Below are 113,816 nucleotides of genomic sequence, written 5' to 3'. Positions count from 1 at the left end.
GTACCGACCGCCACCCAGTTGGGATACGCTCTCGGTCTCTTCCTTCTTCTGCCTCTTGGCGATCTGGTCCACCGACGCAAGCTCATCATTGGACAGTTTCTGATCCTTGCCATCGCCCTGTCCCTAGCCGCTGTTTCCTCGTCCGCGTGGATATTGGTCGCTAGTTCCCTTCTGGTTGGAGCAAGCTCGACGGTAGCGCAACAGATCGTTCCCTTCGCGGCTTCATTGGCACCTGCTGACAAGCGCGGGGCGACCATCGGAACCGTGATGGCGGGCGTCCTGTCGGGCATTTTGTTCAGCCGAACCCTATCTGGTTTTGTCGGCGAACATGCCGGCTGGCGCGAGATGTTCTGGATTGGCGTGCCGATGGCCTTGGTGGCCGCCGCGATGATGTTCGCGACGCTTCCAGATCATGCTCCCACGTCTCGTTTGCATTACCGCAACGCGATCAAATCGCTGGGGCACCTCTGGACACATGAGCCATCTCTTCGGACAGCGACCCTCGTACAAGCCGCCCTCTTCGCTTCGTTCACCGCGTTCTGGACCATACTTGCGCTATATCTTCAGGGCCCGAGCTTCGGCCTTGGTGCCGATATTGCCGGGCTTTTCGGTATCGTGGGAGCGGTCGGCGTTTTCGCTGCTCCGGTAGCGGGTCACATTGCCGACAAGCGTGGACCGCATTTCGTTGTTTGGCTTGGCGCGGCCTTGACTGTCGTGTCCTGGATTATCTTTGGAGCATGGGCTTCGATCGTGGCTCTCATCGTGGGCGTCATCGTCCTCGACTTCGGCATTCAGGGCGCATTGGTCTCCAATCAACACATTATATATGCACTCAATCCGGATGCACGAAGCCGCCTGAACACGATCTTCATGACTGGAATGTTTCTTGGCGGCGCGACGGGATCGGCACTTGCTTCAGTTGCCTGGCAAAATGGCTCTTGGCTCGGTGTGAGCCTCGTGGGCGGTGTCTTGCCGCTACTCGCTTTGGCCGTAAAAGCGCTTGGTCGCTCACCTCAATTGTAAGATCAAAATCAACGTTGTGCGAGCATCAACGCGGGAGGATGGTGCTCATCGCCCTCCATATTATTTCAAAGGATGCAATGGAATCGAAACGATTGCTGCAATTGTTGTCACTCCGGATTGGTGGCAATTTCCCTTCGTCAGACGAACACAGCGTCGGCTGAGGGCAAAAGACAAAGATCGCAGGGCGCGAATATGACTGACAAATTTCTTCCCATGACGCGCCGCGGCGCGCTGCTTTCCGGAGCGGCTGCCGCCGCCACCATGGCACTCTCCACATCATTCAGCTTTGCAGGCAACGCTGCTGCTTCCACCGCCAACTCAATCGAAGGGGACAATGCAATGAGCACCATCACCACCAAGGACGGCGTCGAAATCTTCTACAAGGACTGGGGCCCGAAGGATGCGCAGCCGATCGTATTCCACCACGGCTGGCCGCTGTCGTCGGACGATTGGGATGCCCAGATGCTGTTCTTCCTCGCCAACGGCTACCGCGTCGTTGCCCATGACCGCCGGGGCCACGGCCGTTCGGCGCAGGTTTCCGACGGTCACGATATGGATCATTACGCCGCAGACGCCTTTGCGGTCGTCGAAGCCCTCGACCTGAAGAACGCCGTTCATATCGGCCACTCCACCGGTGGCGGCGAAGTCGCCCGCTATGTCGCAAAGCATGGCGAACCATCCGGCCGCGTCGCCAAGGCCATCCTCGTCTCCGCCGTTCCGCCGCTGATGCTGAAGACTGAAATCAATCCTGAAGGCCTGCCGATGGAAGTGTTCGACGGCTTCCGCTCGGCGCTCGCCGCTAACCGCGCGCAGTTCTTCCGCGACGTCCCGGCCGGTCCCTTCTATGGCTTCAACCGTGACGGTGCGAAAGTCCAGGAAGGCGTGATCCAGAATTGGTGGCGTCAGGGGATGATGGGTGGCGCGAAGGCTCATTACGACGGCATCAAGGCTTTCTCCGAGACCGATCAGACCGAGGACTTGAAGGCGATCACAGTTCCGACTCTCGTCCTGCATGGCGAGGACGACCAGATCGTACCGATCGCTGACTCGGCGCTGAAGGCGGTCAAGCTTCTGAAGAACGGCACGCTCAAGACCTATCCGGGCTTCTCGCACGGCATGCTGACCGTGAATGCCGACGTCTTGAACGCTGACCTTCTCGCCTTCGTTCTGTCATGATGTAGAAGTTGCGGCCGCGGCAAAACTTGCCGCGGCCGCACCCACTTAATCCTATAAAACGCGTCAGATTCCATACTGCGAGGGGCCTCGCACGCGGGGTCATGAACCCATACCTCAGTCTAGCATCACCATCTGACCTGCCGCCTGCTCCTCGAAGAATTTCGAGAAAGACGCAATGCGGGGCGGCAATGCCTGATAGGGCGGGTAATAAAGCGTCAGCCACAGATCGGGCGGCGCCCATCCACGCAGGACGTGAACCAAGCGGCCTGTTTTCAAATGTTCCGAGACATGAAATCCAGGCAGCATCGCCACTCCGGCACCATCAGCTGCCATGTCAGCCAGAACCTCACCGTTGTTGGCACTGAACGCCCGGCCCGCCGAGATCGTTATGCTCGATCCGCCGTCCGACAAAACCCAGTTTTCCCGCCGGCTTTCGCCGCTATAGGCGAGGCAATCGTCGGGCGTCAGTTCGCTGGGATGCTGTATATCGACAAACCGGCTTCCGGGTGCGGCAACGAGAATGCGCGGCACGACCCGGATCTTGCGCCAGATGGTGAACTTATCCGATGGCTGCGAGGAAATGCGGATCGCAAGGTCGTAGTCGTCGTCGACGATGTTCACCAGACCGTCAGATAGCGAGATTTCAAAGCTCATTTTTGGATAGAGCTCCCTGAAGCCCGACAGGATCGGCGGGAGCACGGCCTTGCCGAACCAGGTCGGCGCGCTGATGCGCAACCGTCCCTGATCAGCCTTGTGCGCATTCATGACATCCCGCCGTGCATCTTCAAGCGTCTTCACGGCCGGCTGGATCTGCGCGGCGAAAATCGCTCCGTCAGTTGTCAGCGAAACCTGCCTTGTCGTGCGCACGAAGAGCTGCACGCCAAGTTCGGCCTCCAGCGCAGCGATGGCACGGGTCACGGCTGCCGGCGTCATGTCAAGTTCGCGGGCGACCTGAGCGAAGTTACGTTTTTCGGCGGCGAGTAGGAAGGTTCGGAGGGCTTTGTAGTCGTTCATCTCGATTATTTCAAAAATAGCAATTCAATCGGAAGAAATATTGCAATTCCGCGAATCCATCAACCCGGTTACATCTTTCTCCATCGAAACGGACAAAGCCAACGAAGAAAGGCACCGGCCATGATCAAGGATATCAAGGGACTGCATCACGTTACCTCGATGGCGTCGGATGCGCGCGAAAACAACAAGTTTTTCACCGACGCCCTCGGACTGCGCCGCGTGAAGAAGACCGTCAACTTCGACGATCCCAGTGTCTATCACCTCTATTATGGTGACGAGAACGGGACGCCCGGCACGGTCATGACCTACTTTCCGTTCCAGAATATGATGATTGGCCGCCCAGGTGTGGGCGAGGTGGGCGAGACCCAGTTCTCCATCCCCAAGGGCTCGCTCGGCTTCTGGAAGGATCGCCTAGTTGCCAAGGGCGTCGGTGGATTGGAAACAGACGCAGCGTTCGGCGCCAACCGCCTCCGTTTCATCGGACCTGATGGCGACGGGCTCGCCCTGGTCGAAACGGCCGATGACACCCGTGCCCCCTGGATCGCGGAGGGCATCTCAGACCAGACGGCCATTCGCGGCTTTGCCGGCGCCCGCTTCAACCTGCATGATACGGCGGCCACGGAGGAACTGCTTGGTTTCATGGGCTACCAGCGTGCCGAGACCGAAGGCGACGTGACCCGCTTTATCATCCCCGGCGGCAACGGTGCCGATACGATCGATCTAGCAGCGCTTCCGAAAACACCGTTTGCCCGCCAAGGTGCCGGCTCGGTCCACCATATTGCCTTTGCCGTCGACAACCGCGAGAAGCAGCTCGAAGTGCGCAAGGCGCTGATGGATACCGGCTACCAGGTCACGCCGGTCATCGACCGAGATTACTTCTGGGCGATCTATTTCCGGACCCCGGGTGGGATCCTGTTCGAAATTGCGACCAACGAGCCCGGCTTCGATCGTGATGAAGACACCGCACATCTCGGCGAAGCGCTCAAGCTTCCGAACCAATATGAAGCCTTCCGTGACCAGATCGAAGAAAACCTGGTTCCGCTTGCCGCATAGGATCCGATCTGAACCGGTCCCCTGATCAACACACATCTTCACTTTCGAGACGGCTGCCTGAGCCAGGCAGTCGACCGCCGAAGGCTTATCAATTTCAAACGCCACACCGCACCAGACATCAAAGGGAGAACTAAAATGTCCAAGCTCGAAGTCCTGACCCCCGTCAACAGCCAGCTCATTTTCATCGACCAGCAGCCGCAGATGGCATTCGGTGTCCAGTCGATCGATCGGCAAGTGCTGAAGAACAACGTCGTGGGCCTCGCCAAGGCCGCCAAGGTCTTCGATATTCCGACGACGATCACCACCGTCGAGACCGAATCCTTCTCCGGCCACACCTATCCCGAACTGCTCGCCGTCTTCCCGGAAAACGACATCCTCGAGCGCACTTCGATGAACTCCTGGGACGATCTGAACGTCCGCGATGCGCTGGCGAAGAATGCTGCGAACGGCCGCAAGAAGATTGTCGTGTCAGGTCTGTGGACCGAAGTCTGCAACACGACCTTCGCACTCTCGGCTCTCCGCGATGTTCCGGACTACGAGATCTACATGGTTGCCGATGCTTCCGGCGGCACTTCGGCCGACGCACACAAATACGCAATGGACCGCATGGTTCAAGCCGGCGTCATTCCGGTGACCTGGCAGCAGGTCCTCCTTGAGTGGCAGCGCGACTGGGCGCGGAAGGAAACCTATGACGCCGTCACCACGCTGTTGAAGGAGCATTCCGGCGCCTACGGCATGGGCATCGATTATGTCTACACCATGGTCCACAAGGCCGCTGAACGCGTCACGCACGGCAAGCGGATTGGCCCGAACCCGGCAAAGTAACCCAGCAAGAACAGCCGCTCCGCCAGGACAAGCCCGTCGGAGCGGCAATCTCATCTCAGCGAGGACGAATTCCATGAAACTCTATCTCATGTCCATCGGTGCCGGCTTGCTGGTCGGCATTGTCTATAGCCTCCTCAATGTGCGTTCGCCGGCCCCGCCGGTTGTCGCCCTGGTTGGCCTTCTTGGCATCCTCGTTGGCGAGCAGCTTGTGCCTTTTGCCAGAACGCTGTGGAGCAAGGAGCCCGCCGCCGTTTCCTGGATCAACCAGATCAAGCCGCACATGTTCGGTCATATGCCGAAGGGTGGGAACCAAAATGACCTCGCTGCGGCTCGTCAGGTCCAGGTCAAGTCTGATCGCTGACCGCCAAGAGGAGAGTAGCATTGCGGTTCGCGGCGACACCTAGCCATTGCCCAATATCCAGGGACCGCTCACCAAACGGCGCGATGGCCGAGATAGGTCGCTACGACTTTGCCGTCCTCGATGTCGAGCGCGGCCCCACTGTAGTTTGCTGCCGGCTCCGCAACGCAGCGAGCCTGTCAGGCAGAGGGGAACCTGAAGACGAGGGCCTATCGCGACGTCGCTGGCATCTGGACGGCTACGGCCCCTCGGGTCGCTGATCTCAGGTGAATTGAATTGCGGGTATGTCGTTCGCAACCACAGGCATTCCGACTTTGGCCTCTCCATGAAAAGCTTTCCACCAGTTCAATTAGAAGCCGCCGCGAGGGATCACCTTTTATCGCGCGGTGACGGAGGAGAGGGCAAATTGCGGTGACGGAGACGGAGTTTCAGGAACTACCCTTTTCGCGCAGCAAGGTTGAATTGTCCGCCCGTTCGAGCTTAGCGAGGTGTTCCGCGCAGATTGTTTTGACCGGATCGTAGAGAACGGAAGTTCGAGCGGTCAGCCATGCCATTGCCTCCTCGCTGATCTCGTAGTGTCCCGAGTAGCGGGCTTTCACATACGCCTCATTCAGCGTGTTGAACCATGACTGCGATGTTGATCCCGAGGTCAGGCGTCCGTCAGGCGCACATCCTGACCCTCAGCCAAAGGGACCCATTGCCCCGACCGCGATCATTTTGGAGCGGTCAACATGACCAGGACAATTGCGGTGAGAAACGGGCTGATAGACAGCAGCGCAATGATGTACGTCCCGGCAAACAATACATCGATCGCCAGGTGGCTCGCGCCCATCGAGCGCTACTTGAGAGAGGTTCGGTCGGTCTCGCCGGAGTTCTGAAACTCCAACACGGCGTTCCGAGGAGGGGCCCACCCCTTCACAAGGGCCCCTGTAACGACGCTTGCCATGCAGATGCTAACCAATCGAATTAACTCGCCGATCTCTTGGCGAGATGGTTCACCAACCGTGCTGCTTCCTCAGCAACCCCAGGTATAACTCCCGACTTCCGAGTCGAGGCAAAATCGAGGCCGGAAAAATACAGTCCGGGAACGAGTCCGATCCCCTCCTCGTGAATAGGCTGGCCGTCGTCGTCGATGGTGTCCGGGACTTTGATCCACCGGAAATCGCCTCTGAAGCCTGTGCACCAGATTACCGACGCTATGCCGCTCGTCGCCAATTCGATTGAGCGGATCGGTGGATCGGCGAGGCGTGGGGCGATCACCTCGGCAGGATCATCCTCGGCAGGCGGCGCGTTCAGCCCGGCGCGCCCGATGTAAGCGTCAATAAGGCGCTTGACGTTGGCTGAGCTCTCGTCGGCAAAACGCATGTGCTCATCCAGGTTGTCGCCGAATACCAGGCTGCCATTCGTCATACCCAAGAAGCGACCGAGCAACACGACCCCCTGGGCGCTCAGCGATTGCAGGCTGATGGTGTGGGTGGCACCAAGCAAGCCTCGCGGCGGCAGCTTCCCCGATGGCAGGATGATTTCCCTGCGCGGTACGTCGAAATAGCCGGACAGGGTCATCCAATTGAAGATGTCGCCGCCGCGATAATAGCGGACCAGACGGCCGACTCGGCTCGTCGCCAGAAAGACCGAGCGTCCCGCGAGTGCCAAGTCCTCGGCAATCTGGCCGCCCGATTGACCGCTGCCGACTACAAGAACAGCACCTTGTTCCAACTCGGCTGCATTGCGATAGGCCGAGGAATCGAGTTGGCGGACCGTTGCCGGCAGTTCCGCCGACTCAGGCGACCGTTTCGGACAGTTCAGGCTACCGCTCGCGACGACGACGTTGCGGGCCTGAAAGACACCACGCGGTGTCGTCACAAGAAAGAGTTCGTCATCTCGGGACAGTTCCTCTGCTGGAGTCCCGGTTATCACCGGCAATTGGTGCCGCTCAACATACTTCTCGAGATAAGCGACAAATTGATGCTGTGTGCTGGCACCCCAGGGATCAGGCACGTCATGGGAATCACCGGGCAGCAGCGAGCGAATGTTAGGCGAGTTCAGACGGAAGGAATCCCAGCGCTGGGTCCGCCAGGTTTCTCCGATGCAGCCTCGCTCAAGCACCTGATGATCGCGACCTTGCTGCTTGAGTAAATAACTGATCCCAAGCCCGGCCGAGCCCGCTCCGACGACAACCACGTCAAGTATCCCCGCCATGGCACATCCTCCCAACAAGACGGCATCGTAGGAATCGAAGCGCGACGGCCCCGGATCAACGTTCAGGCGGACCTGCTGGCGGTGCCGCCATCTGCCTGGTCCTGGATGACGGTAACATGGATTCGATCAACTCTAAGGAGAAAGGCGTTGTTCGTTTGTGTGCCCGCAGGCCAGCAGCATCCCCAAGTCTCAACGACTGAATGCGGGAAAGCGCGCCGTTATCCCATGCTCGTTCCTGGGAGCAGACCCGAGGCTACGCCCTCAGCAAGGAAAGAAGTTTCACTGCCTGGCAGAGCTGTCGGATGAGATGATCGATGAGGCCCTCGAAATCGCTGTCGATGCGCCCTCGAACAACACGCTTCGCTCGATTTGGAACTTCGGTGGCAGGACGCTATATGCCAGGGGAATCCCTGCTAAACGGTCCAACGCCTTAACGTGCAACCGCTTCGGATGCGACGGCTGGTAGTGCCGTCATTTCAAGGCCCGCCGCGGTGGCGATCATGCTCACTGTGCGTCGCCGAATTGTGCGTGACCAATCTAGCGCTCTGCAGCTCAACGCTCGTCTAACGCCAAGTTTTTTGAGATATTGAGTATGGCAGGTCACCCGATCTGCCCAGTTGAGGGAGGATGTCATGCCACTGTTCATAACCACAGGGTGCTATACAACCACGTCAGCGAAGGGAATGATTGACAGTCCATCGGACCGAGAAAAGGCGGCCCGTGGCATCATGGAAGCAGCGGGCGGGAAACTGCATTCTTTCTACGTTACGACGGGTGAAACCGACTGGATGGCAATCACGGAATTCGACGATGGCGCTGACGTGGTCCCCGCACTTCTCGTTGTCAGCGCATCGGGAGCTGTATCGAATGTAAAAACCGTGCGAGCCTACACGGGCGCGGAATTCCAGGCTGCGCAAGAGAAGGCGGGCAAAATCGCATCTTCCTATGGGCCCCCAGCAAAATAAGCAGGCCGCTGGTTGAAACGTTTTTGGCAGCGGAACCTCCGCTGCCAGAAACGAGGTGCATTTTCCCCAATGTAGACGCACGTTCCTCCCCGCCACAGTACATTGCCGCGCTTTGGTGTTTTGTACTTGGCGACAACGTTCACGTGCTCGCTCGCGATGGTGACTGGCACGCCCTAGCCATATTCGCATGTTCCGCCCGGACAGGGAGCGGATTATCGAAGCCATGCACCCTTATCGCCATCAGTCGCCCCCTGGATGTCATCTTCGGATGCGGAGAGCTGATACGCACGATCCTTCTGAGCTGCGCGTAAGCGACCGCCCACTGACCAGCAGTGATATAGCGCAGGGCGGTGATGAGAGGCGACGACGCGCGGGACAGGAGGTATGTCTCCGGGCTCGTCCGAAATCTGTGCCTACCTGTTTTTGAACTGATGTCGCTATCCCCGATCTGTCGCACACACGGCTTGGCGCTGGATCCTTCGATTGTCTGCTGCAGCGTCTCATGAAGCGAAAGCGGTCGATCGCCGAGCGAGTTCTTTGGCCAGCCGAGACCACCGAGAGCGAGACAAAGATGCTTTATTACGCGGTGGTGGCGGCCTCAGACGTCGAGCTTGAGACAGTCTTTCGTGAACTCATGCACTGAGCGGACAAACATCTAGCAACCGGCCTGGCCACAACAGCTAAGATCGCAGCTCTCGGCGTGACGCGGACCCGGCAGTCTACGGCGCAACCTTTCAATTCGCACGGCAAAAACGGCCAGCGCCCAGCGTTGACCGTTGACGCTGCACTCAGTCACATGTACCGATTGACACACTGTTTACCGATCGGTACAGTGAAAGAAATCTGGAGATCATGACCATGACTGAACAACGCCCACCACTGCCCCCTTTCACCCGCGAATCGGCAGCGGCCAAAGTCCGAGCTGCAGAGGACGGATGGAACAGTTGCGATCCGCACCGCGTGTCCCTCGCCTACAGCGTCGACAGCTATTGGCGTAACCGCGCGGAATTTGTCCAAGGACGCGAACGTATCGTCGAGTTCCTGGCGAGGAAGTGGACAAAAGAACTCGAATACCGGCTGATCAAGGAGCTGTGGGCTCATGACGGCGACCGCATCGGGGTGCGCTTCGCCTACGAGTACCGCGACGACTCCGGGAACTGGTACCGGGCATACGGCAACGAAAACTGGGAGTTCGACGAAAACGGGCTGATGCACCACCGTTATGCCTGCATCAATGATCTGCCGATCGAAGAATCTGAACGCAAATTCTTCTGGGATCGGTCTGGGCCCAGGCCAGCGGACCACCCGGGACTTTCCGAATTGGGACTGTAGCACATGCCAAAGATCGTCGCCGAGCGCTCGGACGTAATCCCATCCCTCGCCGAGATCTTTCGGGAGTATGGCTTCGACGGTGCAAGCCTATCGACCATCACCGAAAAGACCGGCCTCGGAAAGGGAAGCCTTTATCACTTCTTTCCCGGCGGGAAGGAAGAGATGGCCGCAGCCGTGCTCGGCGAGATCGACGAATGGTTCGCGACGCAGGTCTTCGAGCCGCTAAGGAGCGCGGACGATCCGCGTTCCGCAATCACCAGCATGTGTAGCTCGGTTGCCGGCTACTTTCGCTCCGGCCGCCGTGTATGCCTCATTGGCGCGTTTGCACTGGACAACGTCCGGAACCGCTTCAGCGATCGGGTCAGGGATTACTTTGCCGAGTGGCGTGGTGCGCTCGCCTCTGCTCTTGAGAGGGCCGGATGCCCTGAACGTGACGCCCTTGCGCTTGCCGAGGAGACAGTAGTTGCCGTCCAGGGGGCCTTGGTGCTCGCCAGGGCGCTCGACGAACCGGAAGTCTTCGAACGAACCCTAGAGCGAATCCAGTCCCGGCTTATTGCGGCGACCGGTGGAGACGAGCAAAGATGAGGGATCGCAAAACAAACTCCGTCGTGCTCGCACCATGGCGGCTCAAGCGCGCCGTAGAGTTCATCGAAATGAACCTAGCGACCCCGCTTCAACTCGTAGACATCGCGCGCGCCGCGGGCCTCAGCCCCATGCATTTCGCTGCCGGCTTCCGGTTCGCGACAGGCCGGAGCCCGCATGCCTATCTGCGCGACCGTCGAATAGAGCGCGCGAAAACGAAATTGTTGAGCGACGACCTGAGCATCGACGAAATTGCGATTGATGTCGGCTTTCGTTCACAGACCCATTTTATCACAGTGTTCCGACGTCAAACGGGGCATCCACCCGCACGCTGGCGGCGTTGCAGCGCTTGCATCGGCGAGCCGTCCGAAGTTGTATGGCGGATGTCTCAGTAAGTGGCACACATACGAACTGCGCTCCGGTTATCGCTGCTCCAGTCTCGACATCAGCTCTCGCGCTGCGACAAGATCTGCTGTGACGGCTCATTCCATGAACCTCGAGCAGGCGTCAGCGAGCGCTTTGCTCCATCAAATGCCGGGACTAAACATCTCGCTTCCTTGCAGAGCTTCCAGGCTCTGCTCGACCTCAACGCGCAGCGCGCTAACGAACGATAGGTGCTCGCATGATGAGCCAGAAACGAATCTTCGGCCTCTCCACGGTCGCAACACTCCTGCTCGGCGCGGGCGTGGCGCTCTATGCCGAGCCGGGCGTTGCGGTCTCCAATCCAACGCAGGCCGGATCGACGACGGGCCGGATCAGCGATCCGGCCCCGCAACGGTTCGAGGTTGCTCAGGCCCAGACCGGCGGCGGCTCGACGCTGCCGGGCGGTGCATCCTCGCTCAACGAGACCCGCGCTTCCCCAAAGAACAATATCGTTTCGACGACATGTGGCGTAGAACTTAGCCTACAGCGTCTCTGTTCGGCCGGCGGGACAAGGTACGAGCAGCGAAGTCGATAGCGAACCAAGGTCCTGCACGGGATAAGAAATTTTGAGAATGCTTACGCGCCTTTTCCAAAGGTTTCTCATCTTCTGTCTGGGGGCAGTTAGCGTTTGGCTGATCGTCTTTGTCGTTTTTGACACTGCGGACCACAGACTTCCCTGGATCCTGGCGGTAGGTCTTACCTATGGGCTTGCTGCCTACGTCATTTTGCCAAACGTGGTCCGAATGGGCTTAAAGATTCTCCACCGGAGACTCATCCCTAGATACACTATCACTGGCGACGGCTTGCCCGGCGATCCAGTGAATCTCGTGCTGATAGGCACTCTTCAACAACTTTGCGATGCGTTTGCAACAGCGGGCTGGTCAACAGCCGACAGTTTGGGGGTTGCAAGCTCGTGGCGAATGGTACGAGCGTTTCTGCTCAACACTCCGTACCCGACGGCTCCTTTCAGCACGCTCTATCTCTTCGGACGAAAGCAGGACAGAGGTTTCCAGCAGCCCATCGACAACAGTCCGCGCAAGCGCCACCATATCCGCTTCTGGGCGCTGAGCACCGCCCATACGGGCGACGATATCACAGCAGCAAGCTTCTGGCTGAATACGGATAGGCCATCGACTGATCAGCGCGTCTTGTGGGTTGGGGCGGGCACCAGAGATACTGGATTATCGCTGACCAAACTGACGCTCCAAGTGACACACGCTACCGATTCAGATACGAATGTTGAACGAGATCACATAGTCACCCAGTTGAAGTCAAAGCGGGTGATCGGGGATGTCGTCTTGCATCAATCCGGCTCACGTCTACAGACCGGAAAGGTCAACCATTACATTACCGATGGTGAGATCGCCTTCGCCAGCTTGATGGATAATTGACAAGGAGGATCCTTACCTGCTCTACCCTCCTTGGATCCGAGGATCGATGCGCTGAGATCAGCAAAGTCCGGCAGAACTCGAAACAAGACTGCGCAGGGGTCCCATGAGAATTGTGCAACCAGCTACATTCTGGATTGCGGTTTCCGCAGTCGCCTTGGTTGCGCTAGTGCTTTTGCGCGAAATCCTGCTGCCATTTGTTGTTGGCGCATTGCTCGCCTATCTTCTCGTTCCCGCAGTCGACAGGTTAGAGCGGTTCGGGATCAATCGAAGTTTTGCAGCACTAGCCGTCATCTTGCCGCTGATCGTGGGTATTATCGCGGTCATGCTGGTTATGTTCCCGGTTATCATTGGTGAGCTGAGATTTTTTATTGATGAATTTCCCCGCTACATCACGCGTCTGCAATCCCTTATGACCGAAGCAAGCGGCCGCTGGATGCATGACATCATGGGTGAGAATCTTCACATCGAGCAATCTTCCGTCGACGTCGTGAGGGCGATGGGCAGCAAATGGCTCGACGGTTTCCTCAGTTCGCTGTGGTCGAGCGGACGAGCATTGATTTCCCTTCTTTCGCTCCTCGTTGTCACTCCAATCATCGCCATCTATCTCGCCATTGACTGGCACCGAATGATTGCGACAATTGATGGCTGGCTTGCTCCGGAGTACCGCGATGATGGTCGGGCGCTCGGGCGCGAAATCCACGATACTGTTGCCGGGTTCGTGCGCGGTCAGGTTGCCATCTGTCTCATTCTTGCCGTTCTTTATACGGCAGCGTTGAAGCTGACCGGACTCAACCATGCCATTTTGATTGGTATAGCTGCAGGCCTCATCAGTTTCGTTCCCTACCTTGGGGCAGCCACCGGTATCTTGATATCGGTATGCGTTGCGGTGGACCAGTTCTGGCCCAATTGGGCACCTGTCGCTGTTGTGGGGGGCATCTTCATTGTCGGTGAAATGCTTGCCGACTATGTTCTGTCCCCGCGCCTCATCGGCCGGCGCGTCAACCTCAATCCAGTCTGGATGATGTTTGCGCTATTCGCCTTCGGGTGGTTATTCGGCTTCATCGGTGTCTTGCTGGCGATACCTATTGCAGCTTCGCTGGGTGTGGTCCTGCGCTTCGCGAGACGGAAATCACTAGCAAGCGCAGGTCACAACGTTTTGAACAGTCCAGGTACTGAATAGTGAACCCATCACGCCGGCGACGCTTTTAGGCCAGCCTTAACAAGAGCGAGCAGCGCCACGCCCTCACCCATCAGGTCGGGTCACCATGAAATCATTCAGAGAGTCTGTCCCAAGCCGAGGACGATCCAAAAGCAGTTGCCGATTTCAGTGCAGGGATCGCAGCATATCAAGCCAAAGATCTTCCACTCGCCTTCAAAGAGTGTCGCCTGACACGCACTGCGATCTCGGGATCAGCTGCGGGGCCAACATAGGTTAGCACGATCGCGAACGCGTTCACCCACCTGCGCACGGGCCGATCCGCCCGACAACAGGCTTGCGCTGCTCACCGCCATCTTGCCGATGGCATCAATCTCGGCCTGACCCGCATGGCAGATGTTACTCCAGGCCCGACGATGCGGCAGCTTGTGCGTGGGCTCATGAACGGCACATCCGGGTCAATGCTCAAAGAAACCTGCCCCTCACGGCGATCTGGGGAAGTTAATGGTCTTGATGGCAATCTCCGGCTGCATTATTGCGCTAGTCGAAACTGTCTTCAGCCGGGCACTCAAAACATCAATCGACGATGTGCCCCTTGAAGATAGGCAGAGCGCCAAGACCGACTTAGAGGAACTTCACTCTCGCTGGTCGCTACGCCTGTTGGACTGGTCGACGGGCGCCGTAGCATGATTGCCAGTTCATCTGCCTTCATTCCGGTTAGTGGCCTAGCGCGCATCTAGGCGACGTCGCGGTTGCAGCGGTTTCAACGAAACATTTCGGGACGGTCTCGAAAGGCAATCGTTTCGCAGTGATTGCAATGGACCGTCGTGATTTCGGTCGCAAAGTCGCCGTCACACAGGGAGACGGTGAAAGGATGGATGATTTGGAACAGGTAAAATCGGTCACAGGAAAAGGTCGGCGCAAGGCGCTGTGGTTGAGCGCCGCGTTTGTGGCGGTGCTGGCTGCCGGGGCGACGGGTTACAAGATCACACTGGAGCGCGGCGTCGAGAAGCATATCACAGCGCGCGGGGGAACAGTCGGCTCCGTCCATGTGGATTATCTCGGCCGATTTCATCTGCGTGACGTGATGCTGCCGCTAAAGGACGGCCTTAGCGCAAAGATCGCCGGCATCGACGGTCGCCCAAAATTTCTCTTCCTGAATGCGGAGCTCGAGATCGCCAACCTGAGCGCCGAGCTTGCGGGCTACAAAATCGCTGTGCCGCGCGCGAGTGTCGAGCAGCCAAATTTCGACCGTCAGACGGTCGCCGAGATCTTCGCAAACAAGAGCAGCCTGTCATTGCCGGAGCGTATCCAGCGCTTCCAGGCCAATCGCATCTTCGTGCCGGAGGTCGCGATGACCAAAATCGTCGAGGGGAATGAAGACAGGATCGTCTACAGAAACATCGCGCTCGAGGATATCAAGGATGGCCGCGTAGCACGCTACAGCTCGTCCAATGCCAGCCTGGACATGCATGTGGCTGAGGCGACTGAAGACGGGAAGACGAAAAACGCGCGCATCAACGGCTCATTTGGGGCGATGACCGGTAAGGACCTTGACGTGGGCTATGCCGCACGTTTGTACACGCAAGCGGCCGGGCCACAGGACAAGCAGGCCAAGGCGCTTTACGGCCCCTTGTCGATCAAGGATGTCACTCAGACAATAGGCGAGGGCAGCTTCCAATATGATGAGTTGCGCAGCAATGGTCTTAGCATTCGTATGCCGGCTGAGCCGCTTTTGGACACGCTGGACATGCTGCGTTCGGTCAAAAACCCCGACGAATTGCCTGCTGCCGAACGAAACGCCTTTTACATGAAAGTTCTCTCCCTGCCCGATATGATTGGCCCGGGCGATATCCAATTGCTGGGGCTCAAGGTCAAAGTCCCGGGCAAAGACAGTGGCAAGCAGATCGACCTCGATGTCGAACGCACGTCACTTCACCTGAACGGTCGCGAAGTGAACGCGAGCCTCAACGGGATCTCGATGGAAGAAGGCGATGATCATTTCCGGCTCGCTGAAGCCAGCGTCAGCGGTTTTTCCTGGCACCCGACAATGGAGGGATTGAAACAACTCCTTGTTTTGAACGATGATCAGGCTCAAGAATTTGCCTATTCCGCATTGCTGCCCGAGTTCGGGACATTCCGGCTTGCCGGTCTGGATGTCGATCTGCCGAGCGGATCGGCCGACGTTGACGAGATCGCAGCGGTCGATGACGAGGCTGCGGCGCCGAGCGAGACGACGTCTGAGGATGAAGCAACCGCTGCACCGGCAATCGACGCGCCCGATCCCAGCGATAGCAGCCGAAACAGCGATGTCGCCGTTGAGGGCGCGGACGCCGGGCCCGAAGTCTCAGCGGCGCCGGTTGACGCGGACAAGGACGGTTCGGCCATCGACGATGGCGCGGACGCTGCGGCAGATGTGGCTGCCGCTGAAATTGCAGATGCTGCTTCCGATCAAGCGAGTGATCCTGACGCTGTGGATGGTGCCGGTGACGATGCCCTTCCTCAGACTGCGCTCAACGATGATGCAGGCGAAGTCCAAGCCTCTGAAACAATGTCGACCGACATCGCATCGCTCGTGCCGCAGCGCGTGAAATTTTCGCTGAAATCCTATGAAGCGGCGCTCAGTAAACCGTACAATGGCATCCCTACCGATATTCGTATTGTATACGAGGACTTGAGTGTCCCGATGCCAGCAGACGCCAAGGACGAGGCGTTTGAGCATTTGCGAAAGCTCGGCTACGACAAACTCACCTTGTCGGCTGGGGTTGAGGGACATTGGGACGAAGCGGGCAAAAGCTTCGTCATCAAGGATATCTCCCTTGGGGGAGAGGGGATGGGCAGTGTTTCGCTGTCTGGTGTCTTGGCCGGCGTCTCAAACGATTTGTTTTCTGCTGACACGATACGCATGCAAACCGCAGCACTCGGCGTTACTGCACGGGAATTGAAGCTCCGGATCGAGGACAAAGGGCTCTTCGACAAGGCGCTGACTTTGTATGCCCGGCAAAACGACATGACGGCGGAGCAGGCGCGCGGCATGCTGGTGCTGGTCGGATCCACCATGCTGCAGCAGTTCGTGGCCGATCAGCCGAAGCTTCAAAGTGTCGCCGGGGCAGCCTCAACTTTCCTGGGAAGAGCGGGGACATTCACCCTGTCTGTCAAATCGAAGGACGCCGCAGGCATTGGTGCGATTGAACTGATGACAGCCTCCGACGATCCGGCAGGTTTCCTGGAGCGGCTCGATATCGAGGCAAAGGCCGAATAGATCCTCGTCAACGCAGCGCCGGCAGTCGTTTGACGTCGGCGTTGCATCTTGTTGCGTATGGGATCTAAACCCATGCCTATGTATCTCGTTTTCCCGGCAGCACTGCTTTCGGCGGGGCGCATCGGATTACCGCGTTGGGCTAACATGTTGTTGGCTGACATCGCGCCTGCAACGGACCGACGCTTGACCCCTCGCTCTTGCGGCTCAAGAGGCGTTGCGTCCTCAGACACTAGGAGAGATCCGGCACGCCTCCCTCTAAAGATCGCGGTCAGAGAGCTTGTCGCGAAGGGCAGACGGGTGCGGCAGGATTGAACGACTGAATTTTTTTTGGTAGGGACTGTCGTGGCTCTTCTCGATTCCCACTCGCTCGGTGCGAAGCGCCTTTCACGCCACCACAATCGGAACTTTGGTCGGCGACGCCTTGACCCGGTTGTAGAGGTCGATGACGTCCTGGTTGATCATGCGCACGCAACCGGAAGATGCCTGAGTGCCGATGGTCCACCATTCGGGTGAGCCGTGCACGCGATAGCCAGTGTCGTGGCTGTCCTTGTAGATATAGTGTGCGCGGGCGCCGAGCGGGTTGTCGAGGCCACCCGGCTGACCGCCCGTCCATTTCACCAGCTCCGGCTTGCGCGCGATCATCTCTTTGGGCGGCGTCCAGGTCGGCCATTCCTTGGTGTACTGGATCTCGGCGCGGCCGCTCCATTCGAAGCCGGCCTTGCCGATGCCGACGCCGTAACGGATCGCTTCGCCGCCTTCCTGCACCCAATAGAGATGCCGCTCGTTGAGCCGCACCACAATCGTGCCCGGCGCCTCGCCGGTCGGATCGATAACGATCTGACGGCGGAATTCCGGCCTGATCTTCTGGAATGGAACTGCCGGGATCACGAGGCCATTGTCGATCAGCGAGGCATACATCGTGCCGTTATCGGTGATGTTGCTGTCGACGCTGAGCGGTGGGATCGAACCGGTCGGCATGCGGTCAACGCCCCCGGGCGGCATACCACCCGACGGCTCGATTGATCCCAGCTCCGGGAATTCGAGCGTCTGCGAGCAGCCGGAGGCGCCAAGCAGTGTCAGGACACCGAGGCCCGAAAGCACGGCGCGGCGGGAGACGAAGTAGCCGGACTCCGGTTTGGTGGCGCCGGAGGACAGCGCCTGATCTTGCGGCTTACGCATGCACTCATTACCCCAAACGAACGGTCGGCATCATGCCCACCGGATGGGCCGCATTTTCACAATTCGTGGTTAAGAAAGCGTGAAACCATTGCCGGCCGTGCCCCACCCTTCGGCGCGTTCGACATGCCGCTCGTGCACCGGTGGTGACGATGTCGGCGACATTTGTCAGTGTGCCCGCATATCTCGTTCTGTTGATGTCTCCGTTGTGGTGGATCGGCGACCCGGCATTGCTTGCAGCCTCAGCGCGGGATTCCTGTTCGGTTATCTCTGCTCTGCCACGGTTCATCATCTCGTGCATTATCGACCGGGACGCCAAGGATCGCTGTGTTCGCGCTCAAGCGACGCCATGCGCTGCACCACCACGTGACGCCGGAAGGCAACTTCGGCGTGACCTCCGGCCCCTGGGATCGGGTGTTTGCAACCGACATCCAGCCGCGCCGCAATCCACGGCGCGCCCAACCCAACGGGCGTCACCTCGCAGAGAGATAGACGCGTTCGTGCCATAGATTTATCGCTCGCAAGGACGATGAAGACGCCGTCCCGCCACTGAGCGACTACATGACGCCGAAGCGTTCGAATGCCTCGACCGTGGACATGCCGGCCTCGATGGCAAGGCGAACCTTGTTTTCAGTTTCTGCCTTTTCGAACGCCAGCGCGATCGCTTCCCGTTCCGCCTCGCGCGGAATGACCAGAACGCCGTCGCGGTCGCCGAACAGCATGTCGCCGGGCCGAATGCGGATGCCGCCGATCTCGATCGGAACCGCATAGTCGACGACCTTGCCGCGCGGTCCCTGATCCTGAGCATAGGATCCGTAGCAGAAGGTCGGGAAATCGAGGGCCAGGATGCCGCTGCTGTCTCGGCAGTATCCGTCGCAGATCGCACCTGCGGCTTTCAGCTGGATCGCGCGTGTCGACATCAACTCGCCCCAGACGGCGTAGCGCGGCGAGGCGCCTGAACATACGTAGATTTCGTTGGGTTTCAGGCTGTCGAGCGCATGGAACATCAGGCCGAAGGGCTTGGAGCTGATCTCGGCGTGGCCGCCGGCTCCCGCGGTCGCAAAGAAATCCGCCTCAAGCACCGGCATGGCGCGCCCGACTGTCACCATGTCGTCGCGCAGGGCCCGGATCTTCGGCGGCAGGAACTGATGCTGTAGCCCCATCGTGTCCAGAATATCGCCGACAACGGCGGTGAAGAGCCGGCTTCGCATCGCCGTGAACAAGTCGGCATCGTCTTCAAAAATCTTCATAGTGTCACCTGTTTGTTCCTTGCGGCCTTGACCGCTGAAATGCCGTGCATCACGCCGCGGATCTCGGCGAGCCCCTTCAGTCGGCCGATGAGCGAGTAGCCGGGATTGATCCGTTCCTTGCCAATGTCGTCGGCAAGGAGATGCCCATGGTCTGGACGAACGGGGATCTGCCAGTCGTCGCGCCCCTCGGCACGCCGGCGCTCTTGCTCCTCGAGAAGGGCGAGAATGACGGCCGGAATATCGCTCGAGCCACCAAGATGGTCGGCTTCATGAAACGACCCGTCAGCTTCGCGCTGAACGTTGCGCAGATGGGCGAAATGGATGCGGGAGCCGAACTCACGCACCATGGCCGGCAGGTCGTTTTCGGCGCGGGTGCCGTAGGATCCGGTGCAGAAGGTCAGGCCATTGGCGGGACTGTCGGCGGCTGCCAGGATGCGGCGCACGTCATCCGCAGTGGATACGATCCTCGGCAAGCCGTAGAGCGGGCAGGCCGGATCATCAGGATGAATGCAGAGCTTCACCCCGACCTCCTCGGCGACCGGCACGATCTCACGCAGGAAGCGTGCGAGGTTTTCATGCAGGTCCTCGGCGCTGATGCCATCGTACTCCGCGAGCGCTCCAAGAAAGCCGGCGCGATCAAACTTACGCTCCGATGCCGGCAGGCCGGCAATCAGATTGCGTTCGATACGGTCGATCTTTGCTGGATCCATCGCGGTAAGCCGCGCCTCCGCCGTTTCGATCTGGGCGGGCGAATAGCTCTGCTCGACACGTGGCCGTTTCAGCACAAAGAGATCGTAGGCGGCGAAATCGATAGCATCGAAGCGCAGCGCATATCCGCCGGTCGGCAGCGGATGCATGAGTTCGGTGCGGGTCCAGTCGACCACCGGCATGAAATTGTAGCAGACCGTGCCAATGCCGCAGCGCGCCAGCGCGCGCATCGTGTCCTTGTACCAGCCGATGTAGCGTGCGCTGTCTGACGATGCCAGCTTGATCGAATTGTGCACCGGAATGCTCTCGACCACGCTCCAGCGCAGGCCTGCCGCCTCGATCAACGCCTTGTGCTTCAGGATCTGATCGTCGGACCAGGGCGAGCCGTCATAGACGTCATGAAGCGCTGAGACGATGCCCGTCGCCCCTGCCTGCCGGATGTGGCTGAGCGGCACCGGGTCATCCGGGCCATACCAGCGAAAGCACTCTTCCATCGGCCTCATCTCTTAAACTCCTGCGATCTCGGGATGATCTCTATTGTTGGACCAGATGACGCATTAAGGATCGGCGTCGGCGCAAATTCAAGCGAAAATACGTTGAGATTGTTGTTTTTCCGGCACGGCGGCAAAAATTCCGATGCAGCTCTTGACTTGTCACTCAATCTGGACCAACAAATAGAACCGCACACAGGAGGAGAACGTGGCGCACAATTCGGCAAAACCGGCGCAATCGACAGGTGTCGAGCCAGCTGAGGTCGGCAAGACGTCTGCGGTCGATAGGCTCGTCGAGCAGATCAGGGATCTGATCGCCGAACGCGGCCTCGGGATTGGCGATGCGCTGCCGACCGAGCGCGATCTTGGTGAGCAGTTTCAGGCCGGACGGAATACGGTTCGCGAGGCGCTTCAGGTCCTGCGAGCCTATGGTCTGGTCGAGACGCGGCCGAAGGTCGGTGCCGTCATCAGCGGTGGTCATGGCGAGGCGATCCGCAGGCTTTTTGCCTTTCACAACGGCATATCGCCCGATTCCTTCCGCGATCTGCAGGGTTTCCGCCGCATCATCGAGACCGGCGTCGGCGACCACATCATTCTTCATGCAAGCGAAGCCGACCTCGACAGGCTGGAGGCGGCCAATGCTCGCATCCGGACGGCTGAGAGCGTCGAGGAGGCGGCCCGCTACGATTACGAATTCCACGAGGCTATCGTCGAACTCTCAGGCAACAGGACGACCCTTGCTGCCTACCGGATGATGCGCACCGTCATCGAGGAAGTCATGCGCCTCGGCAAGGCGGAGCGGCCGGTCCAGTCGGCGACCTACGAGGCCCATGCCGAAATCATCGGCGCGCTGAGGGCGCGCGACCGAATTGCCTATGCCTATCTCATGAGCCGCCATCTCGAATTCGGCCTCAAATTCGTCGGCGCGCCGACCAGTGGACAGTCCGCCGCGACCAAGACTTGAGGCTGCGGCGGCATCGTCTTCCGCATTCAGTCAGAACCGGCCCCTTTGCCCGCGGGGCCGGCAACACGATCAAGGGCCTAGGGGAGGAGACCCAGTATGATCAAAACAAAACGCCACGTCCTGACGCTCGCAACACTTCTGGTAAGTGTCAGCTTCGCGCCGAGCGCGGTTCTTGCCGACGGCAAGGCCATCGCCGGCATCGTCTTCCAGCAGGACCAGTACTTCCGCGGCATCCAGATCGGGATGGAGAAGGCGGCGGAAGCCGCCGGCGACGAACTGCTCGCCGGAAACAGCGACAGCAAGCTCGAAAAGGAAGCGCAGCTGATCGACACCTATATCGCCCGCGGCGTCAACTCGATCGTGGTCGCGCCGCTGTCGGCCGACGCTTCGGTTCCCGCGCTCAAGAAGGCACGCGATGCCGGCATCACCGTGGTCACCTACGGCACGTCTGCCAATGGTGACGTTGCCCAGGCGACGGTGACCAGTTCAGACCGCGATATCGGCATCGGCACAGGCGAGGCGGCTGCTCCGTTTCTGAAAACCCTCGGGAATGGCGAGAAGGTCAAGATCGGGACACTCGCTTTCAAGGCGCTGTTGCCTGAGCAGTCGAACGCTCGCGTCGACGGCTTCCTTCACGTGGTGTCCTCCCAGGTCGAGATCGTCGCGCAACAGGATGCCTGGCTGGCCGAGAAGGCGCTGGCCGTTGCCAGCGACATGCTGACCGCCAACCCGGATATCAAGGTGATCTATGCCGCCAACGAAGGCGGCACGATCGGCGCGGTCCAGGCGGTGAAGAAGGCCGGGCTTGAGGGCAAAGTGTTCGTTTTCGGCACCGATGGTTCCGAGCAGCTCGCCAACATGCTTCTCGACAAGGACAACGTGCTCCAGGCAACGACGGCGCAGCAGCCTCTAGAGGTCGGCAAGCAGGCGATCGAGGCAGCGCAGAAACTGCTCGAAGGCAAGACGTTCGAGACCAAGGTCAATGTTCCCGTCCTTCCCTTGACGCGCGCAAATGCCGACGGGGTCGCCGCCTACAAGGAAGGCCTGAAGGCTCTGAAGTAAGGTTGCGTGGCAGGGCCACTCGGCCCTGCCACCATTTTCTGCGCCAACCGGGAACCACCGATGACCTACTCTCAGCCCCGGACAGATACCGCCCAAGGGCGGCTCGAGTTCCGATCCGTCACAAAGCGTTACGGCCCGACGGTTGCCCTGTCGGAGTTTACCCATGATTTTACCCCAGGGCGGGTTCATGCCCTGATGGGAAAGAATGGCTCGGGTAAATCGACGCTGATCAAGCTTCTTGCCGGCGTGACCGAACCCACGTCGGGTACGATCAGCGTCAACGGAAGAGACCAGAGCTTTACTTCGCCGCACGACGCGTTTGATGCTGGCATCGTCACGGTGCATCAGGAACTGTCGCTCGTTCCCGAACTGTCCGTCGGCGAGAACATTTTTCTCGGTCGCCTGCCGCACACCAGGCGCGCGGGCTTGCGTGTCGTCGATTGGAAGGGTTTGCACAAGCGCGCGACCGAGCTTCTGTCCGACATGGGGCTCTCGATCGATTCCCGCCAGCCGGTCTCGGGCCTCAGCGTCGGGCAACAGCAGGTCGTCGAGATCGTCAAGGCGATGTCCTTCAACCCATCGATCCTGCTGCTCGACGAACCCACATCGGCGCTCGCCTCGAAAGAGGTCAAGCAGCTTTTCGCGCTGATCGAGCGATTGCGGGCACGCGGCGTGACGATGATCTACATCACGCACCGCATGAGCGAGCTTTTCGAGATCGCCGACACCTGCACCGTCATTCGCGACGGCCACTATATCGGTGCCGTCGAGATGTCCGTGACCTCGCCCGCCGAGATCGTCGGCATGATGTTTGGCGACGCCGCCCGCACGAAACGGCCGCCGCGCCAGGTGATCGACAGGCTCAAGCCGCTGCTCGAAGTGCGCGGCCTGACCCGTGCAGGACACTTCAACGACGTCTCCTTCGACCTTTATCGCGGCGAGATACTCGGGATCGCCGGCCTGCTGGGCTCGGGCCGGACCGAGCTGATGCGCGCAATCTTTGGCGCCGACCGCATCGATGCCGGCACGGTGCACCTTGCCGGGCAATCGATGACGGGCGCCACGCCGCGCCAGATGCGCGCCGCCGGTCTTGGCTATACGCCGGAGAACCGCAAGGAGGTCGGTCTCGTGCAATCGCTGCCGACGGCCGACAATCTCTGCATGGCAAGTCTCGGCCCCATTGCGCGAAACGGACTGATCTCCCGTCGCCGCGAACAGCCACATGTCGATCGGCAGATCGCCGATTTGCATATCAAGTGCGGCGATCCGGAATTGCCGGTGTCTTCCCTGTCGGGCGGCAACCAGCAGAAGGTGGTGATCGGCAAGTGGCTGAACAGGGCTCCCTCGGTGATGTTCTTCGATGAGCCGAGCCGCGGCGTCGACGTCCAGGCCAAGCGACAGATCTTCGACATCATCTGGCACAAAGCCTCGGACGGCCTGGCAAGCATCTTCGTTTCGACCGAACTCGAGGAGGTCCTCGAAGTGGCAGACCGCATTCTCGTGATGCACCACGGTAATGTGGTGGCGGAGGTGGATCCCACTAGGACCGATCTTACCCAACTCTACGGCCTATGCATGGAAGGGGCCTCCCAATGACACTTGTCAGCCAACAAACAGCTGAAGGCGGCGGACAGAACGTCTCGCTGCGTCTCCTCAAGACCTATCCGATGGAGATTATCCTCGCGGGTCTGGTCCTGTTCCTCATCCTGATGGCGCCGGGCTTTGCCTCGACCGCCAATATCCTCAACGTGCTGCGAACCGTGGCGATGCTGGGGATCATCGCCTTCGGCATGACGGCCGTGATCATTTCGGGCGAGATCGATCTTTCTGTTGGCGCCGGGGTCGCACTGGCGGGATGCATCGTTGCCTGGTTCGCCGACGCCTACACGGACGCAATCGGCGGCTGGAACGCCGTTATCCTCGGCTTTGCCGTAGCGCTTACCGTCGGCTTTTCGCTTGGTTACCTCACCGGCCGCTTCCGGCAGTGGTTCAACGTCCCGACTTTCATTACCACGCTCGCGCTCTTTGCCGCGCTTCGCGGTGTTGCGAACCTGATTACCGGCGGCTTTCCGTTGTCGACCTTTCCGGCCGGCTTCGATTTCCTCGGTGGCGGCTACCTCTTCGGCATTCCCTTCCCGGTCTATATTTTCGTGCTCACCTTCGCGGCCATGCACTTCCTGATGAAATACACCAGCTTCGGCCGCGAGGTTTATGCCGTCGGTGGCAACATGGAGGCGGCTCGGCTCTCGGGTATCGACATCTGGAAGGTCAAGGCGCTGACGCTCGGCCTCACCGGCGCACTGACGGCGATTTCGGGCACGCTGATCGCCTCGCAGATCGGAGCCGGTACCGGCACGACCGCCACCGGCATGGAGCTTGACGTAATTGCGGCCGTCATCATCGGCGGCACCTCGCTGTTCGGCGGCAAGGGCCGCATCTGGGGAACGTTGATCGGTGTGTTGTTCCTTGGCTGCATCTCCAACGGCATGACCCTGATGAACGTCAGCGAGTACTGGCAGTACGTCGTGCGTGGCGGGATCATCCTTGGCGCCGTGCTTCTCAATCAAGTCCTGGAACGTGTGCGTTAGGGAATTCGGAGCCGATCATGACTGAATTTGCAGGAAAAGTAGCGCTGGTTACCGGAACCTCCGGTATCGGGCTGGCATCGGCCATAAGGCTTGCCACGGCCGGCGCCAAGGTCTTGGCTTGCGGCAACGATGCCGCGGCCAACCAGACGTTCGACCGGATCGCACAGGAGCGTGGCCTGGCAATGGCCTCACGATTGGTCGATGTGTCGGTCGAGGCAGATGTGGCGGCTGCCGTCGCGGCGGTTGTGTCGCGCCATGGTGGTCTTGATATCGTCGTCAACGCCGCCGCCGTTCATCCCTTCGGCACCGTGCTCGACACCAGCTTCGAGACTTGGAACCGGTGCTTGTCCGTCAATGTCGGTTCGATCTACCTGACGGGGCGCTTCGCCATCCCCGAGATGACCAAGCGCGGCGGTGGGGCGATCGTCAACATTTCCTCGGTCCAGGGCCATAGCTGTCAGCAGAATGTCGCCGCCTATGTCGCCACCAAGGGCGCCATCCATGCGCTGACCCGCGCGATGGCGCTCGATCATGCCGACCTCAAGGTGCGGGTGAATTCAGTCAGCCCCGGTTCCGTCCGCACTCCGCTCCTGTCGCTGGCCGCGCGCACCTATGGCGGCGAGGGCGTCAGCGAGGAGGAAGCCTTCGCCCGCTTCGGCGCCGCTCATCCGATCGGCCGCATCGGCGAGCCGGAGGAAGTCGCGGACCTCGTCGCCTATCTCGCATCCGATCGTGCCGGTTTTATCACCGGATCGGACTTCCGCATCGACGGCGGGCTCACCGCCGGCATCGGCGTGAAATAATCGCACAGGGAAAGAACAAGATGAAAATCGGCCTTGGCCTCTATCGTGAACAGCTCACGCCCGACAACTACCGCTTCGCGCTCCAGTCCGGCGCGACCCACATCGTCGCGCATCTGACCAACTATTTCGCCGGCAAGGATCCGAAGATCGACAGCGGCGACAACGGCGGATGGGGCGATTGCTCCACCGACCGCCTTTGGACCTATGAGGAGCTGTCGGCTCTGGTTCAGGACGTGCGGGCAGGCGGGCTCGAACTTGCCGCCATCGAGAATTTTTCGCCACGCTTCTGGCACGACATCCTGCTCGACGGACCGGAGCGCGATGCGCAGATCGACGCGCTGAAGCAACTGATCCGCGATGCCGGGCGCGCGGGCGTTCCCTGCATCGGCTACAATTTCTCGCTCGCCGGCGTTTACGGCTGGACCCGTGGCCCCTATGCCCGCGGCGGTGCTGAATCCGTCGGCTTCGGCGTTGAAGATGTGCCGGGCGCCGTGCCCGACCCGGACGCGCCCATCCCCGACGGCATGGTCTGGAACATGCGGTATCGCCGCGGTGTGCCCGGCGCCAAACCGGTATCGGTCAGCAACGCCGAGATCTGGGATCGCCTCTCGCGTTTTCTGAAGGATGTGGTTCCGGTCGCCGAGGAAGCCGGTGTCATGCTCGGTGCTCATCCCGACGATCCGCCGGCCGAGGCGCTGCGTGGCACGGCGCGCCTCGTCAACCGGCCGGAAAAGTACGATCGGTTGATGTCGATCGTCGATTCCCCGTCGAACGGGCTGGAGTTGTGCCTGGGCTCGCTTCAGGAAATGCCCGGCGGCGATATCTACGAACATGTCCGCCGGTTCGCGCGCTCGGGCCGCATCGGCTACATCCACTTCCGCAATGTGAAGGGCAAGATGCCGCGCTACGTCGAAACCTTCGTCGACGAAGGCGATATCGACATGGCCGAAATCGTGCGCATCCTGCGCGATGAAAACTATCAGGGCGTGATGATCCCCGACCATACGCCGGCAATGACCTGTGCTGCCTCTTGGCATGCGGGCAAGGCCTTTGCGCTTGGGTACATGCGCGCGTTGGTGCAGAACGCCCATGCCCTCGGACCGTCGCGGTCGCTTGTCCACGATCTCGCGGCTGAATAGGAGGCGCGGATGGTGAGGTCGGTTACCTGTGTTGCCCCGGTCGGCGACAAATGCGGCGAGGGTGCCGTCTGGTCGGCATCCGAGCAGGCGCTCTACTGGAGCGACGTCAATCGATTTCTCGTCCATCGGTATGATGAGGCGAGCGGTTCGGTCCGCTTTTGGATATTCGACGAGCCGGTGGTGGCGGTCTCCCTCACCGACGAGCCAGGGCGGTTGCTTCTGGCGCTAGCCTCAAAACTCGTCTGGTGGTGGCCGGAAACCGACCGGCGCGAGGATCACGGCTTCCGCTTGCCCGGATATCCGCGCGTGCGCCTGAACGACGGTCGTCCCGACCCGGCGGGAAACTTCTGGGTCGGGTCGATGAAGAACAATGTTCTGCCCGACGGCGAGCTTGGCGAGACGGCAGAAGGCGAGGGCATCCTCTACCGCATCGCGCCTGATGGAACGGTGAGCGAGTGGCGGCATGGGCTCGGCATCTCCAACACGCTTTGCTGGAGTCCCGATGGCAGCACCTTCTATTTCGGTGATACGCTCGCCAACGAGATCTACGCCTTCGATTACGCAATAGCGGACTGTTCGATCTCGAACGAACGGACATTCCTTGCTGACTTCTCCCGCGGTTCACCTGACGGCTCGGCGATCGATAGCGATGGCTATCTCTGGAACTGCCGTTTCGGCGGCGGCTGCATCGCGCGCATATCGCCTGAGGGTTCCGTGGCGGAGATCATCGAAATGCCGGTCACCAATATCACGACCTGCACCTTCGGCGGTGCCGACCTGAAGACGCTCTATGTCACGACGGCCAGTATCCTCTCAAAGCCCGGGGAACGGCTCGCCGGCAGCCTTTATGCCCTGACGGTCGACACCCCCGGACTGGCGGAGAACCGTTTTGGCGGGGCGGCATCGAGATGACTGAGACGACAAGGCGCGGCCTGGCCTGGGCGCATGGATGCCTGGCGGTGCAATCCCTGGGCGGCATGCTGGGGCCGGTCACTTTCCTTTTGCCTGATGGACGACAGGTAAGCCCGCTGCATGTCGCACCCTGGGGTTCGGATCCCGACAGAACGACGCTGCCGCCGATCCTGCAGGAATTGCGCGGCGAATGGCCCTGCGTGCCCTTCGGCAGCGACGGCTCGCGCCCGCTGCCGAAAGGCTGGTCGGACGCTGGCGAGACCTTCGCTGGAGCGGATGTGCCGCACGGCCACGGCTCGAACGCACATTGGAGTTGGGGCGACTGCGACGAGCGGCAGATCGTCCTGACGTGCAGCTATCCGGACGGCCATCCCGTGCGCCAATTGCGCCGGCGCATCGTGCCGGACCCGCGGGCCGCCGCCGTCGACATCACGCTCGAGATCGAGGTGCGGCGACCCTGCAGGCTGCCGATCGGCCTGCACCCCACCTTCCGCCTGTCACCCCGGCCCGGATCGGTCAGGCTCGAGCCCGGAGCCTATGGCGAGGTTCGCAGTTTTCCCGGCGACGTGGAGCCGGTGGCGACGCTGTTTGCGCCGGGCGGACGATGGTCGAAGCTTGAGAGCGTCGACGCCCGCGATGGCGCCACCATCGATGCGGCGTCCGTTCCGCTTGACCAGAATGCCGAGGAACTGCTGCAGCTGGTCGGCATCGATGGCGCGATCGCCTTGCACTACCGTGACGAGGGGTTTCGTGCCCGCCTTGAATGGCAGAAAGAGCATTTCCCAAGCCTGTTGCTCTGGTACAGCAATCGCGGCCGCAAGGCCTATCCATGGGATGGGGAACATCTCGCCCTTGGCGTTGAGCCGGTTTGCTCGGCCTTCGATTTCGGCCCGGCGGTCTCGTCAGCCGACAACCCCTTGGCATCGCCAGCCGCGCCCACGTCACTGCCCTTCTATCCCGATCAGCCGTTCGTCACGCGCTACCGGATCTCGGTCGAGGCCGCACCCATGGGGTGAAGCCATCATGGGGTGAAGCCATATCTCGCGGGCGATCTGGTGTATCGGGCTGAACCACTCCGGGCATGCCTGCCCAGCGGGCTTATTTTTTCCGGCAGGTGCAAGGGTCGTAGCCGTTGGCAAACAGCCGTCCGGCCCGCATGCCGATCATGGTCGGAATGTCGCGGACCTGCGAAATGCCCAGAGACCCGGCAATCGCAATCGCTGCCTCGGCACAGATCGCCGCGTCCTCGGCAGCGTTGTGATGTGCGAAGGTCAAGCCGAGATGACCGGCCAGGATGTTTAACTTGTGCGATCCGAGATGCGGCCAGACCTTTTGCGCCATCTTCACCGAGCAGAGATAGGACAGTTCCGGATAATCCTGCCGGTATAGATCGAGACAGGAGCGCCAGACGCTGAAGTCGAAGGCCGCATTGTGGGCGATCATGGTGGCGCCGCGAAAGTCGTCGGCGAATTCGTCCATGACTTCGGGAAACTCGCCTGCGTCCTCCACATGCTCCGGGCGGATGCCGTGGATTGCGATGTTGAAGGAGGAGAAGCGCATGGTCTTCGGACGGATGAGCCGCTCCTCGATCCGCACGACCCGGCCATCCTCGACCCAGGCCAGACCGACCGAACAGGCGCTGCCGCGCTGCTCGTTGGCGGTTTCGAAATCAATGGCGATGGTCTTCAACGTGGTGTCCCGACTGGTCTTGCGCGGCAAGGGTAAAGCCCTACAGCATCCTTCGCGCGCCCTTTGCACGCAGGAAGTATGCTGTAGCGGTGTGCGGGCGATTCGGCAAAGAGTGCAAAGGGTTCCGGTCAGTCGACCTGGCGCTCGCGACAGCTGTGATCCTGCGCGAATACCACTTGCGTTTCCCGTCAGCGTAGGAGAATCTCCGGATCAGGACAAAACAGGCTTAGGTCGCTGCCGGATACCCCAGGCTGCAACGGCAGCCCCCAAGTGGAGAAAACCATGCCCACCAGATTTCTTACGGCGATTGCAGTCACGGCGCTTCTGGCGATCTCAGGATGCGCGACCAGTGGCTCCGGCAACACGACCTACGCGCAATCACAAGGGGTCGACCCCGATATCGATCCTACCGGCACCGGCGATGAAACCATGGACGCCGACTAGCCGGCTACTACCGCATGTTTCGTTAAATCGTATTCGCTTTGGAGCAATTCAAAGTCCTACAGCGACCTTTGCACGTTTAAAAAGACGCGCGGCGCTGCAGAATGTCTCCAGTTTAGACTGAGTGGCAGAAACGCTCTACCTCCTTGTTCTTAGACGTTCCTGTCTAAGAACCGCTTCGCACTTTTTCCTGGAAGTGCTGTAACACCCTACCTTGTCCGCTTCCCTTCGCCCGTTTCTCGTGGAGGGGGCGGGCGAGTATCGATGCCGCAATGCTTGTCCAGGCCTGAAGAGAGCGCTCCGCTGCAGGGCATGCCGTTGGGGCCGGCCGTTCCGCGCCGGGAAATAGCAAATTCTAAACATCCCCGAACAGGTGCAGAACGGCTCGGGTGAGGAACATGTCCTACGGTCGCTGCCTAAGCCAATTGGGAGAGGAACATTTTGCTCGTCTCGATTTCCCCACATTGAAGGCTTGATGTAAGGCGATGGACAAAACCGGTATCGCCTTCCTCATCCTTATCTGCGTGCTCGTCGCAATCGCGCTGAGCATTCTCGCCATCAGGCCGGACGCCGACGTCGCTCCGCCCCCGAGCCCGACAATCGTTCCCAGCAATTAGCGAAACGAAGGCGACGCCCCTTGCCGCCAGTTTCGCCTTGTTTACGATGCTAAAGCTCAAGGCTAGTTGCCCGCTTGCCGGTCGCGGAATGCCGCTTCGCCCGCCTCCGACACTTCGACCCATTTCTTGTCGGGCGCGGCATCTGCGACGTAACTGTCGTTCCAGTTCCACCACTTGTAGGTTGGCGTCTGCGGGTAGCCTGGAGGTGAATCCTCCCAGACCTCCTGCCGGCCCAACGGTGTGATGTCGAGGTAGTTCCAGGTGCTTCCCATCTGTTCGTCACCGCGATTGTTGATGAAGTAGGTGCGGAAGACACGCTCGCCGTCGCGGTAGAACACGTTCGTACCGTGCCATTCGGCCACGCCGAAGTCGGCATCAAAATCGTCGGTGATGGTGAACCACGGTATGTCCCAGCCCATGCGGGCCTTGAGCCGCGCTATGTCAGCCTGCGGCGCGCGCGAAACGAAGACGAGCGTGGTGTCGCGGGCGTTGAGGTGGGCGACGTGGGCCACCTGGTCGGCGACCATGGAGCAGCCTCTGCAGCCATGATCGGGCCAGCCGAACACACCTGGTTCGAAGAAGGCGCGGTAGACGATTAACTGGCGCCGACCGGCAAACAGGTCGGTCAGGCTGGCTCTGCCCTCAGAACCGTCGAAGGTATAAGCCTTTTCAACGGCCATCCATGGCATTCGCCGACGCTCGGCGGCCAGTGCGTCGCGAGCGCGGGTCTGGGCTTTCTCCTTCACCAGCAGTTGCTGGCGCGCTTCTTCCCAGGCTTGCGGAGATACGACCGGTGGTGTCTGCATGGCCGGGTGTCCGCCTTTTTCTGCTGATGTCGTCATGGCGTTTGTAACCTCCTCGTTGGCACGGGCGACTTCGCCCGAGATTGCTCTGAAGATAGTTTCGCACCGGAGTGAAAATAACGGGAGTAACAAGTGTGGCGGCATTCTGGACCTTGCCCGGCGCCAAGCACGCTCCTACTCGTCGGCAAACGCAGCAACCGTGCGCGTTGCAGGCGCGAGGACGCAAACGAGACGACCCTATCGCGAGGCGTAGAACGCCAGACCAATGGCGACGGCGAAGGTGAGGACCGCAAACAGCATGTTCAACGTGGATTGGTACTTGCTGAAACTGTGGGCGGCGCGGCAGCCCGTAAGCGCGCCGAGGGCTCCGCCGCCGATGAAGGAGAGAGCCAGTGGCCAGTCGACCAGACCGGAGAAGGTGTAGCTTGCCCCGGTTGTAAGGCCGAAAGCGGTAATGGCAACCAGCGACGTGGCGATTGCGTTGATCGTCGGCATGCCGGTTGAAACCATCAGGCCCGGAACGATCAGGAACCCGCCGCCGATCCCGAAGAAGCCTGAGATGATGCCGGTTCCGGCGCCAAAGGAGAGCACCTTCGGTGCGTTTCTTGGTGTGCAGCTCGACGCCGGATCGCCAACCATGTGGCGCCGCCGCAACATGGTCACGCTGACGACGGCCATCAGTGCAGCGAACAACAGCAAGAGCCGTCGGCCATCCAGCGCCTTGCCGAGTGCTGCGCCGATCCAGGCGCCGACGATGCCGGTGACGCAGTACATTGCCGCGCAGCGCCATTTCACCGTCCCGTGCCGCGCATGCATCGCCAGTCCCGAAAGCGCATTGGCTGCGACGGCGACGGCGCTCGTCCCGATCGCCACATGCACGTTGCTCACCCCGACGACTTGGACGAGCAGGGGCACGGCGAGAATGGAGCCGCCGCCGCCGAACAGTCCGAGGCTGAAGCCGACGAGACCGCCACTCAAGGCTGCCAGAATGTATTGGACGAGGTCCAGTGTCATCATTCGGCGCCGGGCTGCGGGGCGAACCGCGTCGCCCGAGATGCACCGAAACCGGAAGATGGCCGGGACACGGAACGTGCCCGCGAACGGAGCGGCATCAGGACCATGCGGCACCTTGCAGGGCGTCGATGGGGAATCTCAAATAGCGCCGGCCATTTTCCTCCGGGTCGGGAAGCCGGCCGCCGTTGATGTTGACCTGTAGGGCATGGAGGATGAGCTTGGGCATCGGCAGCGTTCGGTCCCGTCCCTCGCGGAACGCGACGAACTCGGTTTCGCAGGCATAGCGTGTCAGATGGATGTTGTCCGCCTTCTGCAGTGCAACAGTGCTTTCCCAGCGCGGTTCGCGTCCACCAGGCTGATAGTCATGGCCGACGAAGATACGGGTATCGTCCGGCAGGGCCATGATGTCGCGGATGCTCGCCCACAGCGCGTTGGCGCTGCCGCCGGGGAAATCGGTGCGCGCGGTTCCGCTGTCCGGCATGAACACCGTGTCGTGCACGAAGGCAGCGTCCCCGATGAGGTAAGTGATCGATGCCAGCGTGTGTCCCGGCGAAAACATCACCCCGGCCTCGAGACTGCCGATCCGAAACGTATCGCCACGATCAAACAGCCGGTCCCATTGCGATCCGTCCGTTTTCAGGCCTGGCCAATTGTAGATGTCGGCCCACAATTTCTGGACCTTGACGATGTGCGTACCGATGGCCGTGGGCGCGCCGGTTTTTGCCTTCAGATAGGCGGCGGCGGAAAAATGGTCGGCATGCGGATGGGTATCGAGGATCCACTGGAGGTCCAGGTCCTGGGCTCGCACGAAGTCGAGCAGCCGGTCGGCATTGCCTGTCGCTATCGCGCCCGATTTCTCGTCGAAGTCGAGCACCGGATCGATGATCGCACAGGCCCGCGTTTTCGGGTCACTGACCACATACTGCACGGACCAGGTTCGCGGGTCGAAGAAAGCCGCAATGTCAGGCCTCGCCATGCCTCAGGCCTCCGCTGCAAGCGCTGCACGCGGGAAGAAGATGGCGCGCGCCGGGTCGAAATCGTAGTGTTGCTCGTAGCTGGCTGCGTCGGCGGCAAGCTTGGCGACGGCGTCGAGGATGAACGCCACCTCTTCGTCGGCGAGCAGGACGCTGAAGTTCAACCGGACAAAACCCGGCTTCAGCATTTCCTGTCCGGCAAGGATGGCGTCGCGCAGGCGTTGCGATTCCTCGTCATCGATGCCGAGCAGCCGGTGCACATAGGGACCGGCACAGGCGCAGCCACCGCGCGCCTGAATGCCGAAGCGATCGCTGAGCATGCGGGTGACGAGCTGCTGGTGGACATGGCCGCCCTTGCCGTCCTTGACGCGGAAGGAAAAGATCGGCAGCCGCTGTGGCCCGAGAGGACCGAGCAATTCCAGCCGCTCGATGCCTTGCCATGCGGCGATAGCGCGACGGGTCAGCTCGGCGTTTCTGGTCTGCATTGCCTCGGCACCGATCGCTTCCTTGACGAGGAAAGCGAGTGCGGCGCGGATATCGCCGACGACGTTCGGCGTGCCGGCCTCCTCGCGCGCCTCGAGGCTATTGCTGTAGTCGTGACCGGTGGGCGAAACGAATTTGACGGTGCCGCCGCCGGGCCAGGATGGCTTGGCGGTGATAGCCGCGTCACGCCGCAGGACCAGAATGCCTGACGTACCGGGGCCACCGATGAACTTGTGCGGCGAGATGACCACCGCGTCAATCGCAGCAGCGCCCTCGGGCGACATGTCGATCGGCAGGTAGGGTCCAGCACCGGCATAGTCCCACACCATCTTTGCGCCTGCCGCCTTCGCGATCCGGGTGACGGCCGCAACATCGGTGACGATGCCCGTGACATTGGAAGCGGCGGAAAAGGCGCAAACGACGAGATCGGCCGGTTGCTTCAGCGCTTCGTCGAGTGCAGCGAGATCCGGCCCACCAGCCGGACACTCGGCGATCTCGACCACCTCGGCACCGCTTTCGCGCCAGGGCAGGATATTGGAGTGGTGTTCATAGGGCCCGATTAGGATGCGCACGCGCCGACCGGTGGCGACCGCCTCGGTAACACCCAGCAGGCTCACCAGCCGATTGATGCCGGCGGTGGCGCCGGAGCCGGCGAAAATGACGGCGTGTTCAGGTCCGGCGCCGCAGCAGGCGGCGATCACAGCACGCGCGTCGCGGCGCAACCTGGTCATCGAGCCGCCGCAGTAGGACGCCTCGGTGTGGCTGTTGGCATAATAGGGCAGGACCTGTTCGAGGATGAAATGCTCGATCTGCATCAATGCCCGGCCCGATGCGACATAGTCGGCATAGACGAGGTTCTTGACGCCGAAGGGACCGTCGATCTTTGCAGTCTTGCCGACAAGCCCAGCCCGCAGGTCAGCGATTGCGTTGTCGCCGGCAAGGCTTTCTCGAAATGCTTCGAGCGGGCCGGTAAGATAGGGCTGGCGTGGGCACGGCGTCGTCATCGTTTCCTCCCGGAGTCGGACAGACGATAAGTCTAATCGATCGGTTGCATGCAAACCTCATCATTCTTATGCTTCTGCCAGTCAAAATCGGGTCATGTGATCGCTGAAATGGAAAAGATTGACGAAATTGATATGCGGATCCTGTCCTGCCTGCAAAAGGACGGCACGATTTCGCAGCGTGATCTGGCCGACCGAGTCGGACTGTCGCAGAACGCCTGCTGGCGGCGCCTGCAACGGTTGAACGCCAGCGGGCTTGTGCTTGGTACCCATGCCGCAATCGACGTCGCAGCGCTCGGCTTCGACCTTACCGTGTTCGTGATGATCCGCACCCGCCATCATTCCAAGGAATGGGCCGACAACTTCCGCAAGCATGTCGAGCGTCTGCCGGAGGTGACGGACCTCTACCGGATCGGCGGCGACTGGGACTATCTGATCAAGGTGGTGACGCGTGGCATGGCTGGCTATGACGCCTTCTACCAGAAGCTCATCACCGATTTCGACCTGATGACGGTCACCGGCTTCTTTTCGATGGAAACCATCATCAGCAACCGCATGCCCGACCTGCGCGGCCTGATGCGGTAGCGTGCAGTTGATGTTCCAGGGATGCCGTTGCGCTGCGCGCCCTACCAGCCGACAACGCGCGGTCACCTGTTATCGGCCGGTACCGCCGCGGCAAGGAAGGTGTCGAGTGCCGGATTCTGGTCCGAACTGCGCCACGCAAGGCCGGTTTCCACCTCCGGTACGCTGCCGGCCAGCGGCAGATAGGTTGCCCCGCGCCGCTGAAGATTGGTCATCGATTGCGGCACCAGCGCCACCCCCAGCCCGGATGCGACCAGACCGACGATCGTCTGCATCTGGATGGCTTCCTGATAGGCGGTGAACGCCAGCCCATGTTCGGCGAAATATCCCGAGACGATATCGTGAAAAGCCGGTGCCGCCCGCCGTGGAAAAACGATGAATGGCGCCTTGAAGAAGTCGGCTGGTTCCAGGATTTTTCCAGCAAACCCCTTTCGTCCTTCGTTGATCCAGGCCGTCGGCACCGCGGCAACCAGCGGTTCCCGCAGCAAAGCCTGGTAGGAAAGGGCAGGATGAAGCGACGCTTGGCTGGGGGCAATGATCAGCCCGACATCGATTTCTTCGTCGAGCAACGCCTCGATTTGGATATCGCTGGTGGCTTCGCGCATCGTCAGTTCCACATGCGGATAGGCCGCGCGATAGCGGCTGACCATGTCGGGCAGAACGCTATAGTCGGCTGTGCTGACGAAGGACAAACGCAGGTGGCCGATCTCGCCGCGTGACAGCCTTCTTGCGGTGTCGGCAAGGCCGTTCGCCCCGTCAAGCACCTGGCGGACATGGGCGAGCCATTGCCTGCCGACAGATGTCAGTTCCACGTTCCGCTTGGTGCGCTTGAACAGCTGTACCTTCAGCTCCCCCTCCAGTGCCTGTATCGATTGGCTGAGCGGCGGCTGGGTCATGTTGAGGCGAGCGGCCGCATGGCCGAAATGCAGCTCTTCGGCGACGGCGACGAATTGGCGAAGTTGCCTCAAATCCATGATGCATTCCGATTGATATGTTCAACGACTTATTTGTGCGAAAAAAGTATATTTCACAGGCCTGCTGAACGCCAGTAAACTCGACCTTGAATGAACCGAGGGAGCAAATCATGGCCTGCAACGAGCGCTCGAAACACATAACGCAAGGTGTCGCGCGATCCCCCAACCGGGCGATGTATTATGCGCTCGGCTACGAGAAAGCCGATTTCGACAAACCGATGATCGGTATTGCCAACGGTCATTCGACGATCACGCCCTGCAATGCCGGGCTGCAGCCGTTGGCCGACGCCGCTGTCGCTGCCATCAAGGCTGCCGGTGCAAATCCGCAGATCTTCGGCACGCCGACGATTTCCGACGGCATGTCGATGGGCACCGAAGGCATGAAATATTCGCTTGTGTCCCGCGAGGTCATCGCCGACTGCGTCGAAACCTCGGTACAGGGACAGTGGATGGACGGCGTGCTCGTGCTCGGCGGCTGCGACAAGAACATGCCGGGCGGCATGATCGGTATCCTCCGCGCCAATGTGCCGGCGATCTATGTCTATGGCGGCACGATCAAGCCTGGCCACTGGAAGGGGCAAAGCCTTTCGATCGTCTCCGCCTTCGAAGCCGTCGGCGCCTTCATGGCGGGCAAGATGAGCGAGGAGGATTTCGACGGCATCGAGCGCAATGCCTGCCCGTCGACCGGCTCCTGCGGTGGCATGTACACCGCCAACACCATGAGCTCGTCCTTCGAGGCGCTTGGTATGTCGCTTCTTTACTCGTCCAACATGGCCAATCCAGACCAGGAGAAGATGGAGAGCTCAGCTCAATCCGCCAAGGTCCTGGTCGAGGCGGTCAAGAAGGGCATCAAGCCGCGGGACATCGTCACGCGCAAGTCGATCGAAAATGCCGTGGCCCTGATCATGGCGACGGGCGGATCGACCAATGCGGTGCTGCATTACCTCGCCATCGGGCATGCGGCGGAAGTCGAGTGGACACTGGACGACTTCGAGCGCGTTCGCCGCAAGGTCCCCGTCCTCTGTGACCTCAAGCCGTCGGGCAGATACATGGCCGTCGATCTGCACAAGGCGGGCGGCGTGCCGCAGGTGCTGAAGATCCTTCTGAATGCAGGTCTTCTGCATGGCGACTGTTTGACGATCACAGGCAGGACGATCGGGGAAGAGCTTGCAGCCGTTCCGGACGAGCCGCGGTCGGATCAGGATGTCATCCGGCCCTATGAAAGACCGATCTACCGCGAGGGCCACCTCGCGGTGTTGAAGGGGAATCTGGCCGAAGGCGGTGCCGTCGCCAAGATCAGTGGTTTGAAAAGCCGAGTCATGAGCGGGCCCGCGCGCGTGTTCGAGGACGAACAATCGGCGATGGATGCCATCCTGTCGGACCGGATCAGGCCAGGCGATATCCTCGTTTTACGTTACCTCGGCCCAAAGGGCGGCCCGGGAATGCCCGAGATGCTCGCGCCAACTTCGGCGATCATCGGCAGGGGCCTCGGCGACAGCGTCGGCCTTATCACCGACGGCCGCTTCTCGGGCGGCACCTGGGGCATGGTCGTCGGCCACGTCACGCCGGAAGCTTTTGAAGGCGGCACGATCGCGCTGGTAGAAGAGGGCGACCGCATCGTCATCGACGCCCATCAGCAGCTGCTGCAACTCGAAGTGGATCCGGAAGAGCTGGCAAGAAGGCGCACCCAGTGGCGGCAGCCGGAACCGCGCTACAAACGCGGTGTGCTGGCAAAGTTTGCAGCGCTGGCGCGCCCGGCCAACGAAGGGGCGGTCACCGGCTGAATGTCATCCTGGCTTCGGTCCGTCGCTCAGATGTGCCGGGTCTGCGAAAACGCCATGCTGTTGTTTCCAAAGTCTGAAACGGCGTCGGTCTTTCGGGCCGATGCTCTCATGAAAAGACCCATGCTGCCTTACTGCGACTTTTTAGCGCCTGCCCAGCCAAAGCCCCGCAGGCGCTGCCGGCCCTATTCGTTAAAGGGCGGCTAACGATAGGAGAATGCGACTTTACGTATATTTGAAATGGGGCTTGGCCCGCTCTTGCCCAATTGCTAGTTGTGTGCTGGGGAAGCCCGCTGGTGATTCATGCGGGAGGGGTAAGATCTTGTCGCGTTTCGTTTCTGTTCTGTGGGCGTTGTTCGCCCTGTTTGTCGTTGCGTTGTGTGTGCCGCAAGTGGCGATGGCCGCTCCGTCAGATGGTTGTACGGCGATCAATTCGACCTGGGGTACGGGTAAAATGCTCGCGGCCGGAGCTGAGCTATGGGATCAGTCCCTCCTTCTGAATGCTGGCGAAACGATTACGTATCACGCGACGACTTCCGGCAGTTTGAATGCGGGCAATGATCGTTATAGCGGAGCGGGTTTTGCGCTCTACACGAAGGTCCCCCGACAAACTACGGTATCATCGTTGAAGAGTACGCAACATCGGTTAGTGAACTCAACCTGACCGGCACGCACACAGTGCCCGCCAGCGGCGAGTATGTCGTCTATGCCTGGAGCAACGTCAGCGGCGCGACGATACAGGCGACGGTGAGTTGCGTAGCACCGCCGTCGACGGATGCCACCTTGGCCAGCTTGTCGCTGACCGGAACCTCCCTGTCTCCGACGTTTGCGCCGGGCACGACATCCTATACGGCCTCTGTTCCCAATACGACGGCGTCGCTGACGGTGACACCCACGGTCAATGACGCGGGGGCGACCATCACGGTCAACGGAGTGGCCGTTGTTTCGGGGACGGCCTCTGGCCTGATCCCCCTTGCCGTCGGTTCGAACACGCTGACCACGGTGGTGACGGCCGAAGACGGCACGGCATCGAAGACCTACACGGTGAACGTGACCCGTGCGGCTTCGTCGAATGCCGACCTCGACAGCATGATCTTGAGTGATGGCACGCTATCGCCATCGTTTGCCGCAGCAACGACATCCTATACGGCGTCGGTGCCGAACGCGACGACGTCGCTGACGGTGACGTCAATGATCGGCCATTCGGCGGCGACATTGACGATCAATGGCGATCCGGTCGCCTCGAATGCGGCTTCCGGTGCGATTGCGCTCAATGTCGGCTCGAACACGGTGACGGCGGTGGTCACGGCCGAAGATGGCACGACCGTGAAAACCTATACCGTTACGGTGACACGCGCGCCTTCGGCAAATGCCGACTTGTCCGGCCTGGACTTGAGCGCCGGCACGCTGTCGCCGGCCTTTGCCTCCGGCACGGTTTCCTACACGGCTACAGTTCCCAATGCGGCGGCATCACTGACCGTGACGCCCACGGTCAGTGACACGACGGCGTCGGTCACAGTCAATGGGGTCGCCGTCGCGACGGGTACAGCTTCGGGCACGATCGCGCTTGCGGTCGGCACCAACGTCCTGACGACGGTGGTGACGGCCCAGGACGGTACGACGAAAACATATACGGTAACGGCGACGCGGGCCGCCTCTGCAAATGCCGACCTGTCGAGCCTGAGCCTGAGCGCCGGCACGCTATCTCCCGCCTTTGCGTTCGGTACGACCACCTACACGGCCTCGGTCCCCAATGCGACGACGTCGCTGACGGTGACGCCAGGGGTAAGCGATACGACAGCGACGATTACGGTCAATGGGGTGGCCGTCTCTTCGGGTGCAGCCTCGGGCACGATCGCGCTTGCGGTCGGAGCCAATGTCGTGACGACGGTCGTCACCGCTCAGGATGGCACGACGGTGAACACCTACACGGTGACGGTAACGCGTGCTGCGTCGTCGAATTCCGACCTGTCCGGCCTGGGCTTGAGTGCAGGCGCACTGTCTCCGGCGTTCGCATCCGGCACAACCAGCTACACGGCTTTCATTCCGAATACGACGACGTCGCTGACCGTGACGCCTGATGTCAGCGATACGACCGCAACGGTCACCGTCAATGGCGTGGCGGTGGCTTCGGGCGCTGCCTCCGGCTCGATCGCGCTTGCGGTCGGTCCGAATGTGCTGACCACGGTCGTGACAGCCGAGGACGGTACGACGAACACCTACACGGTCACAGTGACGCGCGCGCCGTCGACGAATGCAGACCTGTCCGGCCTGTCGCTCAGCAGCGGCACGCTGTCTCCGGCGTTTGCGACGGGCACGACGGCCTACACGGCCTCGGTCCCCAATGCCACGGCCTCATTGACGCTGACGCCGACCGCAAGCGATGCGACGGCGTCCATCACTGTCAACGGGGTAACAGTCGTGTCGGGTGCTGCCTCGGGCTCCGTCACGCTTGCGGTCGGCACCAACGTCGTCACGACGGTGGTGACGGCCCAGGATGGCACGACGCAGACGTCTTACACGCTGACGGTCACTCGTGCGGCCTCGACGAACGCCGAGTTGTCCGGGCTCGGCCTAAGCAGCGGCACGCTGTCACCGACATTCGCATCGGGCACGATGTCGTACACGGCTTCGGTTTCCAACGCGACGGCGTCGCTGACGGTGACACCGCTGGTCAGTGACGCAACGGCGACGGTGACGGTCAACGGCGTGGCCGTCGCGTCGGGCACCGCGTCCGGAGCGATAGCGCTTGCGGTCGGCTCCAACACGGTGACGACCGTGGTCACGGCCGGGGATGGTACGACGCAGACGAGCTACACTGTTATCGTGACCCGTGCGCTTGCCGCTTCGACCGACGCCAATCTGTCGGGCCTGTCGTTGAGCATCGGCACGCTGTCTCCGGCCTTTTCGTCCGGCGCGACGTCCTATACGGCGTCGGTTCCAAATGCGACGGCGTCGTTGACGCTGACGCCGGTGGCAAGCGATGCGGCGGCGACAGTCACCGTCAACGGAGCGCCGGTCGCATCCGGCGCAGCTTCTGCCTCGATCCCGCTCTCAGTCGGCTCGAATACGCTGGCCACGGTCGTGACGGCGGAGGATGGCACCGTGAAGACCTATACGGTGACCGTCACCCGCGCCGCGCCAGCGGCCAACTTCACGTTCACGCCGGCGGCGGGCGCTCTTCCACCGGCGATGGCCGGCGAGAAATACGCGCAGCCGATATCGGCCGCGGGAGGTACCGGCGCTCTGCTCTACGCGGTGAGCGGCGGCACCCTTCCCAAGGGCATGGTCCTCAACGTTTCCACGGGCGAGTTGACCGGACCGCTGAGCAACGATGCCGAGGTCACGGATTACAGCTTTACGGTTTCCGTCACCGATGCCGCCGGCAGCACGGCGAGCGCCGCCTATACGCTGAAGGTCACGGCTCGCGAGGTCAGCGTCGCCGACCAGATCGTCAACGTTCCCGCGGGCTCATCGCCGCCAAATGTGTATTTGAATGGCGGGGCGACCGGTGGACCGTTCAGCGACGCGCAGGTCCTTACCGTGAGCCCCGCCAACGCCGGCAAAGCGGAGATTATCGAGGGGGAGCTGGCCCAGGTCGGTGCATTCGCTCCGGTTGGCTATTACCTGAAGTTTACACCGGATCCTGCTTTCGCCGGCCAGGCAAAGATCGGATACCAGCTGACGGCCGCCGCCGGAGCGTCGAATGTCGGTGTGATCACCTACAACTTGAGCTTCGACGCAGATGCCGTCATCGGCGAGATCGATTCACTGGTGCGAGGCTTTGTCCAGACCCGGCAAAATCTCCTGGCGTCAAGCATCCAGGTGCCGGGCCTGCTGGAGCGGCGCCGACTGCAGGCCGGAACCGACCCGGTGACGATGCGTCTGTCGCCCTCGACGGATGGGGTCGGCATGAGCTTTGCCACCAGCTTGGCTCAGCTCGAAGCGGCGAGAAACGCTGCAGACGGTATCGAAGGCGGCGAAGTTTCGCCGTTCAACGCATGGCTTGACGCCACGATGATGCTCCACAATCGGGAGCAGAACGATGATCGGTGGGGCGGCTTTGGCCTTCTTTCGGTCGGCGTTGATTATCTGCTCAACGAAAAGGCGCTGGTCGGGTTCTCGTTCCATCTCGATCATATGACCGATCCGACGGATGACGACGCCGAGATCCGTGGCACAGGCTGGCTTGCCGGACCGTATACGTCGCTCGAACTGGTGACGGGCATCTTCTTCAATACCAGTCTTCTCTATGGCGGTTCCAGCAACGATATCGATACCGCCTTCTTCGACGGCTCCTTCGATAGCAGCCGATGGATGTGGGACAGCTCCATCACCGGCCAATGGGACCTCAATGAGGAGACGGTCGTGATGCCGAAGCTGCGCGCCGTTTACCTCAATGAGAATGTCGAAGACTACGGCGTTCAGAATGTGGCTGGCGGCGATGTCGCTCTGGAAGGATTCACCCTCGAGCAGTTCCGGGTGAGCCTCGGGGCCGAGATCGAGCGGCAGTTTAAACTGGAGAACGACATGACGCTCAAACCACGGCTCGGTGCCGCGGCCGGGTACTCCGGTCTCGATGGCAATGGCATGTTCGGTTCGGTGTTGGCTGGTTTGTCTCTGCAGGCGAACGAGAGCTGGGTTGTCGACGCAAACCTGCGCGTAACCGTGGAAGGCGATGGTGAGACCTATGCTGGTGCGCGCTTGGGGGTCGGCGGACGATTCTAGAGTGTCGCATCGTGCGTTTCCGCGGCTCCGCCTGAAGCGGAAACGCACGATGCGAATCCCTGGCAAAAAGATCAGATTGCACGACTTTCCGCAGCCGCTGTCGCAGAGATAGCGGCTGTTCGATCGAAAATGAGCACCGCCTTATTTCGATGACGAGCCGTCTTCGGCGGGCAGCCTCCTCGACGTTTCCTTGCGTCGCTCAATTGCGGATTGCTGATCGTTCGTCCGCCTGCTCTCGACGCGTGCAGCAGGGTCGAATGCGGCCTATAGCCCCAAATCGAACGGAAGCGTCAGATGAGGCCTGCGGGATGGCTGATGGATTTTGTGAAGGACAACGCAGCTGGCGTAAACGGCTGCGAGATTTCCGAACTCAGTAGCGTTGTGCTGCCGGCCTCTGCTCTTCTGACGGCGGCCGACGACTACGCGCCATTTGCCGATCCGCATCGCTCGACAGACGGGTCGCGTGTGGTTACATCGCTTGCCATGGAACTCCGCTTCAACCGTACCGCCTTCTTATTTTCCATCCTTCTGTTCGTCGTCCTCGTCGTGCTGGCAACGCGTGGGGCCGGATGGGGTTGGGTCCGCAGTTTTTCCGGCGATGTCCTTGCCGTGATGTGGGTGTACTGCACGCTGGCATCGGCGGTGAAAGCTCGACCCCAGCTGCTCGCCGGTATCGCCTTCCTGCTAGGCGTGGCGATCGAGCTTGCGCAGTATCTGGCGGCCAGTTTCGATATCCGCATTTCCAATCCCGTCTTGAGGATCGTGCTTGGAGCCACGCCGGACTGGTGGGATGTGCTCGCCTATGCGCTGGGTGCGGTCCTCGTGTTGGCCATCGCAATGCTCGGCCGCTTCCGGCACCGCCGTCACGTCGGTGCATACGCGCTTTGATCAGACGGAAGCGGGCGCTTTCGAAACCAGTCCCATTGCGCCCGAGACCAGACGCGCGACATGTGCCGTATCCGGCGCCTCGCCGAAAAGGATGCGGTACATGATCGGTGAGACGACGCGGTCCATGACGGCGTCGACCTCAGGAAATGCTTCGCCACGGTCCGCAGCGCGTGCTGCGATCACCTCAATCTGCTGCTTGGTGAAGTTGCAGCACTGATAGGCGCCGCTGCCGTCCTGCGCTGCCAGCACGTCACGTATCATCTCACGCCCGGGTTTCGAGGACATTTCCTCGGCGTATTGTTCGGCCCAGGCCAGAAGATCCTTGCCACCATTTCCGGTATCGACCGGCTGCATGTCGGGTTTCAGCCGTTCGACAGCGACATCTGCCAGGAGTTCCTGGATGTCGCCCCAACGGCGATAGATGGTCGAGGGCGTGACGCCCGCTTCGACGGCGATCATCGGAATGGTGATCTCTGCGCGCTCCATTCGTGTCATCAGAGCCTGAACGGCCCCGTGCACCGACGCCTGTACCCTGGCGCTTCGCCCGCCTGGACGGGGACCTTCCCTGCCTGCCATTCCAACCCTTCCTTCCGCGTGCTGCGCATGGATCAGAAACTTTCACTGCACCATAAACGCAAATTATTTGCTTTTATCGGCGTTCGTCCCTACATCACCTAAACGCAACGATTTAGCGTTAAGGGCTATATAGATGTTCTCCTCTGCCAAATCCAGTGAGAGTGGCGGTCCGGCCGCCAACCCCATCGCCTTCCACGCGGTCACGCTTGCCACGTTCTTCGGCGCGTCGGCGGCACCAACGCCGCTTTACCGCATCTACCAGGAGAGCTTTGCCGCCTCGCCCGTGATGATGACCGGCATCTTCGCGGTCTACGCCTTCGCGCTTCTGTCCGCCCTGCTGATCGCCGGTTCGATATCCGACCATCTCGGCAGGAAGCCGGTGATTTTCGTTGCGCTGCTTCTCGAAATCGTGGGGATGGCGCTCTTCGTCGTTGCCGACGGACCGCCCTGGCTGATCGCGGCGCGTATCGTCCAGGGGTTTGCGACCGGCATTGCGGGCGCCTCTATCGGTGCGTCGCTGGTCGACGTCGATCGCGGCAGGGGCCAGCTCGTCAATTCGCTCGCGCCGCTGATCGGCATGGCCGTTGGCGCATTGGGCACCAGCGCGCTCATTCAATACGGGCCGTTTCCGCTTCACCTCGTTTATGGCCTGCTCCTGATCGGCTTTGCAGTGCTGGCGCTCGCGATATGGCTGACGCCGGAGACCGGCGGCAGACGCAGCGGCGCGCTGTCTTCGCTGAAGCCGACGATCGCCATTCCGCCTCAGATCAAGCGACCGCTGGCACTGGTGACGCCGATCAACATCGCCAACTGGGCGCTTGGGGGCTTCTATCTCTCGCTGATGCCCTCGCTCGTCGCGTCCGTCACCGGCAGCCGGGCACCGCTGACCGGTGGAGCCGTTGTCGCCACGTTGATGGCAGCCGGTGCCGTCAGCGTCTTCCTGCGCCGCTCGCGCAGTCCCCGGGCAAACGTGGCCTTCGGCGTCTCGGCCACGACCGCCGGTATGCTGATCGTGGTTGCCGGCACGCACCTCGCAAATGTGCCGGTCATGACCCTTGGCACCTTGCTAACCGGAGTCGGTTTCGGCACCAGCTTCCTCGGCATCATGGGCTCGATCATGCCGCTCGCCAAGGCGGATGAGCGCGCCGGGCTGCTTTCTGCCTTCTACATCCAGAGCTATCTCGCCTTCAGTCTGCCGGCGATGGCTGCAGGGTTTCTTGCAAAGACACTGGGCTATCAAACGACCACCGACATCTACGCCGCCGTCATCATCGTCACCGCGGTTGGAGGGCTGATGGCAAGCCGCGAGCGCCGGGCAGGGGTGTCGGCGGTTTCGTGATTGATCGTCGACGCCTTAGTTCGAGCGAGGAAAGTGTTTCACGATGGAATAGAGCTTCGTGACGCCCGTTATTCCTTCGGACCGGAGATACCGGTTCGCTTTTCAAGAAGGAGTTACGGGCATGAAGAACCACTGGAAATTGGGCGCCGCCCTCATCGCCGGCGTAACCGCCCTTGCCGGCACTGAGGCGCAGGCAAAGCAGAGCACCGCGCCGGTGCAATCCGTCGGCAGGCAGGCGGGCGGCCACAACGACGGCACGATCATTGGCAACAGCTCCTCCAACTCGTCGAGCAACTCCAGCTCGAATTCATCATCGAACAGCTCGTCCAATTCCAGTTCGAACGGCTCAGACCGCACGTATCGCTCCGGCAAGCTGTGGCATACGCGCTGACAGATGATCAAAAAAATTGAGCGGGGACCGGTGGACCGGTCCCCGCTTTTTGACGTTGGCAGCAGGTCAGCGCGTGGCCCGTGCCATCTTTCGATACCAGCCAGCCTCGACGTTTCGCCCGTCGTCGCGGATTTCGAGACGCACCGTGGCGGCCAATGGCAGGATCCAGCCTGATGTCATCGCGTCCAGGAATGGCATGCAGCGCTTGATGGTCAGGCCGTTGTCTCTGGCGGAAAGGTGCTGCGGGTCAGCTGCGGGCAGCCTGCGATACCATTCCGGCAGACTGGTTTTGGCGGCCACGGGCGGGGCGATGACCCCCAGGTCTTCCGGCTGGCAGAGGAATTGGATGCGTGGCGGTTCTTTCTTCCAAAAGTGCAACATGCCCGTTCTCCGTTCGGATGGGCGGAAGAACGGTCGGCGTCAGGGATTATTCCCCGTTCATTCAAAAGAACGCAAAGGCAGGCTGGACGGTAGCGTCAGATGCGGAGCCGAACCGCCGCAAGGGCGGATCAGTTCTGGTCGAGCGCCCGGGTGAGGCTGAGCGCTACCAGCGTGCAGATTGCACCGGAGATCAGATAGCCGCCGATGAAGACGATGCCGAAGCTGGTCGCAAGTCCAAGCGCCACCAGCGGTGCGAACGCCGCGCCGACGAGCCAAGCCAGGTCGGAGGTGAGTGCCGCTCCGGTGTAGCGGTAGTACTGGGTGAAGCGCGAGGAAACAGCGCCGGAGGCCTGGCCAAAGGTGAGGCCGAGGACGCCAAAGCCGATTAGGATATAGGCGTCCTGCCCGGCCCCGCCGGCGTCAAGAAGGAAGGGTGCGGAGAAACTGAAGATAGCGATCAGTGTCGCGCCGATCATCAGCTCGTTGCGGCGGCCGACGCGGTCGGCGATCAGGCCCGACACGATAATGCCGATCACGCCGACGGCTGCGCCTGCGACCTGGACCAGCAGGAACCGGGCAGCCGACTGTCCGCCGTTCAGGATGACCCAGCTCAGCGGGAAGATCGTCACCAGATGGAACATCGCAAAGCTTGCCAAAGGCACGAAGGCGCCGAGCACCACGTCCAGCGCGTGTTTGCTCAGCATTTCGAACACTGGCCGGGCTTGCAGCTCCTGTGCCTCCATCGCCGCGCCGAATTCCTTGCTGGCGACGATGCGCAGCCGGGCAAACAGCGCCACGACGTTGATCGCAAAAGCGACGAAGAACGGGTAGCGCCAGCCCCAGGAAAGGAAATCCTCCTCGGAAAGATTGGCGACGAAATAGCAGAAGATGATGCTGGCGAGGGCAAAGCCGATGGGCGCGCCGAGCTGGGGGATCATCGCATACCAGCCGCGGTGGTCCGGCGGTGCGTTGAGGTTGAGCAGGGATGCAAGCCCGTCCCATGCGCCGCCGAGCGCAAAACCCTGTCCAAGTCGGAAAAGCGCCAGCAGCGCCACCGCCCAGTAGCCGATGGTCTCGTAGCCGGGCAGAAAGGCAATCGAGGCCGTTGAGCCCCCGAGGATGACAAGGGCGATGGTCAGCTTGGTGCCGCGTCCGTAGTTGCGGTCGATCCACATGAAGACGAGTGAGCCGACCGGACGCGCGATAAAGGCCAGCGGAAAGATCGCAAACGACATCAGCGTGGCAGCGACCGGACTGGGAGCGAACGGGAAGATGAGCTTCGGGAAGACCAGGATCGAGCCGAGGCCGTAGACGAAGAAGTCGAAGAACTCCGACATCCGGCCGATGACCACGCCAATGGCGATGCTGCCTGGTGACAGTGGCTTGTCGTCATGGATGCGACGGGCGTCCCGCTCAAGGCCTGAAGACGTAGGATTGACGACCGAGCTCATGAATTCCTCCCGGCGATTTGTGCCGCCTCGTCGAAATGTTGATCAATCAACGCCCGAGATCAAGGAAGCGGCGAAAAAAAACGTGAACTCGTCGGCATCTTCCCAATGGTCAGCCGGCGAGGATGCACTAGATTGGGCATTTGCGGACGTCGCTGTCCATTCTGCTGCGATGCGACAGAATGTTGCAGTGCGACGAACGACCTCATTCCGCCGAGCCTGATACGCGATTAGTGCCGACTAGACAAAACGCAAATGGAGCCCGAAATGCCCACTCCATTGAAGCTCGCCGGACGATCGGCCGTTCTTCTATCGACCCTGGCCCTTGCCGGGTGCGACCTGGTCGTGATGTCGCCCTCCGGCGATATCGCGGCACAGCAGAGAGATCTGATCGTCGTTTCGACGATCCTCATGCTGATCATCATCGTGCCGGTGCTTTTCCTGACGCTGTTCTTCGCCTGGCGCTACCGCCAGTCCAACACGGCTGCCAAATACGATCCGGAATGGCATCACTCCACCGGGCTGGAAGTCGTCATCTGGTCTGCGCCGCTGGCGATCATCATTGCGCTCGGGGCCGTCACCTGGATCAGCACCCACAAGCTCGACCCCTACAGGCCGCTCGACCGGCTTGACGCCAATCGGCCTGTCCCCGCCGAGACGAAGCCTCTGACCGTCGAGGTCGTGGCGCTCGATTGGAAATGGCTGTTCTTCTATCCGGACTACGGCATCGCCACCGTCAACGAGATGGCAGCACCGGTGGACGTGCCAATCAATTTCAAGATCACCGCATCCTCGGTGATGAACTCCTTCTACGTCCCCGCCCTTGCCGGCATGATCTATGCAATGCCGGGCATGCAGACCAAGCTGCACGCCGTTATCAACAAGCCGGGCGAGTATGAAGGCCTGTCGTCCAACTATAGCGGCGACGGCTTCTCGCACATGCGCTTCAAGTTCCATGGGTTGGACCAGGCGGGCTTCGATCAGTGGGTCGCAAGGGTCAAGCAGAACGGCACCATGCTCAATCGCGACGCCTACCTGAAACTCGAAAAGCCGAGCACGAAGGAACCGGTCCGCTACTTTGCCGGCGTCGAGGACGGGCTTTACGACGCGGTGCTGAACATGTGCGTGCGCACAGGCCAGATGTGCATGAACCAGATGATGCACATCGACATGATGGGTGGCGCCGGCGTGGAAAGCCACGAAAACCGCGCCAAGCTCGAGCACGACAACCGCCATGCCGGGGAAACGGGCCATGCGGGCGAAGCAGCACCGGGCGCCACCTTCCCGGCGACGGGCAATCCTTCGAAGAGCGAAGAGCCGGCCGAAGGCATCGACAAAGAGCCGCAGACGATGAACCACGACATGCACAACATGCACGGGGATCAAGCGGCGCCTGCCGGGAACCAAGCCGGTCCGGCGCCCGCACAGTTGAACAACGCCGGCACCACGAAGCCCTGACGCCCGCATTTCAAGAGAATTTGGATAGCCCTATGTTCGGTAACACCAACCTCACACAATTCATCTTCGGGCGGCTCACCTGGGAAGCGATCCCCTATCACGAGCCGATCCTGGTCGCGACGTTCATCGCCGTGGCGATCGGCGGCATCGCCGTCCTGGCGCTGATCACGAAATACAGGCTCTGGGGCTACCTCTGGACCGAGTGGTTCACCAGTGTCGATCACAAGAAGATCGGCATCATGTATGTGATCCTAGCGCTCATCATGCTGCTGCGCGGCTTTGCCGACGCGATCATGATGCGCCTGCAGCAGGCGATCGCCTTCAACGGCAACGAGGGCTATCTCAATCCGCACCACTACGACCAGATCTTCACCGCACATGGCGTGATCATGATCTTCTTCATGGCCATGCCCTTCGTCACCGGCCTGATGAACTATGTCGTGCCGCTGCAGATCGGCGCGCGCGACGTCTCCTTTCCGTTCCTCAACAATTTCTCGTTCTGGATGACGACGGCCGGTGCCGTGATCATCATGATGTCGCTGTTCGTCGGCGAATTCGCGCGCACCGGATGGCTTGCCTATCCGCCGCTGTCGGGCGCCGATTATAGTCCCGGCGTCGGCGTCGACTATTACATCTGGGGCCTGCAGGTCGCGGGTGTCGGAACGACCTTGTCCGGCATCAACCTGATAGCGACCATCGTCAAATTGCGCGCACCGGGCATGACGCTGATGAAGATGCCGGTCTTCACCTGGACGTCGCTCTGCACCAATATCCTGATCGTCGCCACTTTCCCGATCCTGACGGCGACGCTGGCGCTGTTGTCGCTCGACCGCTACGCCGGCACCAACTTCTTCACCAATGACCTTGGTGGCAACCCGATGATGTATGTGAACCTCATCTGGATCTGGGGTCATCCGGAGGTCTACATTCTCATTCTGCCGGCCTTCGGCATCTTCTCGGAAGTCGTTGCCACCTTCTGTGGCAAGCGGCTCTTCGGTTACGCCTCCATGGTCTATGCGACCTGCGTGATCATGATCCTGTCCTATCTCGTCTGGCTGCACCACTTCTTCACCATGGGGTCCGGGGCATCGGTCAACGCCTTCTTCGGCATCACCACGATGATCATCTCGATCCCGACGGGGGCGAAGATGTTCAACTGGCTCTTCACCATGTATCGCGGCCGCATCCGCTACGAAGTCCCGATGCTGTGGACCGTCGGCTTCATGGTCACCTTCGTCATCGGCGGCATGACCGGCGTCATGCTGGCCATCCCGCCTGCAGACTTCGTGCTGCACAACTCGCTGTTCCTGATCGCCCACTTCCACAACGTCATCATCGGCGGCGTCGTGTTCGGCCTGATGGCGGGTCTCGTCTACTGGTGGCCGAAGGCCTTCGGCTACAAGCTCGATCCGTTCTGGGGCAAGATGAGCTTCTGGTTCTGGCAGATCGGCTTCTTCTTCGCCTTCATGCCGCTCTACGTGCTCGGCCTGATGGGCGTTACCCGCCGCGTGTCGCAGTTCGAGGACCCGTCGCTGCAGATCTGGTTCGTCATCGCCGCCTTCGGCGCCGTGCTGATCGCGCTCGGCATCGCCTCCTTCGTCGTCCAGCTCGTCGTCAGCTACCTCAGGCGCGATCAGCTGCGCGACACGACGGGCGATCCGTGGAACGCCCGGACGATCGAGTGGTCGACCTCCTCGCCGCCGCCGGATTACAACTTCGCCTTCACACCCGTCGTGCACGATCACGACAGCTGGTACGATATGAAGAACCGTGGCTACGAGCGTCCGCTCGGCGGCTTCAAGCCGATCCATATGCCACGGAATACCGGAACCGGCGTCATCCTCGCGGGTCTCAGCGTCGTCCTCGCCTTCGCGCTGATCTGGTACATCTGGTGGCTGGCGATCGTTGCGTTCGTTACCATGCTGGTCGTGTCGATCGGCCACACGTTCAACTACAAGCGGGATTTCTACATCCCTGCCGAGACCGTCACCGCAACCGAGGACGCCCGGTCCGAACTTCTGGCGGAGCGCACCTGAGATGGCGAACAAGACCCAAGTCGAAGCAACCGAAGCGCCGCAGTTCTACCTGGAGGAAGAGCACCATCCCGAAGGCAGCACCATGCTGGGCTTCTGGATCTACCTGATGAGCGACTGCCTCATCTTCGCCGTCCTCTTCGCCACCCATGGCGTGCTCGGGCGCAACTATGCGGCCGGTCCGTCGCCGGCCGATCTGTTCGATCTGCCGCTTGTTGCCATCAACACGGCAATGCTGCTGTTCTCCTCGATCACCTATGGTTTTGCCATGCTCCAGATGGAGCGCAACGCCAAGATGGAGACGATCTTCTGGCTTGGCGTGACCGCCGTGTTCGGCCTGGCGTTCCTCGGGCTGGAACTCTACGAGTTCTATCACCTGATCCTTGAGGGGGCAGGCCCGACACGCAGCGCGTTCCTGTCGTCGTTCTTCACGCTCGTCGGCACCCACGGCCTGCACGTCACCTTCGGCATCATCTGGATCGTGACGATGATGGTGCAGGTCAAGATGCATGGCCTGATCCCCGAGAACCGTCGCCGCCTGATGTGCCTGTCGATGTTCTGGCACTTCCTCGACGTCATCTGGATTGGCGTCTTCTCCTTCGTCTATCTGATCGGAGCCATCGGATGAGCTCACAGCCAAACAGCCTCACCCATGAAGATGCCGGCCAGGCCCATCACGGCCACAGCCACGGCCACCAAGCCGGCCACGGCTCGTTCAGAAGCTACATGATCGGCTTCGCGCTTTCCGTCGTCCTGACCGCCATTCCCTTCTGGTTGGTCATAGGCGGCGTGTTCGATAGCAAGCTGACGACGGCCGTCTTCGTCATGGGCCTCGGGGCCATCCAGATCGTCGTGCACATGATCTTTTTCCTGCACATGAACCCGCGTTCGGAAGGCGGCTGGACGATGATGGCGCTGATCTTCACGCTCATTATCGTCGGCATCGCGCTCGCCGGCTCGCTGTGGGTCATGCACCATCTGAACGTCAACATGATGCCGATGACGCACGAAATGATGAAGAACATGCCATGACGGTCCGTTGACGGCATGGCGATGAATGGGGGAGCGGCGAAGATCGAAGTGGGGGCAGAGCCTGTCCGCGCTCGCACCATTCTCACCGTCGCCCTGTCGGTGCTGATGGTGGCTTTCTTCGCCCTCGGCTCCTGGCAGGTGCAGAGGCTCTTCTGGAAGCTCGAGCTGATTGCCCGCGTCGATGCCCGGGTTCACGCCGAACCTGTTCCGGCTCCGCCCCCGGCCGAATGGCCCGGTATCAGCGCGGAAAAGGACGAATACCGTCGCGTAACCACGACCGGCGTCTTCGAGCACGAGAAGGAAGTGCTGGTCCAGGCGGTCACCGAGCGTGGCGCCGGCTTCTGGGTGATGACGCCGATTGTCCAGGACGACCGGTCGACCATCCTGATCAACCGTGGCTTTGTTCCGCTCGATCGGCGCGATGCTGCCGCCCGCTCCCAGAGCCGGACTTCCGGTGTTGTCGAGGTTATCGGCCTCTTGCGAATGCCGGAACCGGGTGGCGGCTTCCTGCGTTCCAACGACCCGACAGCCGATCGCTGGTATTCGCGTGACGTCGTTGCGATCGCCAGGGCCCAGGACCTGGCGAATATCGCACCTTATTTCATCGATGCCGACGCCACGCCCCATCCGGGTGGTCTCCCTGTCGGCGGGCTGACGGTGGTCAGCTTCCGCAACAGCCATCTCGTCTATGCGGTAACCTGGTATGTGCTGGCACTGCTGTGTGCGGCGAGCATCGTTGTCGTTTATCGCTCGCGGGCGGGCTGAAGGCTTGGCGATTGTGCGTCGGCGCGGATAGGTTTCACGAATGACGGACATCTCTCGGGTGCGATAGCCGCAGATGCATCCTCGCCCGAACAGCCGCGCCACCGATTAACGATAAGCACAAAGGCCTCCCATGCAGTCAGTCAGCATCGAACAGGGCATCGAGGCCGCCGGCGTCGGGCTGTTCCAGCGTCGCCTCTTCGTCATCTTCGGCCTTGTCTGGGCGGCAGATGCTATGCAGGTGCTGGCAATCGGTTTCAGCGCGCCGTCAATTGCTGCGACGTTCGGCGTCACCATCCCGCAGGCTCTGCAGTCGGGCACGTTCTTCTTTCTCGGCATGCTCGTCGGTGCCTTTGTTTTCGGGCGGCTCGCCGATCGCATCGGCAGGCGACCCGTGCTGTTCATCGCGATCATCATCGACGCAATTTTCGGCATCGCGTCGGCCTTTGCACCCGACCTTACCTGGCTATTCGTGGCCCGTTTCCTCACCGGGCTTGGGGTTGGCGGCACGCTGCCGGTCGATTACGCATGATGGCTGAATTTCTGCCGGCCAACCGACGGGGGCGCTGGCTGGTGCTGTTGGAGGGGTTCTGGGCCATTGGGACCGTTGCATTGGCGATCCTGGCGCTTGTGGCTGGCAGTCATGGCAGCGAGGCTTGGCGGATCATCTTTTTCATCACCGGCATTCCGGCGTTGATCGGTGTCGTCCTGCGCTTCTACGTCCCGGAATCGCCCTTTTACCTGAACCGGCAGGGACATTCGACCGAGGCCCGCAGCGTGTTGCAGCGCATCGCTGATGTGAACGGACGGGATGTCGCCATCCCGCCGATCGTCCCTCAGGCTGCCGAGCGCAAATCGATCACAGCACTTCTATCGCCTGCGCTTCGCCGCCGGACGATCTTTCTGATGTCGGCGTGGCTGCTCATTTCCATATCCTACTACGGCATCTTCGTTTACTTGCCGGTCAAGCTTGCCGGCGAGGGCTTCGGTTTCATACGCGGCGAAGTCTTTCTCGTCGTTCTGGCACTGGCCCAGTTGCCCGGTTACGCGTTGGCTGCCTATGGCGTGGAACGCTGGGGGCGGAAGGCAACATTGATCGGCTTTCTCCTCCTCAGCGCGGCTGGCTCCCTGGCCTATGCTCTTGGGCAGAGCATAGGGCTTGTCGTTGCGGCCACGCTGTTGATGAATTTTGCCCTGTTGGGCACGTGGGGTGCGATCTATGCGTTGACGCCGGAAATCTATCCGACGAGCCTGCGCGCAAGCGGCATGGGCACGGCCGGCGCAATCGCCCGTGTCGGCGGGTTGCTTGCGCCGTCGATGGTTGCCCCGATCATGGCGACCAGTTTCACGACCGCGCTCGGCGTCATTTCGGGCCTGCTACTGCTTGCGGCGCTGAGCGTGTCGCTGATCGATGCCGAACCCCGCAACAAGGGTCTCGCGTGAGAGGTGAGATGCAGCCTGTTCCAGTGCTCGCCTTTGATGATCTCGACTACTTGAACTCAATCACGACGACGGTCGCGGCCCGCGCGATATTCTGCAAGCCATCCAACAGGGATACGCCACTGCCGGTCTTGATGTGGCTGAGCGCTGCTGCATTTTTGAACGTCAGTTTGCATCGCCCGGGATAGCCCGGCCCGCCGCCCTCGACCGCGTCCCAGAACGCGTCGAGGTTGCAGCCAAAGTCTTGACCAGCCGCAGGATTCGTCACGGCAAGGTAGCGGCGCCAGAGATCCGCATCGGTTGCAATCCCCTGACAATCGATGACAAAGTGCTTCATTCATTCTGCTTTCGAGAAACCGCCGTCGGCACCAATAGGGCACCGGCGTACCCGGTTCAATCGGCCGTGGTGCACCCGATGGCAGATCATTCGCGATGAAGCGTACAACGGTCCTGCTTGCCGAAGTTGTGTCGAGGCAAGCCGTTCGAAAAGCCCGCCTGCGAGAAGCGGCAGGCGCCTGTTAACCAATTGTTAACCATCCGTCGCCTAGATCACGGCAACGAAAAATTAACGAAGATGATCAAAGTGCTAACAGACGCTCGTTCGATCCGTATCAAGGGCCGCTCGTTCCTGAGCCTCGCGCTGTCGCCCGAGCTTCCACTCGATTCGTGGCTGACGCGGCTCGACGATCTGGCCGCTCGCTCGGCGGGTTTTTTTCTCGGCCGACCCGTAGTGCTTGATATCGTCGACCTCGAAATCGACCGGCCGCAGCTGAAGGGCCTGCTCGAAGAACTCGCCAGCAGGAACGTCCGCGTCCTGGGCATCGAGGGCGGACGTCCCTCGCTGTTCGAGCCGGGCATGCCACCCTCAATGAGAGGCGGGCGGCCGGCGCCGGAATTCGAGGCGGCGGCGGGCGAGTTGATCGCCGGTGAGCCGAAGGCACCTGAGGCTGTCTCCGTCATCGGCCAGGAAACGCCGGCGGCCAGAGCGAGCGCGTCGATCATCGTCAGGGAGCCGGTTCGTTCCGGACAATCGGTGATCTTTCCGGAAGGCGATGTCACCGTGATCGGGTCGGTCGCATCCGGCGCCGAAATTATCGCCGGCGGTTCGATCCATATTTACGGAGCGCTCCGGGGGCGGGCGCTGGCGGGTTCCGTAGGCAACACCTCGGCGCGGATCTTCTGCCGCCGGCTGGAGGCAGAACTGCTGGCCATCGACGGTGTCTACAAGACCGCCGACGACATGGCGTCCGAGCTTCGCGGACAATCGGTGCAGCTTTGGCTCGAAGACGACTCGATCATGGCAGAGAGACTTAACTGAGCCGGTGCCGGCCAGGAAACAGGAGCGGAAGATGGCGAAAGTAGTTGTTGTTACATCGGGCAAAGGCGGCGTCGGCAAGACGACGTCGACCGCTGCTCTCGGCGCAGCGCTCGCGCAGCGCAACGAGAAGACCGTCGTCGTGGATTTCGATGTCGGCCTGCGCAATCTCGACCTCGTCATGGGTGCCGAGCGCCGTGTCGTCTATGACATGGTCAACGTCATTCAGGGTGACGCCAAGCTACCGCAGGCGCTGATCCGCGACAAGCGCCTGGAGACGCTCTTCCTGCTGCCGGCATCGCAGACCCGTGACAAGGACAGCCTGACGCCGGAAGGCGTGGAGCGTGTCATTAACGACTTGAAGAAGCATTTTGACTGGATCATCTGCGACAGCCCTGCCGGGATCGAGCGCGGTGCAACGCTTGCCATGCGCCATGCCGACATGGCCGTGATCGTGACCAATCCGGAAGTTTCCTCGGTTCGCGACTCCGACCGGATCATCGGTCTGCTCGACGCCAAGACAGAGAAGGCCGAGCGGGGAGAACGGGTCGAGAAGCACCTGCTCCTGACCCGCTACGATGCGCTGCGCGCCGAACGTGGCGACATGCTGAAGGTCGACGATGTCCTGGAGATCCTGTCGATTCCGCTGCTCGGCATCGTTCCCGAGAGCATGGACGTGCTCAGGGCATCCAACATCGGCGCCCCGGTGACGCTCGCCGACAGCAAGTCTGCTCCGGCGCTTGCCTATCTCGACGCTGCTCGCCGGCTTGCAGGCGAAACCGTGCCGATGACCATCCCGGGTGAAAAACGCGGTCTGTTTGGCAAGATCTTCGGACGGAGGGCAGCATGAGCATTTTCAGTTTCTTCAAAAAGCAGAGCTCGGCCCCGACGGCGCGCGAGCGCCTGCAGGTCTTGCTGGCGCATGAGCGCGCCTCCGTCGGCCAATCGGATCTCGTTGCGCTGCTGCGGGAAGAGATCCTCGCGGTCATCTCCAAGCACGTTCAGATCGACGACGACAAGGTCACCGTCAAGATGGACCGCGGCGAACACGTGACGACGCTGGAAGTCGACATCGAGATCCCGCTCGCCGCCGGTGCACGGGCGGCCTGAAAGCGGGTCCGCAGTATATGACGTCAGGCAGCAGGGGATGTCGATGGTTCAGATCATCCGTTCCTGTGCTGCCTGACGTATCCCGTCATGCTGTGCTACTGCATCGTCTTGCAGCACCCTTGGCGTCCCATTTGACGCACGGCGCTGTTGAGGTCCGCCATGTCCCATGAGCAAGTGGAATGCATTGTCGCGGGAGCCGGCGTCATCGGGCTGGCCGTCGCTCGCGTGCTTGCTCAAGCCGGCCGTGAGGTGATCCTCGTCGAAGCGGCCGATCGCATCGGCAGCGTAACGTCGTCGCGCAACAGCGAAGTGATCCACGCCGGGATCTACTATCCGGCGGGCAGCCTGATGGCGCGCTTGTGCGTCGAAGGCCGGGCCCTGCTCTATGCCTATTGTCGCGAGCGCGGCATCCCCCATCGGCAATGCGGAAAGCTGATCGTGGCGACCTCGGCCTTGGAGCTCGAGCAACTGCCTGATATCGCGGCGCGCGCGGCGCGAAATGGTGTGCCTGATCTCCGCCAAATCTCGGCCGCGGATGCGCGTGTCCTCGAACCGGCGCTCGCCACCGCTGGCGCGCTGCTGTCGCCGGTAACCGGCATCATCGACAGCCACGCCTACATGATGTCGCTGCTGGGCGATGCCGAGAACGCCGGCGCGGTCTTGGCGCTCAACAGCCCCATCGAGCGAGGCAAGATGACCGATGGCGGTATCGTCATCGACGTCGGCGGCGCCGAACCCATGAGCCTTGCCTGCCGCCTGTTCGTCAACGCCGCAGGCCTCGGCGCACCGATGCTTGCGCGCCAGCTTGAGGGCATGCCTCTCGGGCTCGTGCCGAAAGAGTACTATGCCAAGGGCGACTATTTCTCCCATGTCGGCAGGGCGCCGTTCTCGCGACTGATCTATCCCGTGCCGGTCAAGGGTGGTCTCGGCATCCATCTAACCATCGATATGGCCGGCCAGGCCCGTTTCGGGCCTGATATCGAGTGGGTCGATACATTGAACTATGACGTCGATCCGGCGAAGGCCGCATCGTTCTACGCCGGTGTCCGCCGCTATTTTCCTGACCTGAAGGACGGCGCGCTCGTGCCGGCCTATTCCGGTATCCGGCCAAAGATCGTGCCGCCGGAGGTGGCAAGCCAGGATTTCGTCGTGCAAGGACCAAGCGTGCACGGCGTGCCCGGACTGATCAACCTGTTCGGCATCGAGTCGCCCGGCCTCACCGCATCCCTAGCGCTGGCGAAGCTTGTGGCAGAAATCTAGGCCTGTGGGCAACTCAACCGTCGTTCGGGCCGCAGGAAAGCTCGCCTAATCCGTAAACGACGGATGCCAGCTTTTCCGTTCCCCGGCGCAATTCGTCCGGTGTCAGCGAGGCATAGCCGAGCACCATGCCGGCCCGGTCCGGTTTGCGTTCGAGATAGAGCGGCGACACGGGGTAGATGCCAATCCCGGCAGCCCCCGCGGTTTCGATCAGCCGCGTCTCATGCTGTGCGCTGATCTCACGGAACCAGACGACGACATGCAGCCCGGCCGATGTGCCGACGATCTCTAACTGTTCGCCAAAGGATGATGTCAGTGCCGAGATCAGGGCGGCGCGACGCTCTGCATTGGACCGCCGCATCCTGCGGACATGCCGTTCGTATGAGCCTGCTTCCAGTAGGATTGCGAGCGCCTCCTGCTCAAGGCTCGGGCTATGCCGGTCGGCGATCTGCTTGCATCGCGTGAAGACCTCGATCAACGGCCGGGGAACCACGAGATAGCCCAGCCTGAGGGCCGGCGAGAGCGTCTTCGAGACTGTGCCGACATAAATGACCCGGTCACGATCCGCTTGAAACAGCGGCGGTATCGGCTTCACGTCATAGCGGTACTCGCCGTCGTAGTCGTCCTCGATGATATAGGCTCCGACCGCATAGGCCCATTGCAGCAACGCGTCCCGCCGGCTCTGCGGCAGGACGCCACCGAGCGGAAACTGGTGGCTCGGCGTCACGTAGGCGAGCGCTGATTTTCCACGGGACGGCAGGTGCTCAACGACAAGGCCGGCATGGTCGCAGGGAGCGGCAACGATTTCAGCGCCGGCGGCGACCATGACGTTGCGCGCCATGGCATAACACGGTTCCTCAACAATGACGCTGTCGCCGCGATCGACGAGAACGCGGGCGCAGAGATCCAGCGCCTGTTGCGAGCCGGAAACGACGACGATCTGATCGGCGTCGCAGCGGATGCCGCGCACACGCCAGAGATAGCCCTGAAGTTGTTGTTTCAGGGCGGCGGAGCCGGCCGGATGCTCGTAGGAAAGGCTAGCACGGCGGCGCAGCAGCACCGCATTCATCGCCCGCCGCCACAGCAGCGTCGGAAAGTCGGCGGCGGCAATATCGCCATAGCGAAAATCGAACTCCAGTGCCGGCCGCCTCTCAGCATGGTGGATCGGAAGCTTCATCAGCCGAGCAGCATAGTCCGACATCGGCCATTCCAGGCGATGCTCAGCCTGTCGCCTGTGTCGCGTTCCTGGCCCGGCCATATCCGAGACGATCGACGCCGAGCCCTGGTGGCTGATCACGTAGCCCTCGGAGACGAGCTGGTCGAAAGCGGCCGTGACCGTCGTGCGCGACACGCCCAGTTCCTCGGCGAGCGCACGGCTCGATGGCAGTCTGTCACCGGGCGCATAGACGCCAGCACCGATCTGGTCGCGCAGATCAAGATAAATGCGGCGGGCTGCGCCCGTGCGTCTTGATCTCCCGTCGCTCAACTGGCCCAATGAAAATCTCCGAAACTGGACGTTTATTTTGTGCCAGTTAACGCCGATGCTGCGCGAAGTTCAAGGAGAGTTCCATGTACACGCCGCCAGCTTTTGTGGTCGACGACACCAGCGAAATACACGCGATGATGCGGGCATGCCGCATCGCTAATTTTATCACCGCGACGGCGCAGGGTCCCTTGGCGACACCGCTGCCGATGTTGCTCGACGCAGAGGAGGGAGAGATGGGTACGCTGTATGCCCACCTCGCCCGCCCCAATCCGCAGTGGCAAACGCCGGTAATCGGCGATGGCCTCGCTGTCTTCATGGGTCCCGACGCCTACATCACCCCGGCCTGGTATGCAGCGAAGGCCGAGCATGGAAAGGTGGTTCCGACATGGAACTACACTGCTGTTCAAGCCAAGGGCCCGGTCGAGTTCTTCGATGATCCGGCCCGGCTGCTCGATGTCGTCAAGCGGCTCACTGATCTCCACGAGGCGGCGGCCGCAAAACCGTGGGCCGTCAGCGATGCGCCTGCGGCTTATATCGCAGCGCAATTGCGCGGCATCGTCGGTATTCGAATGCCGATCACGCATCTGGCAGGCAAACGCAAGCTGAGCCAGAACCGCCCCGAGCCGGACAGGATGGGCGTCAGGAACGGCCTTTCGGAAAGTCATCGCGATTTCGACCGCGCAATTGCGGACATGATCCCCGTTCCATCATCATCGTGAGACAAAACATGTTCAGAAGTGATTTCGATCCACAGCCGGCATTGAGCGGCGAAGCCATTCGGCTCCGGCCGCTGCGGCCGAAAGACCTTGAGGGCCTTTACTCCGCAGCAAGCCATCCCGACGTCTGGGCAGGGCATCCAGCAACGGATCGCTACAAGCGGGAGAAGTTCGAGCCCTACTTCGCGTTGTTGCTTGCAAGCGAAACGACGCTCGTGGCGATCGATCGGCAAAACGACAAGATCATCGGATGCTCCCGCTACTACGTCGCACCTGACATGCCGGACAGCATTTCGATCGGTTTTACTTTCCTCAACAACGCCTATTGGGGCGGCGGCACCAACTTCGACCTGAAGCGGCTGATGCTCGGCCATGCCTTCGGTACCTATCCGGAAGTCTGGTTCCATATCGCGCCGAGAAACATTCGTTCGCAAAAGGCGACTGCCAAGCTCGGTGCGGCACATGTCTATGACGCGATATTGGACCTCTCGGGCACGCCGTCGCCGTGGATGTGCTTCCGGCTGCGGCAGGACGATTGGAACCGTGTCGTCGCCGGCAGGGCCGAGGTCGCTTGAGCAGCGGCTGACGCAAGAAGAACGGGCTCTCCATATCGCAGAGCTCCGTTTTCATTGTAAGTCAATGCTTACGGTTATTCTTCCTTGAAACCCAATGACGCGCCGGGAAGGTAAAGCGAAATCGGCCGGATTTCGTACGTGGCCGTCGGGTTAGCACGACGCAGATCACGGGCTGCCGCAACGGCTGCCTCAAGCGTTGGAAAATCCACGACGTAGAGACCGAGCAATTGTTCCTTGGTTTCGGCAAAGGGGCCGTCGATGACAATGCCCTCGCCTTTGCCTCGCAGCGTCACTGCATGCTGGGTGGGGCCAAGCCGTGCCGCCGGCCCCAAGGATTTTTCCCGCACGAGGCGGTCATTGACCTGGAGCAGGTCGGTCATCAGGGCCGCGTCCTCCTCCTCGGTCCAGGATTCGACCACTCCCTCTTCGTGATAGGCGAGGATGGCGTAATACATCAAAACATCTCCCTTGCGCGTTTTCGGTTTTCGCTCAGCCAAGCAACCACCGGGACGTATTTGGGTGAGCGCCGCCGCGAATATATGGCCGGATCGGCGCGCAGACTATGGGCATGCACGTTTCAATTGAAGGAACGGTTCGAGGCGAAAGCGCTCACGCTTCAACAAACTGTCGCACAGGAGGGGTATCGGAGACCGCGAAGCAATCTTGACGTCCGCGCCCACCCATGACGGCGCCGACGTTTGATGGGTATGACATGCGCACGTCTCGAATACTGGCCGGATTGATCGAACGACACGACGAGCTGGAGCTCAAGCTCGATTTTCTCGAGTGCACCAGCACCGCTCTCAGCGATGATGGCACTCTTGCCGAGTTGCGACACACGCTCAAGGAAATCAGGCGAGATATTGCCCGCAACAGAACCCGTTGTCGGTGACGTTCATCAGCGCGGACCTTGATGTTGGCGCAGGCGCCTCGCTGTCTCATCGCCAAACGGCGAGAGCACGCAGCACGCGTTGTCGGCGCTGCGTACTTTCGACGGATATTGTGCAGGCGGGATACTGTCTTCACCGAGAGCGCATCTGGTTTCGACGAGGTAGCAGATACGCTCTATCTCTTTGTTTTTGCGCATTTCCAGGAAAACCGCCTCGCACTTTTCCTGGCTTTAGTCCGTGTGTCTGACAATGGCCGGGATGATGATACCCCAATCGTCCCTGTGAAGTTCATGCCCGCCGCCGGCGATCGGAAGATATTCGGAGCCGGCCACGGCATCGGCAATGGCCATCCCATGCTCGACCGAGAAGATCGGGTCGGTGGTGCCATGGATTACCAGCAGCGGCGCTTCGAGCGATTTGAGCTTGCCTTTGACAGTGTCGCCGCCCTGAAGCATGAAGTGGTTCGTGGCGGAGAGTAGGCCACCCGAGCGATCATAATCCCGCTCGATGAAGGCACGGATCCGGTTCGCGTCATGGGGGTGGGCCGTGCTCGCGACCATGCGGGCGTCTTTCGTCATGAAATCGATCACTTGTGTCCGATCCGACCAGTCAACGCTTTCGGCCGCAGCGACGTGTTCCATATAGTCAGCGCTTATCGGTGGAAGCTCAAGCTCGAGTCCCATTGGCGTGGTGCTGACAAGCGTCAACGACGACAACCGTTCCGGAGCGGACAACGCCAGGATCTGGGCGATCATGCCGCCGAGCGACATGCCGACGACGTGAGCCGATGCAATGCCACAGGCGTCGAGCACGGCAACTGCATCACCGGCCATGTCCTCCATCGAATAGGGAGGATTGCCGGGGGCATATTTGGTTGAAAGCCCCGTATCGCGGTTGTCGTAGCGGATGACATAGCGCCCGCTTGCCGCCAGCTTGCGGCAGAATTCGTCGGGCCACCACATCATCGAGGCCATCGCACCCATGATCAAAAGCACCGGCGGGGCCAAGGGATCGCCAAAGGTCCCCGTGGCGATGGTGACGCCGTTGCCGCCTACGACATTCTTGGATGTTTCCTCGGCCATGGCCCTGCTCCTCGCTGTTGCACCAGTGGCGGCCAGGGCTGCTGCCACGAGCAGGAACTGGCGTCGGCGATGTAGGTATCTACAGCGCCGCGCGGCATATTAGACGCGCAAAGGTCGCTGTAGCACTTTGAATTGCTGCATGCTTTCATCCTTAAATCGAATGGGATTTAAGGAAACAGGCAGTAGCGTCCTTTTCATCGTCGGCTCCCTCGCGACATCTAACGTCGGCATGGGCAGACACTACGGCTGCCGACCTTCTCGCTCGAGAGAGGAACTGGCCAAAATAGGGGCATTCGTGCCAGAGCGCTGTAAGTCGCGCAGCTTTTGTTAGGTCGCGTCTAGACCGGCGGGTCCACGAGGCTCTGATGGCGGAAGGCACGGGCGTCGCAGACGCCGCGTAACGGGGCGCTTGGCCGACAACCGGCTGGCGGCCACGTCGATCACTGCGTTGTTGAAACGGTCGGGCAGTTATCGTCGTGAAACGACCGGGTGGGGAACCCGCCTTTTGATCGAGCAGGCTAGTCGACCAGGGCGCAGCCCAGCCGCTCAAGTTCCCGGTCCACCCAGGACCTGTCCATCGTTCCAGAAAGCGTCGCCGCCATCTGCTTGGCCTCGGCAACCTGTTTGGCCCGGGTTGCCTTGAGGACCGCTTCGGCATCCGCCTTCGGCACGCAGACGATACCATCGATGTCGCCGAGCATCAGGTCGCCCGGATTGATGACCATTCCGGCGATGGAAACCTGGAAGCCGATCTCGCCCGGGCCCGTACGATAAGGGCCGCGATGGGTGACGCCAAGCGCATAGAGCGGCAAGGGCTGGGCGCGGATGGCTTCGGCGTCGCGGATGGCGCCGTTGAGGGCGAAGCCGGCGACGCCGCGCTTGACCGCATGCGCCAGCATCAGTTCACCCATCAGCGCATTGGTCGTGTCGCCGCCGGCATCGACGACGATGATGTCGCCGGGCGCCGCCATGTCGATCGCCTTGTGCAGCATCAGGTTGTCGCCCGGGCAGGTCTTGACCGTCAGCGCCGGGCCGGCGAGCACGCCGCCGCTATGCATCGGGCGTAGCCGATCACCGCCGGCGACAAGCCGCGACATGCTGTCGGACACATTGGCGACGGGCAGGACGCGGAAGGCCTCGACATAGGAAGCGTCAATACGCTCCATGCTGTTCTTTACTCTGAAACCGATGGGCATGTGGTCTTCCTTCTGGAACTCTCGAGCGTTCCGGTTAAGCGGGGTCGTAGAAACGCTCTATCTCGTTGTTTTCATGCATTTCCCGGCGGAAATCCGCCTCGCGTTTCCCGGGAAAGCTTCAGGCGGTCGCCTTGCGCAGGCCGAGGCTCTGCGGAGTCGCAAGGCTGAAGGCATCAGGCGCTTGGCCGTTGAGGACGCTGATGATGTGGCGCGCGGCAATTTCGGCCATCGCTTTCGATGAGCCGTGGGTGACGCCACCGATGTGGGGCGTCGCCAGCACCAGCGGCGAGGCCCAGAGCGGGTTGTCGGCAGCCGGCGGTTCGGCTGCGAAGCTGTCGAGCGCGGCACCCGCTATACGCCTGTCGCGCAGGGCGACGGCGAGCGCCGCCTCGTCGACGATGCCGCCGCGGGCGGTGTTGACGATGAAGGACGTCGGCTTCATTAGCGCCAGGCGACGGGCATCGATCAGGTGGCGAGTCTCCGCCGTCAAAGGGCAATGCAGGCTGACGATGTCGGCGCGGGCGACAAGCTCGTCGACGTCGTCGATGGCGGTTATGTTCTCCTGAGCGAGTGTCGCTGCGGCATGCGGATCGTAGACGATGACGTCCATGCCGAGTGCGTGCGCCATGGCCGCTGTCTCGCGGCCGATCGAGCCAAAGCCGATGAGGCCCATGAGCGTACCGGCGATATCGCGTCCCATGAAGGTCGGTTTCGGCCACTGGCCGCTTTTCACCGCCGCGGTCAGCGGTGCGATCTCCTTGATCAGCACCAGCGACAGCGCGATCGTGTGTTCGGCGACTGCGCGCGCGTTCGAACCCATCGAGCGCAGCACCGGGATGCCGCGATCGGCGGCCGCCTGGATGTCGACATTGTCGACGCCGACGCCGTGTTTGACGATGACCTTCAGCTTCGGCGACGCGGCAATGACAGCCTCGTTGATCTGGCCCTGCCGTACCATGATCGCGTCGACGCTGAGATCGGCGGCGCGTCGGGCGACGACATCCGAGGCGTCGTAGGGTGGAGAAAAGAAGACATCGCAGTCATGGGCGTTGAGCAGCGCGACGGCGCTCTCGGCAATCCTGTTGTGGGTTACAAGGACGCGCCATTTGCGGTTTGTATGGTTCTCGGCAGCTGGAAAGTCGGACACTCTGTTCTCCAGGATAGATGCGGGGTCGCCGGGCGGTTGGATCAGCCCGTGGTGCGCGCCAGCAATCCGCGGGCGCGCGTGACGATCGGCAGGTCGACGAATTTGCCCTCGAAGGTGAAGGCACCGATCCCGGCCAGTGCGGCGGCATCGGCGGCGGCAATCAGCCGTCGGGCGCGGTCGAGCTCTTCCGCGGAAGGCGAGAAGCCGTCATTCAGCAGCGAGATCACGCTCGGGTGAATGCAGGTGGCGCCGTCGAAACCGAAGTCCTTGGCTTCCCTTATGGCTGCAGCCAATCCCTCCTTGTCGGCATAGTCGGCCGTGCTGCGCAGCAGCCCGAAGGAGAGGACGCCAGCGGCCTTCGCGGCGTAGTGGATCATCAGCTTCGGTATGCGCAAAACCTCAGGCGTCGGCTGGGCGCCCATGGATGTCGCAAGGTCCTCGCCACCAGCCGACAAGGCGAAGACCCGCGGGCCTGTGGCGATCGACGTGGCGTTGAGCAATCCCGCGGGATCTTCGATCAGCGGCGCAAACCGCATCGGCGGCCGGTTCGCGGCCGATTCCAGCGGCTCCAGGTGCCGATCGAGTTGATGCAGGACTTCAGGCGAAGACACCTTGGGAATGTAGAGCGCCAGTGCGCCGGCCTCGCAGGCCGCACTGGCGTCGGCCAGCATCGTCGTTTCGTCATGGGTGTTGATCCGCACGATCACCGCAGCGCCGCGCTGGCCAACCATCGGCACGGTTCGAGCAAGAGCGACCCTTGCCGCGTCCTTCTCGTTGGCGGCGACCGCGTCCTCGAGGTCGATGATAATGGCATCGGCGCCGCGTTCGTGGGCCTTTTCTAGAAAGCGGGGCGAACTGCCGGGAACATAAAGTAGCGAGCGCAGCATCATTCGGTTCTTCCCCCCATGATCAGGTCGATTTCGTCGGTCGACAGGCCGACTTCGTTGAGGACGTCGCGGGTGTTTTCGCCAAGCGCCGGTGCCGGGTTGCGCCAAACGCCGGGGGTCGCCGACATCCGCGGCAGGATGTTGTGCATGGGCAGCGACCCGTGCTCACGATCCTCCACTTCGGTAAAAACCTCGCGCTCGATGAAATGCGCGTCGCTAAAGGCATCGGCGATGTTGTAGACCGGCCCGACCGTTGCACCGGCCCGGCGCATGACGTCGAGTGCGTCGTCGCGCTCCCTCGTCGCAAACCAGGCACTGACGGCCTCGTCGACCAGCGGCCGGTTGCGGACCCGGTCGGTATTGGTGGCAAAGCGCGGATCGGTGATCATTTCGGGACGGCCGATGATCTCGAAGATACGTTTGGCAACCGCCTGGGTGGAGCCGGACAGCGCGACGTATTTGCCGTCGGCGCATCGATAGACGTTGCGTGGCGATGTCGTGTTGGAGCCACTGCCGACCCGTTCCTTGATCTTGCCGGTCGTCTTGTAGATCGCGGCCTCCGGTCCGAGCACCGAGAACATCGGCTCCAGCAGCGACAGGTCGATGACCTGCCCGCGCGCCGTGCCGCGCTGGCGCGCCAGCAGCGCCATGCTGACAGCCGAAGATCCGTAGATGCCGGCGATCATGTCGGCGAGTGCCAACGGCGGCAGTACCGGTTCCCGATCGGGAAAGCCGGTGCGGGCGGCAAATCCGCTCATCGCTTCCACCAGCGTGCCGAACCCCGGCAGGGTGGCGTAAGGACCGGTCTGACCGAAGCCGGAAATGCGCACGACGATCAGGTCGGGATTGCGGGCAAGCAGCGTCTCCGGCGCCATGCCCATCTCCTCGAGCGTGCCCGGGCGGAAGTTCTCGATGAACACATCCGCCGTGTCGAGCAGCTTGAGCATGGCACCCATCGCAGCCGGTTCGCGAAGGTTGAGCATGACCGAGCGCTTGTTGCGGCCATAGGTCTTCCAATAGAGCGAGCTTCCGCCGTCGCGCCAGTCGCGCAAGGGGTCGCCGACCGGCGGCTCCACCTTGATGACGTCGGCACCGAAATCGCCGAGCTGCAGCGACAGCATGTTGCCCGCGACCAGCCGCGACAGATCGACGACGCGAATGCCGTCAAGCGGGCCTTTGGCGGCGGCGTCGAAGCTTTTGGGTTCCTTGGTCATGAGGTGCTCCGCGTTTAAGGGCTCAGGCCTGCGGCCGGGATTGCGCGGCAAACAGCGTCGAGGCTTCCGGCGGCACATAGACGAAGACATGCTTGTCGGCGACCTCGCGCGCAGTCTGGACGCGGAAGGTGCTGCCGGCGCCTGTCAGCTCGTACTGATAGACGGAGCCGAGATAGGAGCCGCCCTGAACGGTTGCCTGTACGACGTTTTCACCGGCGCTGCCGACGATCTGCAGCCGCTCCGGACGCACGGCAATCACGACTTTTTCGTCAGCACCGTTCCGGCCGGTGTTCGCCTTGATCATCGTTCCGTCTTCGAGGCGAACATTGGCGATGCCGGCGGCGCGATCGACCACGGTACCTGTCAGGAAGTTCGAGGAGCCGATGAAGTCGGCGACGAAGGCATCGGCCGGCGTCTCGTAGATTTCCTTCGGGGTGCCAAGTTGGCGGATACGCCCCGTGTCCATCACCGCGATGCGGTCGGAAACCGCAAGCGCTTCCGCCTGATCGTGGGTCACGTAGACGGTCGTGACGCCGAGACGTTCCTGAAGCTCGCGCAACCAGACACGGGCGCGCTCGCGCAGCTTCGCATCGAGGTTGGACAGCGGTTCGTCAAGCAAAAGCAGGCCCGGTCGATAGACGAGTGCGCGCGCGAGCGCCACGCGCTGCTGCTGGCCGCCGGAAAGCTCGAAGGGGTAACGCTCGGCGAATTTGGCCATCTCGACCAGTTCAAGCGCTTCCTTTATGCGCTTGTCCTGCTCGGCGCGGCCGATCTTGCGCAGTTTCAGCGGGAAGGCGAGGTTTTCCGCCACCGACATATGCGGCCAAAGCGCGTAGCTTTGAAAGACGAGCCCGATGTTGCGCTGTTCCGGCGGCACCACCGTTTTGGTCTTGCCGTCGAAGAGCACGCGGTCGCCCATGCGGATTGCGCCCGATGTCGCGTGGTTCAGTCCGGAAATTGCAAAAAGCGTCGTCGACTTGCCGCAGCCGGAGGGGCCGAGCAGCGTCAGGAACTCGCCCTTCGGAATGGTCAGCGAGACTTCGCTGACGGCCTTGTAGGAGCCGTAGTTGATGGAGAGGTTGTCGAGGATGAGATCAGCCATAGATCTTGGCTCCCAGCAGACGGCGCGCCATGAAGACGAACAAGGCCGTGATGATGACTTGGATGGTGGCAAGGGCGGAGACGGGTCCGTTGTCGCCCTGGGCATAGAGCTGCAGCATGGTCGAGCCGATGATTTCGGAGCCCGGCTGATAGAGGAAGACCGCCGTCACATACTCCTTGAAGAAGTGGATGAAGAGCAGCGCGAAGCTGGAAAACAGCGCCGGCTTCAACAGCGGCAGGACGATGCGCGTCACCGTCGTCCACCAGTCGGCGCCGGAAATGCGCGAGGCGCGGTCAAGCTCCTCACCGATCTGCGACAGCGCCGGTGCGATCGCACCGAAGCCGATCGGAATGTAGCGCACGACAAAGGCGGCGATCAGGATCCAGATCGTGCCGCGGATCATGTCGAGGCCCGGGACCCAGACCACGGCATAGAAGAAGCCGAGGCCGGCGATGATGCCGGGCAGCGAGCGCGGGAACAGCGCGACATATTCCAGCGCGCGGCGGAAGCGGAATTCGGAACGCTTGGCGACAAGCGCGATGAGCACGACGCAGGCGGTGCCGATGATGCCGCCGAGGAAGGAGATGACGACGGAATTGAGGATCGCCCTGACATATCCCGGCTGATTGAAGATCAGCTCGAAGTTGGCAAGGGTCAGTAGCTTCCAGAACGGGACCAGCGGCGTCAGGAAGCTGACGCTGGCGCGCATGAGGATACCCGCAAAGACGGCGACGATGGTGAAGAGCACATAGGCCGCGACGGCGGCGAATGCGACCCAGCGCCAGTGTCCGAGGTCGACGAGCGAGGGGCGGGAGGCCTTGCCGCGCACGGTGACGAAGCGACCGCTGTCCTTCATCAACCGGCCCTGCAGCCAGACGAGCAGACCGACGATCACAAGCAGCATGACCGCGCCGGCGCCGACGATGCCGTAGTCGGATTGCACCGCGGCGTTGATGCCCTGGTCATAGAGGAAGGTCGTGACGGTATGAATGCCGCTCGGGCCGCCGAAAACCAACGGGATTGCCAGCATCTCGATGCCGATGACGAAGTTCAGAACAGCGGAATAGACCATGGCCGGCCGCATCATCGGTACGGTGATGCTGATTAGCGCTCGCATCGGGCTGGCGCCGGCCGAGCGGGCAGCATCTTCCAGCTGGGCATCGGCCTTGGTGACGGCGCCGATGCACATGAGATAGGCGAGCGGCGCCTGGCTCAAGCCCGCAACGATGCTCATGCCGGTCAGGCTGTAGAGGTTCCACGGGCTGAGTCCGGTGCTCGCCTTGAAGGCGAGGGTGATATAGCCCGACGGTCCGTACATGGTGAACCAGCCGAAGGCCATGACGAGGTTGCTGACGAAAAGCGGCCAGATCAGGATCTCGCCGATCCATTTGCGTCCGGGCAGATCGGTGCGGCCGACGATGACGGCCATAACCGAGCCGAACAGCTGGGCAACGACCATCGTGACGACGGCGAAGAACAGCGTGTTGAGCACGATCTTGCCCATGCCCGCCTCGGTGAACAGGCGAACGAAGTTGCCGGCGGTGACGACGGCGTCGGGCTTGTAGAGCGGCCGGTCGAGAAAGGCCTGGAGAATAATGGGCGCAATCGGCCCGATCACCAGGATCGTGGTCAAGATGCTTACGGCCCAGAAGGTGATGGTCGACCGGTCACGCGTGGCGCTCGGTGCCGACCCTGCTGTGAGCTCGGTCATGGCAATAGTCCTCGAAAGCCGTCCGCGAACGCGAAAGACGGTCGTCAGGCTTCGTAGAGTTGAAAATGAGGGCAGAGGAACCGCCGGCCGACCGTATCGCGGCCGACGGTTGCTGAGTCGAGGCCCGTTAGTTGCCGGCCATCGCGGCGGTCCACTTGGTGGCAAAGCCCGCAGCGTCATCGATGATCGCCTTGTCGAAGCCGACGGCGATCAGGTTTTCCATGCCTACCTTGGCAGCGATCGCCTGATAGGTGTAGCGAACCTCGGCTTCTTCGACGTCCTCGCGATAAGGCGTCAGTCCGCCCTTGCCGACCTGCGTCTGGCCCTTCTGGCTGAGCAGATAGTCGACGAACAGTTTTGCCGAGTTCGGGTTGGCCGCCTCGCTCGGGATGCCGAGGCCGCGAAGCATGACCGGCGTTCCGTCATCGGGGAAGGCAAAGCCGAGGATCTCGCCGCCGGGCTGCTCCAGGCGGGGGAAGATGGTGATGCCGGAGACGGCGATGCCGACGAGATATTCGCCGGTGGCGATCTTCTCGTTCATCGGGCCGCCTGAGACTTCACCGCGGATCATCGGGCCGATTTCGCGCAAGCCCTTCCAGCCGTCGTCGCCCTTGACCTGCAGCGTCTTCCACCAGGCAGCAAGCCCAAAGGAGTTGCGGGCGGCGTCATAGGTGGTGATCTTGCCGTCGAACGTCGCCTTGTCGGCGGCTGCCGCCTTGACGAGCGAGGCGAAACCGGTCGGGCGCTGGCCCTCCGGCAGCAGCGCGGCATTGTAGGTGATGACGAGCGGGTCCGCCGACATCACGTAGATGCCGGGATAGGGATTGGCGAAGCCCGGCAGGCGTTCGGTTTCCGGGCTGGCATAATCGAGCATGCGGCTCTCGCTGCCATAACGTGCCCAGCGGTCGTTTGCGCCGGAGACCAGGATGTCGGCGGTGCGCGCACCGCTGCCAGCTTCCGCTTCCCAACGGGTGTGCACGGTGCCGGAGCCGAGGTCGAGCGTCTCGATCTTGATCCAGGGATAGAGTTCGTTGAAGCCCTTGATGACAGGCTGCCAGTTGTTGTCGGCCATGTTGGAGTAGACGACGAGGCCAGCTTCCTTGCGTGAGGCTTCGACGATCTGGCCGTAATCGGCCGGATAGTACTCAGGCAGCTTCGGCTCCTGGGCAAAGGCGCTGGTCGAGACCATCGCCGATGCGGCCAGCAGCCAACCGGCGAGCTCTCTCTTCAAATAGGACATCAATTCCTCCCGTGGGTTTTCCCATTTTTGAAAATGCGTCGCGAGAGCTCCTCACTTGCGCGACGCGCGGCTTCGACCGTCGCCTCGGTGACGCGATCGAGATTGTTGGCGATCCGCTCGCGCGGACCGGAAATGTTGACGACGGCGACGATGCGGCCGTCGGGATCGCGAATGGGCGCCGCGACGCCGGCGGCACCCTCGACCCGGCCGTAGAGATTGGCGACATAGCCTTCCCGACGCCCGGCGCTGACGCGCTCGGCGATGGCATCGGGGTCGTCTTCGGCTGGCACGGAGTGACCGAGATAGGTTTCGAGCTCCTGGTCCGTCAGGCCGGACAACAGCATCAGTCCGCTTGCGACGTAGTGGGCGACACGCTGTGTGGCGATATCGCGGTCATAGCGGATCTCGCGCATGGGCAGGATCTTGTTGAGATAGCGGACCTGCCGCTCGTCCGTCAGCACGGCGATGAAGCCGGTCTCCTCGATCGCCGCCACCGTTTCGCGAAGGATCGGCTCGGCCACCCGCAGGATCGTGCCCCAGCCGCTGTTTGCTTCCGACGGCTCACCCGGCAGCCGGATCAACAGGTAGCGTCCGTCGGTCTGGCGGGCGACGTACCGGGCTTCAACAAGAGTGCGCAGCAGAAGCAGCGTGCTGCTCTTAGGCAGGGAAAGGGCCTGGACGACCTCGGCGAGCGAGACTGCTTCGCTGCGCGACGCCAGCCACTCGATCAGGTCCAAAATTCTTTCCGCGCCCCGGCCGCTCATCGTGATTTTTTCCTTGTTCAATATATTGAACATGTGCTATATAATGAACTTACCGAGCGTGGCCGCCCTTGTCAAGGTGCGGCCAGTGCTGCCGTTTCCTGTGCGCCTTGTCGTTCGCCAACGAGTGTCAGCAGGCAAAGGATAAGTTCAGGCTCCTCGACGCGATTGGGGAGTTGGGAGGTTCCGGTTCATCCGATCGAACCCGAAACGTCATTTCAGACCGCAACAAATCTTGAATCGTCTGATCAAACGCTCGCCTCCATTGGCGGGCACGCTCCCATCGTGTCCGGTCTCAGATCGCGCCTCGTCAAGGTGCATGAACGACCTGGGCAGTGTTCGACTGAGGAGTGAACTATGCGTAAGCCAAAGCTTAATTCCACGGCCCATCCCGTAATCGAGCCCGGCTACAAGCCGGTGGCGCTGCCGGCGGTGCGTGCCGCCCATCTGATGCTGAAGAGCAAGCGCGATGCCGACGTGCGCCACGCACAGCGCAAGACCGCCATGCGCATCGTCAACCAGTTCGATCGTGACACCGACTGACGAACAGGCGCCCGCTTCGCACGGACGTTTCCCGAAGGGGGGGTGCGCATCGTCGCAGGAGCGGTAAGTTATCCGGCGATATCTGAGCGTGGGGGCCGACGGCCGTCGAGCGACGGCAGTCGCTCAGTTCGCGGATACGGGCGAAACCACCTGCCAGTTTCCAAACAGCGTCAAGCCAGCGGCCTTGGCAAGAGCCACGGAGGCTCATTGTCGAGCTGGCATCTGCGGGGGAATGGACACTTGGAAAGCGCTTTGCGCCGCGTAGGGCGGGCCGTCTTGCAGCGTCTTTGCTGCGACGGTGATCAAACCTGCCGGACGCACCGTCGCGCCCGGCAGGGCCTTGGGAGGCTATCCTCGTAGCTGAACCGTCGTACGCTTAGCGTGCAACCGCTTCGACGATCCGGCGGCTGGCCGAAACGATGTCCGTGTCCTGAAGCAGCGCGCCGCCGATCAGATACATCACGTCTTGGCCGTAGGCTTCGCGCATCTCCGGCACACGGCTAAGATTCATGCCGCCACCTGGCGCCGGCACGATCGCCTTCGGGCCACCCATGTCGACGGCGCAGGCCTTGGCGATCGACTGGCACTCCTCGCGGGTGAAGCCGAACCGCCCGCCGAAATTCGGGTAGATGGCGGCATCGGCACCCATCAGGCGCTGCAAGGCGCCGTAGAAGCAGCGATGCGAAAAGCCTGTATCCGGCGAGACGACATTGGCACCGGAAAACGCCGGATGCGAAACGATCGGCAGGGTGAAGCCCGGGTCGGACGCCAGCGTGTGGATGACGTCATAGCCGGCGAGGGCCGGTGATATCATCACCGCGCCGGCGCCGGCTTCTTCCGCCATCATCGCCCGCTCGAACAGCTCTTTTGACGAGGCTGTGATGTTCGGCACGAAACTGGCTCGCCCGCCGCCCTTCGCATTGGCTTCACCGACAGCTTCGACACAGGCCGCCAGCCGTTCGGCAAACGGCGACGTCCTCTGATCCACCAGCCCATGGTCGTCCTTGACGAAATGCATGCCGCCGAGCGCGAAGTCGTGTGCGCGGCCCGCCAGTTCGGACGTGGACAATCCAACCGGCTTGATGGCGGACATCAACAGCGGTTGCGCGCCGATGCCGGCTCGTTGCCGGAGCCCGGCAATGCCGTGTCGTGGACCCGGGCAGAGAGCGAGGATAGCCGGGGAAAGGCCGATGTCCTCGACTTTCAACCCCGGTTTGATCGAGCTGTTGCCGAAAACGATATTGAGGAATTGCAGGAAGTCGCCGCCGATATCGTCTTCACTGTAGGAGATATCAGCGAGATAGCCGGGACGGCCGTCCGGGTCCTGCGCGAGGGCTTCGAGCTTGCCGAGGATTTCGTCCTCGACATAACCTTTGGGCACGACATCGCGCGGGATCTCGACCGTCTGTTCGAGGGCGATGTCGAGCGCCCGTGCGCGCGCCTCGGCTTCGTCGGCCGCCCTGACGTAATAGCTGACGGTAAACCGGGGCGCCATCAGAGCGCCTCCGCCTTCTGTGCCGAATGCACGTGATCGAGACGAACCTCGGTCAGTTCGTCCTCGCCTATTTCGAGCGATCTGCCGGTAAGCTCCTCGATTGCCGACACCAGCGCGCCGGCATCAAGGCCGTACTTCTTCATCAGGTAAGGCTTCGAGGCGCCATGGGCAAAAGTGTCCTTCAGGCCGAGGCGCTTCAGACGGACGCCAAGCCCCTCTTCGGCGAGGATCTCGGCCACCAACGATCCGAGCCCGCCGACGGTGGTGTGGTTCTCGAGCGTGACGATGCCCTTCTTGCCGCGCGCAGCCTTGATCAGCCCGTTGCGGTCGAACGGCTTGAGGGTCGAGGCGTGCAGGTGATGCAGCCCGATCCCGCGGGCTTCGATCGGCCGTGTCGCCCGCAGGACCTCCTCGGTGCAGACGCCCGAGCTGACGACGAGGATGTCGTCGCCTTCAGACAGGGTGCGCAGTTTGTTGAAGGCGAACGGCGTCGAGAACAGCCGGGGGACTTCGCCGCGAAGGACGCGGACATAAACAGGACCGTCGATCGCATCGGCGACCTCGAGCACGGTCTCGACCTCGGTCGCGTCGCCGGTCTCGAAGATCGTCATGTTCGGCACGGCGCGCAGGACGGCGATGTCTTCGATCGCCTGGTGGGTGATACCGCCCGGCGTGGTGATGCCCGGCAGGAAGCCCATCAGCCGGACCTTGCGATTGGAATAGGCGATCGAATTGATCAACTGATCGTACGGGCGGCGGTAGAGAAAGACCGAGAAGGTGTGGATGAACGGCCGATAGCCCTGCATGGCCAGCCCCCCGGCGAAGGAGAGCATGTTCTGCTCGGCCATCCCCAGCGACAGAAACTGCTCCGGATGCCGATCGCGAAAACCATCGACCTCGCAGGAAGAGGTGAGGTCAGCCGAAAGGCACATAACCTCAGGACGGGCTGTGGCGAAAGCCTCGAAAGCCCTCGCGTAAGGGCGGTTGACGATTTCGACCATGGTCAGGCCCCTTCCATTTCGTTCGGGCTCACGCCCAGTTCGACAGCCAATGCCGCCTGCATCTCAAGCCTCTCCTCGGCGCTCTTGAAGCGCACGTAATGAAGGCGCGGGAAGCGCTTCTGCAAGAAGTTCATTCCCTGGAACGGCGACGTATTGGCGAGGATGATGAGCGGTTTGCCGGGTTCTGCGCTGTTGGCAGCAATGCGCATGGCCTGCAGATCGTGACCGTCGATCGAGCGGCAGGTCGCCCCGAAGGCTTCGACCCGACGGGCGAGGTCGCCCAGATCGAGAACCGAGGACATGGCGCCGTCGCATTGCTGGCGGTTGACGTCGACGATGACGCGGATGTTGTCGATCCCGTGATGCGCCATGGCGGCAAGGCATTCCCAGGTTTGTCCCTCCTGGAACTCCCCGTCGGACATGTAGACCCAGACCTTGCCCGGTTCGTTACGTTTCTTTCGGGCAAAGGCGACGCCTGCGGCCATGGAAAGACCTTGCGCCAGCGAGCCGGTCGTAACCTCCATGCCCGGGCTGTGCTCGGCGCCGATCATCTCGACGGAGCCGCCGTCCTTGTTGAAATGGTCGAGAGCACTGTCGTCCATCCGGCCGACTTCGATGAGCGCGCTATAGATCACCAGCGCATAATGCGCCGGCGAGATGAAGAAGCGGTCGTATTCGGGTGCCGCAGGGCCGTGGTAGCCCGCGCCGGTAAAGGCTTCGGGATTATCGGCAGAGGGCACGCCGCGAAACGGCAGCGGCACCTTTGGCAAGGTCGGCTCGCCGAGCGTCAGGATCTCGTTGTAGAGCAAGGCAAGGCTTTCGGCCGCCGAACATGCCTGGCTCAGATAGCCGCCATTATTCTTCATCGTATGGAAGAAGACGCGGCGGCGGATGCCGAGCGCGATCTCTTCGGTCGTCTTCTGGTTCGTGAGGCTCATCGGTCAGCTCCTTTCCGGAAACAGCGCTTTGAGGCCTTCGGGCGAGGGCACGGCGACGCCGCGCTCGGTGATGAGGCCGGTGATGAGGCGTGCCGGCGTCACGTCGAAGGCCGGGTTTGCCGAAGGGCTGCCTTCCGGCGAAACGCGAACCGAGATGATCGAGCCGTCGGGACCGCGGCCCTGGACAAAGCTCACCTCGTCGCCGGTGCGCTCCTCGATCGGAATCTCCTTCACGCCGTCCTTGACCGTCCAGTCGATGGTCGGCGAGGGCAGCGCGACATAGAAGGGGACGTCGTTGTCGCTGGCGGCAAGCGCCTTCAGATAGGTGCCGATCTTGTTGCAGACATCGCCATTGGCGGTGGTGCGGTCGGTGCCGACGATCACCATGTCGACTTCGCCGTGCTGCATCAGGTGCCCACCGGCGTTGTCGACGATCAGCGTGTGCGGCACGCCATGGCCGTTGAGTTCCCAGGCGGTGAGCTGCGCACCCTGGTTGCGCGGCCGGGTCTCGTCGACATAGACGTGGACGGGGATGCCCGCCTCCGTCGCCATGTAGATCGGCGCTGTCGCCGTTCCGTAGTCGACCGTTGCGAGCCAGCCGGCATTGCAGTGGGTGAGGATGTTGACCGGCTCGCCGGGCTTCTTGGTCGCCGCAATCTCGCGGATGATTTTCAGGCCGTTGGCGCCGATCGCCCGATTGAGTTCGACATCCTCCTCGGCGATCTCGCCAGCGCGGCGATAAGCGGCTTCGGCGCGCTCTTCGGCCGGCAGAGGGCGCAGGAACTGCCGCATGGCGTCGAGCGCCCAGCGCAGGTTGATCGCCGTCGGCCGGGTCTCGTTGAGCTCCTCCCAGACTGAATCGAGATGGCGGTCGGACGGGTCGTCGGCCACTGCGATGGCGATGCCGTAGGCGGCGGTGACGCCGATCAGCGGCGCACCGCGCACCCACATGTCGCGGATGGCAACGGCGACGTCGGCGACGGTTTTCAACGTGACGATCCGGAACTCGTGCGGCAGCCAGCGCTGGTCGATGATGTCGACCGAACGGCCGTCGGCGTTGAGCCAGATCGTATGGTAGTGCTTTTCTCCGACTTTCACGAAAGTGTCTCCTGCTGAAGCCGTTCCGCAGTGGCGCGAATATCCCAGAGGCTCGCAATGCGATCCCGGTTGACGGCAAGATGGCGCCCGAGCTTCAGCGCCTTGCTTTCGCATTTGGCGCGGCGGCTGAGGTCGGCGATGGTTTCGAAATCGGCATTGTGGGCAAGGCCGAGGATGCGCCTGAGGATCTCGACCCCGGCAAAGCCGAGCATCTCGCGGTAGATCTCATCAAGAACGATGGTCAGCGCCTGTTCGGCGCCGAACGGGTCGGCGCGGTCTTCGAAAAGGCTCGCCTGATAGAGGATACCCTTGCGCTCGCTGCGCCAGAGCGCGGTAAACTCGTCGCAGAAGGTTTGCCAGATCGTCTCTGCCGTATCCAGCAGGTAGGCGCGCATCTGATCGCGTTCGCCGGCAGCGCTCTCGTGGCCACCTTGAGAGAAGTAGCTCATCCAGAAATTCGCCAAGAGCATGCCGACATCGAAGCTGATCGGTCCGTAGAAGGCGAATTCCGGATCGATGACGCGCGTCTCGTCGTCGGTGACCATGACCGAACCCGTATGTAGATCGCCGTGGCAGAGGGTTTCGGCCTTGGCGGAGAAGATGTGTTTCAGGCGCTGCGCCTCGACCTTCAGGTCGCGGTCGCGACGCAATTCCTCGACCAGGCTGTCGAGGTGCGGGGTGGTGTGGCGGTTCATTTCCGCCTCGAAGTAGGGATCGGAAAAGACCAGGTTTTCGGTGATGTCGCAGAGTTCGACATTGTCCGCGAAAAGGGCGAGATCGGCCTTCTTGTCGCGCGTCGGCATCGAAAGGTCCGAGCCGCGGAAAAGCGTGCGGGCCGCGAAAAGGCCGAGATCGCGACCGATCTTCGGCAGCTTACGCCCCTCGATCAGCGCACGCCGCAGGATCACGTGCGGCGCCAGATATTCCATAATGATCATCGCCTGCTCGGCGTCGAAGAACAGGATTTCCGGCACCATGCCCGGGTCGCGCGCCGCCTGGCGGGTAAGGGCGTGGTATTCGAAGAACGAGCGCTTCAACGGCAAGGGCCAGCGCTCACCGACGAGCCTGACATAGGGGAGCGCCTGCTTGACGATAGCTGCACCCATCTCGCCCGTGACGATGAAGACGAGATTGAGGTTGCCGTCGCCGACCTCCTTGACCTGCCAGCGGCGATGATCGCCGCCGATCCTGTCACATAGCGCAGCATTGCCGCTCAGCCTTAATGGCAGCGTTTCGGCGCTGAGCGCCTCGAAAACGTGCTTGTCCATATGGTCCTCCCTATGGGCATGGCCGGCCTCGGCCGCTCCTCGCCATGCTGTCATGGACCATAGCTAAATCGGCATTCTGTCAAATGTCAATCGCCTTGACATTTGATGGATAGCCATCCTAACCTGACTTCATTGGGAGGAGAGCATGAGCGAACAAGCAGTGTTTCGCGTCGAGGGCGTGCGCAAATCCTTCGGGCCGATACCGGTTCTGAAGGGCGTCGATCTCGAATTGCGCAAGGGTGCCGTGACGGTGCTGATGGGCGCCAACGGCGCTGGAAAGTCGACACTGGTGCGCATCCTCTGCGGCGTCTACGTCGGAGACGCCGGAGCCATGCAGCTGGATGATCTCCCTTTTTCGCCGACAACACCGGCGGAGGCGATCCGTGCTGGTGTGGTGACGGTTCACCAGAACATCAATGATGGCGTCGTTGCCGACCTCGACGTCGCGACCAACCTCACGCTCGACCGGCTGAACGGCCGCGGTGCGCGCCTCTTCTTCAACCCGCGCCGGGTAAGGCGCGAGGCAGCCGTCGTTGCCGCCCGCATGGGCCTCGCCATAGATCTTTCCGCTGATATCAACGATCTGACGCTCGCCGACCGGCAGATGGTGGCGATCGCCCGCGCCATGGCGCACGAGCCGCAGGTGCTGATCCTCGACGAGCCGACGTCGTCGCTCTCGAGTGCCGAGGCCGATCGGCTGTTCGAGCTTCTCGACCGGCTGAAAGCCCGTGGGGTCGCGATCCTTTATATCTCGCACCGGATGTCCGACATCCGCAGGCTCGCCGACAGCATCGTCACCCTGCGCGACGGGCGCATAACCGGCCGCTTCGAAGGCGCGGATCTGGACTATGAGGGTGCCGTCAATGCGATGCTCGGACAGAAAGTCTCGGCAGGCGACGTGACCGTGCGCGAAGGGCTCGGTTGCGTCTTTTCTGCCCAGGGACTGAAACTTACCGACACGTCGCGTCCGTTCGATCTCAAACTGGGCGATGGAGAAATCGTCGCGGTCACGGGCCTCGTAGGCGTCGGCAAGACGGCGCTGGCCGAGACGCTCTTCGGAGCCCGCCCGCCCGCCGCCGGCCAGATGACGCTCGACGGCGCTTCCTATCGCCCGCAATCGACCGGCCAGGCGATTGCCAAGGGCGTGTTTCTGGTGGCGAAGGATCGATCCGACAGCGGCATCGTTCCCGATTTCAACATCTACGAGAATATCAGCCTGCCGTTCCTCAAGCGGCTGTCGCGCTTCGGCATAGCGAACCGCCGGTCCGAACGGGCGAAATCGCGGGCGCAGATCGCCGCCCTCGGCGTCGTCTGCCGCAGCGAGCGCGACGAAATGCAGACGCTTTCCGGCGGCAATCAGCAGAAGGTGATGGTCGGGCGGTGGCTTTCCGAGCCGTCGCGTCTCCTGATCCTCGACGAGCCTTTCCAGGGCGTCGACATCGCCGCACGCCGCGATATCGGCGCCAAACTGCGCGCCTCGGCGGCGGGTCGCGCCACTATCGTCTTCCTGACCGAACTCGACGAAGCTTTCGAGGTCGCCGACCGCATTCTGGTGATGTCGGAACACACTGTGGTCGGCGAGCATCGCAACGCTTCGGTCGACGTCGAGCGCCTCCTGCAGGAGATCGCCGGTCAACATCATCAGCAGGGACAGCCCCATGAGCAGTGAACAGATGAAACCCGCGGTGCCCGCCGCTTCCGCGTTGCCGGTGCTGCCGCCCACGGCCACGGTTGGCCTGCGCGATATCGCCATCAAATACGGTTTCCTTGTCCTTCTGGGCGGACTGGTCGTCTACTTCTCGCTGGTGACGAACGGGTTTTCCTCGCCGCAGAGCGCCGTCTTCATCCTGCAATCCGTGTCGATCACCGGCATCCTGGCGCTCGGCGTCACGGCCACGCTCGTTGTTGGCGGTTTCGACCTGTCGATCGGCTCGGTCGCGACCACGTCAATGATGGCGTCATCCTATGTGATGGTGGTGATGGGCGGAGATGCGCTGACGGCGACGCTCGTCTGCCTGGCGATCGGCGTTCTCGTCGGGCTGATCAACGGTATCATCATCGTCTACATGCGCGTGCCGGACCTGCTCGCGACGCTCGGCATGATGTTCCTGCTGCTCGGCCTGCAGCGCATACCGACCGAGGGCCGTTCGATCGCCGCCGGCATGACGCTTCCCGATGGCTCGGTGGCAACAGGCACTTTCAGCCCTGCCTTCCTGGCGCTTGGCCGCCATCGCTTCGATCTCATCCTGCCGAACCTCGTGCCGGTTGCCGTCGTGGTGCTGATCGTGCTGGCGGTACTGATCTGGTTCTTCCTCGAATACACCCGCTTTGGGCGCATGATGTATGCGGTCGGCTCCAACGAGCGCGCCGCCGGCCTGGCTGGCGCTCCGGTCAACGCCTATAAGATCTCGGCCTATGTCATTTCAGGCGTCTTCGCGTCGATCGGCGGCATTCTGCTCGCCGCGCGTCTCGGCCGCGGCGACATCGCCTCGGGCAACAATCTGCTGCTCGATGCGGTTGCCGCAGCGCTGATCGGTTTTGCCGTGCTCGGCGCGGCCAAGCCCAATGCGTTCGGCACAGCGATCGGCGCGCTCTTCGTCGGCATCCTGCTCCAGGGCCTGACGATGATGAATGCACCCTACTACACGCAGGATTTCATCAAGGGCGCGGTTCTCGTCATCGCGCTGATCTTCACCTTTGCGCTCTCGAAAAGAGGCAAACGCTGACGGGAAAGCCCCGCCCGCGGACAACAAACGTTCACCAGTGGAGGAGACTGAAATGAACTTTACACGCAGAGCAATGGGCAAGCTGGCGCTTGGTCTTGCCGGAACCGTGGCATTTGCCACCGCATCCTTTGCCGCCGACATGCCGAAGCCGTTCGACAAGCCGGGCGACGTCAAGATCGCGCTCGTGCGCTATCTGTCGACTGGCGACTTCTTCCAGTCCTACCTTGCCGGCGTGGAGGCGCAGGCAAAGGCTCTCGGCGTACAGCTTCAGGTTCTCGACAGCCGCCAGGACGCAGCGCTTCAGGCCGACATGGTCGACCAGGCGATCGCGCTCGGCGTGCAGGGGATCATCATCCAGCACGGCCTGACGGAATCGATGAAGGAAGCTGCCCAGCGCGCCGTCGATGCCGGCATCAAGGTCGTGGCCTTCGACGTGAACGTCGAAAACGAGAAAATTCCGCAGGTCGAACAGTCCGACCGCGATCTTGCCCGCCTTGCTCTGGAGCAGGCGATCAAGGACAATGGCGAGAGCTTCAAGGCGGGCTACGTCTATGTCGCCGGCATCGCTCCGCTCGACCGTCGCGACGAGACCTGGAAGGAATTCAAGGGCAAGTATTCCGGGATCAACGAGGTCTCGCAGTTCGGCACGATGGACAACCCGATCGCCAACTCGGTTGCCAACCAGGCGCGCTCGGTCATCTCCGCCAATCCCGATATCACCGTGATGTTTGCGCCCTATGACGAGTTCGCCAAGGGCGTCAAGATTGCGGTCGACGAAGCCGGTCTTTCGTCCAACGTGAAGATCTATTCCGCCGATATCTCGACCTCCGATATCGCGGCAATGCGCGAGCCGGATTCCGCCTGGGCTGCGACTGCCGCCACCAACCCGGCCGTGGTCGGGCAAGTCTCGGTTCGCACACTCGCCATGCTGCTTGCCGGCGAGGATCCGGGCCGCAGCGTCATCGTGCCCCCGACGTTGATCACCCAGAAGGACCTGAACGATCAGGACATCAAGAACATGGAAGAACTCGGCACCAAGCTGCCGCAGTTCGCCCACGCGGATGTCGCCATGCCGGCTTGGATGCCGAAGCCCTGATCACGCGGTTTGTTGATGAAAGTGGGGCGGTCGAAAGACCGCCCCGTTTGCGTACTGCCAGCCCTACGCATCACAACGCGCTTTAAGTCGTCGTTGCGTCTACCTTGCCGAGACCGTCCCGGCTCCAGCGCTCCATGACGCGGCGCGCCATTGATGTCGTGACCACCAGATGCGAGGCAAAGCCGCCCTTCAGGGCCGCCATCAGTGGTTCGAACTTGCTCTCTTCCTGGACGACCAGCATGCGCTTTTTGATGGCGCGGATCGACGAGAGGTCCGCCGAGATGCAGCGCCGATTGTGGGCGCAGTTCACCCATTGGCCGTCACCATCGATCAGCTGTCCGGCGATGACACCGACAGCGCCTTCCTCGCCCATGCGGTGCATCTCGCTGGCGCTGAGCGCGCCGCACTTGACGAGGTGGCTGTCGTCCTCGATGCCGCCGACGGAATAGAGCGCCAGATGACAGTCGGCGATCGTCGACAGCTGCTCGCGGATCACCGGCTCGCCGCGAAGCTCCTCGGCCAGCCGCTCGGACGACAGCACGAGCGGCGCGTAGAAATTGATGCCTTCGGCATTGAGCCGGCGGGCGATCTCCGTCGTGCACTGGTCCGGCCGATAGGAATAGGGCGCGCCGAGATTGCCGCAGAGCTGGACCACAGTGACGCCACGCAGGTCGGCGAAGGGCATCACGTCGGCGATATGATAGACCGTTCGCCCCCAGGCGACGCCGACGCGATCGCCCTTGTTGATCAGTTCGAGAAAGACGGATGCAGCCAGCACCGGCATCTCAGCCGTCGGGTCCATGGCCTGCCGGTCCTCCGGCACGATCCAGGCCGCCGTGACCCCGGTTGCATCCTCGAGCTCGCGCGCCAGCACGTCGTCGGTGAAAAGCTCGGTCGAAGTGGTGATGTTGACGATCCCGGTCTCGCGTGCTCGCCTGAGATAGGTCGCGACAGAGGCGCGGGAGATCCCCAGTTTCTGCGCAACTTCGTCCTGCCGCAACCCATGGCTATAGTAGAGCCACGCGGCTTTGTGCATGATCTGATCGGTGTTGCGGATAGGCATGGGGATCCTTCAGTTGTCGATTTCTGACATTATTCATCGGTCGTGACATAAGTCAAATTGCCATTCAGGCAAAGTTGGAGGCGGGCGTTGCCTCAGGCGTTGGAGCCGGGAAAGTGTCGCGCTTGCGCCTCTTTCATCAGCCAGTCGACGAAATGCGCAATTGCCGGCCGTTCGATCGCCGCAGGCAACGTCACGATATAATAGGCGAATTCGCTCGGCCATCGTCGATCGAGAGCGATGGCTAGGCGGCCGTCGGCGATTTCTTCCCGCGCATAGATACCGCGGACAAGTGCAACGCCCTGACCAATGACAGCAGTTCGGTCCAGAAGGAACGGAAGACCGTCTGCCGTTGCTATACTGGAAACGAACGTTTCACCGGCCGGGGTCGCTTGAGAGCGGGGCTGATCCTTAGGGGTAAAGGTGGCGTGCCGGCGGGCAGGTTTTGCCGGCTGAAGGCGAAGGCCCGCCTTCAGTTCTACAGCGCCACGCGTCTTAATAGACGCGCAAAGGTCGCCGTAGCACTTTGAATTGCTGCATGTTTTTATCCTTAGATCGAATAGGACTTAAGGAAACATGCAGTGGGCTCCGGTTGGGCCACACGGCCATCGCGTAGCACGGGCGGCGATGTCGTTGTGACGCATCCGTGCGTCACACGCCCGATCAGGTCTGGCAGCAGCGGGCATCGACCGGCAGTGTCGTCGCCCCGCCATCGGCGTGATGCAGCGTGAAATGATCGAAGTTGGCGATCGATGCGCAGGAGTGGTTGGGGAAGACCCGCACGCGGCTTCCGAGGGTCAAGGGGCGTCCCGAGAAGGGAACGAAGCCATGTTCTTCAGACAGCCGCTCGAGCGTCCAGACACCTGTTTCGCCATCGCCTTCGGCGCTGACGACGGTGCCGAAGCCGGCGCCGCCCATGCCGTGTGCGCCGCGATCGGAGCTCATCGACTTGGAGCCGGCGTCGATGATGAAGTGCGTGTCATTGGAGGCAACGACGCGCGCAACCACCGAGAGCGCCAGGTCGTCGGCCGTGCAGATGCCGAGCCTGAGCGCGGTTCCGTCGAGGAACACGTAATTGCCGGGCCGGACGCAGTCTACCTCCTGGGACAGAGGCGCGCCGACACAGGTCGGCGTTGCGCCGACGGAAATGCAGTCGACCGCGATGCCGCGGTCCCGAAGCCGGCCGGCGAGACCGGCAAGGTCTGCGGCCTCATCGCGGGCGACCTTGGCCAGGCCCTGCGGGCCAGTGGCCGCGTAGGAATGGCCGGCGTGCGAAAGCAGGCCGGCAAAGTGCAGGCCGTCGGAAGCGGCGATCTGGGCGCACAATTCGAGCGCAGCCGGATCGCTCGGCTTGAGGCCGACGCGGCCGAGGCCGACATCGACCTTGAGGAAGACGCCGATTTCGACACCGTGGCGCGTCGCGGCCGCCGACAACGCTTCGACGCCCGTCGCGCTTGCCGCAATCGTGCGCAGCTGCGTGCCGCGCGCCTTGACCACGGGCAGCAGACGGTCGAGCGACTGCGGCTTGACGATGGGATAGGCAAGGATGATCGACGGTATCCCGGCTTCCGCAAAGACCAGCGCCTCGCTTGGCTTGGACGCGGTGATGCCGCGGGCGCCCAGTGCCAGCTGCCGTCGCGCGACATAAAGGCTCTTGTGCGTTTTCACGTGCGGAAACATCGAGACGCCGGCTTGATCGGCACGCTGCTGCATGACCGCAATGTTGCGGGCAAGGCGCAATTCGTCGACTTCGATATAGGGCGTCGATCGCTCTGCGGCCGCAGGGCGCAGGAAGCCGTTGGCTTTCGGTTGCGCCGGGGCGCTGTCGATGTCTGCGGTCACGTTGCCGGCAGCGTTCGCAGCCGCCAGCGTCACTTCGGAAGTGTTCATCTCGGAATGCTCTGATCTGAAGAGGGGATTGGTTGTCGTCGTCAGCCCGTTGCGACCTGTCGCACGAAATGGCTCGATGAGACCTGTTGCATCGGCAGTTCGCGCGGCACGAAGTCCGGCGGGCGCACGGCGCTTGGGATCTCGTCGGACATCGGCTGGCGGCCTTCCGGGCGGCGTGTCGGGTCGGCGATCGGAACCGTCGACAGGAGCTTGCGGGTATAGGGATGCTGCGGATTGCCGAAGACCGAGCGGCGGTCGCCGATCTCGACGATTTCGCCGAGATACATCACCGCGACGCGGTGGGCAATGCGCTCGACCACCGCCATATCGTGGCTGATGAACAGGAGGGCGATCTGCATTTCGCGCTGCAGGTCCATAAGCAGGTTGATGACCTGCGCCTGGATCGTCACGTCGAGCGAGGCGACGGCCTCGTCGGCGACGATCAGGCGCGGGTTGAGCGCAAGCGCGCGGGCGATGCAGATGCGCTGGCGCTGACCACCGGAGAACGCATGCGGATAGCGCTCGAGGTGCTCAGGCGAAAGTTCGACCTTGGCCAGAAGCTCGGCGGCGCGGGCGCGCATGACCGCAGTCGAGCCCAGCTTGTGAACGCGCATCGGGTCCATCAGCGACTGCTCGATCGTCATGCGCGGGTTGAGCGACGAGAACGGATCCTGGAAGACCATCTGGGCGTCGCGTCGAAACCGCGCGAGCATAGCGCGCGGCGCGCCGATCAATTCAGTTCCATCGAACCGGATCGAGCCCGAACGCGGTCGGTCGAGCTGCATGATCGAACGGGCAACCGTCGACTTGCCACAGCCGGATTCACCGACCAGCGCCAGGGTCTCTCCCGGAAAGATGTCGAAGGAGACGTTCTCCACCGCGTGCACCCGACCCGAGACATGGCCGAACAATCCGGCCTTCAAATCGAAGCGCGTCACCAGGTTGCGCACCTCGACGAGCGGCTTTCGGGCTTCCTTCATCGGCGCGGACGCGTTCATTCTGTCACCTCGGCAAGCAGGCGCTCGGGTTCGAACACAAGCAACGGAAATTTCTCCGGCGCGTCCTTGTCGGCCATGCTGCCGAGGCGGGGCACGGCGGAAATCAGCGCGCGTGTGTAGGCATGTTTCGGCTTGGCGAAGATGTCGTAGACCGAGCCTTCCTCGACGATCTCGCCCTTGAGCATGACGCAGACCCGGTCGGCGACTTCGGCAACCACGCCCATGTCGTGGGTGATGAACAGCACCGACATGCCGATCTCGCGCTGCAAGGCGCGAACCAGATCGAGGATCTGCGCCTGGATGGTCACGTCGAGCGCGGTTGTCGGCTCGTCGAGGATCATCAGCGAGGGGCGGCAGGCAAGGGCTATGGCGATCATGACGCGCTGGCGCATACCGCCGGAAAGCTGGTGGGGATACTGGTCGAGCCGGCGCTCGGCATCGGGCACACGGACCAGCTTCAGGGTATTGAGCGCGATCTGGCGCGCCTCTTCCGGCGTCTTGTCCTGATGATGGATCACCGCCTCGGCGATCTGATCGCCAACAGTGAAGACCGGGTTCAGGCTCGACATCGGATCCTGGAAGACGATCGAGATTTCCGCGCCGCGCAGCGCCTCGACCCGCTTTTCCGAGAGCTTGGCGAGGTCGGCGACCTTGCCGTCCTTCAAACGCATCAGCACCCGTCCGCCGGTGATGGCTGCGCCGTCATATTCGGTCAGCCGCATGATTGTCATCGCCGTGACCGATTTGCCCGATCCGGATTCTCCGACCAGCGCGACGGTCTCGCCGCGCGCGATGCTGAAGGAGACGCCACGCACCGCGCGCAGCTGCGCCCGGGTGCCGGCAGCGAAGGAAACTTCGAGGTCTTCCACGGAAAGGATGACATCCTCGGGCAGCTCAGGCTTTGCGGATTTGGACAGGATCATCAGCACATGCACCCGATTTCGAAGGGACGTTGCGCTCTCAGGTCTCGCAACGAGGTCGCATCCTGTCAATACGGAAGGGAGGTGCGATCAGCCCTGTCCGCCGGGTCGCTGGAGCAGACATCGGCCTCGCTCCCGATCCGCTGCCGCCGCAAAATCCAGTGAAATCAATGTGTCACGATTGTGGCAGGCAAAACTATGCGCTTTGCGCATTGTATCGCCTGTCTTCGCATATCGCGCCGGTCGTGCGATTTCGGACGGATTGACACCTCAGGCTGCGTCGGTCGTCGCCTCAAAGCCGCTTTTATATTGAGGCAGTGCGGCACATTGCTTGAGATGCTGCCATAGCGCATCGCTGTCATGGCTGCCGGGGCCGGCGCGCCTGAAGATCCGGATCTCCATTTCAAGCGACATCTGCTGGCCGCCGATCTGGGCCAGGCGTCCCTGCCGCATGGCCTCGGCGACGCAAATCTGCGGCAGCCAGGCGACGCCCCGCCCGGCAACGGCCATGTGCTTCAAGCCATCGGCAAGGCCGGACTGGTAGACGGTGCTGAGGTTGAGCGGGCGGCGCCAGCGCGATTGGATCAGCGTTGCCAGCTTGCCGATATAACCGTCGCTCCAGGAATAGGCGAGATAGGGGATCTCGGTGGTTTCGGGCACGTCGATGTCGAACAGCGGCCGGCCGTTGTCGTCGGTTCCCGATACGAGAATGAGCCGGTCCTTGCCGATCTGCAGGGATTCGAACGGGCCGCCCTCCAGCACCGGAGGGCCGTCGGGATGGACATAGGTGATGGCGAAATCGCACTGACCGGAGCACAGGTGATCGATGCTTTCTAGGAAGTCGGCCGCATGCATGCTGGTGCGAAGCGGCATGCGCGAGATCAGCGGCGAGCCGATCCACTTTGGAAAGAAATACATCGCCAGCGTATGCAGCGAGGTGAAGGTGAGCATGGCCGAGCTTTCGCCGGCGACATTGCGGCAGTCGGTGCGCAGGCGGTACGCTTCGCGGACGAGCCGTTGGCAGCCGGGCAGGAACATCGTGCCGGCCCGGGTCAGCTGCACGGGGTAAGTGCTGCGGTCGATCAGGTCGGCGCCAATCCAGTTCTCCAGCGATTTGATGCGTCGGCTGAAGGCCGGTTGGGAAATATTGCGCGCGGTCGCCGCCGTCGAGAAATTCCGCGTCGCGGCGATTTCCAGAAAATCTTCAAGCCATTGCAGTTCCATGCCGGCCCTCATGCGTGTTTTGCATAGTCTATCCTAACTACACATTGGACAGACCTGCAAGCGCTCTTCTAGCCTCCCTTATAACGAGAAGAAAACTTCCGCCTCCACCAAATGGGAACAACGATGAAACGCACCTTAGCCCTAGCCCTCAGCCTGGGGCTCGGCATCGCGGCTGCGCCCGCTATGGCCGAGACCAAGAACCCCGGCACTTTCGTCTTCATGTGGACCGACGACATCCAGTCGTTCGATCCGGCCTATATCGCCAACACGCCAAGCTCCTACGGCGCGCTCAACATCTACAGCCGGCTGTTGAACTTCAACGGCTCGAAGATCTCCGAGTTCGTGCCGTCGCTTTCGACCGAGGTGCCGTCGCTTGAAAACGGCCTCATCAAGCAGGGCGACGACGGCTCGGTGAGCTATACCTTCCCGATCCGCAAGGGCGTTTTCGCCCACAAGGTCGGCGTCAAGGGCGCCGACGGCAAAGTCATTTGGGAGTATTACGACAAGCTGACCGACGCCCAGAAGGCGACGATCGAGCCGGGCTACGGCCAGATCACGCCCGAGGACGTGCGCTATTCGCTGCTGCGCGCCATTCTTCAGGGTCAGTCGTGGATGTCGAACGCGATCACCGAGGTGATCACCGCCGGCAAATATACCGACATCGCCAAATGGGTAGAGACCGAAGGCGAGGTCAAGTCCATCAACGACGCCAGCCCCGAGATCCTGCGCAAGGTCTATGACCAGCTCGCCTCGCAGATTATCGTCGATGGCGACAATCTCACGCTGAAGCTGCCGAAGTCGTTTCCGGCCACCCTTGGCGTGATCGCGCTGCCGTTCGGTACCTCGGTTCTCGACAAGGAATGGGTTGCCTCGGTCGGCGGCTGGGATGGCTCGGGCGATACCTGGAAGGCCCACTATCGTCCGGAACTCGGCGCCAATCCGCTGTTTGCCGAGGAGAACGGCACCGGGCCATTCATGCTCGAGGAATGGGACCGCACCGACCGGCGCATCACTCTAAAGCGCTTCGACAATTATTTCATGGGGCCGGCCAAGCTCGAGCGGGTGGTCATGCGCACCGTTCCGGAATGGACGACGCGACGCCTGCAGCTTCTGTCCGGCGACGCCGATTTCGTCACCGCGCCGGTCGAGTTCATCGACGAACTCAGCAAGACCGAGGGCGTCAAGGTCATCGACGGCCTGCAGAAGGTGTTTTCGCGCGGTGTCTTCTTCGCCTGGCCGCTCGACGACAACGACAATCCGGCGATCGGCAGCGGCAAGCTCGACGGTGCCGGCATTCCGCCGGACTTCTTCGCCGACATCGATGTGCGCAAGGGCTTCAACTACGCCCAGAACTACGATGCGCTCCTGAACCAGGTGCTGCTCGGAAAGACCGTGCAGTCGCGCGGGCCGACCGTGCGCGGCATCATGGGCTATCGCCCGGATTCGCCTGTTTACAGCTACGATCCCGCCAAGGCCGAGGAACACTTCAAGAAGGCGTTCGGCGGCAAGCTTTGGGAGACCGGCTTTGCGTTTACGGCCTATGTCACCGAGGGCAATCCGCAGCTGACGGCAGCACTCTCTGCCCTGCAGCAGGGCCTGTCGCGCATCAACCCGAAGTTCAAGATGCAGATCCAGGCGCTGCCATGGGCATCCGTTTCGGACAAGCTCAACAACCGCGAAAAGCCGGCCGCACCCTTGACGGTGATGGGCTGGGGGCCCGACTATTCCGACCCGGGCGGTCCGCTCGGTGCCGCCAGCTACTATCTCTCGCCCACGGGTCTCGTCGGCGGCATGGTTGGCCAGGGTTATCGCGACCTGATGGCGGAGAAGTTCAAGCCGTTGCTCGATGAGGCCTGGGCCTCGGTCGATCCCGCCGTGCGCGAGCCGATCTACGCCAAGCTGCAGGAAATGTCGTACGAATACGCCACCACCCAGTTCCTGTGGGAGGACTTCGGCTACGTCGTCACCCGCAGCAACATCGATGGTTATGTCGACAACATGATCCTCTACGGTGCCTGGGACTTCTATCCGGTCACCAAGGCCAACGATTGATTGGCTACTGCGCCGCGCGTCTTATTAGACGCGCAAAGGTCGCTGTAGCACTTTGAATTGCTGCATGTCGGGCGGCATCCCCGCCCGACATGCCTTTGTTTCATTTTCCCTGAAATCGGAACGTGTGAACCGTGCTGAACTATGCACTCAGACGACTGATGATGTTGCCCATCGTTCTCTTCGCTCTGTCGTTGATGATCTTTGCGCTGCAGATGTCGCTTTCGCCGACGCAGAGACTGGCGGCCTATGCGCCGTCGCCTGATTATCTCAAGGGTGGTCAGGAAAGCATCCGCAGGATGATCGAGCAGTATGGGCTCAACGATCCCTTCTACATCCAGTACGGCCGCTGGATCGGCGGCATCCTGACCGGCAATCTCGGCTGGTCGGAGACGGCCCGCCAGCCGGTTTCGACCGCGCTGATGTCACTGTTTCCGGCGACCCTGGAACTGGTGGTGCTGGCCTTCGTTCCATGCCTGCTGCTCGCGATCTTCCTTGGCTCGCGCGCGGGCATCTATCTCAATCGTTGGCCGGATCACCTCATCCGCATCTTCACCATTCTCGGCTGGTCTTTCCCGGTCTACGTTTTCGGCCTCTTGATGCTGTTGATCTTCTACTCGGCGCTCGACTGGTTTCCGCCCGGCCGGCTCAGCCAATGGGCACAGACCGTGGTCAGTTCCGGCGACTTCGTGCGTTATACCGGCGCCAACACTGTTGATGCGCTGCTGAACGGCAATCTGGCGATCTTCGGCGATGCGCTTCGCCATCTGGCAGCGCCGGTGATCACGCTGACCTATGTCAACGTTGCCAGCATGACCCGGGTGATGCGCACGTCGATGCTGGAGACGCTGCGCCAGGACTATGTGCGCACCGCTCGCGCCAAGGGTCTGCCGCGCCGCGTCGTCGAACTGCGCCATGCCCGGCGCAATGCGCTTCTGCCGGTTGCGACCATCGCCGGCATGGAGCTCGCCGTGATGATGGGCGGTGTCGTCATCACCGAGACGATCTTCGACTATGCCGGCCTCGGCCAGTTCGCAGCCAAGACCGCCGCCAATCTGGATTTCCCGGCGGTTCTCGGTTTCGGCCTCTATTTTGCGGTCGTTCTGGTGCTGATGAACCTCATCGTCGACCTTATCTATCCGCTGCTCGATCCGAGGGTGAAGACGCAATGAAGGTTCTTCGTTACCTCGCAAGAAATCCGGTGTCCCTCTTTGGCGTCGTGGTGCTTCTGGCCTTCGTGCTGATCGCCGTCTTCGCACCCGTTCTGGCGCCGCCGCAAAGCTTCCAGCTTTCACCCTACGACACGCCGCGCGCAGGCTTCCTGGCAACGCCGCAGCCACCTTCGCCGGAGGCCGTTTTCGGCACCACGCAAGGCCAGTACGACATCTTCTACGGTGTCGTCTGGGGAACGCGCACGGCGTTCAAGATCGGTCTCGGGGTCGTGGCGATCTCCGTGCTGATCGGCACGGTGGTCGGCGCGGTCGCCGCCTATTATGGCGGGCTTGCCGAAGAAATCCTGATGCGCATCGTCGACGTGTTCATGGCGGTGCCGTTCCTGATCGCGGCCATGGTGCTGACGGCGCTGCTTGGCAAGGGCATCGTGCCGATCACCATTGCCCTGACGACGTTCGGGTGGATGAGCTATGCCCGTATCGTGCGAAGCGAGATCCTGAGGATCCGCGAGATGGACTATATCCATGCGGCACGCAGCTACGGCGCCAGCGATCTCAGGCTGATCGTGCTGCATATCCTGCCCAACGCCATGTTCCCGGTGCTGGTGCTGGCAACGATGGCGACTGGTTCGATGGTGCTGTCTGCCTCGGCGCTCAGCTTCCTCGGCGTCGGCACCGAAGAAGGCTATGCCGACTGGGGACAGTTCATCGCCTACTCGCGCAACTGGATCGTCGGCCAGCCCGGCAACCCTTTCCAGTTCTGGTACACGCTGGCCTTCCCCGGCGCTGCCGTCTTCCTTTTCGTGCTGTCGTGGAACCTTGTCGGCGATGCGTTGCGCGACATGCTGGACCCTCGCCATTCCCATTGAGACCCATTCCTATCGAGACCCAAGGAGCGTACCGATGCCCTCTCTGTCTGCCGCCTCGATCGAGCTTTTCGAGGATCTGATCCGTTACGAGGTCGAGGACAAGGCGATCCCGTCGATCTCCTATGCCCTTGTCGACCGTGACGGCGTGCTCGCCGAAGGCCATGTCCAGCGTCATGACCGGCATTTCGACATGGGCAGGGACACCTGCTTCCGCATCGGCTCCATCACCAAGACCTTCACCTCACTGGCGATCATGCAATTGGTCGAGAAGGGGCTTGTCGATATCGATGTCGACGTGTCGACCTATCTCCCCGGCTTCAAGCCGATAAACCCGTTCGCCGGCGCCGAAGGCGGGCCCTACGGCTCGGTCATCAGCCTGCGCAAGCTGATGACCCATACGGCCGGCCTTGTACGCGAGCCGAAGAGCGGGCACTATCTCGATGCCACCCGTCCGCCGCTCGAAGACACGGTCAACGAGCTGGCAAGCTCGACCTTGAAGCAGGACCCGAGCCTCGGGGTGATGCATTACTCCAACGCCGGCATCGCCGTCGTCGGCCGGGTGATCGAGACGGTCAGCGGCCAGAGCTACTCCGATTATGTCGCCGCCAACATCCTAAAGCCGCTCGGCATGGACAGCTCCTCGTGCGGCATGGCACCCGGCATTCGTGAAAGGCTTGCACCAGCTGACATGTGGACGCTCGACGGCGACACGCCGGCGCCGGTGTTCAGCCTCGGCGGATCGCCGGCCGGCAATATCTTCTCCACCACCGGCGACATGGCGCGTTACGCCCAGTGCCTGCTGCGCGGCGGGTTCGACGTGCAAGGCAATTCCATCATCTCGCCGGCGGCGCTGCGCGAAATGTGGGCTCCGTTCGGCAAGCGTGCGGCCGGCCACGACAAGACGCTTGCCGGCTACGGCCTGTGCTTCGGGTCCGGTGATGTCGACGGCTGGACCTCTGTCGGCCATGGCGGCGCAGTCTATGGTTATGCTTCGCAAATGATGCTGCTGCCGGCCGCCGGCGTCGGTGTGCTGATCTTCGCGACGCTCGACTTTTCCAACCAGATCGCCTCGCGGCTCGGCGTCGACGGCGTGCGTATCGTCCTTGCCGAGCGCAGGATGGGCAAGATGCCGGAGCGCGTGCAGCGTCCGCCTGCAATTTCCGAGGCGCAGTTCAAGACGCTGCCGGGCTATTACCGCGACGACGCCACGCAGGAGATCGTCGAGGTCAAGTCCAAGGACGGCAAGATCTACCTGATGGGCGAGGGCGTGCCACACCAGATTCGTCCGGTCGCCGGCAACGACTTCGTCATAGACGGCCGCATCTACGGGCGCGGCGCTGATTATGCCCATATGAACCTCTCCTTCCCGGAAGCCGGCAAGCTCCTCTGGAAGGATGCGAACTGGACGCGCATCGAGGCACCTCTCGACGAGACCGTGCCCGACGCGATCAAGCCGCATCTCGGCGAATACGGGCCGGATTTCAACATCACATACCTGACCTACAGCCACGGCGGGCTGAAGTGCCTGATCGAGTATTTCTGCACGCACACGTGCGAGCCGGTCGAGGAAGGGCGCTTCCGCATGCACGGCCGGCTCTACGAGGACGAGATCCTCGAACTCGACGCCGTCGATGACAACGGCAAGCGCGGCATCCGCGTCGGCCCGATGTTCCTGGAACGGCGCAGCCCGTCCCAGGCGGAAGCGGCGTGATCCGGACCATGGTTGCTCCGATCAAGATGGAATCGCCGCTCGGCGCCCGTATGTTCATCGGCGGGCGCGAGGTCGACTATTACTGCGGCACGTCCTACTTCTGCCTGCACGGCCACCCCGAAGTGATCGAGGCGGCCTGCGACGCCACCCGGCAGTACGGCATGGGGCCGGGAACGCTCGCCCACATGCAGGTCTATGCCGACCTGCAGGAGCGGCTGCGCGACTGGTTCGGCACCGAGGAGGTCGTCTACATGATCTCCGGCTACACCAGTCCGATGGTGCTGCTGCAGGGGCTACGCGACGATTTCGACGTCATCCTCATCGACTCGGCCACCCATTACAGCACCCGTGACGCGATCCCGACGCTCGGCAAGCCGATCCACGAGTTTCGCCATGCCGACCCGGAAGATCTCGCAGCGCAACTGTCGCTGCATGTGAAGGCAGGCGAGCGGCCGGCTGTTCTGACGGACGGCGTTTTCCCGTCGTCAGGCAAGCTTGCACCGCTTGCCGACTATCGCCATGTGATGGCTCCCTACGAGGGCGCGCTGCTCTGCATCGACGATTCCCACGGCGTCGGCGTTCTCGGCGAAACCGGGCGTGGCTCGCTGCAGCATGCCGGGCTCGAGGGCGAGGGCAATTTTCTGGCCGGCACCATGAGCAAGGCATTCGGCGCACTCGGCGGCGTCGTTCCGGGCGACGCAGCGCTTGCCGAAAAGATTGCCCGCAACGCAATGATCATGCGCGGCGCCTCGCCGGCGCCGCCCGGTCTTGCGGCGGCGGCCGCCGCATCGCTCCGGGTCCTGCAAACGACGCCGGAAAAGCGCGCGAACCTCACCCGCAACATCAAGCATGTGCGCAGCGGCCTGCGAGCGCTGGGCTTCGAGGTCGCCGACACGCCGGTGCCGATCGTCACCGTCAAGGGCGTGACCGATCTCGAGCAGCTTCGCGACCGTCTCGCCGAACGCGACATCATCGTCCGGGTCCAGCAGGCGGGCGGCTATTCCGACGCACCCGACGTGCCGACCCTGCGGCTCGCGGTGTTTTCCGAACATTCCCCAGCTCAGATCGATCGGCTGCTGCAGTCGATGGCCGAGCTTCTTTGAAACATGAGGGAGCGATCATGAAGGTTTTCATCAGCGCAGATATCGAGGGCACGGCGGGGATCACCGCCTGGGACGAGGCCAAGAAGGGGCATCCGGAATACGAGGAATTCCGCGAATACATGACCGACGAGCTGGTGGCGGCCTGCGAAGGGGCGAAGGCGGCCGGTGCCAAGGAGGTGGTAGTCAAGGATGCGCATTCGACCGCGCGCAATCTGATCCTGTCGAAGCTGCCGGCCTATGTCAGCATCGTCAGGGGCTGGAGCGGTCATCCAGATCTGATGATGTTCGGCATCGACAAGAGTTTTTCGGCAGCCCTCTACACTGGCTATCACAACAAGGCCGGCACCGACACCAATCCGCTCGCCCATACGCTGACCGGCACGGTGTCGCGGCTTTTGATCAATGGCGACGTGGCGTCAGAATTCACGCTGAACGCATTTTGCGCCGCACGCTACGGCGTTCCGTCGGCGTTTCTCTCCGGCGACGCCGGCATGTGCGCTGAGGCCAGGGCGATTGTTTCCGGCATCGGCACCGTTGCCACCAGCGAAGGTTTCGGCCCGGCGACCAGATCGCTGACGCCAAAGGCCTCGGTTGCCGCCATTCGCGAGGGCGTGGAGAAAGCGCTGTCGGGTGATCTCAAGGGCTGCCTGCCGAAGCTCGCCGACCGCTTCGAGCTTGTTGTCGAATACACGACCCCGATCGAGGCCTATCGCGGCAGCTGGTATCCCGGTGTTGAACATGTCGCCGCCCGCACGCTGCGCTTCGAGGCCAAGGACTTCTTCGAAATCCAGCGCGCCATCCGCTTTATCGTGTGAGCGAGGCGATTTGCAGTGGGCCAGACGTTGCGTCGCGGCTCGCCGAGCCTCCGCCGGCAAGGGCGTCGGGACCTCGTTCACGATTATCGTCGGCTGCCAGCCAACTGAAGCACTCGCGGGCTCGTCAGCTCGTCAATGTCGTGGGCAAGATCGTCGCGCGTCGGTGATAGGTCAATGCTGCCCGCAGGCACAGCGCCAGCGGTCCTTTCGGCAAATCCCCTGTGGTGGGGATGAGGAGGGCGCGATTGCCCTCGAAGGTGAAATCATCGGCAAAGTGAATGCGGAAGGTTTCGACGAGCGTCGTCCTGCAGTTGAAGAATACGGCACATCGTTCCGGCGCCGATTCGGCGACGCCGAGACGGATGGTCGTTCCGCTTTTGCTTGCCTGCGTAAGATAGGCCGGCTCTCCCCATTTCAGCGTTTCCGTCAGCGGCCCCACGCCTTCGGTCTCGGCTGCAACCATATAGATGAGGTCGCGAACCTGCAGAAGGCGCGCTCGTATCGCTGCGGCGTGTTGCGCAAGCACCTCGGCGACGGCGGATGGAACGGGTGGGGTCGTCATGGCGTGCTTTTCAGCGGCAGATGAATGTCGGTTCGCAATTCGCTCTGGGGCACCAGGCGCGGATCGTTGAGATAGTCTTCGAAGACCGGCGCATCGTCGGGCTCATGCCCGGATCCGGGCAGCCACACGCCGAGGAACCAGCGATAGGCACCGCGCATTGCCGCATAGGGACCGGTGTAACTCAGTCTAGCGTAGGGGCCCCCACGCAGGACCGTTTCGGTCAACGGCAGGTCGAAGGTGATTGGACCGGCAATCGGCATGCTGGCGCGAGAGCGCAAGTCCTGCTCAGACCCGAGGTCGGGGTCGTCGAAGAATACCCCGATCATCTCCGGTCGGTCCGGCAATGCCCCACGGGCCGCGAGTTCGGTAAAGAGCCGCGCCATCGCACGGTCGATTTCCATGTAGGAGCCCCGGTGGGCGATCGACGCACACCGTCGCTCGGGCAGGGTGACGACGCTCACCGGGAATCCGTTCGTGTCGCCTGCGGCATTGGCCGCCCTGAAGGCGTCGTGCGGACCATTTTCCCGATAGGCGGCGGGCGTCATGCTAAAAGCATCCTTGAAAGCCCGCCCAAATGTGTCGACCGAGGCATACCCAGCGCGATCGGCGACGATCCTGACCTCAAGATCGGAATTGGCCAGCCGGTCGGCAGCGCGCTGCAGCCGGAGTCTGCGAATGGTCGACGCTATGGTCTCGCCGCGCATGGCCGAGTAGATCCGGCTCCAGTGATAGGAGGAGAGGCAGGCGACGTCGGCCAGTTCGTCGAAGGAAATGTCCTCTTCCAGATGAGCATAGACATGGTCGATGACCCTGTTCATCCGTGCGTTGTAGCTCGCCTGTGTCGGTGCCTTGCGCATCGCTGTCCTCACGGCTCTCCAAACAACGAGAAGATTTGCACGAAGTGGACCGGCAAATCTTGCGGATTTGAAGATCTTGCCGACGCAACCGCCACTATTTGTCGCCCAAATGCGTCCCGCCAGCTTCGCGGCCCGTCCACGACATCCATTGCCGCCGTGACGATGATCGTCAGTAGCTGAGCTTCGGATACCAGTCCGTGCCGCGGCCCTCCGGCGTCAGATCCAGGATCGACCAGAGCGAGGCGATGTCCGGCGCCTCTCTCGGATCTTGGCCGGGGTCGGCCATCTCCGTCGTCATCTCGCTTGCCCAGAAGAGCCTGACGGCGTTGCCTTTACGTTTGAAGACGCCAAGCGCCGGATTTTCGCTTCCGTCCGCATTGATGAGGCCGAGATCCCGAGCATAGTCGTCGCCGACCGTCTGGACGAAATCGAGGTCTCGCCAGCCACGCTCCTGGGCAAACGCCAGCTGGCGCTCGACGGAGCTGCGGCCGAAGATCTTCAGCGCCACCCGCTGCTTGATATCGGCGGCGTTGCCGTTCACCGCGCCGAGCCAGTTCGTGCACATCGGGCAGGGGCGCGCGCGCTGCGGCCCGTACATCCAGAAATAGGCGACGAGCGTCTGTTTGTCGCCGAAGAGGTCGAGCAGGCCGATGTCGTTGCCGTTGGCATCCTTGAAGCGATAATTCTTTTCAATCACCGGCCCATCCGGCAGCAACCGCCGCTGCTCGACCAGCCGCGTCATCTGCCGCCGGAACTCGATTTCTTCGCGCAGCAAAGCCTGCCGCGCCTTTCTGTACTCAGCCGTTTCGCCGGGAAAGGGCGATTTGCCCTTGGCTGCGAGATCCGGCGCCGGAACGAGTTGATCGAAGCTCATGTCCTTGCCCTCGTTTTATCGATCCCAACTAACGGCTTCGAGCCGTCCAGGTTCCCGAACGAGTGAAGGAATGCTCGGCCGGGCGCTGCAACGCCCGGACCAGCTGCGATAAACGCGGCAGTCAGATGTTTGCACGTCAGTTGCCGTGCATCGACTTACTGGCCGAGCTGTTTGGCTGCCTTTTCGATGACATCAGCAACCATCTCCGGCTGAGAGGCAAAGACGGCATGGCTCGCCTTGATCTCCGTCACCTCGCTGTTTGCCCCCTTGGCCATGTCGCGCTCGAGATCGGGATTGATCGCGCGATCCTGCGTCGCCACGATCGACCAGCTCTTCTTGGTTCGCCAGGCCGGATCGCCGACCTTGGACGAAAACGCCGCCTTGGCGGCAAAGACCTGAGATTTTGCAAGGAATGCCGCTTCGTCCTTCGGAAGGTCAGCAGCGAAATCGGCGGCGAAGGCGCTCGGGTCGAGATAGAGGTATTTTCCGTCCTTGGTCTCCCTGATGTTCATGCCGCCCGCCGGTTTGGAGCTGGCAAGGGCGAGCAGACTTTCGCCCTTGTCGGGCTGGAAGGCGGCGACATAGACGAGGCCTGCGACGTCGGCACGGTTGCCGGCTTCGGTGATGACGATGCCGCCATAGCTGTGCCCGACGAGCAAGGTCGGACCATCCTGCAGATCGAGCACGCGGTCGGTGGCGGCAACGTCATCCGCCAGCGACGTGATGGGCTGTTGAACGATCGTCACGCCATAGCCCCGCTTCTCGAGAATTTCCGTTGCCTGGCGCCAGCCGGAGCCATCGGCCAGTGCGCCGTGAACGATGACGATATTCTTGACCTCGGCTGCCTGGGCCGCAAAGGCAATCGCGCTGGTGAAGAGGGCGAGCGCGAGGGTGGAAAGATGACGGTTCATGGATTTCACTCCTTGTCGGGTTGATGGCGATTGGCAGGTTTGAACATGTCTCGAGGTCTCAGCCGAAGGTGAAGGCGTAGGCCTGAACGCCTGGGTCAAGGAACCGGATGCTGAAGTTGCGCGCCGAGACGTCGCCTGCCTGGCGCACCAGCTGATAAAGCCTTGTTGCCGTGACCGTGCCGTTTCCATTGGCGTCGATATCGGCGCCGTGGTCCTTGCCCGGCGCCTTGCCGTCGATGGTCACCTGAAAGCGGACCGGCTTTCCGGCCGCTCCCGGCCCAAGAACGAGATGCAGGTCGCGGGCGCTGAAACGCGAGGCGATGCCGCCTCCCGGCTCGTCGAGCGTTGCCTGTTCCGGGCCGACGGTCCAGGTGCCGGTGAGGCCCCATTCGTTGAGACCCGGTTCGGCGACCGTGTATTTGCGCGCCGCATCGGCGCTCAGGCTCTCGTTGGAGGCGAAGTTCGAAGCGCGCTGGTATCCGAGATAGGTTTCGCTCGAGCGGATATTGTTGAGGTCGGCGCCGAGTTCAGCGCCCTTGGTCTCGGGCACTACCGGCCTGCTCGCCGCCATGTCGCTACCGGCTTCTCTGAGCAGGTCCTGGATGGCCTTCTCCGTCTGCGGGTAATTGCCCTCGCCGAAATGATGGTAGCGGATCTGCCCCTTGGCATCGATCAGGTAATGGGCCGGCCAGTAGCTGTTCTCGAAGGCGCGCCAGATGCGGTAGTCGTTGTCGATGGCGACGGGATAGCCGATGTTGAAATCGCTGACCGCCTTGCGGACATTGTCGATCTTCTTCTCGAAGGCGAATTCAGGCGCATGCACGCCGATGACGACGAGGCCTTGATCCCGGTATTTTTCCGCCCACGCGCGGACATAGGGGACGGTGCGAATGCAGTTGATACAGGAATAGGTCCAGAAATCGACGAGCACCACCTTCCCCCGCAAGGCTTCCGCGGTGAGCGGCGGCGAGTTCAGCCACTCCACCGCTCCATCAAGCGATGGTGCAGCGCCTTCGACGGGCAGGTCGCTTTGAAAGGGGCGGGTTGTATCGGCCGATGCGACGTCCACGCCCTTGTCGGCAGCCGCGGAGAATGGTCCGCCAGCGGCTTTGGTATCGAGCTTTTCGAGCACGGTCTGTTCCAGGGATGCCGTGCTGGCGTAGGAAAGCTGGGCCAGCAAGCCGGTATCGAGGCCGAGCGCGATTGCCGCAACGCCGGCGAGCACCGCGGCACCCAGGACCTGGCGAATGCGCTCGCTGATCCCCAGCGACCGCTTCATGGCGGCGAAAACCTTTCCGCCGACAAACATGGCTGTGGCAAGCGAGGTGGCCGCACCGGCAGCATAGGCAAGCAGCAGGAATGTCGTCGCAAGATTGGCACCCTGCAGTGCCGCGCCGGTCAGGACCAGACCAAGGATGGGCCCGGCGCAAGGGGCCCAGAGCAGGCCGGTCGCGATGCCGAGAACAAACGAACCGGCCACATCGGGCGTCGCGCGCCCATGGCCGGTGGCCCTCATCAGGCGGTTGCCGAAATCGACGACGGGCTGTGAAAGCGCGCTGGCGATCCGCGGTGACAGCAGGCTTGCGCCAAACGCCGCAAGCAAGGCAATCGCGGCAATGCGGCCATATTCGTTGGCATGGATGGCCCAGCTGCCGCCGATGGCTGCCAGGGTGGCGACAAGCGCAAAGGTGATGGCCATGCCGGCAAGCATCGGCAGCGTGCTTCGGAGGAAGGACTGTTCGGCGCGTGCGAAAACGAAAGGCAGGATAGGCAGGATGCACGGACTGAAGATCGTCAGCGCGCCTCCGAGATAGGCTATGATGAGAAGCGTCATCATCGTTTCCTTTGAACCGATTGATCGGGCTCTGGACGGCGATGTGCCTTGACCAGCAACGGATACGCATCTGGTCTTTGCGACGTATCCCGCATGTGTCCGCTCAGGTATGAAAATGTACCGGGATGTAGGCGTAGCCCGGCCTGCTACAGAGCGATACAAATCGGCTGCCGATGATCAGCCATCAGACACGCGCCGGCGGATCGAGTTGGCTGGTCGCAAGGCGTCTTTGTATCAGACTGTATCCGGGCGGGTCGGCGCTACATTGGTATTCAAGATCGGGCGGGCGCGACACACGCAGGATACAAGCGGCCCGTCTTTCTCCCATTGTGCTTGGGTTCAAAAAGGAGAGGCCGATGTCTGACGAAATCAACCATGAACGCCGCAAGTTTTTCGGGGTGGCTGCCATGACCATTGCTGCGGTCGAGCTTGGCATGGCGGGTGCCGCGATGGCGCAGTCGGGGCAAGCGTCCGCCGCACGGCTGCCTGACATCAAGCCCGGCACACACACCTCCTTTGCCGCACTCAAGCAGATCCGGGCCGGCGTGCTCGAAGTCGGCTACGCGGAGGCAGGTCCCGCCGATGGGCCGGCTGTTCTGCTGCTGCACGGCTGGCCCTATGACATTCATACCTATGTCGACGTCGCGCCCTTGCTTGCTCAAGCCGGCTACCGCGTGATCGTGCCTTACCTGCGCGGTTACGGAACGACGCACTTCCTTTCGCCGGATACGCCGCGCAACGGCCAGCAATCGGCGATCGCTGCGGATATGATCGCCTTGATGGATGCGCTGGGCATCGAAAAGGCGGTGCTTGGCGGTTGCGACTGGGGCGCACGCACGGTCAATATCATGGCAGCACTTTGGCCGGAGCGCTGCAAGGCGATGGTCTCTGTGAGCGGCTATCTCATCGGAAGCCAGGAAATCAACAGGAAGCCATTGTCGCCCAGCGCCGAGCTTGCCTGGTGGTACCAGTTCTATTTCGCCACCGAGCGCGGGCGGCTGGGCTATGAGGAGAATCGGCGCGCCTTTGCCAAGCTGATCTGGCAGACCGCCTCGCCCACCTGGAAATTCGATGATGCGACCTTCGAGCGTTCGGCTGAAGCCTTCGACAATCCCGACCATGTCGCCGTCGTCGTCGACAATTATCGCTGGCGATTGAGCCTGGCGGAAGGCGAACGCAAATACGACGCTTACGAAAAGCGGCTTGCCGCGGGACCGAAGATCTCGGTTCCCACCATCACGCTGGAAGGTGATGCCAACGGCGCGCCGCATCCGCAGCCTGCCGCCTATGCCGGCAAATTTTCGGGAAAGTACGAACATCGCACCGTCAGCGGCGGCATCGGGCATAACCTGCCGCAGGAAGCGCCGCAGGCGTTCGCACAGGCGGTTATGGACGTGGATCGTTTTTAGACCGACGATAGTCGGCAACAGGGCGCGCGACCTTGTGGATGCCTGCCTCGCGCAAGCCGCCTTGGGTCTAAAGGCATCAGGCGCTGTGGCCGAGTGCATAGGGGAGTGGGAAGTCGGATATGGAACACGTCGATCACATCCTGATCGTCGACGACGATCGCGAAATTCGCGAGCTGGTGTCGAGCTATCTAAGGAAGAACGGGCTGCGCACGGCCGTTGCCGCGGATGGCCGCCAGATGCGCGCCTTTCTGGAAGCCAACACCGTCGATCTGATCGTGCTCGATGTGATGATGCCCGGCGACGACGGACTGGTCCTCTGCCGGGAGCTGCGCGCCGGCAAGCACAAGGCGACGCCGATCCTGATGCTGACGGCTCGCAGCGATGAGATGGACAGGATCATCGGCCTGGAAATGGGAGCGGACGACTATCTGCCCAAGCCATTTGCTGCGCGCGAGCTCTTGGCACGCATCAAGGCGGTGCTGCGCCGAACCCGAATGCTGCCTCCGAACCTGCAGATCACTGAGGCGGGTCAATTGCTGACCTTCGGCGACTGGCAGCTCGACACGGTCGGCCGCCGCCTTCTCGACAGGCAGGGCACGGAGATCGCCTTGAGTGGTGCCGAATACCGGCTGCTGCGTGTCTTCATCGATCATCCGCAGCGCGTGCTCAACCGTGATCAGCTTCTCAATCTGACCCAGGGGCGCGACGCCGAGCTGTTCGATCGCTCGATCGATCTTCTCGTCAGCCGTCTGCGCCAGCGGCTCGGTGACGATGCGCGTGAGCCGACCTACATCAAGACGCTGCGCAGCGAAGGTTACGTCTTTTCCGTTCCGGTCGAGATCTCGGAGCCCAGGCAATGAGCTTGGGCGTCACATCGACTGTCAGCTGGTATTGGCCGAGCACCTTACGCGCTCGGCTTTTTCTCGTTCTTCTCCTCGGTCTCGCAATCGCCTATGGCCTTTCTTTCAGCGTCCTGTTTCTCGAACGCTATATGTCGGCGAAGGCGGTCATGCTCGGCACGCTGGAAACCGATGTTGCCACATCGATCGCCATTCTCGATCGACTGCCGGCGAGCGAGAGAGCGGGTTGGCTCGATCGTCTCAGCCGCGGCAGCTATCGTTTCGTGCTGGGGCCCGGCCTTCCCGGCGTGCCGGATCTCACCACCCGTGGTGCGGAGATCGCTACCAAGATCGAGGAGGCGGCCGGGCATCGCTTTCCCCTGCACGTGGAGGCGATTCCGGGTGACGACAAAAGATTGCAGGCCCATCTGACGCTCAGCGACGGCGCGCCCCTGACGATAGACGTGACGCCACGGGGCGTCATGCCGATCGCCGAATGGCTTCCCTATGTGCTGGCGACCCAGATGGCACTCCTGCTCCTTTGCGTCTGGTTTGCCGTGCGCCAGGTCATCCGCCCTTTGAGCGACCTTGCCGCTGCCGCCGATGCGCTGGACCCGAACAGGAAGGCCGCGCCGTTGAGCGAAGCCGGCCCACGTGAAGTCGCGCATGCCGCCCGGGCCTTCAATGCCATGCGCGACAGGATCGCCCACTATCTCGAAGAGCGCGTGCAGATCCTTGCCGCCATTTCCCACGATCTCCAGACGCCGATCACGCGCATGCGGCTTCGCGCCGACATGGCGGATGAATCGCCTGAAAGGGATAAGCTGGTGCAGGATCTCCGCGAGATCGAACGACTGGTTCAGGACGGTATTGCTTACGCCCGAAGTGCGCACGGCAATGTCGAGAAGACTTCCCGCATCGACCTCGCATCCTTTATCGACAGCCTGGCCTATGATTATCAGGACACCGGAAAGTCCGTGGCCGTCGTCAGTGCCGTTGACGGGACCATACCCGTCAAGCCGCATGCGTTGCGCCGGATCCTCTCCAACTTCATCGACAACGCGCTGAAATTTGCCGGCGCTGCCGAGATCAGTGTCGAGCGACGGGAAAATGGCGAGGTCGCCATCACGGTGATGGATCGGGGGCCGGGCATTCCGGACGACATGCTCGAGGCTGCGATGCAGCCGTTCTTCAGGCTCGAACAGTCCCGCAATCGGGAGACGGGCGGCACCGGGCTCGGACTTGCGATCGCCCAGCAACTGGCAGGGGCCATTGGCGGCTCGGTGCGGCTCTACAATCGCGCCGGCGGCGGTTTGGCGGCGGAGGTCGTCATCCGCTGATATCGCGGTCAAAGTTCGCCGAAGCGGTTTGTAGCTCTACAGCGCCGCGCGTCTTATCAGACGCGCAAAGGTCGCTGTAGCACTTTGAATTACTGCATGTTTTATCCTCAAATCGAATAGGATTTAAGGAGCCATGCAGTAGGTGTCCGGAGCGACCACCGCTACGCTTTGGTACATTTCCGGCTGTTTCGGAAACATGCCGGATACCTCCGCCGGTCAAATTTCTCTCCGTCAACGCAGTCGCCAGGGGCGACACAATAACGGAGTGTTCCATGACACAGGTCGACAAGGTTCTCTACACCGGCAGGACGCATACCAGCGGCGGTCGCGACGGCGCCGCACGCAGTGATGATGGGCGGCTGGATGTCAAGCTCTCGCCACCGGGAAGCGCCCATGCCGGGACCAATCCCGAGCAACTCTTTGCGGCCGCATGGTCGGCCTGTTTCATCGGCGCCATCGGTAAAGCGGCGGGAAAGCGCGACGTCAAGCTTCCTGGAGATCTCTCCGTGGCTGCCGAGGTTGATCTCGGATCGACCAACGGCGCCTATCTGCTCCAGGCGCGGCTGAAGGTGAACATGCCCGGCATCGAGCGGGAACTGGCGACAGCCCTAGTTGAAGAGGCGCATCAGACCTGCCCCTATTCGAAGGCGACCCGCGGCAACATCAACGTCGAGTTGACGGTCGCCTAAAACGATGAAAGCTCGCCGCGTCGCGGCGAGCTTTCATGGAAATGGAATGGGCGATGCTTGCGCATCGCCATCGGAGGATCCAATGAAGCTGATGATCATCATCGCACTTGGAGCGGCGGTTTTTGCAGCACCGTGTATCTATGATGTGAGCTCGCAAGAACCTTCGCCCTTGATAGGCCTGTTTGCTGCGGCTTCCACGATTGAGGGTGCCACCGTCAATTTCGCGCCGAGCAGGCACTGACCTCTCGAAGGTGACCCCAACCGGCCCCGCTCGTGCGAGCGGGGCCGGTTGGGGTGGCGATCCCCTTGTTGTCAGTCGATGATTTCTTCCTGGCGCTCGGGCAGAAGCCAGTTGAGGAAGACCGCGCAGATGCCGCCGGTTGCCACGCCCGATTCCAGTACGTCCGCGAGCGCCCGGGGCATATGCGTGACGAACTCGGGAACCTGAGAGACGCCGAGCCCGAGGGCAAGCGAGATGGCGATGATCAGAAGCGCGCGGCGGTCCAGATGAACGCCGGCGAGGATGTTGATGCCGGAGGCGGCAACCGCGCCGAACATGACGATGACGGCACCGCCGAGGACCGGTTCCGGCACGGCCTGGATGACGCCGGCAACCGTCGGGAACAGCCCGAGCAGGACCAGCGCGGCGGCGATGTAGATGCCGACGTGACGGCTGGCGACGCCGGTCAATTGGATGATGCCGTTGTTCTGCGCAAACACCGAGCTTGGGAAGGTGTTGAAGATGCCCGCCAGCAGCGAGTTCACGCCGTTGACGAGAACGCCGCCCTTGATCCTCTCCATCCAAAGCGGACCTTCGATCGGCTGGCGCGAGATCTTGCTGGTGGCGGTGATGTCGCCGATCGCCTCAAGCGACGTGACGAGATAGATGACCACCATCGGCGCAAACAGCGACCACGAGAAGTCGACGCCGAAATGAAACGGCACCGGCGCCTGGAACCAGGCTGCCTGATGCACGCCGGCAAAGTCGAGGCGACCCATCCATGCCGCCAGCAGATAACCGGCGGCGAGCGCCAGCATGATGGCGCTACTGCGGACCCAGACGACCGGAATGCGGTTGAGCGCAATGATAAGCCCAAGCACGACGCCTGACAGCAGCAAGTTTTCGCCGTTGGCAAAGGTGCCCTGCGACATCGCGGCAAAGCCTCCGCCCATGCTGATCAGGCCGACCTTGATCAAGGTAAGGCCGATCGTCAGGACGACGATGCCGGTGACGAGAGGGGTGATCAGGCGCTTGACGAAGGGCAGCACGCGCGAAAGGCCCATTTCGATGAAGGATCCGGCGATGACGACGCCGAATATGCACGCCATCACGGTTTCGACCGGCGTCCCCTGCTTCACCATCAACACGCCGCCGGCAATCAACGGGCCGACGAAGTTGAAGCTTGTTCCCTGAACGATCAGCAGGCCCGCGCCGAGCGGGCCGAAACGGCGACATTGAACGAAGGTTGCGATCCCCGAGATGACCAAGGACATCGACACGATCATGTTCGTGTCGCGAAGAGAGACACCGAGTGCCTGGCAGATCAGCAGGCCTGGCGTGACGATCGGCACGATGATTGCCAGCAAATGCTGCAGCGCTGCAAGAAAGGCGATCGGCGGCGAGGGGCGATCGTCGAGGCCGAGCACGAGTTCGGTCGGCCGCGTCGGCGCGGCGGTGGGATTGTGTATGTTCATGTGCGTCGACCCATGGTCAGGGTCCCGAGCAGGTTCGGCGTGCGCGATTTCGAAGTCCGTCGGTCGGCTGAAAGTTTCGACATTGTTCCTCCCTTGTCGATCGCCGAATGTCTCGAAACATTCGGTGCGGCGCCCGCCGTCCTCCAACGTTGGGTGCGCGGCGAAAGCTAGATGAATTCGACGTTTCTCATTCACAAGAAATACGTGAAGCTGTTTCGCTGGTGCTCAGCGCAATCATGCGGAGTGCCGCCGGCCCGCCCTGCAAGACCAAAGTCTGATGCAAGATCTTGCCGTCGACAGATCGCGCCCATTGACCTCAACTATGCTTGAGTTTCTATAAGGCACTCCGTACAGCGCTATGGAGAAACATGATGACCGACCAATTGCTCTTTCGAAATGTCATGAAGATCAAATGCCGGGCATCTGCAGCCCTTCCGTGAAGCGGTGCGGGCAGCGGTCGACTTCGTGGAAGAGAACGCTCCACAATTGATGGTCCGCACGTTCATCGACGAGACAGAAATGCGGGCGTTCAGCTACCAGCTCTACCGAAATTCCGCCGATGTCCTGCGCCACTGGCAGATGTCGGATGCGCATATTCAGAGCGTGTCTGCGCATTGCACCGTCGAAAAATTCGAAGTCTACGGCGATCCGAGCGAGGAGGTGGCGAGAGGCGTGTCCCAGTTCATGGGTGACGGACGCGGCATGATCATGCCACCGCTGAAAGGCTTCTCGCGCTTCTAGGCGCACGCGTATCCGGCCATGCGGCGTGTGTGCCAATCGCCCCCTCTGACAGCGCGCGCGCACTCGGCCATGCCATCATCGGACTGGTTGATGCGTCCTGTAGTTGTCGATCCGCTCGGTCTGAGAAAGTGCGCCAGATGCCGCCCTTTGACTCCACTCGCGAATGTCGCCTGTCCGTCTGTCTGGAGCCCCGCATCGGGTCGGCTGTGGCTGAGCTTCTCTCTTCCTAAAACCGATAGTCCGTGCTGACGCTGCGCTGCCTCGGGGCTCTCTCTTTGGCTTTTGGCCTCGCCGTTCGAAATCAACAGGCTGAAAAACAAATTCTGATTTACGTACCTCAGAAAATGGGTTAGCAGTACTTCCGGAGGAGTTCTTATGACATTGTTTCGTTGCGTTCGTGCCCGAGCACGGGGCGTGGCGGCCGACCCTATGGGGCGTGGCTTGACGATTGCGGTCGCCACATGACGGCTGCGGCATCCCAGAGTGCGCCACCCGTCCTCGAGGCGAGGGGCATTTCAAAGACGTTTGGCATCGTCGAGGTGCTGCGCGACATCGATGTGTCCGTGCGGCCCGGCGAAGTCCACGCCATCATCGGCGAAAACGGCGCCGGCAAATCCACGCTGATGAAGATATTGGCTGGCAACCATTTGCCGACCCGGGGCGAGCTGGCGATCGATGGAAAACCGGTGAGCTTTTCCGGCCCTGTCGATGCCGAACAGGCGGGTATCGTCCTTGTTCACCAGGAAATCCTGCTCGCACCGGATCTGACGGTGGCGCAGAACATTTATCTCGGCCGCGAACTGCGCAAAGGTCTTTCCGTCGACGACCGGGCCATGAACGATGGCGCGGCCAGAGCGATCCATGATCTCGGTGCCGATCTCGACCCAAGGACCATTGTGCGCCGTCTGTCGATCGCCCAGCGCCAGCTGGTCCAGATCGCGCGGGTGCTGCTGGTGCCGCACCGGGTGGTGATCTTCGACGAGCCGACGGCGTCCCTGACGCCGCATGAAACTGAAGCGCTGCTCAAAGTGATCAAGGATATCCGCGCCAAGGGCGTCGGCGTTCTCTATATTTCGCACCGACTGCCGGAGGTGAAGGAGATCGCCGACCGGGTGACGGTGCTGCGCGACGGCCGGGTCGTTGCTGGGCACACTGCCGCCGAGCTGCAGCCGGCCGACATGGCGCGGCTGATGGTCGGGCGCGATGTCGCAAAACTTTATCCCGAACGCCACGGTGGGCCTGCACGCGACGTCGTGCTCGAGATCGAAGACTTTTCGGTGCCGGGCTTCGCGCGCAACGCCACCTTTCAACTGCGCAAGGGCGAGATCCTCGGCTTTGCCGGTCTTGTCGGCGCCGGCCGAACCGAGTTGATGGAGGGCATTGCCGGGCTTCGTCCGGGCCACGGCAGGATCAGGCATCACGGCCAGGCGGTGAATTTCTCCAACGTTGAGGCGAGCCTCAAGGCTGGATTGGTCTATCTAAGCGAGGACCGAAAGGGCAAGGGCCTGTTGCTGACCAAGGATCTGAGGGTCAACCTGACGCTTGCCTCGCTATCCCGCTTTGTCAAAACCCTGCAGATCGACCGCAAGAAGGAAGCCGACGCGCTCGACGGGGCGATCCGCGAGTTCGACATCCGAACCGGCCGCAAGGATATCCTTGCCGGGCAGCTGTCCGGCGGCAACCAGCAGAAGCTGCTGCTTGCCAAAATGATGATGCTCGATCCGGAGATCGTCATCATCGACGAGCCGACGCGCGGCATCGACATCGGCAACAAGGAGCAGATCTACAAATTCATCGCCAAGCTCGCAGAGGAGGGGCGGTCGATCATCGTCGTCTCCTCGGAAATGCCGGAGCTGATCGGCATCTCCGATCGCATCCTGGTCATGCGGGAGGGCCATATCGTCGGCGAAGTTACGGGAGAGAAGATGAACGAAAACGAGATCGTCGTTCTTGCGACAGGCGCCAATACTGGGGAGGCCGCGTAAGCGCGGGAGACGATCATGACGAATGTTGCAACCGAAACGCAGAAGGCGCCGCGAACCTCGCGAGACTGGGACATGGCGGCGATCGCCCCCTTTGTCGCGCTGGCACTGCTGCTCATCCTTGGCTATTTCGCCAACCCGAATTTCATCTCCGTCGCCAACCTGTTGAACGTCATCACCCGCAGCGCCTTCATCGCCATCATCGCGCTGGGTGCGACCTACGTGATCTCCTCCGGCGGGCTCGATCTGTCCGTCGGTTCGATGGTCGCCTTCGTCGCCAGCCTGATGATCCTGTTCATCAACAGCTGCGTCATTGCCGACCCCGTGCTGATGCTGATCTGCGCCGCGATCCTGGCGCTGGTGCTGGGGGCTGCCTGCGGGCTCGTCAACGGGCTCATCACCACCCTCGGCCGGATCGAACCCTTCATCGCCACGCTCGGCACCATGGGCATCTATCGCGGGTTGACCACCTGGCTGTCGCAAGGTGGCGCGATCACCCTACAGGACCGCGAACTGCAGCAGATCTACCGGCCAGTTTATTTCGGATCGGTCGCCGGTGTTCCCGTGCCAATCATCATCATCTTCGTGACGGCCGCGATTGCTGCCTTCGTGCTCTATCGCACGCGTTATGGCCGTCACGTCATTGCGGTCGGCTCCAACGAGGACGTGGCCCGTTACTCCGGCATCTCGGTCAATAAGGTTCGCACCATCGCCTATGTGATCCAGGGCCTCTGCGTCGCCGTCGCCGTGCTGCTCTATGTGCCACGCCTCGGCTCCACATCGGCTACGACGGGCATTCTCTGGGAGCTACAGGCGATCACCGCTGTAGTCGTCGGCGGAACGGCTCTGAGGGGCGGCGTCGGACGTGTCTGGGGCACGGTCTGCGGTGCCTTCATCCTGGAGATCGTCGGCAACATCATGCTGCTTTCGAACTTCGTCAGCGAATACCTGATCGGCGCCATCCAGGGCGCGATCATCATCATCGCCATGCTGGTGCAGCGCTCGCTGATGCGCCGCACGTGAGATTGGCCGGGCCGTTGGGGCGAGCCCGGTTTCATTGCAATCGAGCCCCGTGGAAATCTTGGGAGGGAGACTATGCGTAAACAAATTATCGGCCTGGCCGTCGCCGCCGTGGCGGCATTTGCAGGCGCTGCACCGGGCGCCTTTGCACAGGACAAGAAAGTGACGATCGGCGTCTCGATCCCGGCGGCCGACCATGGCTGGACGGCCGGCGTCGTCTTCCACGCCGAACGCGTTGCCAAGCTGTTGATGCAGGAGCATCCGGGCCTGAACGTCATCGTCAAGACATCGCCCGATGCAGCCACCCAGGCAAACGCCGTGCAGGACCTGGCGGTCCAGGGGCTTGATGCGCTGGTCATCCTGCCGTCGGATCCCGATCCGCTCGTCAACGCCATCCAGCAGGTCAAGGATTCCGGCGCCTTCGTCGCGCTCGTCGACCGCGCGCCGTCGGTCAACGACAGCTCGATCCGCGATCTCTATGTCGCCGGCAACAACCCGGCGCTCGGCCAGGTCGCCGGCGAATACATCAAGAAGACGACGCCGGATGCCGAAGTCGTCGTCATCCGCGGTCTGCCGATCCCGATCGACCAGCAGCGCCAGGACGGTTTCGACAAGGGCATCGCCGGTTCCAACGTCAAGGTTCTCGACCGCCAGTATGGCAACTGGAACCGCGACGACGCCTTCCGCGTCATGCAGGATTACCTGACGAAGTATCCGAAGATCGACGTGGTCTGGTGTCAGGATGACGACATGGCCGTGGGCGTTCTCGAAGCCATCGGCCAGGCCAAGCGCACCGACATCCAGTACATCGTTGCCGGTGCCGGCTCGAAGGACATGATCAAGAAGGTCATGGACGGCGACAAGATGGTTCCGGTCGACGTGCTCTATCCGCCGGCGATGGTCGCAACCGCAATGCAGCTGACCGCTGCCAAGTTCTACGACCAGGTCCCGGTCAGCGGCGAATACATCCTCGACGCCACGCTGGTGACCAAGGACAATGCCGAGCAGTTCTACTTCCCGGATTCTCCGTTCTGATAAGCCAGGCGCGCCCATCGGTCGGGCGCGCCTTTTCCTTTCGCACTCATTTTTCAGGACACAATCGCGCTTGGCCAACCCTGTGTCCGGCGCCTCTTCAGCGTGACATCGATCCGGTCACGGCAGCTTAGACGAGGAAAAATCATGAAAACGATTAAGGGCCCCGGTCTGTTTCTTGCGCAGTTTGCCGGGGATGCGGCGCCGTTCAACTCGTTTGCGGCGATCACCAAGTGGGCTGCCGATTGCGGCTACAAGGGCGTGCAGGTGCCGACCTGGGATACCAGGCTGATCGATTTGCAGCAGGCGGCGACGTCAAAGGCCTATTGCGACGAGCTTGCCGGCATTGCCCGCGACAACGGCGTCGAGATCACCGAGCTGTCGACCCATCTGCAGGGCCAGCTGGTCGCCACCCATCCGGCCTATGACGAGGTGTTCGACGGTTTTGCCGTGCCGGAAGTGCGCGGCAATCCTGGGGCACGGCAGCAATGGGCGGTCGAGCAGGTGAAGCTGGCGCTGACGGCTTCGAAGAACCTGGGGCTTAATGCGATGGCGAGCTTTTCAGGCGCGCTGGCCTGGCCGTTCGTCTATCCCTGGCCGCAGCGGCCGGCGGGCCTCGTCGAGGCCGCCTTCGACGAGCTGGCCAGACGCTGGAAACCGATCCTCGACCATGCCGAGGATTGCGGCGTCGACATCTGCTACGAGATCCATCCGGGCGAGGACCTGCACGACGGCATCACCTTCGAGATGTTTCTGGAGCGCACCGGCAACCATGCCCGCGCCAACATGCTCTACGACCCCTCGCACTATGTGCTGCAGTGCCTCGACTATCTCGACAACATCGACATCTACAAGGATCGCATCCGGATGTTCCACGTCAAGGATGCCGAGTTCAACCCGACCGGGCGGCAGGGCGTCTATGGCGGCTACCAGGGCTGGGTCAACCGGGCCGGGCGTTTCCGCTCGCTCGGCGACGGCCAGGTCGATTTCGGTGCGGTGTTTTCCAAGATGGCGGCCAATGATTTTTCCGGCTGGGCGGTGGTCGAATGGGAGTGCTGCCTGAAGCATCCCGAAGACGGCGCGGGCGAAGGCGCCGAGTTCGTCAAGCACCACATCATCCGGGTGACCGAAAAGGCCTTCGACGATTTTGCCGACGGCGGTACCGACGAGGCCGCCAACCGGCGCCTGCTGGGGATTTGAGGCGAAGCACAGCTTCGGCGGCAGCCCGCCGCAGCCGCAGTGCGCGCCCCGGCCGTAGCCCCTCACCCTAACCCTCTCCCCGCAAGCGGGGAGAGGGGACGTGCTACACGGTGCTGCCGAGCGAGAGGAAACGCCGTCGCGATCGCCCTTCTGCCAGCTGCTGGAGGAGGGGATGTGAGCTGACGCTGGCGCTGCTGTCTTGGCTGGTGGTGCGAGGGTGCCGCATATTCCTTCTCCCCGCCCGGCGGGGAGAAGGTGCCGGCAGGCCGATGAGGGGCAGCCTTACGACACGGCAACCCCAGGGCACGACGATCACGACACGACATGATGAAACGATACGAGGAGAGATGACATGGCAATCGAGGGAACGAGCGAGAAGCGCGAGCGGCGGATCAGGCTCGGCATGGTCGGCGGCGGTTCGGGCGCCTTCATCGGCGCGGTGCACCGCATCGCCGCCCGGCTCGACGATCACTACGAAC

General features: G+C 61.9%; 103 protein-coding genes and 5 pseudogenes (1 of these 108 running past the window's edge). 65 read left to right on the top strand and 43 right to left on the bottom strand.

From position 1 onward, the window contains the following. Positions 1 to 1,023 carry the 3' portion of an MFS transporter gene (locus tag C6558_RS31800; protein WP_057211071.1) on the top strand. It extends 165 nt beyond the left edge of the window, so 1,023 of the gene's 1,188 nt are visible here — the last part of the coding sequence; its start codon lies off the left edge, out of view; the stop codon is at positions 1,021 to 1,023. Positions 1,024 to 1,362: 339 nt separating this feature from the next. Continuing rightward, complete coding sequence (locus C6558_RS31795) at positions 1,363 to 2,199, top strand: alpha/beta fold hydrolase (protein WP_371412315.1); 837 nt, start codon at positions 1,363 to 1,365, stop codon at positions 2,197 to 2,199. A 114-nt stretch (positions 2,200 to 2,313) separates the two neighbouring features. Here the strand turns inward: C6558_RS31795 and C6558_RS31790 are convergent, their stop codons facing one another. After that, positions 2,314 to 3,213: a LysR family transcriptional regulator gene (locus C6558_RS31790; protein ID WP_057211067.1), complete on the bottom strand. Its 900-nt coding sequence runs from the start codon at positions 3,211 to 3,213 to the stop codon at positions 2,314 to 2,316. Between the two features lie 120 nt (positions 3,214 to 3,333). Here C6558_RS31790 and C6558_RS31785 point away from each other — a divergent pair, with 120 nt between their 5' ends. The 3 genes from C6558_RS31785 (at position 3,334) to C6558_RS31775 (ending at position 5,452) form a co-directional block, all read left to right on the top strand. Then, positions 3,334 to 4,266 carry a VOC family protein gene (locus C6558_RS31785; RefSeq protein WP_057211065.1) on the top strand — a complete coding sequence of 311 codons (933 nt, stop codon included), beginning with the start codon at positions 3,334 to 3,336 and terminating at the stop codon, positions 4,264 to 4,266. 135 nt (positions 4,267 to 4,401) lie between these two features. After that, positions 4,402 to 5,091 (top strand): hydrolase, encoded by a 690-nt coding sequence (locus tag C6558_RS31780; RefSeq protein WP_107028138.1) that lies wholly within the window; start codon positions 4,402 to 4,404, stop codon positions 5,089 to 5,091. 73 nt (positions 5,092 to 5,164) lie between these two features. Next, positions 5,165 to 5,452, top strand: a complete 288-nt coding sequence (locus C6558_RS31775) for a XapX domain-containing protein (protein WP_107028137.1) — start codon at positions 5,165 to 5,167, stop codon at positions 5,450 to 5,452. 425 nt (positions 5,453 to 5,877) lie between these two features. Here C6558_RS31775 and C6558_RS31770 read toward each other — a convergent pair. Further along, positions 5,878 to 6,137, bottom strand: a pseudogene (locus C6558_RS31770) (nucleotidyltransferase); the annotation flags it as partial. A gap of 43 nt (positions 6,138 to 6,180) precedes the next feature. On the opposite strand from C6558_RS31770, the gene C6558_RS40535 reads away from it, so the two are divergent. Then, complete coding sequence (locus C6558_RS40535) at positions 6,181 to 6,327, top strand: hypothetical protein (RefSeq protein WP_156407922.1); 147 nt, start codon at positions 6,181 to 6,183, stop codon at positions 6,325 to 6,327. 88 nt (positions 6,328 to 6,415) lie between these two features. Here C6558_RS40535 and C6558_RS31765 read toward each other — a convergent pair whose 3' ends face one another. Beyond that, the gene (locus tag C6558_RS31765; protein WP_107028136.1) at positions 6,416 to 7,648 is read right to left on the bottom strand and encodes an NAD(P)/FAD-dependent oxidoreductase; all 1,233 of its coding nucleotides are present in this window, start codon (positions 7,646 to 7,648) and stop codon (positions 6,416 to 6,418) included. 632 nt (positions 7,649 to 8,280) lie between these two features. Here C6558_RS31765 and C6558_RS31755 point away from each other — a divergent pair. From C6558_RS31755 to C6558_RS31715, 8 genes are all read left to right on the top strand, one after another. Further along, positions 8,281 to 8,613, top strand: a complete 333-nt coding sequence (locus C6558_RS31755; RefSeq protein ID WP_057211180.1) for a GYD domain-containing protein — start codon at positions 8,281 to 8,283, stop codon at positions 8,611 to 8,613. Between the two features lie 858 nt (positions 8,614 to 9,471). Then, positions 9,472 to 9,945: a nuclear transport factor 2 family protein gene (locus C6558_RS31750; protein WP_082523610.1), complete on the top strand. Its 474-nt coding sequence runs from the start codon at positions 9,472 to 9,474 to the stop codon at positions 9,943 to 9,945. Between the two features lie 3 nt (positions 9,946 to 9,948). Beyond that, positions 9,949 to 10,530: a TetR/AcrR family transcriptional regulator gene (locus C6558_RS31745; protein ID WP_025429587.1), complete on the top strand. Its 582-nt coding sequence runs from the start codon at positions 9,949 to 9,951 to the stop codon at positions 10,528 to 10,530. After that, positions 10,527 to 10,922 (top strand): helix-turn-helix domain-containing protein, encoded by a 396-nt coding sequence (locus C6558_RS31740; RefSeq protein WP_107028135.1) that lies wholly within the window; start codon positions 10,527 to 10,529, stop codon positions 10,920 to 10,922. Before C6558_RS31745 ends, C6558_RS31740 begins: the two co-directional genes overlap by 4 nt. 230 nt (positions 10,923 to 11,152) lie before the next feature. Further along, positions 11,153 to 11,485: a hypothetical protein gene (locus C6558_RS31735; RefSeq protein ID WP_128090479.1), complete on the top strand. Its 333-nt coding sequence runs from the start codon at positions 11,153 to 11,155 to the stop codon at positions 11,483 to 11,485. A 37-nt stretch (positions 11,486 to 11,522) separates the two neighbouring features. Then, positions 11,523 to 12,341, top strand: coding sequence for an LssY C-terminal domain-containing protein (locus C6558_RS31730; RefSeq protein WP_199197075.1), 819 nt, complete (start codon positions 11,523 to 11,525; stop codon positions 12,339 to 12,341). A 103-nt stretch (positions 12,342 to 12,444) separates the two neighbouring features. Continuing rightward, positions 12,445 to 13,521, top strand: coding sequence for an AI-2E family transporter (locus C6558_RS31725; RefSeq protein ID WP_057224345.1), 1,077 nt, complete (start codon positions 12,445 to 12,447; stop codon positions 13,519 to 13,521). 850 nt (positions 13,522 to 14,371) lie between these two features. Continuing rightward, positions 14,372 to 16,759, top strand: coding sequence for a hypothetical protein (locus tag C6558_RS31715; protein WP_107028133.1), 2,388 nt, complete (start codon positions 14,372 to 14,374; stop codon positions 16,757 to 16,759). 384 nt (positions 16,760 to 17,143) lie between these two features. Here C6558_RS31715 and C6558_RS31710 read toward each other — a convergent pair whose 3' ends face one another. The 3 genes from C6558_RS31710 to uxuA all read right to left on the bottom strand — a co-directional run bounded on the left by C6558_RS31710 (position 17,144) and on the right by uxuA (position 20,387). Further along, positions 17,144 to 17,938 carry a L,D-transpeptidase gene (locus tag C6558_RS31710; RefSeq protein WP_057207651.1) on the bottom strand — a complete coding sequence of 265 codons (795 nt, stop codon included), beginning with the start codon at positions 17,936 to 17,938 and terminating at the stop codon, positions 17,144 to 17,146. A gap of 554 nt (positions 17,939 to 18,492) precedes the next feature. Next, positions 18,493 to 19,185 carry an RraA family protein gene (locus tag C6558_RS31700; RefSeq protein WP_057207650.1) on the bottom strand — a complete coding sequence of 231 codons (693 nt, stop codon included), beginning with the start codon at positions 19,183 to 19,185 and terminating at the stop codon, positions 18,493 to 18,495. Then, the gene (uxuA, locus tag C6558_RS31695) at positions 19,182 to 20,387 is read right to left on the bottom strand and encodes a mannonate dehydratase (RefSeq protein ID WP_057207649.1); all 1,206 of its coding nucleotides are present in this window, start codon (positions 20,385 to 20,387) and stop codon (positions 19,182 to 19,184) included. The genes C6558_RS31700 and uxuA overlap by 4 nt, the downstream gene beginning before the upstream one ends. Before the next feature lie 205 nt (positions 20,388 to 20,592). Between uxuA and C6558_RS31690 the strand changes: the two genes are divergently transcribed. From C6558_RS31690 to C6558_RS31655, 8 genes are all read left to right on the top strand, one after another. Further along, complete coding sequence (locus C6558_RS31690; protein WP_057207648.1) at positions 20,593 to 21,348, top strand: FadR/GntR family transcriptional regulator; 756 nt, start codon at positions 20,593 to 20,595, stop codon at positions 21,346 to 21,348. 96 nt (positions 21,349 to 21,444) lie between these two features. Beyond that, positions 21,445 to 22,410 (top strand): substrate-binding domain-containing protein, encoded by a 966-nt coding sequence (locus tag C6558_RS31685; protein ID WP_025429553.1) that lies wholly within the window; start codon positions 21,445 to 21,447, stop codon positions 22,408 to 22,410. A gap of 60 nt (positions 22,411 to 22,470) precedes the next feature. Next, entirely contained in the window at positions 22,471 to 24,006 is a 1,536-nt protein-coding gene (locus tag C6558_RS31680) for a sugar ABC transporter ATP-binding protein (protein WP_057207647.1), read from the top strand. After that, positions 24,003 to 24,998 carry an ABC transporter permease gene (locus C6558_RS31675; RefSeq protein ID WP_057207646.1) on the top strand — a complete coding sequence of 332 codons (996 nt, stop codon included), beginning with the start codon at positions 24,003 to 24,005 and terminating at the stop codon, positions 24,996 to 24,998. Before C6558_RS31680 ends, C6558_RS31675 begins: the two co-directional genes overlap by 4 nt. A gap of 17 nt (positions 24,999 to 25,015) precedes the next feature. Then, a complete protein-coding gene (locus C6558_RS31670) occupies positions 25,016 to 25,801 on the top strand; it encodes an SDR family NAD(P)-dependent oxidoreductase (RefSeq protein WP_025429550.1) in 786 nt (261 codons plus the stop codon). Between the two features lie 20 nt (positions 25,802 to 25,821). Then, a complete protein-coding gene (locus tag C6558_RS31665) occupies positions 25,822 to 26,940 on the top strand; it encodes a mannonate dehydratase (RefSeq protein WP_057207644.1) in 1,119 nt (372 codons plus the stop codon). Between the two features lie 9 nt (positions 26,941 to 26,949). After that, the gene (locus C6558_RS31660) at positions 26,950 to 27,852 is read left to right on the top strand and encodes an SMP-30/gluconolactonase/LRE family protein (RefSeq protein ID WP_057207643.1); all 903 of its coding nucleotides are present in this window, start codon (positions 26,950 to 26,952) and stop codon (positions 27,850 to 27,852) included. Continuing rightward, the gene (locus C6558_RS31655; protein WP_057207642.1) at positions 27,849 to 28,868 is read left to right on the top strand and encodes a hypothetical protein; all 1,020 of its coding nucleotides are present in this window, start codon (positions 27,849 to 27,851) and stop codon (positions 28,866 to 28,868) included. The genes C6558_RS31660 and C6558_RS31655 overlap by 4 nt, the downstream gene beginning before the upstream one ends. A gap of 82 nt (positions 28,869 to 28,950) precedes the next feature. Here the strand turns inward: C6558_RS31655 and C6558_RS31650 are convergent, their stop codons facing one another. Next, positions 28,951 to 29,541, bottom strand: a complete 591-nt coding sequence (locus C6558_RS31650) for a 3'-5' exonuclease (RefSeq protein WP_057207667.1) — start codon at positions 29,539 to 29,541, stop codon at positions 28,951 to 28,953. Between the two features lie 282 nt (positions 29,542 to 29,823). On the opposite strand from C6558_RS31650, the gene C6558_RS40425 reads away from it, so the two are divergent. Continuing rightward, entirely contained in the window at positions 29,824 to 29,985 is a 162-nt protein-coding gene (locus C6558_RS40425; protein ID WP_164474919.1) for a hypothetical protein, read from the top strand. Positions 29,986 to 30,467: 482 nt separating this feature from the next. Further along, the gene (locus C6558_RS41460; RefSeq protein ID WP_255569924.1) at positions 30,468 to 30,599 is read left to right on the top strand and encodes a hypothetical protein; all 132 of its coding nucleotides are present in this window, start codon (positions 30,468 to 30,470) and stop codon (positions 30,597 to 30,599) included. A 62-nt stretch (positions 30,600 to 30,661) separates the two neighbouring features. Here C6558_RS41460 and C6558_RS31645 read toward each other — a convergent pair whose 3' ends face one another. The 4 genes from C6558_RS31645 to C6558_RS31630 form a co-directional block, all read right to left on the bottom strand. Beyond that, complete coding sequence (locus tag C6558_RS31645) at positions 30,662 to 31,441, bottom strand: DUF899 domain-containing protein (protein WP_057224355.1); 780 nt, start codon at positions 31,439 to 31,441, stop codon at positions 30,662 to 30,664. Between the two features lie 198 nt (positions 31,442 to 31,639). Next, positions 31,640 to 32,416, bottom strand: a complete 777-nt coding sequence (locus C6558_RS31640) for a sulfite exporter TauE/SafE family protein (protein WP_057224437.1) — start codon at positions 32,414 to 32,416, stop codon at positions 31,640 to 31,642. A gap of 97 nt (positions 32,417 to 32,513) precedes the next feature. After that, on the bottom strand, positions 32,514 to 33,290 hold the full coding sequence (locus tag C6558_RS31635) for an MBL fold metallo-hydrolase (protein ID WP_239637588.1): 777 nt from the start codon (positions 33,288 to 33,290) through the stop codon (positions 32,514 to 32,516). A 105-nt stretch (positions 33,291 to 33,395) separates the two neighbouring features. Further along, on the bottom strand, positions 33,396 to 34,877 hold the full coding sequence (locus C6558_RS31630) for an aminotransferase class V-fold PLP-dependent enzyme (RefSeq protein ID WP_057224359.1): 1,482 nt from the start codon (positions 34,875 to 34,877) through the stop codon (positions 33,396 to 33,398). A gap of 108 nt (positions 34,878 to 34,985) precedes the next feature. On the opposite strand from C6558_RS31630, the gene C6558_RS31625 reads away from it, so the two are divergent. Further along, a complete protein-coding gene (locus tag C6558_RS31625; protein ID WP_038577978.1) occupies positions 34,986 to 35,459 on the top strand; it encodes an Lrp/AsnC family transcriptional regulator in 474 nt (157 codons plus the stop codon). 62 nt (positions 35,460 to 35,521) lie between these two features. On the opposite strand, the gene C6558_RS31620 is transcribed toward C6558_RS31625, so the two are convergent. Next, entirely contained in the window at positions 35,522 to 36,430 is a 909-nt protein-coding gene (locus tag C6558_RS31620) for a LysR family transcriptional regulator (protein ID WP_057224361.1), read from the bottom strand. Positions 36,431 to 36,540: 110 nt separating this feature from the next. Here C6558_RS31620 and ilvD point away from each other — a divergent pair, with 110 nt between their 5' ends. The 4 genes from ilvD to C6558_RS31605 all read left to right on the top strand — a co-directional run bounded on the left by ilvD (position 36,541) and on the right by C6558_RS31605 (position 43,827). Then, a complete protein-coding gene (gene ilvD, locus C6558_RS31615) occupies positions 36,541 to 38,214 on the top strand; it encodes a dihydroxy-acid dehydratase (RefSeq protein WP_057224363.1) in 1,674 nt (557 codons plus the stop codon). 319 nt (positions 38,215 to 38,533) lie between these two features. Beyond that, positions 38,534 to 38,875 (top strand): hypothetical protein, encoded by a 342-nt coding sequence (locus tag C6558_RS39775; protein WP_146160926.1) that lies wholly within the window; start codon positions 38,534 to 38,536, stop codon positions 38,873 to 38,875. Between the two features lie 14 nt (positions 38,876 to 38,889). Then, complete coding sequence (locus C6558_RS31610) at positions 38,890 to 42,939, top strand: cadherin-like beta sandwich domain-containing protein (RefSeq protein WP_107028131.1); 4,050 nt, start codon at positions 38,890 to 38,892, stop codon at positions 42,937 to 42,939. A gap of 294 nt (positions 42,940 to 43,233) precedes the next feature. Beyond that, positions 43,234 to 43,827 carry a DUF2809 domain-containing protein gene (locus C6558_RS31605; RefSeq protein ID WP_245449239.1) on the top strand — a complete coding sequence of 198 codons (594 nt, stop codon included), beginning with the start codon at positions 43,234 to 43,236 and terminating at the stop codon, positions 43,825 to 43,827. Here the strand turns inward: C6558_RS31605 and C6558_RS31600 are convergent, their stop codons facing one another. Next, positions 43,828 to 44,403: a TetR/AcrR family transcriptional regulator gene (locus C6558_RS31600; RefSeq protein WP_025429531.1), complete on the bottom strand. Its 576-nt coding sequence runs from the start codon at positions 44,401 to 44,403 to the stop codon at positions 43,828 to 43,830. Between the two features lie 133 nt (positions 44,404 to 44,536). Here C6558_RS31600 and C6558_RS31595 point away from each other — a divergent pair, with 133 nt between their 5' ends. Next, a complete protein-coding gene (locus C6558_RS31595; protein ID WP_025429530.1) occupies positions 44,537 to 45,742 on the top strand; it encodes an MFS transporter in 1,206 nt (401 codons plus the stop codon). Between the two features lie 121 nt (positions 45,743 to 45,863). Beyond that, positions 45,864 to 46,133, top strand: coding sequence for a hypothetical protein (locus C6558_RS31590; RefSeq protein ID WP_057207631.1), 270 nt, complete (start codon positions 45,864 to 45,866; stop codon positions 46,131 to 46,133). 96 nt (positions 46,134 to 46,229) lie between these two features. Here the strand turns inward: C6558_RS31590 and C6558_RS31585 are convergent. Beyond that, a pseudogene (locus tag C6558_RS31585) lies at positions 46,230 to 46,514 on the bottom strand (hypothetical protein); the annotation flags it as partial. A 128-nt stretch (positions 46,515 to 46,642) separates the two neighbouring features. Further along, complete coding sequence (locus C6558_RS31580; RefSeq protein ID WP_057207630.1) at positions 46,643 to 47,965, bottom strand: MFS transporter; 1,323 nt, start codon at positions 47,963 to 47,965, stop codon at positions 46,643 to 46,645. Between the two features lie 264 nt (positions 47,966 to 48,229). Between C6558_RS31580 and cyoA the strand changes: the two genes are divergently transcribed. The 6 genes and pseudogenes from cyoA (at position 48,230) to C6558_RS31550 (ending at position 54,690) form a co-directional block, all read left to right on the top strand. Further along, the gene (gene cyoA / locus C6558_RS31575) at positions 48,230 to 49,420 is read left to right on the top strand and encodes a ubiquinol oxidase subunit II (protein ID WP_057207629.1); all 1,191 of its coding nucleotides are present in this window, start codon (positions 48,230 to 48,232) and stop codon (positions 49,418 to 49,420) included. Between the two features lie 32 nt (positions 49,421 to 49,452). Further along, positions 49,453 to 51,456 (top strand): cytochrome o ubiquinol oxidase subunit I, encoded by a 2,004-nt coding sequence (cyoB, locus tag C6558_RS31570; protein ID WP_025429526.1) that lies wholly within the window; start codon positions 49,453 to 49,455, stop codon positions 51,454 to 51,456. A gap of 1 nt (position 51,457) precedes the next feature. Next, positions 51,458 to 52,081, top strand: a complete 624-nt coding sequence (gene cyoC / locus C6558_RS31565) for a cytochrome o ubiquinol oxidase subunit III (RefSeq protein ID WP_025429525.1) — start codon at positions 51,458 to 51,460, stop codon at positions 52,079 to 52,081. Next, positions 52,078 to 52,485, top strand: a complete 408-nt coding sequence (cyoD, locus tag C6558_RS31560) for a cytochrome o ubiquinol oxidase subunit IV (protein WP_025429524.1) — start codon at positions 52,078 to 52,080, stop codon at positions 52,483 to 52,485. The genes cyoC and cyoD overlap by 4 nt, the downstream gene beginning before the upstream one ends. Before the next feature lie 15 nt (positions 52,486 to 52,500). Further along, positions 52,501 to 53,250, top strand: coding sequence for an SURF1 family protein (locus C6558_RS31555; protein ID WP_107028130.1), 750 nt, complete (start codon positions 52,501 to 52,503; stop codon positions 53,248 to 53,250). Positions 53,251 to 53,380: 130 nt separating this feature from the next. Further along, positions 53,381 to 54,690 (top strand): annotated as a pseudogene (locus C6558_RS31550) (MFS transporter). Positions 54,691 to 54,736: 46 nt separating this feature from the next. Here the strand turns inward: C6558_RS31550 and C6558_RS31545 are convergent. Next, positions 54,737 to 55,024 (bottom strand): barstar family protein, encoded by a 288-nt coding sequence (locus C6558_RS31545; RefSeq protein WP_025429521.1) that lies wholly within the window; start codon positions 55,022 to 55,024, stop codon positions 54,737 to 54,739. A 237-nt stretch (positions 55,025 to 55,261) separates the two neighbouring features. On the opposite strand from C6558_RS31545, the gene minC reads away from it, so the two are divergent. From minC to C6558_RS31525, 4 genes are all read left to right on the top strand, one after another. After that, entirely contained in the window at positions 55,262 to 56,005 is a 744-nt protein-coding gene (gene minC, locus C6558_RS31540) for a septum site-determining protein MinC (RefSeq protein ID WP_057207625.1), read from the top strand. A 31-nt stretch (positions 56,006 to 56,036) separates the two neighbouring features. Beyond that, the gene (gene minD, locus C6558_RS31535; protein ID WP_025429519.1) at positions 56,037 to 56,852 is read left to right on the top strand and encodes a septum site-determining protein MinD; all 816 of its coding nucleotides are present in this window, start codon (positions 56,037 to 56,039) and stop codon (positions 56,850 to 56,852) included. Beyond that, complete coding sequence (gene minE / locus C6558_RS31530; protein ID WP_025429518.1) at positions 56,849 to 57,112, top strand: cell division topological specificity factor MinE; 264 nt, start codon at positions 56,849 to 56,851, stop codon at positions 57,110 to 57,112. The genes minD and minE overlap by 4 nt, the downstream gene beginning before the upstream one ends. A 159-nt stretch (positions 57,113 to 57,271) precedes the next feature. Beyond that, positions 57,272 to 58,372, top strand: a complete 1,101-nt coding sequence (locus C6558_RS31525) for an NAD(P)/FAD-dependent oxidoreductase (protein WP_199197074.1) — start codon at positions 57,272 to 57,274, stop codon at positions 58,370 to 58,372. A 13-nt stretch (positions 58,373 to 58,385) separates the two neighbouring features. Here the strand turns inward: C6558_RS31525 and C6558_RS31520 are convergent, their stop codons facing one another. Next, positions 58,386 to 59,864: a PLP-dependent aminotransferase family protein gene (locus C6558_RS31520; protein WP_025429516.1), complete on the bottom strand. Its 1,479-nt coding sequence runs from the start codon at positions 59,862 to 59,864 to the stop codon at positions 58,386 to 58,388. 74 nt (positions 59,865 to 59,938) lie between these two features. Between C6558_RS31520 and C6558_RS31515 the strand changes: the two genes are divergently transcribed. Both C6558_RS31515 and C6558_RS31510 read left to right on the top strand, forming a co-directional pair. Further along, positions 59,939 to 60,574: an FMN-binding negative transcriptional regulator gene (locus tag C6558_RS31515; protein ID WP_025429515.1), complete on the top strand. Its 636-nt coding sequence runs from the start codon at positions 59,939 to 59,941 to the stop codon at positions 60,572 to 60,574. Positions 60,575 to 60,582: 8 nt separating this feature from the next. Then, a complete protein-coding gene (locus C6558_RS31510; protein ID WP_025429514.1) occupies positions 60,583 to 61,146 on the top strand; it encodes a GNAT family N-acetyltransferase in 564 nt (187 codons plus the stop codon). Between the two features lie 74 nt (positions 61,147 to 61,220). Here C6558_RS31510 and C6558_RS31505 read toward each other — a convergent pair whose 3' ends face one another. Beyond that, a complete protein-coding gene (locus tag C6558_RS31505) occupies positions 61,221 to 61,601 on the bottom strand; it encodes a YciI family protein (protein WP_025429513.1) in 381 nt (126 codons plus the stop codon). Between the two features lie 227 nt (positions 61,602 to 61,828). Between C6558_RS31505 and C6558_RS31500 the strand changes: the two genes are divergently transcribed. Then, positions 61,829 to 62,038, top strand: a complete 210-nt coding sequence (locus C6558_RS31500; protein ID WP_025429512.1) for a hypothetical protein — start codon at positions 61,829 to 61,831, stop codon at positions 62,036 to 62,038. A 228-nt stretch (positions 62,039 to 62,266) separates the two neighbouring features. Here C6558_RS31500 and C6558_RS31495 read toward each other — a convergent pair whose 3' ends face one another. From C6558_RS31495 to C6558_RS31455, 9 genes are all read right to left on the bottom strand, one after another. Continuing rightward, on the bottom strand, positions 62,267 to 63,118 hold the full coding sequence (locus C6558_RS31495; RefSeq protein ID WP_107028129.1) for an alpha/beta fold hydrolase: 852 nt from the start codon (positions 63,116 to 63,118) through the stop codon (positions 62,267 to 62,269). Between the two features lie 518 nt (positions 63,119 to 63,636). Beyond that, the gene (locus C6558_RS31490; RefSeq protein WP_025429510.1) at positions 63,637 to 64,314 is read right to left on the bottom strand and encodes an RraA family protein; all 678 of its coding nucleotides are present in this window, start codon (positions 64,312 to 64,314) and stop codon (positions 63,637 to 63,639) included. Between the two features lie 118 nt (positions 64,315 to 64,432). Beyond that, positions 64,433 to 65,461, bottom strand: coding sequence for a hydroxyacid dehydrogenase (locus C6558_RS31485; protein ID WP_107028128.1), 1,029 nt, complete (start codon positions 65,459 to 65,461; stop codon positions 64,433 to 64,435). 41 nt (positions 65,462 to 65,502) lie between these two features. Continuing rightward, on the bottom strand, positions 65,503 to 66,351 hold the full coding sequence (locus C6558_RS31480; protein ID WP_025429508.1) for a CoA ester lyase: 849 nt from the start codon (positions 66,349 to 66,351) through the stop codon (positions 65,503 to 65,505). Further along, positions 66,348 to 67,562: a CaiB/BaiF CoA-transferase family protein gene (locus C6558_RS31475; RefSeq protein ID WP_025429507.1), complete on the bottom strand. Its 1,215-nt coding sequence runs from the start codon at positions 67,560 to 67,562 to the stop codon at positions 66,348 to 66,350. The genes C6558_RS31480 and C6558_RS31475 overlap by 4 nt, the downstream gene beginning before the upstream one ends. Before the next feature lie 22 nt (positions 67,563 to 67,584). Continuing rightward, positions 67,585 to 68,664 (bottom strand): ABC transporter ATP-binding protein, encoded by a 1,080-nt coding sequence (locus C6558_RS31470; protein WP_057207613.1) that lies wholly within the window; start codon positions 68,662 to 68,664, stop codon positions 67,585 to 67,587. Further along, entirely contained in the window at positions 68,657 to 70,375 is a 1,719-nt protein-coding gene (locus tag C6558_RS31465; RefSeq protein WP_107028127.1) for an iron ABC transporter permease, read from the bottom strand. Before C6558_RS31465 ends, C6558_RS31470 begins: the two co-directional genes overlap by 8 nt. Positions 70,376 to 70,502: 127 nt before the next feature. Continuing rightward, complete coding sequence (locus C6558_RS31460; protein ID WP_057207611.1) at positions 70,503 to 71,615, bottom strand: ABC transporter substrate-binding protein; 1,113 nt, start codon at positions 71,613 to 71,615, stop codon at positions 70,503 to 70,505. After that, positions 71,615 to 72,379, bottom strand: coding sequence for an IclR family transcriptional regulator (locus tag C6558_RS31455; protein WP_057224383.1), 765 nt, complete (start codon positions 72,377 to 72,379; stop codon positions 71,615 to 71,617). Before C6558_RS31455 ends, C6558_RS31460 begins: the two co-directional genes overlap by 1 nt. 354 nt (positions 72,380 to 72,733) lie before the next feature. On the opposite strand from C6558_RS31455, the gene C6558_RS31450 reads away from it, so the two are divergent. Continuing rightward, positions 72,734 to 72,919, top strand: coding sequence for a hypothetical protein (locus C6558_RS31450; RefSeq protein ID WP_057207609.1), 186 nt, complete (start codon positions 72,734 to 72,736; stop codon positions 72,917 to 72,919). 376 nt (positions 72,920 to 73,295) lie between these two features. On the opposite strand, the gene C6558_RS31440 is transcribed toward C6558_RS31450, so the two are convergent. From C6558_RS31440 to mtnK, 5 genes are read right to left on the bottom strand one after another with little or no spacing between them, the layout of a single operon-like run. Further along, positions 73,296 to 74,414, bottom strand: a complete 1,119-nt coding sequence (locus tag C6558_RS31440) for a RuBisCO large subunit C-terminal-like domain-containing protein (RefSeq protein ID WP_107028126.1) — start codon at positions 74,412 to 74,414, stop codon at positions 73,296 to 73,298. Next, positions 74,414 to 75,415 (bottom strand): transketolase family protein, encoded by a 1,002-nt coding sequence (locus C6558_RS31435; RefSeq protein ID WP_107028125.1) that lies wholly within the window; start codon positions 75,413 to 75,415, stop codon positions 74,414 to 74,416. The genes C6558_RS31440 and C6558_RS31435 overlap by 1 nt, the downstream gene beginning before the upstream one ends. 2 nt (positions 75,416 to 75,417) lie before the next feature. Then, the gene (locus C6558_RS31430; protein ID WP_057224389.1) at positions 75,418 to 76,353 is read right to left on the bottom strand and encodes a transketolase; all 936 of its coding nucleotides are present in this window, start codon (positions 76,351 to 76,353) and stop codon (positions 75,418 to 75,420) included. A gap of 3 nt (positions 76,354 to 76,356) precedes the next feature. After that, positions 76,357 to 77,451, bottom strand: a complete 1,095-nt coding sequence (gene mtnA, locus C6558_RS31425; protein ID WP_107028124.1) for an S-methyl-5-thioribose-1-phosphate isomerase — start codon at positions 77,449 to 77,451, stop codon at positions 76,357 to 76,359. Then, entirely contained in the window at positions 77,448 to 78,719 is a 1,272-nt protein-coding gene (gene mtnK / locus C6558_RS31420; protein ID WP_057213159.1) for an S-methyl-5-thioribose kinase, read from the bottom strand. The genes mtnA and mtnK overlap by 4 nt, the downstream gene beginning before the upstream one ends. A gap of 145 nt (positions 78,720 to 78,864) precedes the next feature. On the opposite strand from mtnK, the gene C6558_RS31415 reads away from it, so the two are divergent. The 3 genes from C6558_RS31415 to C6558_RS31405 are packed head-to-tail and all read left to right on the top strand — an operon-like array spanning position 78,865 to position 82,541. Beyond that, positions 78,865 to 80,388 carry a sugar ABC transporter ATP-binding protein gene (locus C6558_RS31415; RefSeq protein ID WP_107028123.1) on the top strand — a complete coding sequence of 508 codons (1,524 nt, stop codon included), beginning with the start codon at positions 78,865 to 78,867 and terminating at the stop codon, positions 80,386 to 80,388. Further along, positions 80,378 to 81,445, top strand: a complete 1,068-nt coding sequence (locus C6558_RS31410; protein WP_107028122.1) for an ABC transporter permease — start codon at positions 80,378 to 80,380, stop codon at positions 81,443 to 81,445. Before C6558_RS31415 ends, C6558_RS31410 begins: the two co-directional genes overlap by 11 nt. 52 nt (positions 81,446 to 81,497) lie before the next feature. Further along, on the top strand, positions 81,498 to 82,541 hold the full coding sequence (locus C6558_RS31405; protein WP_057213162.1) for a substrate-binding domain-containing protein: 1,044 nt from the start codon (positions 81,498 to 81,500) through the stop codon (positions 82,539 to 82,541). A gap of 82 nt (positions 82,542 to 82,623) precedes the next feature. Here the strand turns inward: C6558_RS31405 and C6558_RS31400 are convergent, their stop codons facing one another. The 5 genes and pseudogenes from C6558_RS31400 to C6558_RS31375 form a co-directional block, all read right to left on the bottom strand. Next, positions 82,624 to 83,604, bottom strand: coding sequence for a sugar-binding transcriptional regulator (locus tag C6558_RS31400; RefSeq protein WP_107028121.1), 981 nt, complete (start codon positions 83,602 to 83,604; stop codon positions 82,624 to 82,626). Between the two features lie 92 nt (positions 83,605 to 83,696). Next, positions 83,697 to 83,912: a LysR substrate-binding domain-containing protein gene (locus C6558_RS41110; RefSeq protein WP_256371991.1), complete on the bottom strand. Its 216-nt coding sequence runs from the start codon at positions 83,910 to 83,912 to the stop codon at positions 83,697 to 83,699. A 352-nt stretch (positions 83,913 to 84,264) separates the two neighbouring features. Further along, complete coding sequence (locus tag C6558_RS31390) at positions 84,265 to 85,491, bottom strand: alanine racemase (RefSeq protein WP_057213166.1); 1,227 nt, start codon at positions 85,489 to 85,491, stop codon at positions 84,265 to 84,267. Positions 85,492 to 85,532: 41 nt separating this feature from the next. Continuing rightward, positions 85,533 to 87,412, bottom strand: a pseudogene (locus C6558_RS41785) (ABC transporter ATP-binding protein). A gap of 267 nt (positions 87,413 to 87,679) precedes the next feature. Further along, entirely contained in the window at positions 87,680 to 88,633 is a 954-nt protein-coding gene (locus C6558_RS31375; protein ID WP_025429490.1) for a LysR family transcriptional regulator, read from the bottom strand. 123 nt (positions 88,634 to 88,756) lie between these two features. On the opposite strand from C6558_RS31375, the gene C6558_RS31370 reads away from it, so the two are divergent. The 6 genes from C6558_RS31370 (at position 88,757) to C6558_RS31345 (ending at position 96,352) form a co-directional block, all read left to right on the top strand. Then, positions 88,757 to 90,685, top strand: a complete 1,929-nt coding sequence (locus C6558_RS31370; protein ID WP_107028118.1) for an ABC transporter substrate-binding protein — start codon at positions 88,757 to 88,759, stop codon at positions 90,683 to 90,685. A 131-nt stretch (positions 90,686 to 90,816) separates the two neighbouring features. Then, a complete protein-coding gene (locus tag C6558_RS31365) occupies positions 90,817 to 91,854 on the top strand; it encodes an ABC transporter permease (protein ID WP_244496071.1) in 1,038 nt (345 codons plus the stop codon). Beyond that, the gene (locus C6558_RS31360) at positions 91,851 to 92,723 is read left to right on the top strand and encodes an ABC transporter permease (protein WP_025429487.1); all 873 of its coding nucleotides are present in this window, start codon (positions 91,851 to 91,853) and stop codon (positions 92,721 to 92,723) included. Before C6558_RS31365 ends, C6558_RS31360 begins: the two co-directional genes overlap by 4 nt. A 34-nt stretch (positions 92,724 to 92,757) precedes the next feature. Continuing rightward, entirely contained in the window at positions 92,758 to 94,434 is a 1,677-nt protein-coding gene (locus C6558_RS31355) for a serine hydrolase (RefSeq protein ID WP_107028117.1), read from the top strand. After that, entirely contained in the window at positions 94,431 to 95,537 is a 1,107-nt protein-coding gene (locus C6558_RS31350; RefSeq protein ID WP_244494619.1) for a pyridoxal phosphate-dependent aminotransferase family protein, read from the top strand. Before C6558_RS31355 ends, C6558_RS31350 begins: the two co-directional genes overlap by 4 nt. A gap of 17 nt (positions 95,538 to 95,554) precedes the next feature. Beyond that, positions 95,555 to 96,352 (top strand): M55 family metallopeptidase, encoded by a 798-nt coding sequence (locus C6558_RS31345; protein WP_057224409.1) that lies wholly within the window; start codon positions 95,555 to 95,557, stop codon positions 96,350 to 96,352. Between the two features lie 124 nt (positions 96,353 to 96,476). On the opposite strand, the gene C6558_RS31340 is transcribed toward C6558_RS31345, so the two are convergent. The 5 genes from C6558_RS31340 to C6558_RS31320 all read right to left on the bottom strand — a co-directional run bounded on the left by C6558_RS31340 (position 96,477) and on the right by C6558_RS31320 (position 101,390). Beyond that, a complete protein-coding gene (locus C6558_RS31340) occupies positions 96,477 to 96,914 on the bottom strand; it encodes a DUF1801 domain-containing protein (protein WP_057213174.1) in 438 nt (145 codons plus the stop codon). Beyond that, positions 96,911 to 97,771, bottom strand: a complete 861-nt coding sequence (locus C6558_RS31335; RefSeq protein ID WP_107028116.1) for a GyrI-like domain-containing protein — start codon at positions 97,769 to 97,771, stop codon at positions 96,911 to 96,913. Before C6558_RS31335 ends, C6558_RS31340 begins: the two co-directional genes overlap by 4 nt. A gap of 169 nt (positions 97,772 to 97,940) precedes the next feature. Then, entirely contained in the window at positions 97,941 to 98,645 is a 705-nt protein-coding gene (locus tag C6558_RS31330; protein ID WP_057224415.1) for a DUF899 family protein, read from the bottom strand. A gap of 155 nt (positions 98,646 to 98,800) precedes the next feature. Then, positions 98,801 to 99,556: an alpha/beta hydrolase gene (locus C6558_RS31325; protein ID WP_107028115.1), complete on the bottom strand. Its 756-nt coding sequence runs from the start codon at positions 99,554 to 99,556 to the stop codon at positions 98,801 to 98,803. Positions 99,557 to 99,614: 58 nt separating this feature from the next. Then, on the bottom strand, positions 99,615 to 101,390 hold the full coding sequence (locus C6558_RS31320) for a cytochrome c biogenesis protein DipZ (RefSeq protein WP_057207591.1): 1,776 nt from the start codon (positions 101,388 to 101,390) through the stop codon (positions 99,615 to 99,617). 356 nt (positions 101,391 to 101,746) lie between these two features. Here C6558_RS31320 and C6558_RS31315 point away from each other — a divergent pair, with 356 nt between their 5' ends. The 5 genes from C6558_RS31315 to C6558_RS40420 all read left to right on the top strand — a co-directional run bounded on the left by C6558_RS31315 (position 101,747) and on the right by C6558_RS40420 (position 105,908). Beyond that, the gene (locus C6558_RS31315) at positions 101,747 to 102,799 is read left to right on the top strand and encodes an alpha/beta fold hydrolase (RefSeq protein ID WP_057207590.1); all 1,053 of its coding nucleotides are present in this window, start codon (positions 101,747 to 101,749) and stop codon (positions 102,797 to 102,799) included. A 119-nt stretch (positions 102,800 to 102,918) separates the two neighbouring features. After that, positions 102,919 to 103,659, top strand: coding sequence for a response regulator (locus C6558_RS31310; RefSeq protein ID WP_057207589.1), 741 nt, complete (start codon positions 102,919 to 102,921; stop codon positions 103,657 to 103,659). Then, positions 103,656 to 104,978: a HAMP domain-containing sensor histidine kinase gene (locus tag C6558_RS31305; protein WP_057213186.1), complete on the top strand. Its 1,323-nt coding sequence runs from the start codon at positions 103,656 to 103,658 to the stop codon at positions 104,976 to 104,978. The genes C6558_RS31310 and C6558_RS31305 overlap by 4 nt, the downstream gene beginning before the upstream one ends. 272 nt (positions 104,979 to 105,250) lie before the next feature. After that, the gene (locus C6558_RS31295; RefSeq protein WP_057224423.1) at positions 105,251 to 105,667 is read left to right on the top strand and encodes an organic hydroperoxide resistance protein; all 417 of its coding nucleotides are present in this window, start codon (positions 105,251 to 105,253) and stop codon (positions 105,665 to 105,667) included. 82 nt (positions 105,668 to 105,749) lie between these two features. Further along, positions 105,750 to 105,908 carry a hypothetical protein gene (locus tag C6558_RS40420; protein WP_164474920.1) on the top strand — a complete coding sequence of 53 codons (159 nt, stop codon included), beginning with the start codon at positions 105,750 to 105,752 and terminating at the stop codon, positions 105,906 to 105,908. A gap of 71 nt (positions 105,909 to 105,979) precedes the next feature. Here the strand turns inward: C6558_RS40420 and C6558_RS31285 are convergent, their stop codons facing one another. Then, positions 105,980 to 107,362, bottom strand: a complete 1,383-nt coding sequence (locus C6558_RS31285; protein ID WP_107028112.1) for a nucleobase:cation symporter-2 family protein — start codon at positions 107,360 to 107,362, stop codon at positions 105,980 to 105,982. Positions 107,363 to 107,827: 465 nt separating this feature from the next. Between C6558_RS31285 and C6558_RS31280 the strand changes: the two genes are divergently transcribed. From C6558_RS31280 to C6558_RS31255, 6 genes and pseudogenes are all read left to right on the top strand, one after another. After that, a complete protein-coding gene (locus C6558_RS31280) occupies positions 107,828 to 108,103 on the top strand; it encodes a hypothetical protein (protein ID WP_245449238.1) in 276 nt (91 codons plus the stop codon). 461 nt (positions 108,104 to 108,564) lie between these two features. Next, positions 108,565 to 110,088: a sugar ABC transporter ATP-binding protein gene (locus tag C6558_RS31275; protein WP_107028111.1), complete on the top strand. Its 1,524-nt coding sequence runs from the start codon at positions 108,565 to 108,567 to the stop codon at positions 110,086 to 110,088. Between the two features lie 15 nt (positions 110,089 to 110,103). After that, the gene (locus C6558_RS31270) at positions 110,104 to 111,108 is read left to right on the top strand and encodes an ABC transporter permease (protein ID WP_107028110.1); all 1,005 of its coding nucleotides are present in this window, start codon (positions 110,104 to 110,106) and stop codon (positions 111,106 to 111,108) included. 72 nt (positions 111,109 to 111,180) lie between these two features. Further along, positions 111,181 to 112,140, top strand: coding sequence for a substrate-binding domain-containing protein (locus tag C6558_RS31265; protein WP_057224431.1), 960 nt, complete (start codon positions 111,181 to 111,183; stop codon positions 112,138 to 112,140). Between the two features lie 144 nt (positions 112,141 to 112,284). Then, positions 112,285 to 113,337, top strand: a complete 1,053-nt coding sequence (locus C6558_RS31260; RefSeq protein WP_107028109.1) for a sugar phosphate isomerase/epimerase — start codon at positions 112,285 to 112,287, stop codon at positions 113,335 to 113,337. A gap of 352 nt (positions 113,338 to 113,689) precedes the next feature. Further along, positions 113,690 to 113,816, top strand: a pseudogene (locus C6558_RS31255) (gfo/Idh/MocA family oxidoreductase); the annotation flags it as partial.

Source organism: Ensifer sp. NM-2, assembly GCF_003024455.1.
In the GTDB taxonomy this organism is placed as follows: Bacteria; Pseudomonadota; Alphaproteobacteria; order Rhizobiales; family Rhizobiaceae; genus Ensifer; species Ensifer canadensis.
Note: the sequence above shows the minus strand (reverse complement) of the source record. Positions and strands in the feature narration are given on the sequence as shown.

What these genes read in the sequence shown, in the direction of transcription:
- C6558_RS31260 (WP_107028109.1), top strand. Translation starts at nt 112,285, where the DNA reads ATGAAAACGATTAAGGGCCCCGGTCTGTTTCTTGCGCAGTTTGCCGGG.
- C6558_RS31340 (WP_057213174.1), bottom strand. Translation starts at nt 96,914, where the DNA reads ATGACGACCCCACCCGTTCCATCCGCCGTCGCCGAGGTGCTTGCGCAA.
- C6558_RS31545 (WP_025429521.1), bottom strand. Translation starts at nt 55,024, where the DNA reads ATGAAGCACTTTGTCATCGATTGTCAGGGGATTGCAACCGATGCGGAT.
- C6558_RS31415 (WP_107028123.1), top strand. Translation starts at nt 78,865, where the DNA reads ATGAGCGAACAAGCAGTGTTTCGCGTCGAGGGCGTGCGCAAATCCTTC.
- C6558_RS31410 (WP_107028122.1), top strand. Translation starts at nt 80,378, where the DNA reads ATGAGCAGTGAACAGATGAAACCCGCGGTGCCCGCCGCTTCCGCGTTG.
- C6558_RS31455 (WP_057224383.1), bottom strand. Translation starts at nt 72,379, where the DNA reads ATGAGCGGCCGGGGCGCGGAAAGAATTTTGGACCTGATCGAGTGGCTG.
- C6558_RS31600 (WP_025429531.1), bottom strand. Translation starts at nt 44,403, where the DNA reads ATGGCAGGCAGGGAAGGTCCCCGTCCAGGCGGGCGAAGCGCCAGGGTA.
- C6558_RS31435 (WP_107028125.1), bottom strand. Translation starts at nt 75,415, where the DNA reads ATGGTCGAAATCGTCAACCGCCCTTACGCGAGGGCTTTCGAGGCTTTC.
- C6558_RS31785 (WP_057211065.1), top strand. Translation starts at nt 3,334, where the DNA reads ATGATCAAGGATATCAAGGGACTGCATCACGTTACCTCGATGGCGTCG.
- C6558_RS31780 (WP_107028138.1), top strand. Translation starts at nt 4,402, where the DNA reads ATGTCCAAGCTCGAAGTCCTGACCCCCGTCAACAGCCAGCTCATTTTC.
- C6558_RS31790 (WP_057211067.1), bottom strand. Translation starts at nt 3,213, where the DNA reads ATGAACGACTACAAAGCCCTCCGAACCTTCCTACTCGCCGCCGAAAAA.
- C6558_RS31750 (WP_082523610.1), top strand. Translation starts at nt 9,472, where the DNA reads ATGACTGAACAACGCCCACCACTGCCCCCTTTCACCCGCGAATCGGCA.
- C6558_RS40535 (WP_156407922.1), top strand. Translation starts at nt 6,181, where the DNA reads ATGACCAGGACAATTGCGGTGAGAAACGGGCTGATAGACAGCAGCGCA.
- cyoD (WP_025429524.1), top strand. Translation starts at nt 52,078, where the DNA reads ATGAGCTCACAGCCAAACAGCCTCACCCATGAAGATGCCGGCCAGGCC.
- uxuA (WP_057207649.1), bottom strand. Translation starts at nt 20,387, where the DNA reads ATGGAAGAGTGCTTTCGCTGGTATGGCCCGGATGACCCGGTGCCGCTC.
- C6558_RS31510 (WP_025429514.1), top strand. Translation starts at nt 60,583, where the DNA reads ATGTTCAGAAGTGATTTCGATCCACAGCCGGCATTGAGCGGCGAAGCC.
- C6558_RS31710 (WP_057207651.1), bottom strand. Translation starts at nt 17,938, where the DNA reads ATGCGTAAGCCGCAAGATCAGGCGCTGTCCTCCGGCGCCACCAAACCG.
- mtnK (WP_057213159.1), bottom strand. Translation starts at nt 78,719, where the DNA reads ATGGACAAGCACGTTTTCGAGGCGCTCAGCGCCGAAACGCTGCCATTA.
- C6558_RS31505 (WP_025429513.1), bottom strand. Translation starts at nt 61,601, where the DNA reads ATGTATTACGCCATCCTCGCCTATCACGAAGAGGGAGTGGTCGAATCC.
- C6558_RS31400 (WP_107028121.1), bottom strand. Translation starts at nt 83,604, where the DNA reads ATGCCTATCCGCAACACCGATCAGATCATGCACAAAGCCGCGTGGCTC.
- C6558_RS31375 (WP_025429490.1), bottom strand. Translation starts at nt 88,633, where the DNA reads ATGGAACTGCAATGGCTTGAAGATTTTCTGGAAATCGCCGCGACGCGG.
- C6558_RS31305 (WP_057213186.1), top strand. Translation starts at nt 103,656, where the DNA reads ATGAGCTTGGGCGTCACATCGACTGTCAGCTGGTATTGGCCGAGCACC.
- C6558_RS31345 (WP_057224409.1), top strand. Translation starts at nt 95,555, where the DNA reads ATGAAGGTTTTCATCAGCGCAGATATCGAGGGCACGGCGGGGATCACC.
- ilvD (WP_057224363.1), top strand. Translation starts at nt 36,541, where the DNA reads ATGGCCTGCAACGAGCGCTCGAAACACATAACGCAAGGTGTCGCGCGA.
- C6558_RS31470 (WP_057207613.1), bottom strand. Translation starts at nt 68,664, where the DNA reads ATGGCTGATCTCATCCTCGACAACCTCTCCATCAACTACGGCTCCTAC.
- C6558_RS31335 (WP_107028116.1), bottom strand. Translation starts at nt 97,771, where the DNA reads ATGCGCAAGGCACCGACACAGGCGAGCTACAACGCACGGATGAACAGG.
- C6558_RS31795 (WP_371412315.1), top strand. Translation starts at nt 1,363, where the DNA reads ATGAGCACCATCACCACCAAGGACGGCGTCGAAATCTTCTACAAGGAC.
- C6558_RS31460 (WP_057207611.1), bottom strand. Translation starts at nt 71,615, where the DNA reads ATGTCCTATTTGAAGAGAGAGCTCGCCGGTTGGCTGCTGGCCGCATCG.
- C6558_RS31430 (WP_057224389.1), bottom strand. Translation starts at nt 76,353, where the DNA reads ATGAGCCTCACGAACCAGAAGACGACCGAAGAGATCGCGCTCGGCATC.
- C6558_RS31620 (WP_057224361.1), bottom strand. Translation starts at nt 36,430, where the DNA reads ATGGATTTGAGGCAACTTCGCCAATTCGTCGCCGTCGCCGAAGAGCTG.
- C6558_RS31295 (WP_057224423.1), top strand. Translation starts at nt 105,251, where the DNA reads ATGACACAGGTCGACAAGGTTCTCTACACCGGCAGGACGCATACCAGC.
- C6558_RS41460 (WP_255569924.1), top strand. Translation starts at nt 30,468, where the DNA reads ATGGACAAAACCGGTATCGCCTTCCTCATCCTTATCTGCGTGCTCGTC.
- C6558_RS31605 (WP_245449239.1), top strand. Translation starts at nt 43,234, where the DNA reads ATGAGGCCTGCGGGATGGCTGATGGATTTTGTGAAGGACAACGCAGCT.
- C6558_RS31645 (WP_057224355.1), bottom strand. Translation starts at nt 31,441, where the DNA reads ATGACGACATCAGCAGAAAAAGGCGGACACCCGGCCATGCAGACACCA.
- C6558_RS31765 (WP_107028136.1), bottom strand. Translation starts at nt 7,648, where the DNA reads ATGGCGGGGATACTTGACGTGGTTGTCGTCGGAGCGGGCTCGGCCGGG.
- C6558_RS31465 (WP_107028127.1), bottom strand. Translation starts at nt 70,375, where the DNA reads ATGACCGAGCTCACAGCAGGGTCGGCACCGAGCGCCACGCGTGACCGG.
- C6558_RS31320 (WP_057207591.1), bottom strand. Translation starts at nt 101,390, where the DNA reads ATGACGCTTCTCATCATAGCCTATCTCGGAGGCGCGCTGACGATCTTC.
- C6558_RS31370 (WP_107028118.1), top strand. Translation starts at nt 88,757, where the DNA reads ATGAAACGCACCTTAGCCCTAGCCCTCAGCCTGGGGCTCGGCATCGCG.
- C6558_RS40420 (WP_164474920.1), top strand. Translation starts at nt 105,750, where the DNA reads ATGAAGCTGATGATCATCATCGCACTTGGAGCGGCGGTTTTTGCAGCA.
- C6558_RS31275 (WP_107028111.1), top strand. Translation starts at nt 108,565, where the DNA reads ATGACGGCTGCGGCATCCCAGAGTGCGCCACCCGTCCTCGAGGCGAGG.
- C6558_RS31265 (WP_057224431.1), top strand. Translation starts at nt 111,181, where the DNA reads ATGCGTAAACAAATTATCGGCCTGGCCGTCGCCGCCGTGGCGGCATTT.
- C6558_RS31490 (WP_025429510.1), bottom strand. Translation starts at nt 64,314, where the DNA reads ATGCCCATCGGTTTCAGAGTAAAGAACAGCATGGAGCGTATTGACGCT.
- C6558_RS31755 (WP_057211180.1), top strand. Translation starts at nt 8,281, where the DNA reads ATGCCACTGTTCATAACCACAGGGTGCTATACAACCACGTCAGCGAAG.
- minC (WP_057207625.1), top strand. Translation starts at nt 55,262, where the DNA reads ATGATCAAAGTGCTAACAGACGCTCGTTCGATCCGTATCAAGGGCCGC.
- C6558_RS31315 (WP_057207590.1), top strand. Translation starts at nt 101,747, where the DNA reads ATGTCTGACGAAATCAACCATGAACGCCGCAAGTTTTTCGGGGTGGCT.
- C6558_RS31655 (WP_057207642.1), top strand. Translation starts at nt 27,849, where the DNA reads ATGACTGAGACGACAAGGCGCGGCCTGGCCTGGGCGCATGGATGCCTG.
- cyoC (WP_025429525.1), top strand. Translation starts at nt 51,458, where the DNA reads ATGGCGAACAAGACCCAAGTCGAAGCAACCGAAGCGCCGCAGTTCTAC.
- C6558_RS31580 (WP_057207630.1), bottom strand. Translation starts at nt 47,965, where the DNA reads ATGAGCTCGGTCGTCAATCCTACGTCTTCAGGCCTTGAGCGGGACGCC.
- C6558_RS31590 (WP_057207631.1), top strand. Translation starts at nt 45,864, where the DNA reads ATGAAGAACCACTGGAAATTGGGCGCCGCCCTCATCGCCGGCGTAACC.
- C6558_RS40425 (WP_164474919.1), top strand. Translation starts at nt 29,824, where the DNA reads ATGCCCACCAGATTTCTTACGGCGATTGCAGTCACGGCGCTTCTGGCG.
- C6558_RS31670 (WP_025429550.1), top strand. Translation starts at nt 25,016, where the DNA reads ATGACTGAATTTGCAGGAAAAGTAGCGCTGGTTACCGGAACCTCCGGT.
- C6558_RS31685 (WP_025429553.1), top strand. Translation starts at nt 21,445, where the DNA reads ATGATCAAAACAAAACGCCACGTCCTGACGCTCGCAACACTTCTGGTA.
- C6558_RS31515 (WP_025429515.1), top strand. Translation starts at nt 59,939, where the DNA reads ATGTACACGCCGCCAGCTTTTGTGGTCGACGACACCAGCGAAATACAC.
- C6558_RS31735 (WP_128090479.1), top strand. Translation starts at nt 11,153, where the DNA reads ATGAGCCAGAAACGAATCTTCGGCCTCTCCACGGTCGCAACACTCCTG.
- C6558_RS31440 (WP_107028126.1), bottom strand. Translation starts at nt 74,414, where the DNA reads ATGGCGCCCCGGTTTACCGTCAGCTATTACGTCAGGGCGGCCGACGAA.
- C6558_RS31730 (WP_199197075.1), top strand. Translation starts at nt 11,523, where the DNA reads ATGCTTACGCGCCTTTTCCAAAGGTTTCTCATCTTCTGTCTGGGGGCA.
- C6558_RS31330 (WP_057224415.1), bottom strand. Translation starts at nt 98,645, where the DNA reads ATGAGCTTCGATCAACTCGTTCCGGCGCCGGATCTCGCAGCCAAGGGC.
- C6558_RS31640 (WP_057224437.1), bottom strand. Translation starts at nt 32,416, where the DNA reads ATGACACTGGACCTCGTCCAATACATTCTGGCAGCCTTGAGTGGCGGT.
- C6558_RS31660 (WP_057207643.1), top strand. Translation starts at nt 26,950, where the DNA reads ATGGTGAGGTCGGTTACCTGTGTTGCCCCGGTCGGCGACAAATGCGGC.
- C6558_RS31495 (WP_107028129.1), bottom strand. Translation starts at nt 63,118, where the DNA reads ATGGCCGAGGAAACATCCAAGAATGTCGTAGGCGGCAACGGCGTCACC.
- C6558_RS31595 (WP_025429530.1), top strand. Translation starts at nt 44,537, where the DNA reads ATGTTCTCCTCTGCCAAATCCAGTGAGAGTGGCGGTCCGGCCGCCAAC.
- C6558_RS31270 (WP_107028110.1), top strand. Translation starts at nt 110,104, where the DNA reads ATGACGAATGTTGCAACCGAAACGCAGAAGGCGCCGCGAACCTCGCGA.
- C6558_RS31390 (WP_057213166.1), bottom strand. Translation starts at nt 85,491, where the DNA reads ATGAACACTTCCGAAGTGACGCTGGCGGCTGCGAACGCTGCCGGCAAC.
- C6558_RS31480 (WP_025429508.1), bottom strand. Translation starts at nt 66,351, where the DNA reads ATGATGCTGCGCTCGCTACTTTATGTTCCCGGCAGTTCGCCCCGCTTT.
- C6558_RS31725 (WP_057224345.1), top strand. Translation starts at nt 12,445, where the DNA reads ATGAGAATTGTGCAACCAGCTACATTCTGGATTGCGGTTTCCGCAGTC.
- C6558_RS31680 (WP_057207647.1), top strand. Translation starts at nt 22,471, where the DNA reads ATGACCTACTCTCAGCCCCGGACAGATACCGCCCAAGGGCGGCTCGAG.
- C6558_RS31740 (WP_107028135.1), top strand. Translation starts at nt 10,527, where the DNA reads ATGAGGGATCGCAAAACAAACTCCGTCGTGCTCGCACCATGGCGGCTC.
- C6558_RS31745 (WP_025429587.1), top strand. Translation starts at nt 9,949, where the DNA reads ATGCCAAAGATCGTCGCCGAGCGCTCGGACGTAATCCCATCCCTCGCC.
- C6558_RS31475 (WP_025429507.1), bottom strand. Translation starts at nt 67,562, where the DNA reads ATGACCAAGGAACCCAAAAGCTTCGACGCCGCCGCCAAAGGCCCGCTT.
- C6558_RS31405 (WP_057213162.1), top strand. Translation starts at nt 81,498, where the DNA reads ATGAACTTTACACGCAGAGCAATGGGCAAGCTGGCGCTTGGTCTTGCC.
- C6558_RS31285 (WP_107028112.1), bottom strand. Translation starts at nt 107,362, where the DNA reads ATGAACATACACAATCCCACCGCCGCGCCGACGCGGCCGACCGAACTC.
- C6558_RS31525 (WP_199197074.1), top strand. Translation starts at nt 57,272, where the DNA reads ATGTCCCATGAGCAAGTGGAATGCATTGTCGCGGGAGCCGGCGTCATC.
- C6558_RS31360 (WP_025429487.1), top strand. Translation starts at nt 91,851, where the DNA reads ATGAAGGTTCTTCGTTACCTCGCAAGAAATCCGGTGTCCCTCTTTGGC.
- C6558_RS31450 (WP_057207609.1), top strand. Translation starts at nt 72,734, where the DNA reads ATGCGTAAGCCAAAGCTTAATTCCACGGCCCATCCCGTAATCGAGCCC.
- C6558_RS31700 (WP_057207650.1), bottom strand. Translation starts at nt 19,185, where the DNA reads ATGAAGATTTTTGAAGACGATGCCGACTTGTTCACGGCGATGCGAAGC.
- C6558_RS31555 (WP_107028130.1), top strand. Translation starts at nt 52,501, where the DNA reads ATGGCGATGAATGGGGGAGCGGCGAAGATCGAAGTGGGGGCAGAGCCT.
- C6558_RS31310 (WP_057207589.1), top strand. Translation starts at nt 102,919, where the DNA reads ATGGAACACGTCGATCACATCCTGATCGTCGACGACGATCGCGAAATT.
- C6558_RS31355 (WP_107028117.1), top strand. Translation starts at nt 92,758, where the DNA reads ATGCCCTCTCTGTCTGCCGCCTCGATCGAGCTTTTCGAGGATCTGATC.
- C6558_RS31675 (WP_057207646.1), top strand. Translation starts at nt 24,003, where the DNA reads ATGACACTTGTCAGCCAACAAACAGCTGAAGGCGGCGGACAGAACGTC.
- C6558_RS31500 (WP_025429512.1), top strand. Translation starts at nt 61,829, where the DNA reads ATGACGGCGCCGACGTTTGATGGGTATGACATGCGCACGTCTCGAATA.
- C6558_RS31715 (WP_107028133.1), top strand. Translation starts at nt 14,372, where the DNA reads ATGGATGATTTGGAACAGGTAAAATCGGTCACAGGAAAAGGTCGGCGC.
- C6558_RS31625 (WP_038577978.1), top strand. Translation starts at nt 34,986, where the DNA reads ATGGAAAAGATTGACGAAATTGATATGCGGATCCTGTCCTGCCTGCAA.
- C6558_RS31325 (WP_107028115.1), bottom strand. Translation starts at nt 99,556, where the DNA reads ATGAACCGTCATCTTTCCACCCTCGCGCTCGCCCTCTTCACCAGCGCG.
- C6558_RS31665 (WP_057207644.1), top strand. Translation starts at nt 25,822, where the DNA reads ATGAAAATCGGCCTTGGCCTCTATCGTGAACAGCTCACGCCCGACAAC.
- C6558_RS31775 (WP_107028137.1), top strand. Translation starts at nt 5,165, where the DNA reads ATGAAACTCTATCTCATGTCCATCGGTGCCGGCTTGCTGGTCGGCATT.
- C6558_RS31630 (WP_057224359.1), bottom strand. Translation starts at nt 34,877, where the DNA reads ATGACGACGCCGTGCCCACGCCAGCCCTATCTTACCGGCCCGCTCGAA.
- cyoB (WP_025429526.1), top strand. Translation starts at nt 49,453, where the DNA reads ATGTTCGGTAACACCAACCTCACACAATTCATCTTCGGGCGGCTCACC.
- minE (WP_025429518.1), top strand. Translation starts at nt 56,849, where the DNA reads ATGAGCATTTTCAGTTTCTTCAAAAAGCAGAGCTCGGCCCCGACGGCG.
- cyoA (WP_057207629.1), top strand. Translation starts at nt 48,230, where the DNA reads ATGCCCACTCCATTGAAGCTCGCCGGACGATCGGCCGTTCTTCTATCG.
- minD (WP_025429519.1), top strand. Translation starts at nt 56,037, where the DNA reads ATGGCGAAAGTAGTTGTTGTTACATCGGGCAAAGGCGGCGTCGGCAAG.